The 115343-nt window shown below is 67.3% G+C and carries 73 protein-coding genes; 37 read left to right on the top strand and 36 right to left on the bottom strand.

The features are described from left to right. The first annotated feature begins 226 nt into the window (after positions 1-226). Both AB0M24_RS37515 and AB0M24_RS37510 read left to right on the top strand, forming a co-directional pair. Positions 227-2743 carry a DUF6185 family protein gene (locus AB0M24_RS37515; RefSeq protein ID WP_363778235.1) on the top strand — a complete coding sequence of 839 codons (2517 nt, stop codon included), beginning with the start codon at positions 227-229 and terminating at the stop codon, positions 2741-2743. Between the two features lie 290 nt (positions 2744-3033). After that, positions 3034-4134, top strand: coding sequence for a hypothetical protein (locus tag AB0M24_RS37510; RefSeq protein WP_363778234.1), 1101 nt, complete (start codon positions 3034-3036; stop codon positions 4132-4134). Here AB0M24_RS37510 and AB0M24_RS37505 read toward each other — a convergent pair. The 10 genes from AB0M24_RS37505 to AB0M24_RS37460 form a co-directional block, all read right to left on the bottom strand. Further along, positions 4127-4537: a LysR family transcriptional regulator gene (locus AB0M24_RS37505; RefSeq protein ID WP_363778233.1), complete on the bottom strand. Its 411-nt coding sequence runs from the start codon at positions 4535-4537 to the stop codon at positions 4127-4129. The genes AB0M24_RS37510 and AB0M24_RS37505 overlap by 8 nt on opposite strands. Positions 4538-4673: 136 nt before the next feature. Next, a complete protein-coding gene (locus tag AB0M24_RS37500; protein ID WP_363778232.1) occupies positions 4674-5621 on the bottom strand; it encodes a bifunctional lytic transglycosylase/C40 family peptidase in 948 nt (315 codons plus the stop codon). Then, complete coding sequence (locus AB0M24_RS37495; RefSeq protein ID WP_363778231.1) at positions 5618-6526, bottom strand: replication-relaxation family protein; 909 nt, start codon at positions 6524-6526, stop codon at positions 5618-5620. The genes AB0M24_RS37500 and AB0M24_RS37495 overlap by 4 nt, the downstream gene beginning before the upstream one ends. A 248-nt stretch (positions 6527-6774) precedes the next feature. Then, entirely contained in the window at positions 6775-9246 is a 2472-nt protein-coding gene (locus tag AB0M24_RS37490; RefSeq protein ID WP_363778242.1) for a DUF87 domain-containing protein, read from the bottom strand. A 110-nt stretch (positions 9247-9356) separates the two neighbouring features. Further along, positions 9357-10193 carry a hypothetical protein gene (locus tag AB0M24_RS37485; RefSeq protein ID WP_363778230.1) on the bottom strand — a complete coding sequence of 279 codons (837 nt, stop codon included), beginning with the start codon at positions 10191-10193 and terminating at the stop codon, positions 9357-9359. A gap of 62 nt (positions 10194-10255) precedes the next feature. After that, entirely contained in the window at positions 10256-12160 is a 1905-nt protein-coding gene (locus tag AB0M24_RS37480) for a DUF87 domain-containing protein (RefSeq protein ID WP_363778229.1), read from the bottom strand. Further along, positions 12157-13338, bottom strand: a complete 1182-nt coding sequence (locus AB0M24_RS37475) for a PrgI family protein (protein WP_363778228.1) — start codon at positions 13336-13338, stop codon at positions 12157-12159. Before AB0M24_RS37475 ends, AB0M24_RS37480 begins: the two co-directional genes overlap by 4 nt. Next, the gene (locus AB0M24_RS37470) at positions 13335-15170 is read right to left on the bottom strand and encodes a hypothetical protein (RefSeq protein ID WP_363778227.1); all 1836 of its coding nucleotides are present in this window, start codon (positions 15168-15170) and stop codon (positions 13335-13337) included. Before AB0M24_RS37470 ends, AB0M24_RS37475 begins: the two co-directional genes overlap by 4 nt. A gap of 134 nt (positions 15171-15304) precedes the next feature. Further along, positions 15305-15667, bottom strand: a complete 363-nt coding sequence (locus AB0M24_RS37465) for a pilin (RefSeq protein WP_363778226.1) — start codon at positions 15665-15667, stop codon at positions 15305-15307. 131 nt (positions 15668-15798) lie between these two features. Then, positions 15799-16776, bottom strand: a complete 978-nt coding sequence (locus AB0M24_RS37460; RefSeq protein ID WP_363778225.1) for a hypothetical protein — start codon at positions 16774-16776, stop codon at positions 15799-15801. 705 nt (positions 16777-17481) lie between these two features. Here AB0M24_RS37460 and AB0M24_RS37455 point away from each other — a divergent pair. From AB0M24_RS37455 to AB0M24_RS37440, 4 genes are all read left to right on the top strand, one after another. Next, complete coding sequence (locus AB0M24_RS37455; RefSeq protein ID WP_363778224.1) at positions 17482-18273, top strand: hypothetical protein; 792 nt, start codon at positions 17482-17484, stop codon at positions 18271-18273. 121 nt (positions 18274-18394) lie between these two features. Continuing rightward, positions 18395-19219 (top strand): DNA methylase, encoded by an 825-nt coding sequence (locus tag AB0M24_RS37450; RefSeq protein WP_363778223.1) that lies wholly within the window; start codon positions 18395-18397, stop codon positions 19217-19219. Between the two features lie 260 nt (positions 19220-19479). Then, positions 19480-19989 carry a recombinase family protein gene (locus AB0M24_RS37445; RefSeq protein ID WP_363778222.1) on the top strand — a complete coding sequence of 170 codons (510 nt, stop codon included), beginning with the start codon at positions 19480-19482 and terminating at the stop codon, positions 19987-19989. Continuing rightward, positions 19979-20935, top strand: a complete 957-nt coding sequence (locus AB0M24_RS37440; protein WP_363778221.1) for a tyrosine-type recombinase/integrase — start codon at positions 19979-19981, stop codon at positions 20933-20935. Before AB0M24_RS37445 ends, AB0M24_RS37440 begins: the two co-directional genes overlap by 11 nt. A 342-nt stretch (positions 20936-21277) precedes the next feature. Here the strand turns inward: AB0M24_RS37440 and AB0M24_RS37435 are convergent, their stop codons facing one another. Further along, positions 21278-21859, bottom strand: coding sequence for a hypothetical protein (locus tag AB0M24_RS37435; protein WP_363778220.1), 582 nt, complete (start codon positions 21857-21859; stop codon positions 21278-21280). Positions 21860-22237: 378 nt separating this feature from the next. Here AB0M24_RS37435 and AB0M24_RS37430 point away from each other — a divergent pair, with 378 nt between their 5' ends. From AB0M24_RS37430 to AB0M24_RS37380, 11 genes are all read left to right on the top strand, one after another. Continuing rightward, positions 22238-23233 carry a hypothetical protein gene (locus AB0M24_RS37430; protein ID WP_363778219.1) on the top strand — a complete coding sequence of 332 codons (996 nt, stop codon included), beginning with the start codon at positions 22238-22240 and terminating at the stop codon, positions 23231-23233. A gap of 141 nt (positions 23234-23374) precedes the next feature. After that, a complete protein-coding gene (locus AB0M24_RS37425; protein ID WP_363778218.1) occupies positions 23375-23728 on the top strand; it encodes a hypothetical protein in 354 nt (117 codons plus the stop codon). 73 nt (positions 23729-23801) lie between these two features. Beyond that, on the top strand, positions 23802-27284 hold the full coding sequence (locus tag AB0M24_RS37420) for a hypothetical protein (RefSeq protein ID WP_363778217.1): 3483 nt from the start codon (positions 23802-23804) through the stop codon (positions 27282-27284). Between the two features lie 766 nt (positions 27285-28050). Next, positions 28051-28329: a hypothetical protein gene (locus tag AB0M24_RS37415; protein WP_363778216.1), complete on the top strand. Its 279-nt coding sequence runs from the start codon at positions 28051-28053 to the stop codon at positions 28327-28329. 826 nt (positions 28330-29155) lie between these two features. Then, positions 29156-34564, top strand: a complete 5409-nt coding sequence (locus AB0M24_RS37410; protein ID WP_363778215.1) for a hypothetical protein — start codon at positions 29156-29158, stop codon at positions 34562-34564. After that, positions 34561-35934, top strand: a complete 1374-nt coding sequence (locus AB0M24_RS37405; protein WP_363778214.1) for a hypothetical protein — start codon at positions 34561-34563, stop codon at positions 35932-35934. Before AB0M24_RS37410 ends, AB0M24_RS37405 begins: the two co-directional genes overlap by 4 nt. A 9-nt stretch (positions 35935-35943) precedes the next feature. Then, positions 35944-36345, top strand: a complete 402-nt coding sequence (locus tag AB0M24_RS37400) for a hypothetical protein (protein WP_363778213.1) — start codon at positions 35944-35946, stop codon at positions 36343-36345. Between the two features lie 148 nt (positions 36346-36493). Next, complete coding sequence (locus AB0M24_RS37395; protein WP_363778212.1) at positions 36494-38011, top strand: DUF2397 domain-containing protein; 1518 nt, start codon at positions 36494-36496, stop codon at positions 38009-38011. Beyond that, positions 38008-39273 (top strand): TIGR02678 family protein, encoded by a 1266-nt coding sequence (locus AB0M24_RS37390; protein WP_363778211.1) that lies wholly within the window; start codon positions 38008-38010, stop codon positions 39271-39273. Before AB0M24_RS37395 ends, AB0M24_RS37390 begins: the two co-directional genes overlap by 4 nt. Before the next feature lie 74 nt (positions 39274-39347). Further along, positions 39348-43454, top strand: a complete 4107-nt coding sequence (locus AB0M24_RS37385; RefSeq protein ID WP_363778210.1) for a TIGR02680 family protein — start codon at positions 39348-39350, stop codon at positions 43452-43454. After that, positions 43417-44754, top strand: a complete 1338-nt coding sequence (locus AB0M24_RS37380) for a TIGR02679 family protein (protein WP_363778209.1) — start codon at positions 43417-43419, stop codon at positions 44752-44754. The genes AB0M24_RS37385 and AB0M24_RS37380 overlap by 38 nt, the downstream gene beginning before the upstream one ends. A 115-nt stretch (positions 44755-44869) precedes the next feature. Here the strand turns inward: AB0M24_RS37380 and AB0M24_RS37375 are convergent, their stop codons facing one another. Next, the gene (locus AB0M24_RS37375) at positions 44870-46642 is read right to left on the bottom strand and encodes a hypothetical protein (protein ID WP_363778208.1); all 1773 of its coding nucleotides are present in this window, start codon (positions 46640-46642) and stop codon (positions 44870-44872) included. Between the two features lie 50 nt (positions 46643-46692). Between AB0M24_RS37375 and AB0M24_RS37370 the strand changes: the two genes are divergently transcribed. Continuing rightward, on the top strand, positions 46693-47115 hold the full coding sequence (locus tag AB0M24_RS37370; RefSeq protein WP_363778207.1) for a hypothetical protein: 423 nt from the start codon (positions 46693-46695) through the stop codon (positions 47113-47115). A gap of 298 nt (positions 47116-47413) precedes the next feature. Here AB0M24_RS37370 and AB0M24_RS37365 read toward each other — a convergent pair whose 3' ends face one another. The 3 genes from AB0M24_RS37365 to AB0M24_RS37355 all read right to left on the bottom strand — a co-directional run bounded on the left by AB0M24_RS37365 (position 47414) and on the right by AB0M24_RS37355 (position 51718). Next, positions 47414-48001: a hypothetical protein gene (locus AB0M24_RS37365; protein ID WP_363778206.1), complete on the bottom strand. Its 588-nt coding sequence runs from the start codon at positions 47999-48001 to the stop codon at positions 47414-47416. Between the two features lie 199 nt (positions 48002-48200). Next, complete coding sequence (locus tag AB0M24_RS37360; RefSeq protein WP_363778205.1) at positions 48201-49637, bottom strand: hypothetical protein; 1437 nt, start codon at positions 49635-49637, stop codon at positions 48201-48203. Next, positions 49634-51718 (bottom strand): BTAD domain-containing putative transcriptional regulator, encoded by a 2085-nt coding sequence (locus AB0M24_RS37355; RefSeq protein ID WP_363778204.1) that lies wholly within the window; start codon positions 51716-51718, stop codon positions 49634-49636. The genes AB0M24_RS37360 and AB0M24_RS37355 overlap by 4 nt, the downstream gene beginning before the upstream one ends. 110 nt (positions 51719-51828) lie before the next feature. Between AB0M24_RS37355 and AB0M24_RS37350 the strand changes: the two genes are divergently transcribed. After that, the gene (locus AB0M24_RS37350) at positions 51829-53889 is read left to right on the top strand and encodes a tetratricopeptide repeat protein (protein ID WP_363778203.1); all 2061 of its coding nucleotides are present in this window, start codon (positions 51829-51831) and stop codon (positions 53887-53889) included. Here the strand turns inward: AB0M24_RS37350 and AB0M24_RS37345 are convergent. The 6 genes from AB0M24_RS37345 to AB0M24_RS37320 all read right to left on the bottom strand — a co-directional run bounded on the left by AB0M24_RS37345 (position 53879) and on the right by AB0M24_RS37320 (position 60628). Then, on the bottom strand, positions 53879-55072 hold the full coding sequence (locus tag AB0M24_RS37345; RefSeq protein ID WP_363778202.1) for a hypothetical protein: 1194 nt from the start codon (positions 55070-55072) through the stop codon (positions 53879-53881). The two genes, AB0M24_RS37350 and AB0M24_RS37345, sit on opposite strands and share 11 nt — an antisense overlap. Before the next feature lie 1006 nt (positions 55073-56078). Next, positions 56079-57194: a histidine kinase gene (locus AB0M24_RS37340; RefSeq protein WP_363778201.1), complete on the bottom strand. Its 1116-nt coding sequence runs from the start codon at positions 57192-57194 to the stop codon at positions 56079-56081. After that, positions 57191-57844 carry a response regulator transcription factor gene (locus tag AB0M24_RS37335; RefSeq protein ID WP_363778200.1) on the bottom strand — a complete coding sequence of 218 codons (654 nt, stop codon included), beginning with the start codon at positions 57842-57844 and terminating at the stop codon, positions 57191-57193. Before AB0M24_RS37335 ends, AB0M24_RS37340 begins: the two co-directional genes overlap by 4 nt. Positions 57845-57968: 124 nt before the next feature. Further along, positions 57969-59129, bottom strand: a complete 1161-nt coding sequence (locus tag AB0M24_RS37330) for a heparan-alpha-glucosaminide N-acetyltransferase domain-containing protein (protein ID WP_363778199.1) — start codon at positions 59127-59129, stop codon at positions 57969-57971. Between the two features lie 130 nt (positions 59130-59259). Continuing rightward, positions 59260-59553 carry a hypothetical protein gene (locus AB0M24_RS37325; protein WP_363778198.1) on the bottom strand — a complete coding sequence of 98 codons (294 nt, stop codon included), beginning with the start codon at positions 59551-59553 and terminating at the stop codon, positions 59260-59262. 40 nt (positions 59554-59593) lie between these two features. Further along, the gene (locus tag AB0M24_RS37320; protein WP_363778197.1) at positions 59594-60628 is read right to left on the bottom strand and encodes a sporulation protein; all 1035 of its coding nucleotides are present in this window, start codon (positions 60626-60628) and stop codon (positions 59594-59596) included. A 748-nt stretch (positions 60629-61376) separates the two neighbouring features. On the opposite strand from AB0M24_RS37320, the gene AB0M24_RS37315 reads away from it, so the two are divergent. From AB0M24_RS37315 to AB0M24_RS37305, 3 genes are all read left to right on the top strand, one after another. Further along, positions 61377-70586 carry an RHS repeat-associated core domain-containing protein gene (locus AB0M24_RS37315; RefSeq protein ID WP_363778196.1) on the top strand — a complete coding sequence of 3070 codons (9210 nt, stop codon included), beginning with the start codon at positions 61377-61379 and terminating at the stop codon, positions 70584-70586. Positions 70587-70597: 11 nt separating this feature from the next. Beyond that, entirely contained in the window at positions 70598-72832 is a 2235-nt protein-coding gene (locus AB0M24_RS37310) for a hypothetical protein (protein WP_363778195.1), read from the top strand. Between the two features lie 66 nt (positions 72833-72898). Further along, positions 72899-76084, top strand: coding sequence for a sialidase family protein (locus tag AB0M24_RS37305; protein ID WP_363778194.1), 3186 nt, complete (start codon positions 72899-72901; stop codon positions 76082-76084). A gap of 62 nt (positions 76085-76146) precedes the next feature. Here AB0M24_RS37305 and AB0M24_RS37300 read toward each other — a convergent pair whose 3' ends face one another. After that, a complete protein-coding gene (locus AB0M24_RS37300) occupies positions 76147-76962 on the bottom strand; it encodes a CHAP domain-containing protein (protein WP_363778193.1) in 816 nt (271 codons plus the stop codon). A gap of 39 nt (positions 76963-77001) precedes the next feature. Further along, positions 77002-77775, bottom strand: coding sequence for a peptidoglycan-binding protein (locus AB0M24_RS37295; RefSeq protein WP_363778241.1), 774 nt, complete (start codon positions 77773-77775; stop codon positions 77002-77004). A 225-nt stretch (positions 77776-78000) separates the two neighbouring features. On the opposite strand from AB0M24_RS37295, the gene AB0M24_RS37290 reads away from it, so the two are divergent. Next, positions 78001-80154, top strand: coding sequence for an SNF2-related protein (locus tag AB0M24_RS37290; protein WP_363778192.1), 2154 nt, complete (start codon positions 78001-78003; stop codon positions 80152-80154). On the opposite strand, the gene AB0M24_RS37285 is transcribed toward AB0M24_RS37290, so the two are convergent. Further along, positions 80151-83876, bottom strand: a complete 3726-nt coding sequence (locus AB0M24_RS37285; RefSeq protein ID WP_363778191.1) for a patatin-like protein — start codon at positions 83874-83876, stop codon at positions 80151-80153. The two genes, AB0M24_RS37290 and AB0M24_RS37285, sit on opposite strands and share 4 nt — an antisense overlap. A 60-nt stretch (positions 83877-83936) precedes the next feature. Then, complete coding sequence (locus AB0M24_RS37280; protein WP_363778190.1) at positions 83937-85688, bottom strand: TnsA endonuclease N-terminal domain-containing protein; 1752 nt, start codon at positions 85686-85688, stop codon at positions 83937-83939. Positions 85689-85779: 91 nt separating this feature from the next. Between AB0M24_RS37280 and AB0M24_RS37275 the strand changes: the two genes are divergently transcribed. Together AB0M24_RS37275 and AB0M24_RS37270 are read left to right on the top strand one after the other, a co-directional pair. Beyond that, the gene (locus AB0M24_RS37275; protein ID WP_363778189.1) at positions 85780-86433 is read left to right on the top strand and encodes an SAVMC3_10250 family protein; all 654 of its coding nucleotides are present in this window, start codon (positions 85780-85782) and stop codon (positions 86431-86433) included. Between the two features lies 1 nt (position 86434). Further along, positions 86435-87133 (top strand): hypothetical protein, encoded by a 699-nt coding sequence (locus tag AB0M24_RS37270; protein ID WP_363778188.1) that lies wholly within the window; start codon positions 86435-86437, stop codon positions 87131-87133. On the opposite strand, the gene AB0M24_RS37265 is transcribed toward AB0M24_RS37270, so the two are convergent. The 3 genes from AB0M24_RS37265 to AB0M24_RS37255 are packed head-to-tail and all read right to left on the bottom strand — an operon-like array spanning position 87117 to position 92389. Then, positions 87117-88286: an FHA domain-containing serine/threonine-protein kinase gene (locus AB0M24_RS37265; RefSeq protein WP_363778187.1), complete on the bottom strand. Its 1170-nt coding sequence runs from the start codon at positions 88284-88286 to the stop codon at positions 87117-87119. The two genes, AB0M24_RS37270 and AB0M24_RS37265, sit on opposite strands and share 17 nt — an antisense overlap. Continuing rightward, the gene (locus AB0M24_RS37260) at positions 88283-91666 is read right to left on the bottom strand and encodes a serine/threonine-protein kinase (RefSeq protein ID WP_363778186.1); all 3384 of its coding nucleotides are present in this window, start codon (positions 91664-91666) and stop codon (positions 88283-88285) included. Before AB0M24_RS37260 ends, AB0M24_RS37265 begins: the two co-directional genes overlap by 4 nt. 48 nt (positions 91667-91714) lie before the next feature. Next, positions 91715-92389: a 3-oxoacyl-ACP reductase family protein gene (locus tag AB0M24_RS37255; RefSeq protein ID WP_363778185.1), complete on the bottom strand. Its 675-nt coding sequence runs from the start codon at positions 92387-92389 to the stop codon at positions 91715-91717. 236 nt (positions 92390-92625) lie between these two features. Here AB0M24_RS37255 and AB0M24_RS37250 point away from each other — a divergent pair, with 236 nt between their 5' ends. The 4 genes from AB0M24_RS37250 to AB0M24_RS37235 all read left to right on the top strand — a co-directional run bounded on the left by AB0M24_RS37250 (position 92626) and on the right by AB0M24_RS37235 (position 97349). After that, a complete protein-coding gene (locus AB0M24_RS37250) occupies positions 92626-93366 on the top strand; it encodes a response regulator transcription factor (protein ID WP_363778184.1) in 741 nt (246 codons plus the stop codon). Further along, positions 93353-95584, top strand: a complete 2232-nt coding sequence (locus AB0M24_RS37245) for an ATP-binding protein (RefSeq protein WP_363778183.1) — start codon at positions 93353-93355, stop codon at positions 95582-95584. The genes AB0M24_RS37250 and AB0M24_RS37245 overlap by 14 nt, the downstream gene beginning before the upstream one ends. 74 nt (positions 95585-95658) lie before the next feature. Next, positions 95659-96774 carry a hypothetical protein gene (locus tag AB0M24_RS37240; protein ID WP_363778182.1) on the top strand — a complete coding sequence of 372 codons (1116 nt, stop codon included), beginning with the start codon at positions 95659-95661 and terminating at the stop codon, positions 96772-96774. Continuing rightward, positions 96771-97349, top strand: a complete 579-nt coding sequence (locus AB0M24_RS37235) for a restriction endonuclease (protein ID WP_363778181.1) — start codon at positions 96771-96773, stop codon at positions 97347-97349. The genes AB0M24_RS37240 and AB0M24_RS37235 overlap by 4 nt, the downstream gene beginning before the upstream one ends. A 15-nt stretch (positions 97350-97364) precedes the next feature. On the opposite strand, the gene AB0M24_RS37230 is transcribed toward AB0M24_RS37235, so the two are convergent. From AB0M24_RS37230 to AB0M24_RS37210, 5 genes are all read right to left on the bottom strand, one after another. Beyond that, positions 97365-99608, bottom strand: coding sequence for a BTAD domain-containing putative transcriptional regulator (locus tag AB0M24_RS37230; RefSeq protein ID WP_363778180.1), 2244 nt, complete (start codon positions 99606-99608; stop codon positions 97365-97367). 139 nt (positions 99609-99747) lie between these two features. Then, positions 99748-101286, bottom strand: coding sequence for an NlpC/P60 family protein (locus tag AB0M24_RS37225; protein ID WP_363778179.1), 1539 nt, complete (start codon positions 101284-101286; stop codon positions 99748-99750). Then, entirely contained in the window at positions 101276-101791 is a 516-nt protein-coding gene (locus tag AB0M24_RS37220) for a hypothetical protein (RefSeq protein ID WP_363778178.1), read from the bottom strand. Before AB0M24_RS37220 ends, AB0M24_RS37225 begins: the two co-directional genes overlap by 11 nt. Positions 101792-101850: 59 nt before the next feature. Then, the gene (locus AB0M24_RS37215; protein WP_363778177.1) at positions 101851-102081 is read right to left on the bottom strand and encodes a hypothetical protein; all 231 of its coding nucleotides are present in this window, start codon (positions 102079-102081) and stop codon (positions 101851-101853) included. Continuing rightward, positions 102078-102818 carry an SAM-dependent methyltransferase gene (locus tag AB0M24_RS37210; RefSeq protein WP_363778176.1) on the bottom strand — a complete coding sequence of 247 codons (741 nt, stop codon included), beginning with the start codon at positions 102816-102818 and terminating at the stop codon, positions 102078-102080. Before AB0M24_RS37210 ends, AB0M24_RS37215 begins: the two co-directional genes overlap by 4 nt. 514 nt (positions 102819-103332) lie before the next feature. Here AB0M24_RS37210 and AB0M24_RS37205 point away from each other — a divergent pair. The 3 genes from AB0M24_RS37205 to AB0M24_RS37195 all read left to right on the top strand — a co-directional run bounded on the left by AB0M24_RS37205 (position 103333) and on the right by AB0M24_RS37195 (position 104869). Continuing rightward, on the top strand, positions 103333-103824 hold the full coding sequence (locus AB0M24_RS37205) for a hypothetical protein (RefSeq protein ID WP_363778175.1): 492 nt from the start codon (positions 103333-103335) through the stop codon (positions 103822-103824). Positions 103825-103942: 118 nt separating this feature from the next. Then, entirely contained in the window at positions 103943-104182 is a 240-nt protein-coding gene (locus AB0M24_RS37200) for a hypothetical protein (protein ID WP_363778174.1), read from the top strand. A 63-nt stretch (positions 104183-104245) separates the two neighbouring features. After that, positions 104246-104869, top strand: coding sequence for a LuxR C-terminal-related transcriptional regulator (locus AB0M24_RS37195; protein WP_363778173.1), 624 nt, complete (start codon positions 104246-104248; stop codon positions 104867-104869). Positions 104870-104875: 6 nt separating this feature from the next. On the opposite strand, the gene AB0M24_RS37190 is transcribed toward AB0M24_RS37195, so the two are convergent. Beyond that, positions 104876-105565 (bottom strand): response regulator transcription factor, encoded by a 690-nt coding sequence (locus AB0M24_RS37190; protein ID WP_363778172.1) that lies wholly within the window; start codon positions 105563-105565, stop codon positions 104876-104878. 162 nt (positions 105566-105727) lie between these two features. On the opposite strand from AB0M24_RS37190, the gene AB0M24_RS37185 reads away from it, so the two are divergent. Then, positions 105728-106297, top strand: a complete 570-nt coding sequence (locus AB0M24_RS37185; protein WP_363778171.1) for a LuxR C-terminal-related transcriptional regulator — start codon at positions 105728-105730, stop codon at positions 106295-106297. A gap of 19 nt (positions 106298-106316) precedes the next feature. On the opposite strand, the gene otsB is transcribed toward AB0M24_RS37185, so the two are convergent. Next, positions 106317-108884, bottom strand: a complete 2568-nt coding sequence (gene otsB / locus AB0M24_RS37180) for a trehalose-phosphatase (RefSeq protein ID WP_363778170.1) — start codon at positions 108882-108884, stop codon at positions 106317-106319. Between the two features lie 182 nt (positions 108885-109066). Next, the gene (locus AB0M24_RS37175; protein WP_363778169.1) at positions 109067-110350 is read right to left on the bottom strand and encodes a HAMP domain-containing sensor histidine kinase; all 1284 of its coding nucleotides are present in this window, start codon (positions 110348-110350) and stop codon (positions 109067-109069) included. Between the two features lie 126 nt (positions 110351-110476). Here AB0M24_RS37175 and ugpC point away from each other — a divergent pair, with 126 nt between their 5' ends. From ugpC to AB0M24_RS37155, 4 genes are read left to right on the top strand one after another with little or no spacing between them, the layout of a single operon-like run. Beyond that, positions 110477-111682: a sn-glycerol-3-phosphate ABC transporter ATP-binding protein UgpC gene (gene ugpC / locus AB0M24_RS37170; protein WP_363778168.1), complete on the top strand. Its 1206-nt coding sequence runs from the start codon at positions 110477-110479 to the stop codon at positions 111680-111682. Beyond that, complete coding sequence (locus AB0M24_RS37165; RefSeq protein ID WP_363778167.1) at positions 111679-112956, top strand: ABC transporter substrate-binding protein; 1278 nt, start codon at positions 111679-111681, stop codon at positions 112954-112956. The genes ugpC and AB0M24_RS37165 overlap by 4 nt, the downstream gene beginning before the upstream one ends. Next, complete coding sequence (locus AB0M24_RS37160) at positions 112953-114236, top strand: ABC transporter permease subunit (protein WP_363778166.1); 1284 nt, start codon at positions 112953-112955, stop codon at positions 114234-114236. The genes AB0M24_RS37165 and AB0M24_RS37160 overlap by 4 nt, the downstream gene beginning before the upstream one ends. Beyond that, positions 114233-115138, top strand: a complete 906-nt coding sequence (locus AB0M24_RS37155) for a carbohydrate ABC transporter permease (RefSeq protein WP_363778165.1) — start codon at positions 114233-114235, stop codon at positions 115136-115138. Before AB0M24_RS37160 ends, AB0M24_RS37155 begins: the two co-directional genes overlap by 4 nt. The last annotated feature ends 205 nt before the right edge of the window (positions 115139-115343 follow it).

The raw sequence follows: 115343 nt of genomic DNA, 5'->3' as shown, positions 1-115343 counted from the left end.
ATCGAAATTGGGGCACTACAAAAACCGTGCAGCTTGCCGCGCTCGAACACGTAGATCTTCTATGGCCAGCGCTTTTATGGGCTATCTCACAGTGGTGACACCATGATCAGTCTCAATTTTCACGACATGTGCTCTCAGACGGATGATCATCTCGACCGCGGAGGGGCAGGTCGAAGCTCGTCGCTCCGCTCATGGTGGACTGGCCAGCACCTGAAACATCTGGGTGGTGTCTCTCGATCTAGCGGAGGTGCAAGCACCGCCGACGAACATGAAGGTGCCGTGGGGACGTGTATTCGCTGCCCTCGCGGTTCCGGTGCTGCTCGCCGGAGTGGTGTACGCGGTGTTCCTAGTCGCGCAGAGCAGGCAGGGCCTGCCGACCTGGAGCGACTTCGCCTGCGAGTCCCTTGCTGTCCCAGGCACCGAGGCCAGTGCCCACCTGTCAGCAGTCGACAACACCAGCCGGCACGTGCAGGTGTCCAGCCTGCTCCGGGTGACGATGCCACAGGAGAGCTTCCTGGCACAGAAGATCCTGGCATCCCCTGCGGACCCCAACCACCGAGCCGTCATGCGCTGCCTGCTCGGTCGCGACCGCTCCAACAGTCGCTCGGAACTCCGCACCGCCCTGCCGAGGATCCAGGTCACCGGAGGCAAAGTCGTCGTCGAGGACTACGTCTACGGACGCGTTTACGGCACGCCGAACACCTCAGTTGGAATGGTCGGTGTCACGGCCGATGAGCACGGCATGTGGCGGCTGAGGTTCCGTCCGCCTCCGGTTCTCGCCCAGGCCAAGTGGACGCAGATCTCGATCGAGGCGCCGGCCGGGTGGTCGGCTCTACCGAGTCCTTGGCCGCCGCTCGACCGCGACGCCACCAAGACTACGTGGAAGCCGGCTGAACAGGCCCAGGACGTTAACCAGATATCCATGACCCTGATGCCGGACGTGGCTACCAGAGCGCGCATCGTCGCGCCATTCGTCTTCCCATGGTCGCTCGGCTACTACGGTCTGTTCCACCTGATCACCGTCCTGATGCCATTCCTCGTGTACCTCCACCTCCGTCGGCCGCCGGTCGGTGCGACAGACGAGTTCCTTGAGTGGAAACACGAAGCGACAAGGCTCGTTGTTCCTGTTTTCTGGATCGGCGGATTCGCCGTCCTATCGAACACCACCACCGCGATGATGCACGGAGTCACCGGGCTCAAGTCGTGGTGGCCGCTCTACACCCTGGCCGAGGCCACGTTGGCGCTCTTGGTAGTCGCTAAATGTGCGGTCCGCTGGCGAGCACGCACGGCCCCGGTTCTCATATTCGTGTTGATCGGCTTCGTGATCCTCATGATGTTCTTCCTCGCACCGCTGATCGAGTGGACCGATGTCGCGAGGGACGGGCCGGTCCGCCTCACGTTAAAGATCGCGTTCGTCCTTGTCCTGCTCTCCGTCTTCGCCGCCGGGGTCGTCCAAGCCGTACGGGAAGCCAGGAACCTTGACGGCACCGCGTGGAAGGTGACCTTCGTGTGGCTGGCTGCAGCGGGGATGGCGGCCACTATCGTGGCCGACCGCCTGGTCACCGACATCATCATTACTCGTCGAGCCATGTGGACATCTCCATCGCCGCAGGACGCGGTGGCGATGTGCTGCACGTTCGAGTGGTATCCGGGAACCCTAATCCGATCAGCCTCGGGCTGGCTCGCGTGTCTACTCGCGGTGATCGTATGGGGTCTCGTCCGGTCTCACCTCAACCAAGCGGTCCAAGTCGACGAGAGGTGGGTGAAGGTCAATCTCGGGGTGATCTTCCTGCTCGTGGTGCTTGATCGCGGCTTCCAGTTGGGGCACTGGTACCTGCCGCTGTGGTTCGTGCTGGGCTGGGTGGCGCTGCGCTACCTCGTCCGATTCAAGTCGCCTCTAGACGAGTTGATCGGGCCGGGTGATGCGAAGGTTCGCGACGTCCTGCAGGGGATCAGCGTCGAGGACCTCCGGCAGCGCGCGAAGGACTGGCAGGTCTACATCAGACGCGCGAAGTCAGCGGAGCTTGCGTTCGCCGACGGCAGCATCGAACGCACGGAGTACTACGACCGGGTGAGGGATCCGGCGTCCGGACTATGGCTCCTCTTGGGAAGGCTAACGCCGGTCGACGCGTTGCTCGCCCGAGGCCCCAGCGCCGAGATCATGGGCAACGTGCGGTACGCAGTGCGGTACGCGCTCGTGCTGGGCTTGCCTCTGGAGCTCGTCATCTACTTGTGGGAGTTTCCGAACCAGTTCGCTCTCGACCAACTTCCTGACGCTTACCTCTTCCCAGTGCTGATCAAGTCTGTGACGATGGCTGTCAAGTGGTTCATGGTCGGCGCGATCCTGGGCGCGTTGTGGACCTACCTGCCCGGCAAGCGGGGTCCGGTGAAGGTCATGCCCCTGGTGTTGGTTTACATCGTGGTCAACCTCGCCGGGATCGGCATCGGCCAGCTGACCGGCGATATCGTGCCCGCTTCGAAGGTGGTCAACGGCGCGGTGTTCTTCGTCGTCCTGACGCTCATCGGGATGCTCATGGACTTCGCGTCCCTGCGGCCGACTAGCCCAGCGTGGGTGCGTCCACGTCACGCCTTGCTGGCTGTGTACGGGCTGCAGAACTTGGCGGGCCAGTTGACGTTCGTGCTGGCTCAGGCCGGGGCGGTGCTGGCGATCGTGGCGTTCCTCCAGGGATCGCCAGCACCGCCAGCCCATCCCAGCGGCGACACACTCACCACACTGAGGTAGGCCAACCTCGACCAGCGATCGTCCGGATGACGTTCTTTCGTCTTCCTGGTCTCGACGAGCCGACCGTAGTGCACCAACGTGAGCTAGCGCGCCTACGCAAGAGCTTGGATCTTCAAGGCCGACATGTTGAAGCAGCAGCCCCATCTACCGCGGAGGTCGGTATCGGATCGCGTCGCGGTAGACGCTCGGAGATTTGCCTCGGAACACGATGGACGTACAGGCGCGGTTCGGGAACGACCCGTTCTGATTGCGGCGTAACGGTTTGTTGCGATGACCCGACATGAGATCACGTGCGAGGTCCCACAGTCGTCAAAGCGATCACTGCCATCTTCGCGATCACAGCGTTGATCGCCGGATTTCTGAACCTCGTGCGGCATACCGACGATGACCGCACCAACTTTGCCGTCCACCGCAGCTTGGACAAACACCGGTACGACGGACCGGTTCCGGCACTGCGCGTCATCCTTAAGGCGACCGGCTTGAACTCTACCGAGCGCAAGTTGCAGGCGTCGCTGACGCTCACCCCACCCCGGTACGGTGAAGTGCTGGAGTTGGTCGACAAGAGCGGCGATTCCATAGTGCAGGGCAGCAGCGTCAAGCCTGAGTTCGCCGACGCCAAGGTGACCATCGCGATCATCAACAGGACCTTCGGAACGGACACCAGCGTTTCATTTCCACTGGATGCGGTTGTGAAGCCGTACCCCCCGGCGGAGATCCGCAAGGCAGATGTCTCCATCCTCGCCGCAGTCGATCCGACCCGGTTCCCCAACGACATCTACTACCTCGATCTCAGCGTCGACGCCTACCTGCCTCCTGGCGTCCACACCACGGTGCGGAAGAACGCGCCCACCGGTGATGCCGCCGGGCTGCCGGACACGGACGCGCTTCCTATCGCCTTCGGCATCGAGCTCGACTACCGGCTTCGCCAGTGGGCCCTCACCACGGACAAGATCATCGCCGGTAGCCTCGAAGGCGGGCCGGCCACGCACTGGCCCCGGCGCTTCTACGCGGCCGAGATGAAGGCAGAGTTCGGAAGGGACTGGACCTACTGGGCCTTTATCTACGCGGTGAGTCTGATGCCGGCGATGATCGGGCTGAGCTTTGTCGTCCGTACCAGACACCGTCGCATGACGGGGAGCGACGACACCTCCGCGGCCATGGAGCTCGCGGCCGCGCTCCTCGCCCTGATCGCTCTCCGCCAGGTCTTCGTGCCTACCGACACCGTCGGCCTGACAACGCTCGACCTGGTGCTCGGTGCCCAGCTGTTGGTGGTGTGCTGGCTGATGGCGGTGACCTACGTCTCCGAACCACGACCTGCCCGGCAGAAGCCCAAGCCGCGCCCCCGCAAGCAGCGACCGATCCCGAAGCTTCCGGACGGCGCCATCAAGTGAACCGGGCGGACACGCTGTCGATGAAGATCTGTGCCCGTTCCCGTGTGTGCGAACCCTGAGTCCCACACGCCCCCCGCAACGGCGCGAAGTTCGCGGAGCGAAGACGATGGGTGTCGCGTGCAGCAGCAGGATCACGACACGAACATCGTGAGCGTGCGCTGGGTCTTGGCGGGCGCTGTGGAGAGGAAGGCGTTGACGGTCTCGGCGAGGGTGAGACTTCGCTGGTGAGGGTGGTGTAGGCGTGGGGCGCGGTGGGTGCGCGGTTGAGCAGCCGCTGGCCGAGTTCGCGTTCGAGTCGCTGGATGTATTTGGCGAGGGTCTTGTGGTGCAGGCCGAGCGCATCGGCCGTGGCGCGCAGGCAGCGGTGAGCCGTCGGACGCCTTCCAGGCCTACACGGCGCCACGGTGCGCGGACTCGACGAGGCTCGGCGAGTCGCAAAGTCCCACTCGGATGGCCCAGCAATGATCAATCTCAATCCCGCGGCCTATTTGCCGCCCATTGGCCAAGATCACTGAGATCTGGTCAAGGAAATCGAGACCCTACAAGGTGGTTTGGTTGAACGGACGGGATGCGGTGAGATAGTCGTCTCCGGCCCAGCGGTATGGGCTGACCTGGACGGGCTGACCGTAGGTTGGAGCGTGAACCATGTTTCCGGCTCCGAGGTACAGTCCGACGTGGTGGACATCGCTGGGTGTGCCATAGAAGACGAGGTCGCCTGGCATCAGCGGCTGTCCGGCGGGCACCAACGGGCCCGCTTCGTACTCAGGCTGCGTGGTTCGAGGGATGACAACGCCAGCGGCCTTGTACGCGGCGGTCACGAGACCTGAGCAGTCCCAACCGGTCTCGCCGTTGCCGCCCCAGACGTACGGCTCGCCGAGCTGGTCACAGGCGAACCGGATCGCGATGGCTGCAGCGGGGTTGGGTGCCTGGATGTTGTTACAGTCGCCAGTACCGACTGCGGCGACGCTGTACTTCCGGGCTTGTTCGAGCACGTCGTTCACGTACCAGTCCGCGTGGTTGTACGCGAAGATCGCCGTGCGGAGATCCTTGGGTGCACCCGAATCGCATAGGTAGTAGGCCGCCGCGTAGATGGCGTCGTGCTTGTTCCACGGCGATGGCGGGTTCTTGCCGCCTGGCGGAAGCGGATGCCGCGCGACGACACTGTCGAAAGTGGACTTGAGGAACTGCATCGGGCCGCGGGCACCGGCGAAGTTCTCGGTTCCGTCAGCGACGCCGGGCAGGGTGCTGCGCCCGTGATCGGTCTCGATCTTGCCGATGGCGGCGAGGACCGACCAGTCCAGGCCGGGACACACGGTTGCTCCGGCTACGTACAGGTCGAGGTAGTCGGGTGGGATGTCGGCGAGCGCTTCCCTGCTGGGCTGAGTGCTCGCGCCGCCGAAGAGGGCATTGACGAGTGATGCGCCAACTACACCCATGAGGACGGGGATGGCGAACACGGCGGTGATGACGGCGACGGCGTTCTTCATGGTTCACCTCCCGTGCGGAAGTGGTTGTTTGAGGGCGTCGGCGGAATCGGGTTCGGCGCTGTGAGTTCTCTGGCTGGTGACTGTTGTGGCGAGGGCGAGGCCAGCCCGGCGAGAGTGTCGAGCTGTGGCCAGACCTGAGCGAGCTCGGCGAGCCGTACTCGGCCGTGCCTGCGAGTCGAGGAGGCAACTGGCAGCCAGCAGCGAACGGCCGGGCTGTTTGTGTCCGTGATGCCTGCGAGGTCTGCGGCGCTGGTTGCGACCGGCACCAGCGCCGGACGGTCCAACTGGGACAGGGCGTCGGCGAGGGCGCGGCGTGCACCGGTTTCTCGACGGTTGCCTGGCAGCCACACGAGGACGGGCGTTGTAATTCCTGTTGAGGTGGCGAGCTTCTCGTAGCCGCGGAGCTTGCTGGCGAGCCGCCCGAGATCCTCGGTGCCGAAGTCGAACTCGAGGAAGAACTCGATCTCATGGCCGTCCTCGTGCCAGCGGCCGTAGGCGTCGGGTCGGACCACGTCGCCGTAGAGCTGGCCACAACGCCGTTCGGACCACCACGCGGTCAGCCGCCCGCGTGCGTCGGGCTGACGGCTGAGTGCCACGAGGGTGCTGAAGAAGCCGTTGACGCCGACTGTGTGTGCCAGGCGCAGAGAGTGGGCGATGCCGATGTTTTCCTCGTGGCGGTAGCCGAGTTGCTTGGGGTCCAAGCCGTCCTCGTAGGCAAGGGCGACCGCTCCGGCGATGTCGAGCACGTAGTGCTTGGGAGCGGAACCGGAGCTGATGAACGGTTGGAACCGGTCGACAACCCGCCACTTGAACAGGTCGAGCAGACGGTGGTTGGCCGCGCGCATGGTGGGGTAGCAGAGCTCGACGATCTGAGATGTGGTGAAGACCTTGTGTTCGTTCAGCATCCGGGCCAGCCATCGGTCTCGGACGGTGAGTCGTCCGGCGAGTTGGGCATGGTGTTCGCCAGTGGCTGCGGCTCTTGGAGTTGGGCGCTGGGGCATGTGACCGCGCAGCTCCCGCTGAGGCGTGGGATTCGTGATCATTGGGAACGCACCTTCCAGGCAGGAACGAACGGGGTCAGCGCAACTGGCCAACTGGAGCCAGCGCACATCGCAAGTCCCGTATCTGTTGCGATAGAAAGGGATTCAATTGCTCAGGCCGCGCGTCGTGGATCCACGGTGAGTTGGTTGGGTCGGCTGGCGACTATGGGAAGATCCGCAGTGAGCGGGCGGGTATTAGCCCTGGCGGCTTTGCGAATGGCCTTGGCGCGTCCTGGAATCGCTGGCGCGAGTTTCTCGGTGACCGCGGTGAACGGCGGCGCTTCCTCGCCACCCAGGACAAGGCGGGCGGCGACGTGGTAGACGCCGAGGTTGGACAGGTCGTGATCTGACAACCGCGGCAAGGTGTGCCGCGCGAGCCGCTTGGCGTCCTCGGGTGAGGCGTTGAAGAAGATCTTCGATCGGGCGTTGGTGCTGATGCCCTCTTCCAACTCCTTCGGTAGCTGGCCGAGGTATTGGTGAGCCAGGGTCATCGAGAGCCGATAGCCCCGAGCCTCGGCCAGCATGTCCTCCATCGGGTAGGCCAAGTTCAAGAAGTTGTGGCACTCATCGATGTACAGGCCGCAGTCGCGACGCTTGCGCTGAGCGACGCGGGCGCGGCGGGTGGCTGCCTGCCAGGTGCGCGCGACGACGATCGAGCCGACCAGGCGCGCGGTTTCCATGCCCAGCGCGTCGCGGGCGATGCGTACCAGACAGATGCCGCCGGTGTTGAGGACTTCATCCATGTCCACTGTGGATTCACCGCCCGCGATGGCAGCGCGGACGAAGGGCCGCAAAAGGAATCCGCGGACCTTGTTCATCAGCGGCGCGATTATCTGTGCGCGACTCGCTTCGGACAGGTCGTCGTACCAGGACCAGAAGCCTTTGAGTACCTCGTCGTCGATCTGGTCGCAGGCTCGGGCTCTATACGCGGGCACGGTCAGCAGCTTGGGCAGGTCGACCAGTGTGGGGGTGCCGGACATCGCGGTCAGGGTGAGCAGGCTGGCGCGCAGGATGTCGTCGGTGCGCGGTCCCCACGAGGAGGCGTAGATCCGGGAGAAGATGCTGACGAGGTTGTCCACCGCTCGGGCCTTGTCTACGCCCTCCAATGGATTGAGCACCGGTGGACGGGCTCGGGAATCGGCGTCGAACAGCACGACCTTTTCGCCGAGTTCCTCTGGCAGACGCATCAGGATGTCCGAGACGAGGTCGCCCTTCGGATCGACGACGACCACGCCACGCCCTGCCTCGGCGTCAGCCAGGATCATGCGAGCCATCAGTTCGGACTTGCCGGAGCCGGTGGCACCAAGGACGTGCATGTGGTGGCGGGCGTCGGCGATCTGGAGGCCGACTGGGCGAGCGTGACCGGAGTCGGAGAGCCCGATGGGCTTGATTTGCTCCCCGGTCGTGGCGATGCCCGGTGGGGGTGGCACGGCCTTGGCGCCAGCTCGCTGCAGACCGGGTGTGGAGTCGTCGATCGGCAGGTGTGCGATCGCGGCGAGTTCCGGAATGGACAGCAGGTCGCCCTTGCCCAGCCGTCGCTCGGCGAGTGCATGGACCGGGTGGCGGAGCCGAGTCCTCCGGTAGCGGTTGTGCTCGGAGTAAGCAGCGAAGGCCGACGCGATCGCGTGTCCACGGCCCCGCAACACCTCCCGCACCGCGTGGACTTCGCCGAGGGAGGAGTTGTCGGAGACGGTAGTGGCCACGGCGTAGCGGATGCGGGTCTCGAACTGGTTCTCCTGCAGCTTCTCGACAATGGCGCGATCTTGGGCTGAGTAGGCCAGGCTGGTCTGCCGGTCCAGCCCTTGTGTCCGCGTGCTCGTCGATGGCCTCGATGTCTTGCCTGGTGTGATGACGTCGAGCAGCCGGCCGATCAGGTGGGCGGAACTACCGCTGTGTACGTGGCGGGCGGCCCGACGGGCCTTGGTCACTCGGTGGCCGGCGACCGGACGGGCGAGGATCTGCACGCAGGCCCGCTCGTGCGGGCCGAGCCCGACCGGTGCGCCGAGCAGGGCGCGGATCGGGTCGGCCGGGTGTTCAGTGCGGATCGGCAGGCCCTCCGGAAGTGCCAGGCGTAGCTCGCCTCCCACGGCTTCGATCCGTCGGCCCGCGGGCGCAGTGGTCGGGATCGGAGGTTTGGCGGGAGTGGTGCGGGTGTGTGCGCCGGGCCAGGCAGCCTCGATGGCGCGTTCGACCATGCCGGGCGGCACGAGACCGGGCACCCAGAAGCGGATCTGCACGCCGTCGCCAGTGAATGTCAGCTCGAGCGCCAGGTGTGGCTGACCTCCGAACTGGCGCAACCAGCCGGGCCGCAGCAGGCCGACCAGGTTGGACCACACGGTGATCGCACCCGTCGGGTCGACCGTCGGAGGGGCCAGCACAGTGATACGCCGGGCATCGGCGACCAGGCGCTTGTGGTAGCGGCGACGCCACGTCTGTCGTGCGATCACTGCGGCGGTCACCGCGGCTACGAGCACTGGCACGACGATGGGTCCCCAGGCAAGGGCGAGATCGCGCAAGGTGGCCAGCACATGTTGAAAGGCACCGAGCGGGTCGCGCAGGTAGTCGGTCACCAGCGAGGCATGCATCCTCACCGTCTGCGCATCACGGGAAGAGGCAAGGGATGTTGCGGTGATCACCCAGTACATCGTGACCTCCCACGAAGGAAGTGGTAGTGGAGCGGTGAATTTGCGACAGGTCAGGCGGCGTGCGGCTGGTCTCCCTGACTGCGTTCAGCTGTGGTGTGCTGCGAGTCGGGGCCTGTGCTGTCGACGACCAGATGCAGGTGCCGACGATCACGGCGCGCGTTGCGCTCGGCGTCGACCTCGGCCTGCCATTCGGAGAACCGGCGCCCTGCCAGCCGTGTGAGGTAGGTGGGAATGCGGTTGGCGGGAACACCCACCAGCCGCGGTCCAAGTACCGCGAGGAGATCGCTGGCTTCCTGGGAGGCCCACCCTGCCGCCGCGATAGCAGCCTCGTTGGGGAACACATCTGCTACCCGGTCGGCAGCCGGATTCAGAGCGGCGTCTTGTGTCCCGCCATACGAAAAGACCCACAGAAAGTTCGGTGGCGGGTTCGGTTCGATGAGTCTGCGAAACCTCTCGATCTCTTTGCTGTAGGCGTAGAAGTTCGTGTCGGGGCGGCTTCTGCAGATGCGCATCCACGCCTCGAGGTAGGCATCGCTGAAGAAGTCGCCTGCGTCGTGGATCCTGATCCAGGCACCACGGAACTTGGCTGCGCCCAGTTCGGCGACCATGGCGGTTTCCCAGCCGGCCAGGTCATCCAGCACGAACATCAAGTTCGCTTGGTGCTTCGCGCGGACGACTGGCCAGTTGTACGTGCCGTGGCGGGCGTAGCACGCCTGCGCGCAGACTCCCGCGCTCGGACAGGTGTTGTAGGTCCGGCCGTCCGGCAAGCGCCCGGCCCAGGCGGGTAACGACCAGTTCCACACGCCGATCTGGCGCATCTCGCGGTTCTGTGTGAGAAGTCGATTCGGGCGGCTAACCGTTGCAGGAATGGAAAGTGGTGCAGACATGGTTGTCCCCTGGGGGCGATTCGGTGGATGCGGCTTGGGGCGGTGCGTGGCGCGCTGGGCTCTCAGGCAGCGTCGAGTTCGACCAGTGACGCCTCGCCGTCGAACGAGTCGGCGATACCGCTCGGGGCGTCTGCGTCGAGTTCGACGAAAGTGTTCGCGATTCCTGGCGAGTCGTCGGAATACTCGACGGTTTCGGCGGGATTTGAGGTCACCAGATAGTGCTCGGCGGGGGACGCGATGGACTGGAAGGCCACACGCTGGGTCCCCGTCGACAACAGCCCCTGACCGCGGTCGGCCGAGAGCAGGAACTGCCTCTCACCCATGGACAGGTCGAAGGTGCGGGTGATCTCGTCCATCGCTTGCGAGGCTTGCCGTAGCAGGATCTGCGTGGCGGCGTTGGCCACGACGGCCTTGCCGAGGTCCGAGCCAAGCACGTCGGCGGTGTCCTGCGTGGCGACCGTGAGACCGGCCCAGTGCTTCCTCGAGGCTTTGGCCATGCGGAACAGGAACTCGGCTCCGGCCGACTCCTTCATGAGCAGCCAGGCTTCGTCGACCACGACGAGACGTGGCCGACGGATGGCGGGATTGCTGACCTGCCGCCACACCGCATCCAGCGTGAGCAGGGTGCCGATCGGCTTGAGTTCGTCGGCGAGATCCCGCAACGAGAACACCACCAGGTGCCCCTCGGGACGCGTCGACGTTGGCCCGGAGAACAGGCCGGAGAACGCGCCGGTGACGTACGGGTGCAGCCGGGCCGCCAGCTCGACGCCGGCCGGGTCACCGCTGCCGGCGAGGACTTCGGCGAGGTCGGCCAGCAGCGGCGCCGGTCGGGTCCAGGTGCGTGGGTCAGCGGTAATGCCGACTCGCTGGTAGGTCGCGGTGATGGCCCGGTCCAGCACAGCGCGCTCGGTCGCAGCGAGCTCACTGCGCAGCAGTACGGAGATGACGGTGTGCAGAAACAGCGACCGGCGGATGAGGGCGTCGCGTGGTGCGGTGCGACGACCGTCCGGGCGGGTGTGAACCGGAAGGTCCATCGGGTTGAGCCGAACGTGCTCGGCGCCGAGGTGGACGTAGGTGCCGCCGACCGCGTTGGCGAGGCGGGCGTACTCGTCTTCCGGGTCGATGACGTGGATCTCGATCCCGCGGTACAGCGACCGCAGCAGCTCCAGCTTGACCAAATACGACTTGCCCGCGCCCGAGCGGCCGAGGATCACCGAGTTATGGTTGTCCAGAACGAACCGGTCGTGGTGCACGAGCCCCTGGGAACCGACGTTGAACCCGTAGAGCACTCCGCTGGGGGCGCCGACCGAGCTCGGGTCCGGCGGCGGCAGGTCCGGCGAGGTGAACGGGAATGCCGCGCTCAATGCCGTGGTGTCGAAGGTGCGGCGCATGCCGACCAGATCCAGGCCCATCGGCAGGGTGGTGATCCAGCCCTGCAAACTGCGGTACGTGGTCGGCTTTGCGTCCAGCAGCAGCGACGCCGCCAACGACCGGACCGCCGCAACCTCGTCACCAAGAGTCTCTTCGGTCGGAGCGTGCACCGTGAGATAGAGGCCGAACCGGTAGAGCTTGCCTTCGCCGCGGGCGACCCGAGCGGACAGGTCGTAGGCGTCCTCGGTCGCGGCTTCGACGTGTGGGTCGAGCAGTCGGCCCTTGTCACTGGTGTGCCGTCGTCCGGACTCCAGCTTGGACAGCTGCTTCTTCAAACGGCCCGCCGCGGTGACCGGGTCGATCGGGTCGATGTGCAGCGACACATCGACCCGGCCGGGGTAGGTGAGAAGGGGCTGCAGCCATCCCGGATGCACCTCGCGGGGGTAGCCAGTGATCGCGAACGAGGCGACCCAGTCGCCGCCGACCTCCAACGCTCGAGGACGGATCGAGATGGCGTCCGGTGTGAATGCCTCGGCCCGCCCATGCCTCGGCTTGGCAGGTGCCTGACGTGCGCGGCGCGCGGACTTGGTCCTCATCGGCGATACCTCGATTCAAAGTCGTCCCGGTCGTCGGTGTCGTCCCACTCGTCATTTGGTTCGTCCGGGAACTGGTCTGTGGCAGCAGGGACCGGGCGGCCGAACGCGCTGGGGTTCCAGGTCTCTTCTGGTGCGGTGGTGATGACGTCATCGGACGCGGCCAGCGCCCTGGACGGTGGAATCAGTGAGTCGGGGTTGCAGGCGGTGGCCAGCACCGCGGTGGCCTGTCCGGCATCCAGGGGAGTCACGGTGATCCCGCTGGGGGACAGCAGCTCGACAGCCTCCCCGAGCCGGCGTGCCAGCCGGGCCTCGGCAGCGCGTCGCGCGGCGTCGTCGACCAGACCTGCCTGCTTGGCTGCTTTACGTCGCGCGGTGAAGGCGGTCAGTGGCGACGCACCACCGAGCCCATCAGACGGTGTGGCGGTGTGCAGCGGTTCGCGCAGGATCAGCAACACCTGGCGGCGCAGGAGATCGGTGGCTCGGCGGAGCTGATCGAGGTAGTCGGCGTGCTCACGTGCCGCCGCCTCCAGCGCGGCGTGCGGCAGGCCGCCGGCCTGCTCGCGGAGTTCGGCGATCTGCCCGGACAGGTCGAGTCGTTCGGTGCGCACCAGCACCTGCACGGGGGCGGTGAGGCTGTGCAGATACCGGCCGAACGAGGCCACAAGGCTCTCTTGCTCGGTGGGTGTACGCAGTCCGAAGTTGACAGTCGAGCAGACAGCGACTGCAGCGAGCCCGTCCTTGCCGAGGTCGATGACGCCCGTCGTGCCGACTGCCTCGGCTGGCAGTCGCAACGGGGTTGGCGAGACCGATGCTTCAGCCAGGCCACCGCGCCCCTTGCCGTTGACGGCCTGGGTCGTGAGCCACTCCGGGGCGGGCGTGATCCCTTCTGGAGCGGCCACGCAGTGCTTCGGGCGCAATTGCTGGCGCAGCGCTGCGAGGGCCAGTTGATCCATCGACAGCCCGTCACGCTGTCCAAGGGCGAGCACCGCGGCCGACGCACCCACCGGAATCGCGACGGCGAGAAACACGGGCAGTGGAATGAACGTCCGCGTGGCGAGGTACCCGCCGTACAGCACCAGCCCCACGGCGGCGAGGATGGCCAGCTGACGGGCAGTGAGGTTGCCCAGCACGCGGTCCTCACGGTCGACATCGGCGGGGATCCGGACAGGTTGGCTCATGGCCGCCTACCTCTTTCTGATGCGTCGTTACCTGGTGCGGGCGACCGCGACGGCGCCTGGAATTGCACGGGTGCGGGGGTCTGGGAGCGAGTTCGTCGACCGTGGCCGCCGAGATCGGGAACGGCTTGCCGGAACACCGTCGGCGCTGGCGCACCGGTAGCTCGCATTGGCGTCACCTCCGGCGTGGGAGCGGCTGGACGGAACTGCAACTCGGCAGGCACGGCCGCGGTTCGTAGCCGGGGCGGTGTGGGCGCGGCGGAGCTGGCCGTGCGCATTGCAGATCGGAATTCAGGCACGCTGGGACGGCCGATCGGTCGCGCCAGCGGTTCGGCTCGGCCGGATACGGGAGTTGGCGGGCGGAACTCCGGCTCCACGGTGCTGCCCGCTGGGTTCCAGCTCGCGATGTCGTGAGTGGGTGTCTGTGGCGCGGCTTGCTGGAAGCGCAAGTGCTGCTGGCCGGACACGGTGCGGCGCTGCGCAAGCTCGCGGGTGCGCTGTTGCTGGAGGCGCCTTGCGATCGCCTCGGGGGTGTAGATGCCTCCGACGCCGCCCCACTCCCGGATCGGCGCCGGCCATCGCGGTTCCGGCGTTGACCTGCCACCACCAGTGCCGCGAGACGCGGTTGCTGCGGTGGTCTGCATGGCGAATCGGCGTGCACCGAGCAGGGCCATGGCCTTGCCGAAGACGAACGCGTAGGCCAGGCCACCCAAGAACGAGCGGCGGCCGCCACCAATGCGGACTTGGTGCATCACCCAGGTCGGGATCTTCACGAGAATCCACACCAATGCGATGACGACGATGAGAGTGACGACGCCGTTCGGGCGGGCCATGCCGAAGAACGCGAATCCGCCCGGCTGCAGGAACAGCTTCAGAGCACAGATCAGCGCCAAGCTCTGTCCAACTTGGATGCCGAGAACACCAGCACCAGCACGCCAGAACCAATGGGCAACGCCCTCGGTCTGCTCCAGCCCGTGACACATCAGCGCAAGAGGCGCACCAGCCAACAGAACCACTGTGAGAGCAACCCGCACGACGTATCCGATGAGCAGCCCCACCAACAAGATGGTCAACACCAGCGAGAGGAACCCTGCAAGCAATCCGCCGTCGACAAGAGACTGAGCGACGAGAGTGACGAACAGCTCGGCTATCGCTTGGCCGGAGGTCTGCGGGTCAAGGCTGTCGCCAAGTACTGCGATCGAGAGCGCGTTGGCGAAGCGGATGGCCTGGTCACCGACGAACAGGCTCAGGTTCGCGGCCAGGAATCCAATGACGATGCGGGGCGCGACCTCCCGGATCGACTGGCGCGACTGCAAGCTCCCGTGGCTCATCACGACGATTCCGGCGATGAGGACGAGCAGCGAGTAGACGGCCACCAAGAGCAGTCGCGACTGCTCCCAGATCTCGCCGATCCGCGGTAGCTGATCCAACGTCGGCGTGGAGAGCAATGTGCTGCCCACGAAGCGCAACAGCATGTTGAGCGACTCGCCAACAAGGCGGTTGATGAACGCGTTGATGCCCTCGCCGACACAGGCGGTCGGGTTGGTGAATCCACATTCCCCACCAGACGATCCGGTCGAGGGGATAGTCGGGGGAGCTGTCGTCGCCGACGTTGAAGGCTGGGTGGTCGGTTGCGGCAGACAACCCGGAGGGGCCGGCTGGCCGGCCTGCGGTGGCGGGCACACCAGAGACGAGGTCGGCGTTGGTATGCGCGTCGTGCTCGGGGCGACTGGAGACGACGGAGTTGGCGCGCTGGGAACGGTCGGTTGCGCGGACGCGGTCATCGTGAGCGCGCAGCCAAGGACGATCACCAAGCCGGCAAGCAGCATCCACACCGCACGCTGCCGACGACGACCGGACCGTGCGGCAGTCCGCCGTTCGGTCACGCCCGATGCAGTCCGCGACACAGTGCTCGTTCTCAACGAGGTGTGCCCGGCGCTGGGGATGGTGCGGTGGATGCCTGTCATCGCTAGGCCCCCACGAATCCTTTGAGGACCTCGATGACGAGCGGCGTCAGCAGCGCGCCCAGGTAGCCCCAACACGCCGACCGGAACGCTGTTTTCGCCTTCTCGATCTCACCCGGATCCCCGGCCCCAGTCATCCGCCGCACGAAGGCGATGGACAGAAACACCGTCGCGAGGGCGGCCAAGATGCCCATGATCCAGTTGCGGATGTTGGTCAGCACCTGGTCCACAGACGCGACCAGCGCCACCGTGTGGACGGTCTCGGCTTGAGCGGAGGACGCGGTCAACACGAACGCGAGAACCAGCAGTTGGCAGCCGAACAGGAACCGCCGGGGCCACCGTGCTCGGTCACAGCGACGGTCAGACATCGGAGTGCTGCCAGGTGACGCGCACTTGGTTTCGGTGCCTGCGACCGGACCGTCAGCGATCCTCAGCGAGATCGAGGGGCAGCGGGTTCGGCGTACGTGTGGCTGGTCGGCCACCGTGGCCGCGTGGGAGATCAGGCGCATGGGGTCACCTCCGAAGGTTCGGCTGAGCACGGGTGTGTCCCGCAGCCCTGAACTCCGGATTTCGCGTCCGTTTTGGACACGCGACCTTGAACTTTCTTCGCAGATTCGACGTCAGCGACGGCCACGGATAGTGACAGCCGTGGCATGTCGCGCGTTGGTGCGACCGGGCGTGCCAGCGCCACCGCGGTGGCCACCTGGTCGGTCAGGGAGTCGGTCGGATCGGTGTCGACGGCGCTGTCGCGCAGGTATGCAGCGAGCCTGAGCTCGGCGCGCTTGCGTGTCTTGTAAGCCGCCCACTCGCCGAGCTCGTGCTGTGCGGCCCAGTCCGCGATGGGCACCTCGTCCAACCGGGTCGCGCCGATCAACGCGGCCTCGGTCTGGGTCAGGACCCCGTCCCCGACCGCGCGAGCCAGGACGAGATCCGGGTGACCCCACGGCGGGTGCGGCGGGGTCGAACGGAAACCTGGCGCGACCGGAGTCGGACCCGACAACGCTTCCTTGAGCGCGTCGTAGCCGGCCCGGTAGGCGGCCCACCGCAGCCGGAGCATGATCCGTGGTGGACGCAGATCGATGCCCGACAACGCGGCCAGGAAGCCACGGAGCACCTCGGCGTGAACATCGGCCGGATCGCCTGCGAAGCGGTCGGACAACCTGGCTGCGACAGAAGTCAAGGCGGGCAGCGCGACGCCGACCGCGGCGACCGTCCAGGTCGCTCCCTCTGTACGGGAGCGCAGCACCAGATGTGCCCACACGGCGTCCCGCGTCGACTGCGGACACCGCCGCGCCAGTAGCCGGTCACGGACCTCGTCCAGCGCGATGTACCGGTCAGGCAGACCAGGAAATAGCGTTCCGTTCAGCGACACCGGATGCGGCCCGGCCACCAGCCAGGTGAAGGTGTCCCGTGCAATATCGAGCGAGTTAGGCGTGGTGTCATCGCCGAACCGGCGGAAAGTGGACTGTGATGCCATGTCGTGCCTCCTGGTGCGTTGATTCGAACAGCAACGCCAGGAAGCCACACTCGATACCACGGAAATACCACGCCGCTACTAGATTTCAACTAGAAACGGCTCCGGCCGCTACTACGAAACTACTATTTCAACACGTTTGGGCGGGCCCGTAAAGATCGGCAACGCGGGCACTGCCTTCAGGGCAGATGAGCTCTCTAGTAGCCGCTGAGCTGGCCGTCTATGTGCGACCTAGTAGTGATCTAGTAGCCCGGCCGCGCGAGACAAGGTGACACCTCAAGATCTGCCGGAAGCCTGCCTGAAAGATCTTGAAGAATCTTCCGCTGCAGGCGCAGTGTGCACGCGAGTATTGCCCGGATGGCTGTGAGTCGCCGCTTGATGAGGGCGAACAGCTGCACCGATATCAACGCAAGTCGATCGCGCACGGAAAGTTCAAATAAGTTCGTGGGACGTGTCCAAAACCGGGTCAAAAAACGGAGTTAAGGGGCGACAGAACACGCAGCATCGACCCGCCAGAGGAGACCTGCGATGCCCCCGACACACGGCAATGACTCCACGGAAGACCACTCCCCAGAGCACGAGTCGATCGCCACGCCGGCAGTCCCGATCGCGCTGCCGCGGAGGCGGCGAATAGCCCGCCGACGTCGTCTGCGCCTCGCCCCGCGCCGCCCCAGCCTCAGCACCGTCTGGCCTTGCGCTCAAGACGAGTTGCGGGAAGGCACTGGGCTGATCGCCCACTGGCTTCTGACTGCGGTCATCAAGATCGTCACCACCTACAGCCAACCCGGTCAACGAGTGCTGCTACTCGACGTCCTACCGCTCGCCACCCCGCCTGTCTCGTCGTCGGCGACCGGACTCCCCGACCGGCCTCGTCGCAACCCCTACGTCGGCCTACTCGAGGCCGGCTGGACGGTGGTCCGACTCGGCCGCAGCGTCCAGACCCACACCGCCGTCGAACACCCTGATCGCCAGGGCAACGCTCCCGCCAACACACCGGCCAGGCCGGAGTCCGGATCCGGACTATCCATCGCCAGTCCGGCCGGCGACCGCCCCGCCGAGTCGGTCGCCGGACCGGACTCGGATACGACCGGACGCCATCCGGACCTCTTCGACCTCATCATCACCGCGGCCAAGCCGAGCACGCTCGGCTGGTTTCATCCGACGGACTGGACCGGGCTGCTCACCTCAACCGGCACGCTCGCTGTCATCACCCATCGTGACTACTCCGGCGGCCTGCTCACCGACCCCGCCGGAGGACTCGTGCGCACCGCACGTCACGCCGGACTCCGCTACACCGACCGCATCGCCCTCCTTCGCGTACCTGTTCGCCGCGGCGCGCTGGCCACCGCAGGACCGTCCACACGCGACCACTCACAGACGGAGGCCGCGTCGCCGACGACTCCCATCCGGCACACCCAAGTGCACGACGACTTGTTGGTCTTCACCGGCCACGCCGCACCGCGCAACGCCGTCGACGGCGAGGAGACCTCCGATGCCTGACCGTCCAACAGCGTCGTGGCGGTCCTCCTCGACGTCGGGAGAGGGGCCACCGAGCCCGCCGCTGTCCGTCTGGTCAACTGGCCAGCTGGACCTCGCGACGCAGCTGCGCGACGCCGACTGTGTGCGCGGTACCAGCACCGATACAGACCTGATCCCGCCCGCGATCGCCGCCCACGCAATCGCCACCTACAGCCTGCCCGGCGACCTCGTCCTGGACCCAGCATGCGGTGCTGGCATCGTTCTGGTGACGGCGTTGCAGGCTGGCCGGCACGCGCTCGGTCTGACCACCGACTCTCGGTGGTGGACGCTCGCCCGAGCCAACATCACCGCTACCAAAGCTGCGGGTGCCTGGCACGACGGGTCCATCCTGGACGCCAGCCCGAAAGCACTGACAACCATCCACGCGGCCGGACTCGTCGGGCGAGTCGGACTCGTCCTGACTTCCCTGCGCACTGCGACAGGTGACCCAGGCGAGCACACGACCGGTCTGGACCGCGACCCGACCGCGACTATCGACGAACTCGCCGCAACGCTGGCCTGCTGCGAGCCGCTGCTGCGTGCTGGCGGACACCTCGTCGTCGTCGCCCGACCCCGGCGAAACACCGACGGCTCCTTGGCCGATCTGACCACCCCACTGATCGCCGCCGGCATCTCCGCCGGACTGGCACCAGTCGACCGATGCGTCGCGCTCAGCGCGGAACTACGTGGCGAGCGACTTGTATCGCGGGCCTCGTTCGCTGACCGGCGCGCCGTCGCTCGAGCACGGGTCACCACCGGAACGCCCATCGCGCTCACCGCTCACCACGAGGTGCTCGTGTTCCGGCTCGCTCACGATGCCGAACTCGCCGCGGCGGGAGCCGACAGCTCCTTGCCGTTCGATCACAAGACCGCCACGCGTCCCGTCGTCAACGGTGTGGACTACCCCGACTGGAGGCGAGCGGCATGACCACTCGCCTTTACTGTCGTGACTGCGGTTGGCACCCCACGTTCCGGCGGAAGCGCGATGCGCTGCGCGCCGCGGTCCGTCATCACTGTGCTGTTGCACCGGTCGCCGAGACCATTCGACCGTGGTGGTCACGGTTGTGGACAACATTGTGGACAGCTCAGCCGGGTGATGCCCCGGAGGTAGTCGACAACCCGGCGGCCAACAGCGCGACTGGTACAGGGGAGCTGCGCGACGCCCACGGCAACCGCATCCAGTGGGCTGTGCTCGCCGCGCACCATGCCGAGAACACCCGCCGGTCCCGGCAGGCCATGGTCGAACTCGTCCGTGCCGGCTACCAGATCGGTCCACCGCCCTATGGCTACCGTGCCCTGCGAATCCGGGTCACCGGCCCAGCCGGCCACAGCAAGCTGCGAGTGGTGCTCGTGCCGGACTGGCGCACCGCCGCGGTCGTCAGGCAGATCTTCAACTGGCGCGTCGATGATGGCTTGAAGTTCGCCGCCATCGCCAGGCACCTCAACGGTGACCCGCGTCAGTACCCCGTCCCGGCGGCGACCGGGCAGTGGACTGCCAAAGCGGTGCGGCGGATTGTCACCAACGTCAAGTACACCGGGCGCCAGGTCTGGGCCCGCACCGTCGCAGGTCGTCCGGTGCCTGTCGAACAGTGGGTCACCTCTGCGCCGAGGGTGCACGAACCGCTGGTCGACGAACGCACGTTCCGTGCGGCACAACCTCCGTCGACGCTTACACAACAGGTCTGCCATGTCCTTTGAGTTGGAACGGCTGACGGGCGGATTGTCGCGGACATGGGCGGGCTTTCTCCGAGACTGGGACCGGAGCCTGCGGGCAGGCAACTATCCGCCGACCACCCGGTACAACTACCTTCTCGCTGCCTCACAGCTCGCTACGTACCTGGCCCAATCCTGCGTAGAGGTTCGTGCCGACGATGCGGCAGACGATCCGACCGAGGTTCGCAAGGAACACATCGAAGCCTTCCAGGCGTGGATGGTTGAGACGAGGTCCGCCGCGACCGCATTGAACAAGCACAAGGGACTTCAGCAGTTCTTCAAGTGGCTGATGCTCGACGAAGAGGAGATAGACCGCTCACCGATGGAACGGGTGAAGCAACCCAAGACGCAGAAGAAGTTGATCCCGGTCATCCGTGACGACGAGACGAAGAAGGTCCTCGACACGTGCAAGGGGAAGGACTTTATCCACCTGCGCGACGAGGCGATCATTCGCCTTTACTACAACACCGGCGCGCGTCTGGCTGAAGTGGGCGGACTCCAGCTCGAGCACGTCGATCTGAACCTCGACTCAGTGCACTACCGCGGCAAGGGCAGCAAGGAACGGAGGGTGAGGTTCGGGCCGAGGACCGCGCGTGCGATCAGCCGGTACCTGAGGGTTCGAGAGAGGCATGTCGGCGCTGATCTGCCGGACCTGTGGTTGGCGGAGCGTGGTCGACGACCGCTCGTGCCGAACGGCATCAAGATGATGCTGAAGCGCCGCGGCGTTGCGGCTGGCCTTAACGGAGTGCACGCGCACCGGTGGCGCCACAACTACGCCCACGAGTGGAAGAAGGCTGGTGGAGACACAGGCGACCTAATGCTGTTGCTCGGCTGGACATCAGAGGACATGCCTCGCCACTACGGCGCCAGCGCGGCGGCGGAGCGAGCGCAGGACACGCAGCTGCGCCTTGGGATCGGCGAGAATGTCTGACGACCTGAACAAGCAGCCCGCGCCGGCTGGCATGAGCCCCGAACAACGCAGCCTTCGTGCGCGGATCGCAGCGCACGCATCCTGGGCGAGGACATCAGACCGCGGTGCTCGCACTTCGCGGGGAACGGAGGCTTTCCTCGAGCGGTTCGAGCGTGAGGTCGACCCGGACAACGAACTGCCTGCTGAGGTACGGCGTGAGATGGCTGTACACGCCAGAACTGCTCACATGCTGAGGTTGGCGCGGCGGTCAGCAGCCGCTCGACGGCGCAAACCTCGCCGGTACGAAGGCGGCGGGGCCTAGTGCGTGGTCGAGTTGATGGTCGAGACGGCCGGGTGAGCGCTTCAGCACAGACCCTCGACCGTCGCGTCCTCCGGCGGCTGCTCAGCAGACTCGTCGGTTCGGATGTCGTACACGTTCGACCATTGGTCAGTCAGCACCGATACGTCCTCGTCGGTGATGTTGATCGCGGGCTTGCGATCCTTGAGGAACAGGCCGAGCTCGCGCAGTGGCCAGATCAGGCGCTCGATGTACGACCCGAAGCGGCGGTTCGACGCAGCTGTGATCGCGTCGCGGCGCCTGAGGTACTCCTCGGTGCTGCCTCGACGAACAACCTGGATCGCCAGATCCAGATCACCGAGGCGATCTTGGGTGCTGTCCAGGTAGCTCCCGAAGACCGTCACATGCGTGACGCTGTAGGGCTTGCTGCGGTCAGCGTTGTACGTCCGTACTCGCTCGAGGAACCCATCGAGGTGACGTTGCGCTGTGGCCCTCGTGATTGGCTTCGCGAAGCTGGCGTTGGCAAGGGCGTTGCCGCGAATCGTCGTGAACCACCAGGCGGCGCCATCTCGATCGCGTTCCGCGATCTCGAGGTAGCCAGCCTCGACGAACCGCTCCAACAGCTTCTCTGCGTCGGCTTCTCCCACCTCGAGGAGGTCGACGGCGAACTCGGTGAGCCCAGGGTTCACGCGGTAGATCCGCATCAGCTCTCGAGCCTGCTCGGCGGGAATGCCTTCGACGAGCTGATCCTTGGAAAGTCGCACCGTCTACCTGTAGCAGACGAGCGGCTCACCCTGCTGGCATTCGAACGCGTCGGATCGGCACGTGTTCGACGTCCCGCCATGGACAACGTTCATGCTGTACGGTCGAAGCCAGGCATGGAGCTTGGGATCGGACCTGAGCCACCACCGACATCCCATGAGGCACGGAGCGTTGGAACGCGCCTTCGCCACCGCCTCGTTCCCTTTGCTTCCTGTACCTGTCGACACGCCCCACACTGGGCGCGTCGGCTGAAAGGCATCTTCGTGACCATCTACTCTCAGCACCCGAACCGCGGAAAAGCGCAGATCCTCGCTACCTTCCGCGGACCAGCCGGTGTGGTGTCGTCGACAATCACGAGCGTTGAGGACACGGCACTCGCTCGTCCGATTGTTGATGCGCTCAACCGGATCTCGGCTTGTGCCACCGTGCCCGTCAGCGTGTGGGACACCCGCGACGATCGCCACGCTCGCTACCCGCGCGAGCACCTTGCTGCGTTGACCGATCGAACGGCCCGTGCCGACCTGCTCAAGGGAGCGCACAGCCTGTGGTACGAGCAAGCGAAAGCGCTTCTGCACGAGGCACTGACCGACCTTGACGAGGCTACGGCGGCCGTACCTCCGCCAGTTGGGAAAGCGATTGCGGCCGAGCTGGTGTCCGAGGCGCGTGGACTCGACGACGCATGGGTCGAGTACTCGGAGGGCATCTCAGTGCCTGAGACGGAGAACCAGCGTTGCTGGGACTTCGAGAGCCCGTTCGTGGCTTTCGAGGGCGGGGTGGAAGGACTGAGTGGTGAGGATCGTGACCGCCTGAATCGTATGGAGCGGGGCGCTACCGCCGAGAAGATCAGAAAAGGGGTCACGGACATGCGGTTGCTGCTCGACGCGTACCGGAAGTCCGTCAACCACCAGATCATGTTCTTGGACGAGTTCACGATCAGCGACGACCCTCTTGGGTCAAATCGCTACTACCTCAACGTTTGTGCCCCGCGGCCGAGCGGCGAGCACGGTCGTCATGATTGGGAGGTCGAGATCGGCCAGTGGGACATCGACCTCGACGATCCCGAGCACGAGGACAGCACCGCTCACGGCGACACGGTCCTCCGATGCGCTCGATCAACGCCTCCTGCCATTCCCGAGATCGTCGAACTGCTGAACCGCAGCGGAGGGCGGCAGGAGCAACTTGCTGTATGGGCCAAGACTCATGTTGGAGAGGCACTTGCCGGCACGACTTTCGTGGTGACGAAGCATTTCGAGGAGTGAGGCTGTGGATGACGACCAGCGCGGCGCAGGTGTTTCTCGAACAGGTCGAGCAACGTATAGATCCTCGTCGGCTCTGGATGGGGAATGTGCGAAACAACGGGGCAGGCTCGTGCGATGGGGAGAGGTATGAGCGGAGCGCGTGTGACGCTGGTGTTGACCTGCGTCATGGTGGCTGGGCTGGCTGGCTGGTTCGCGTTGGCCAAGTGGGATCAGGCCAACAAGGTGGCGACGGTGGCGTCGGCATTGGGGGCGGTCGCCGCAGTGGGCGTCGCGATCTGGGTCGCTCTGCGGAGCTCGCCGAGCCAGGCTGAGCGTGCCAACAGCCGGATTCGGGTCGCTCGCACCGGCGACGCGACAGCCGTGGGGGCTGGCAGTAGCGCGATCACCGGCGTGCGCGCCAATGCCAGCGACACAACTTCGCTCAGGGTTCGCGACACCGGAAACGCTCAGGCCGATGACGGAGGCAACGCTGTCTCGGGCGTGAGGCTAGATTGAGCCGACTGCTGTGGCGAATCGATCGCTTATCTGGCGTGTCGCGTGAGTAGTTGTGGTTAGAGAACGGCGGCAGGTGGATAAGGCCAAGGTCTCCAGAACCGGAGACGCGATCGCGACCGCGCCTGGCGCGGTCGCGATCAGTGGTGTGGCCACGGTGCACATGACCGGCCCACCGCCGGCGCGTTCGTACTACCGCGAGCAGATATCGCAGACCGTCCAGTCGCCGCTGCTCGACCGAGACGCGGAGCTCGCGGAACTGGCCGAGTTCTGTACAAGCTCTGACGAGGGCGCGCCAGCGTACTGGTGGTGGCGAGCGCCGAAGTGGTCAGGCAAGACCGCGTTGATGAGAGCATTCGTGTTGGACCCACCAGCAGGTGTGCGGGTGGTGTCGTTCTTCATCACTGCCAGGTTGCTTGGGCACGACACTCGGACCGCATTCGTCGACATCGTCGGCGAACAACTGGCTGAGATCTTGGCCGAACCCAGTCCGATTGCCCTCCCTCTGCATATGCGTGACAGCAATCTGATGGGCTTGCTCGCCCGTGCAGCGGAAGAGTGTCGTGAGCGAGGTGAGCGGCTAGTACTGCTGATCGATGGCCTCGACGAGGACCGTGGTACTCCCCACGACCACCCTGCCCAGGGCAGCAGCATCGCCGCCGCTCTGCCCATGTGTCCGCCCGCGGGAATGCGGATCGTCGTATCCGGCCGCCCGAGCCCTTCGCTGCCTAGCGACGTCCCAGCCGAACATCCACTCCACAACACGGCCGTGCTGCGACCGTTGGATGCCTCGCCTCATGCGAAGGTCGCCAAGGACAGGATGCTGCTGGAGCTGAGCCATGTGCTGCACGCCGGTCAGAATGAACAGGACCTGCTCGGACTGCTCACCGCGGCCGGCGGCGGTCTGACCGCCGCCGATCTAGCAGATCTAACGAGCCAAGCTCCAGGTCAGGTCCGCCGTCGGCTGCGTGGGGTACTCGGCCGAATTCTTGAAACACGCGGTGGACACCCGCGTCGCGATGCCGAGGTCTACCTGCTCGGGCATGAGGGGCTCCATGCGATTGCAACGGAGGAGTTCGGCGAACAGCGGCTTGAGCAGTACCGGCAGCACCTGCACGACTGGGCCGACCGCTATCGTGAGTTCGGATGGCCAGCTAGTACTCCTACTTATTTGCTGGCTCCCTATGGTCAGCTTCTCATCGAGTTGCAGGACCGAGAACGACTCGTCGCTCTTGCCTTGAGTCCTGAGCGACATGATCAGATGTTTGCCAGGTACGGCAACGATGCCGCTGCGGGCTGGGAGATCCTCAATGCGCAGGAACTCGGCGCACGAGTCGCCGTGCCTGATCTTGTCACGCTCGGGACTCTTCTCATCCGGCGTTTGGGCCTGGCGGCGCGCAGTGAACAGATTCCGAAGGACTTGTCCGCGGCATGGGCGCGACTGGGGGACTTCGAGAAGGCCGAGGCCCTGGCGCGCGGATACGCCGCACCGGCCGCACGCGGACAGGCGCTCGCTGCAGTTGCCGCCGCAGCGGGCGCGGTGGATCTTGAGCTCTGTCGTCGTCTAGTAGCTGACGTCGAGGTAATCGTCAACGGCCTTGGCGAACCTAGTGCGCTTGTGGAGGTGGGAATCGAGCTTGTAGCCGCTCTCGCTTCGCTGGACCTCGAAGCTGCGGTCCATCGAGCCATCGAGGTCGAGAACGATATCCGGCGCGTCGACGACGAGTACATCGAGGACACCTATCGGACCGAACTCGTCCGCAAGTGTTCAGAAGCGCGGTTGTGGGACGCCGCCGAGCGATTCTCGTTGACTATCGAAGATTCCTATCACAAGTCTGTGGCCCTGGATAACCTCGCACGTGATCTTGCTGCGGCGCGCGAATGGGATCGGGCTGATCGCACGGTGGAGCACCTCGAGGATGCGAGGGATCGAGGGCGCGTTGCCTCTGTGTTGTGTTGGGAGCTCGCGTGCGCAGGACTGTTCGACAGGAGTGAGGAGACGGCGCGACGCATTGAAGATCCTGCTTGGCAGGAGGCTGCTCTCGCCGAGGTCGCGATCATTGCTGCAGGGAACAACATGCCACTGGCGGAGTCCCTTGTCGAAGAGTTGAGTTCGTTGGGCTGGTCACCTGCGGCCGCTCACATCGAGCTAGCGAAGCGCGTTGTGTCGCAAGCAAAGTTGGATGTAATTCTGAGTAGATGGAACAGCCATGCCCCGCCGAAGTTGCTTGCGCAACTCGCTGGCATCGTCGTCCCGGTAGATCGGTCGATTGCCGACGATCTCGCGGACAGGGCGATAGAGGCCTGGCTTTCGCTGCCGGATGACGAGCGTGATCGTGGCTGGATGGATATTGTCGATGCGTTCGCGTGGTCCGGGATGTGGGATCACGCAATCCACGTAGCCCGGCAACTTCGGCGCGTCGCCGTGCAGGCCAGATACCTCGCCTGGCTCGCCGCGTATCAAGCAACGAAGGATCCTGCAGGTGCGAGAACAACAGCGATCGAAGCGGAGGACGTCGCGCGGAGAACCGAGGACAGGCAGCGGCGCGACAAGGAGCGCTCACATCTGATCGATGCAATGTCTGCCACGGACAAGCGCGACCGCGGTCGACCAGCTCTGACGGGATTCGCTTCTGCTGTGTTCCCTTTGCCGCCCGAAGGGCAGTGTGACCCGGAAGACTTGCTTCACGCCATCACGGACTACGACGAGCGGTTCAACACCCTGATCGCGGCTTGTGAAGCGTGCGCGCGAGCGGGTCGTTGGGATGACCTGGCTCGGCTCGCTGATCATGCGGAGACACCGCTCGACCGCGCACATATCCGAGTGCTAGTCCTCGCCGTCGTCGCGCAGCATGATCCTGAGGCCGCTGCCCGCGTCGCTTCGGACTCGTTGCATCTGCTTCGGACTTCGGACGATGACGATCGACCGCATGTGACTTCGCGTCTATGTGAGGAGTTGCTGCTCGTCGGGATGGTTGACGCAGCCGAGGGGATTGCTCGAAACGAACCGCTGCCGCTTCTTGGCGTACGAGAGTTGGCGTCAGTCGCGGGCGCGCGTCTGCGAACTGCCCCGTCTCGCGCCGCGCGAATCGCAGACGATGCGGAGCGTATTGCCAGTGAGATCGCGGATGCCAACAAACGTGCGGCCGCACTGGTCGCGCTGGTAGTGGGGCTCGCGGACACCCGTCAGGTCGAACGGGCCGCGCGCGTCGCGTCGAGTATCGAGTACCCGGATGAACGCTCGTCTGCATACCGGTTGCTTTGTGACGCGCTGGTTCAGCAGCGAATGTGGGCTGAGGCGGAGCGGGCGGCATGTGCGATTGGTGATGAGGAGATCACGAGCTACAAGTACCTGAGGATCTTGGATGGTGTCGCGCAGGAGGCGGCGTCTGAAGACCAACCGGGCAGGCGATCCGCCCTGGTCTCGCTTGCTCGCACCATTTTCGCTCGCAGCCTGGCGAGAACCAGTTCGTTTGCCACCGCAACAGCTGTGGCGGCTGTGCTTCCGGTCGAGGTGAAGGAGCTCTGTGAAACGTTGCTTCCGGAGTTGACGGACTGACAGGCGACGGGCCTGCGGCCACTGCGGCCTGCAAGTGGAGGTGCGGAACCTTCGACTCCTTTACTCGGCCAGTTACACTGGAGACCGACCTGGAAGAACAGGCCGGAGCATGCCGCTCAGTCGTTCCACGACTGGGGGTCAAGGGGTCGCAGGTTCAAATCCTGTCGTCCCGACGGCCAAGAGGGTCTTCGCAGCTCAGGTGCTGCGGAGGCCCTCTTTTTGTTGGATTGAACCGCTCCGCGACGGTGAGTGCATCGGTCATAGACCCCTTTACTCGCAGTCAAGAGGTCGATTCTCTCGATCTTGTGCGACTTTCTCGCGTTGGCAAAGCCGCAGCTAGTTCGCACGTGCGGCCTGGTCAGATCAAATAGATGCCAGGGCGTTGAGCTCAGGCGACGACTTGACTCGGCGGCCGACTGACAGCGCAAGCCTGAGCCATCCAGGTGTTCGTACGGGTACCACAGGCCCTTGAGCTGGTGTATCCCGCGCGGCGCGACGGCCGGTCCTGCTCGCGAGCGACATCGGGCGCCGCATGTCCGCCGTGGTCATCGCGCTCGGCAAGGCGCGCCTGCCGGACGACGAGCTGTAGGAGCAGTTATCCGGAGTCCCTGAGCTGCCGCTGCTGACTGAACGGTTGCATCGAGCGCTCGACGTCTGGACGACGGCTTCCCAACGTTGGCCCAATGCCGCTTCGAACAGCAGCTGGTGCCGTGGATCGTGCGCAACGCCAACCAGATTCCGAGAACTTAGTAACACGGTCGCCGAGGTGAAGACCGAGTACGAGGGCCTCCGCGCCGACCCCGCCAACATGGTGAAGGCGGGCACCAGTAACGTGCGCGGCGACAGCCTGGACTACTGGATCTTCCAGTACCTCTACAGCAACAACGGGTCGATCGAGTCGCCCTCGACCGGCTGGCGCACGACGAATGTGCTGAGGCGCTCCGCCCTCTCGTGGCTAGCGGCCTCGTCGGCGGCCGGTGGCGCGGTCAACCTCGACTACGCGGGTTGCTTCTCCGTGCTGTGCAACGACACCCGCTGGAGCTAGTACGTCGGCCACTGCTGCAAGGAAGCGGAACGGCTGACGGTGAAGTACCCGCCCGGCGGCCACGCGATCGGACGTTACTCGTACGGGTTCTGGCCGTTCCCGCCACAGGACCGGGTCGTCAATCTCAAGCGCACGCCCCAGTTCTGAAGGTGCAGTACCTGTCTGGCGCCCGTCCGCCTGCGTCCGGGAGATCGGCGACAGGGTTATCTTCGAAGGCGTGCTGCCCGCCAGGAGGTGGTGGGCAGCACAGCTCCGCTGCCGGGTGAGTCCGCCGTGTTCCCGGTGCGTGGTCCGGTGACCGGCGGGGCCGCGCAGTCCTCCAGAACAAGATCGCCTCGTCGAACCGTTTCGCCGGTGTGGCTGGGCCGCTAAAGATCGTCACGCCCATTGGCCGAGACGTCACTTTCCGTTAGCTCCGAGGATGTCGATCATCGAGTCGCGCGGACTTGTGCTATGGAATTGCGATTCGTCGTAGTGCGTGAAGATGACAATACAAGGACAAAAACTGGTCAATCTTTCCTTGTGGTAGTTCGCGGCGCCTTGGTGCTTGCTGTTGGAGGGACGATTTCCCACTTCAAAGCCGGTGCGGCGGCTTCGGTGTGCGCATTCTCATGTGCCCTACCACGGTCGATGCGCGGTTGGCCGTCGTCGGCACTCGATTCGTGGAACCTGTCGCGCGAGTGTTGATGGATCGAATGTGATTCACCTGAGCAGGCCTCTGCATTGGGCTGTTCGGGTGCATTCGCGCAGATGCGGTTGCTCCACTTGGGTAATGATGAGTGTTCACCTAACAGGTTGAGTCCGGCGCGATGTACAACTACTGACCGTGACAGCCGCCCTCGATGTGCCCCACGACTTCCGCAGGTGGCTCAGGTCGCTCGAAGACGCGGATCTCGGTGCGGTCCTGATGCTGAGCGGTCCGCTGCGTGCCGCCGCCAAGCTCCCGCATGGCGTCGAGGGCACACGGGCGCCTGTGCGGCGCGAGCTGCGGGCGGCGCGTGCCCGGCTGGCGAAGGCGAAGGCGCATCAGCTCGTTCTGGCTGCGGAGGCGGTGTTGCCGCCGGCCGCCGACCTCCTCGTGCACCATCTGTCGTTTAGCGAGGTTCTGGTCGCCGATCCGACGAGAGAACAGCTCGCCGAGATGCTCGTCGCTCTCGGGCGTCCTGTCGGGACAGCAGTGCTGTACGGGCTCCTGCTCGGCGACGCGAATGCCACGCCGACTGCCACGCGGTATCGCGCCGATCTCGAGGATGCTCTCCGCAGTGCGCCCAGGAAAACCCTGTCAAACCTCGTTCAGAGTGGAGATCGTGACGTGACCGACCGCGTGGAGACCAGTGGCGGGCTCGTCGAGCTCGATCAGCAGTTCACCGAGCTCTGGACCTTCGCCGCGGAGATGTCGGCGTCTCTGCACAAGCTGGCGGACGACGTCGAACGTGGCGGGGCGGCGGTCCTGACCGTGTCCGTGGACCAGTACGGCCAGCGGCGCGAACAGCTCCTGCGTGACCTGAAGCTCCCGGAACACGCGGTGTTCGCCGACGCGGAGTCACGGTTGAAGGAACTGCGGGAGCGGGAGGCCGAACGGCGGCGCGAGGAGGAGTCCGCCGCCGCTCGCGCCGACGAGATCAGCGAGCAGATCCGCCGCCTGGAGACCATCCTCGGCACGCTTCCCGAGGAGGCCAAGAGCGGGTTGCTGGACAGCCTGGCCGTGCTCCGCAAGGACTACGCGGCGCTGACGTCCTCGGGCGACCTCGACGTCGAAAGCGAGTCTCAGCCCGAGGCTGAGGCCGAACCCCCACCCGAGCTGGCCCCGCCGTCCGAGCTTCAGGAACCGTTGCAGGTCAACGAGACTCCGGAGCCGCAGCCGGTCGCGGACGTGGTGCTTGAGAGCAGCCCGAGCGCGATCGAGCACGAACAGGCTCCGCCGCAGGAGGAATTCCTGCACGGCTGGGATGAAGGCGATCCGCCGCTCGCGGTCGACCTGACTCGCGAGGGCAGGCTCGGCGAGGCCTACTGGGTGACGGCGATGTCGGGGGAGTTCGACCGACGGGTGGCCGCGCTGCGCTTCGCCGCGGCAGCCTACGCGGTCACGAGCAACGCCGAGGCCACCGCGGTGCTTGCCGCGCTGGACCTCGACGCGCAGGAGCTGAGCGCCGACACCGAGGCCGCGGTCGTGGTGACCACCGCCGTGCTCCGGGCCGGCCTGGTCGCGGGGTGGGGTCATCCGCTGCTCGCCCAGCTCGGCCCCGAGCTGACGTTGCCCGAGACCTGGCAGACGTTGGTGGACACCTGCATCAGAGCGGTGCGGCGCGAGTTCCGCGTCGATTTCGAGGTGGGACTGGTGCCGCCGGAGGAGGACGTGCACGAGGCACGTGCCGAGCTCGGCAGGCAGGCTGCAGTGCTCCTGGAGGAACTGCCCAAGCGCAAGAACAACTACCAGCGCGCTACGAGAGTGCTGCAGCGGCTCATGGTGAAGGGCCAGCCGTTGTCGAACGCGCTCGAGGCGGTGCAGGCGTGGTCGGAGAACGCCTCGAACGGCCAGGCGTTGTCCGAGGTGGCTGTCGAGTTCGCGGCGCCTGGAGCGATCGACGGCATGATCAAAGCCGCCGACGAGGCGATGCGAACACCCAAGCAGTCGCGCGTGGCCATAGTGGCCACCGCGTTGCGCACGTTGCGCCGCTCCGTTGAGGAGGTCGGCGCGATCGTGCAGGAGGCGGACGCGGTGCACCGCAGGCTGACCGCCGCCGAGTCCGACGACGCCGCGCTCGGTCAGAAGCTGCTCCGCGCGGCGACCGACGCGGACTCCGCCGAGGTTCCTCCCGGAATGGTCGGCGCCGCGGTTTCGTTGCTGCACAGGTGGTTGGAGACGACGACCAGTCCTGTGTGGACCGGCTTCGGGCCGGGAGACTCGCCCTTGTCTAGCGAGGCACCGGGTATCGCCGAGCCTAGCGTCGACGTGCTGCTGCCGTTGCCGGACCTGCCTCGCGACGCGCAGGGCCGGCCGGACCAGGACGATCCGCGAACGTCGGCGGTTCTGGCGCGGTTGAGTGAACCGTTGGACCTGGACGCGGCGCTGGGGTCCTACTGCGAGACCGGGAATCTCCGCAGTGCGCTGAAGATGATCGAGCTGGCCGACTCCGGCTTCTGGCCGGAGACCCAGCTGGCCGCGTCGGCCGCGGAGAAGGTCGCCTCGGCGCGGGAGACGCTCGTCCGGAAGCACCGCGCGAACCTGATGAAGGCGCGTGAGTTGTTCGCCCGAGTGCGTACGCAGAACCTCCTGGACCAGGCCGAGGAGTCGACCGTCAGCGGTCGTCTGATGACGCTAGACAAGGTGCCTGACGGACGGTTCGACGAGGCCGCGCGCCAGGTGAGCGATCTCGTCGGCGGCCTCGAAGCCAAGCAGCGTTCCTGGGGCGAGGAGCTCCAGTCCGAGCTCGCCGCGCTGACGCTCTCCGACCAGGACCGTCAGCGGGTGGCCGGGCTGCTGGAGGACGACGACACGGTGACCGCGGCGGAGTTCCTGGCGTTCGTCCGGGAGGGCAAGCCGCTGCCCGAGTACGCCGAGCTCACAGGTCAGGATCTCAAGGCGTTCACCGGCGTGCTGGCCGAAGGTGTCGCCCGCAACCTGATGGTGCCGCAGACCGGTGCCACCCACTGGGCCAAGCTGGTCGTGAAGGACGGTGAGCTGGCCGAGCTCGGCGCCGTGGGAGTGATGGCGTGGGACTCGCTCACCGACAACCGCCAGCACGGCGGTGACCAGCTTCCGGTGGTGGTGAAGGACATCCTGCGCACGCTGGGACTGAACTCGTCGACCCGGCCACGGGAGTACAACCAGCGGCAACGCCTCGGCTTCCGCAAGTTCCGCGTGCAGGCAGTGCCGAGCGACGGTTCGTACGTGTCGGTGCTCGGGTCCGCGGCTTCCGAGTACAACGTGATCGTGGTGACGGACGAACGCCGGGGACGGACGGTGCTCGACGTCCTCGGTCCGGAGGAGTCCGGTCGGGCCAACGTCGTCCTGTACCTGCACCCGATGGACCTGGGCGCGCGACGTCAGCTCGCGGCACACGCCGTTGGCACTTCGGCACAGGCGCTGGTGGTCGATCCCGCTGTGTTCAGCTGGGTCGCTGCGAAGGCACCGGGATCGTGGCGGGCCACCCAGCGCGTCACGTTGCCCTGGACGGCGCTCAATCCGTACACCCCGTTCGTCGCGGGTCTCGTTCCGCCCGAGGTGTTCGTAGGACGTGCCAAAGAGATGGCGCAGGTGATCGACCCGCACGGCGGGTTGTTCATCTACGGTGGCCGCCAGCTCGGAAAGTCGGCGTTGCTGCGCCGGGTGGAGGCCATGTTCAACTTGGTCGACGACCAGCACGCCGTCTACCTGGATCTCAAAGGACGCGGAATCGGCGAGGCCGAACCCGCCGGCCGCATCTGGCGCGAGCTCGTCGTCGAGCTCAAGGAACGTGGTGTGCTGCAATCGAAGGTGGCCGCCGACGTCTCCGCCGAGGACGTGGTCACGCAGATACGCACCTGGCTCAACAACAAGCCTGGCAAGCGTTTGCTCCTGCTGGCGGACGAGGCCGACGCGTTCCTCACCGCGGACTCACGCGGTGTGCCGACGGCAGGTGGCGTCTCGACATTCCCGAACGTGTTGCGGCTTAAGGAGCTCATGGAGTCCACCGAGCGGCGGTTCAAGGTCGTGTTCGCTGGCCTGCACCAGGTGCAGAGGTTCGGTCACCTGTCGAACGTGCCGCTCGCCCACGGTGGTCCCGACATCCTCGTCGGCCCATTGGACGCAGCTGACGCACGCAAGCTCGTCGCCGAGCCACTGGCGGCCCTCGGGTACACGTTCGAACAGCCCGAGCTGGTCTGGCGCCTGCTCGCGGCGACGAACTACCAGGCGAGCCTGATCCAGATCTTCTGCGAGGAACTGGTACGCACGCTGCACAGCCGGGTCTCGCAGATCCAGGACCTGCCGGTGCGGATCAGGGAGAGCGATGTCGAGGCGGTCGCAGCGAGCGACCGGGTGCGGGCCCGCATCGCCGAACGGCTGCGCATCACGATCAACCTTGAGGACCGCTACCGGGTCCTGATGCTGATCATCGCTCTGGACAGCCTCGAGGACTCTTTCGGCGCCGACTACAGCGCCGGCGAACTCCTGGAGAAGGCCAGGGTCTACTGGCCCGAGGGCTTCGAGGACATGACGGTCACCCAGACCAGGATCCACCTCACCGAGATGGTGGGGCTCGGGTTGCTCATCCGGCTGTCGGGACAGGACAGGTTCGCGGTGCGCAGCCCGAACGTGGTCAACATGCTCGGAACGAAGTCGGACCTGGAACGCGAGTTGGGGGAGACCGACTTCGACCTGCCCTACGAGTACAACCCACGCGACGCTCGCCGGCTGCTCCAGATCGACGGCAACGACGTGGACCGCAGGAGCCCGCTCACCGACGGGCAGCTGTCCGCTCTGACCGGTCCGACCGCGGGGTTGTGCGTCGTCGTCGGATCGGCGGCCCTCGGCATCGACCGAGTGGCTCAGGCTGTCAGCGACTACGCCAAGGTGCGCAGCCTGAACGTGGACATCTGCAAGATGGGCACCGACGTGACCAGGGCGCTTCAGGCCGCTTCACGTCGCAGGCGGCCGACGGTCGTCGTCGCGGACCTGCGGGCCAAGTCACCTGCGGAGATTCGTCGTGCGGAGCAGCTACTGACCGAGTCGTCCGTGGCGGCGGTGCTGGTGCTGGAGCGCGACGAGGCGGAGAAGCTCGGCGCCGAACCCGTGCGGCTGGCCCGCTGGACGGTCGGCAGTCTGCGCAGCTGGCCGGAGTGCCCGTTCGACGTGGTCGAAGCGCGGACCAAGTTGATCGAGGCCACTGGCGGCTGGCCGGAGCTGGTGGAGGACCTGATCAGCGCGGTGGTCCGTCGCGGACGGACCCAGGCGCAGGCGCTCGACATCGCGAGGCGCGGCACTGACGATCGGGAGTGGGCCGCGAAGTTCCTCGACCAGGCGGACGTCGGCGCGGCTCTGCGAGACCGGATCGGTGTCTGGGTCGATTACTTCGACCCAGGCGACCTGGCCTCGCCGGTGGACGTCGCGGAGGCGTTGGAGATCGGTCTCGCTCACGCGACCGCGCTGCTGGAGGAGCTGGCGGAACTGGGAGTGCTCGACGAGGGAGCCAACGGCGTCTCCCTCGACCGAGTGGTCCACCGCTGTCTGACCACGCTGCGCAGCACGCCGTGACCAGACAACCGTGGGAACTGCCTTCGCTCCCCGGTCCGCGCGGCCATCTCGACGTTCTGTCGCGCGACCTGGACGACGGGTTCAGCTGCGTGTGGGTGCTTCCGGACGAACTGGTGGAGCGGGGAACGGCCGACGATCTCGTCGACATCGCTGGTGCGCGGCCCGACAGCGTCCGCGTCGAGGCGCCGCAAAGGAACAGGATCGTCGTGCCTGCGGTACACCGTTGGCAGGCCCCTGAACCCACGACGCTCCCGGCGTGGGCTCGGAACACCCTGGGGCTGTTGGAGTTCGACGAGCCCCAGGATCCTCCGACGATCGTCACGGACCGTCCAGAAGAGACGGTCGTGGACAAGCTGTGCGCGTTGTTCGGCATCCCGCTGGACGGCGATCCACTGGTGCGCCTCGTGCTGGACGAGCAGCTATCCGGCAAGGTCGTCGTGCTGTGCGGCTGGGACGGCTGGGACGCTGCGGATCTCGGCGCGTGCGTCAGCCGGTTCACCGCTCTGCTCAAGGAACACGGGCTCGCACCCACCTCCAGACCGAGTCTGCTGATCGCGGTCAGGGAGGACGACCTTCCAGCCTCCGTGCTGGAGAGAGCCGACCCGTTGACCACGAAGGTGCACTGGTGGTGGGACGTGTATGGCCGCCTGGACACTGCCACCGTCGTGGCGGCCGTGCGCCGGCAGTCCCTGTGGAACACGACGAAGGGCAAGACGGCCGTCCTCCGGCAGTTGGTCGCGACCGAGGTGATGACCGAGGTCGCTGGACCGGACCTGTTGCTCGCCGACCACCTCGCCCGGTCCTGGAACGGCCAGGTCTCCGCGCTGGCCGAGCAGATCGGCGCACTGCCGTACGACGCCGCCGACGACGTCCTCCCGGCCGAGATCGACGGCCGCACCGGAAGCACTCGTCCCCCGCAGGCATTGAGAAGTGCTTGGCGCAGAGGCGTGGTGGACAGGTGGGACAGGCGCATCCGGATCAGCCCCGCTGCCAAGCTGTCGTCCGCTGAGCACGGCGACCTCGACACGTTGGTCTGGCGAGGGCAGAGCCGTGCGCTCACACCTCTGGTGGACGGGTGCCGCGCGCGTCTGGAGAAGGTGTTGCGGGACAACGCGTCGAAGTCGGTCATCGAAGTGCTGGAGCGGGAACAGGACACGCATGACCGGCGACGCACCCGGTCGAGGCAGGGGACGCTGGAACTGGGCGCGATGGCCTGGGCGGTCAGCAGCAGACGGGTACAGCTGTCCCGCCCGGATGCCGACCTCCTGTTCTGCGCGCGGGACGTCCGCAACTCGCTGGCGCACCTCCGTCCACTGCCCGACGAGGAACTCGACCGGCTGGCCGCCGTGATGCCGGAAACCCTTTGGTGAGGTGGGAGCATGTCCTTCGCGCGAAGTGCCGAACCGCTCTTCGGCGACTCGGACACCTACCCCTTGATCGAGCACATCGCGAACCAGCGGTCACTCGTGATCTACGCCAGCGCTGGCGTCACGATCGACCGGACCGGGATGTCGTGGCTCGACATGGTGGAGAAACTGCTCAGAGAGCACAAGGACAACGCCGACGGTCCGGATTTCGGGCCGCCCCGTGCCACGCAGTGCGGCTTCCTTCGAAACGAGACGCGGCCGCTGGGCGAAGCCTGGACTCACGTCGTGCCCGCCACCGCGCCGCAGGCGGCCTCGCCCGCTGCTGGCGCATCAGGTCCTGTACTCGCCGGGGTTCTTGCTCGCACGCGGGTCCAAGACCCGCTGGGCGGGCTACTGACCGTGCGGCGCCGCTGATGGGAAGGTGATGTCATCCGGGCGGTCCGTGTTACCGGGCCGCCGCTCGCACTTAAGAGTAGGAGCGGGGGAATTACCTGACCAGGAAGTCGCTCTCTCGTGTTACGTACGTCGTGGCCCAAACGATGATGTCTTGGGGGAGGGCTGAATGGAGCGCATCGACGGAAGCTGTCCTGACGAGTCGGCCGGGCGCACGCGGTTGTTCGTGTACCTGACCACAGATCTGGCCGCCGAGTATCGCGCGATCATGGATCTGTTCACGGGTCCGCTGCTGGCGGACCTGTCGGCAGCGGAGGTGGCGCAGCAGCTCGGCGAGCGAGGTCGTTCGCTGTCTGTGGACGAGGCGACTGATCGCTGTGAGCAGCTCCATCGCTGGGGCAATCTCGTACGCGGTGTTCGTGATGCTCGTGTGCCAACCGTGCGGGACTTTCTTCGATCACGCAACCGATATCAGGCGTCTAAGCTGGGCGGCCGCGTGCATCGTGACGCGGAAGCGGTTCTCGCGGCTGGCGAGGGTGCTCAGGAGGTGGCGCGGGAGTTGCTCGGTGCCACCGTGGAAGCACTCGACCGCATTGCCGAGCGCCTCCGCGGCCCTTCTCCTGATCCTGAAGCGCTCGCGGGCGATATCACGACAGTGTTCAACAACCAGAGGGTGTTCAACGAGAGCGTCCGGGACTTTTACGCCTACCTCAACGCGGTGCTCTCCCGATATGACCTCGTCGGCGAGGAATATCGGCGCTTCAAGGAGTTGCTGCTGGAGTACATCGATCTGATCACGGCGGACGTCTCGCGGCACGCTCCCGCTGTCGCGGCGCGGTGTGAACGCCTGCTACCGCATCTGGATCGGATCCTGGGGATGCTGAGCAGCCTGCCCGCGTTGATCATGCCGGACGGCACGCCTGCTGACCGTCTTCCCGGACGCGACAGGGCTGACTGGGAACAGCTGCACGCCTGGTACAGCGGTGAAGACGGGCGTTCGGGACCGGACACGCTGAGAGCCGCGGCGGACCAGGCTCTGCGACAGTTGCTGACCAACGCGAAGCGGATGCTCGCGGCCGCAGGAACCGGTGTGAGCAGGCGGACCGACCTCCTCAAGCTGGCAGGTTGGTTCGACAAGGCCGGCCACGGCGAGGCGCACCGGCTGTTCGCGGCGACGTTCGGAACATATCCAGCGCGACATCTGTTCGGTGGACCGGAGGAGCTCGGTGTTCGCGACGGTGTGAACACCTCGTGGTGGGACGCGGCTTCTGTCGACGTGCCGGTGAGCCTGCGTGATCGCGGTGATCGCACGGCGCGGGGGCGGACATCGCCGGTTCCCGATCCCGGTCTGGACCAGGAACGACTGTTGCAGGACGCTGAGCAAGAGGCACGCGCTCGTCGAGTCGCAGCTGACGAACTCGTCGCGGCCGGAACGCTCGACGGTGCTCATGTCAGCCCGGCGGCCAGGGATCTGCTTCTCGCGTTGCTAGGTGCGTTGCTGGCCAAGAACCAGGAACTTCTCGCCCCTGTGGTGGAGTCGGACAGCGACCTCGACTTGGAGATCCGTGCGGACAGTTCTTTCGGCGGCAGCACCCGCATTCATGCCAGCGACGGTTCGGTGATCGTGCACGGTCTCCGGCTCACCGCGAGAAGGCACACGATCGCCGAATCGGGGAGGACGGCGTGAGCCGAGCGTCAACGGGCACTGACGAGCACGACGCGAGCGACCGCCGAACCGCGGCGAGAGCGTTGCTGATGAAGCCGATCATCACGGCCGCAAGGCATCCCGAACAGCTGGCGCTGATCCGCAGGCATGCTCCGCAGCTCAAGAGGACGTTTGCCACCACCCTCGGCTACCAGCTCGTCGTCGAGTCGACTTTCGCTCGCCTTCTCAAGACACCGCTGAGTCAGGACACCGTCGTCCGACCGGCACTCGCGCACAACGGGAAACCGTTCACACCGCGCACCTACACGTGTCTGGCTTTGGTCTGCGCGAGTCTTCTCGCCTCGAACACTGCGGACCAGGTGCTGATGAGTTCATTGGTGGAGCAGGTCCGTGCGGATGCCGTCACCGCCGGGATCACAGTCGACGATACTTTCGCGGAAAGCCGAGAGCTCGTGCGAGCGATCGGAATCCTCGTCGAGTGGGGTGTGCTCACCGAGACAGACGGCTCCATCTCTGGTTGGGAGACGAGACAGGATGAGGCGCTCCTCGACGTCCACCGCCCGTTGCTGCCCCACTTGCTGTCGCGATCGTTAATGGACGTGCCGGCTCCCGATCCTCTGCTCGACGGCTCGCACGTGGACCCCTCCGAACAAGAGCAACCGCGCCGCAGCCTTCGCCGCAAGCTGGTGGAGAACCCGCTCGTGCGCCGTGAGGATCTGACCGAGGCTGAGCGCGACGTGCTGTCGCGCGAGCGGCGTGAACTGACCAGGATCCTCGACGAGTCGTTCGGGTTGACGTTGGAGGCCCGTGCGGAAGGCCTGCTCGCTTATGACACAGAAGAAAAGGTCAGCGATGTCGCCTTCCCAGGCGTGGGAACGGTGGCACACGCGGCCCTGTTGCTGACGAACGCACTTGCCGACGACATGAAGGCGACCGCGACCTGCACGGCGACGGTCGGTGATCACACCGTACCTGGTGTCTGGGTGCCGTGGGCCGTCTTGGAGTCGAACATCGAGCTGCTCATCGAGCAGTACGGCAGCACTTTCGGCAAGCAGTACGCCACCGATCCCGCGCTGCTCAAGACGGAGACAGTCCGGTTGCTGGAGTCACTGAGCCTTGTCGTCGTCGCGGACGGCGGGTTGGTGCTGCATCCCGCATCAGCTCGATTTCGGCCCGAACCCCACCGGGCTCCCGCTCGAACTCGCGCGATGCGCAGACTCGAAGACACGCACACGGGTGTCTTGTTCCCTGAGGTTCCGGATGAGCACCAGGAGTTCCTGTGACGGATAGCGACACCCTGGCCCCTGCTTCGCCGAAGCATCATCCACACCGGTGGCGACTGTCACGAGCAGGCATCGTGAACGTTTGGTATTACTACGACACCGTCTTCGAGTTCGCCGGTGGGCGGATGATCCTGCGTGGTACCAACGGTTCGGGCAAGAGTCGCGCCCTGGAGATGCTGCTGCCCTTCGTACTGGATGCCGATCGGCGCAAGATGGACGCGACCGGCTCTGGCAAGGTCCGCCTTGAGGATCTGATGCGCCACGGCGCCCAAGGACAAACGAACAGGCTTGGCTATCTGTGGCTGGAGCTGAGCCGCGAGACCAACGATTCCGTTCCTGAACATCTGACCGCCGGTGTGCTCGTGCGGTTCTCGGCGAGCACGGGGGAGGCCAAGCCCTGGTACTTCACCACACCTCTGCGCGTCGGCGACGGTCTGCGGCTGATGGACGATCGGCGGCAGCCGCTGTCACGGGAGCTGCTGGGGCAAGCGATCGGTGCCGATCGGATCACCGACAAACCCGACTCCCACCGGGAGAGGATCGCCTCTGAGGTGTTCGGACTGACCGGAAGTACCGGCAGGGAACGCTACTCGGGCCTGCTGCAGTTGCTGCACACGCTGCGGGCCCCTGACGTCGGCAACCGCATCGACGAGGGAAATCTGCCCAAGATCCTCTCCGATGCGCTCCCTCCGCTGTCGGAGAACACTCTTCGCGAAGCAGGCGAACGCCTCGACTCCCTGTCCGACTCACGGGAGGAGCAACGCAGGCTCCTCGAAGCCGTCGAGCAGATCGACACCTTTCTCACTGTCTACAGCCGGTACACCGCGAGAGCATTGTCCGACACGGCAGAGGAAGTCGGCACGGCAGCGGCGCATGCGGTCGAACTTGCGACACTTGAGCGCAAGGCTGGTCAGACGCACGCCGATCTTGTGCGGGGACACCTGCAGGTCCGCCAGAAGCACGGTGAGGCGATTAAGCGTGAAGCAGAATTGCGGTCGACCATCGATGGGATCAAAGAGCTTCCTGCCTACCAGGCCGGTTTGGACATTGAGAACCTGGCGGGGATGGTTGACTCGCTGGCACGTGCCGCACACAGCGATCTCAAGAACGCGGCAACCAGGCGAGAAGCGGAGGCTGACGGCACACGGCGGGCCGACGAACAGGCCAGCGACCTCCGTCGCGAAGCCGAGTTCGCCGCGGCTTCCTTGTCTGAGACCAGACGTGTCCTAGGCCAGGCGGGGATGCCGGTCGGCGTTCTTCCGCAGACTGTCGACGTCGGGCTTGTTCCTCCACCGGAGGTGCGCGAAGACGTCCGTTGTTCACTGCTTGACGGCACAGAGGACCTCCTCCGGCCAGTTCCTGCCCAGCTGCACATCATTCCGGAACCGCTCGATGAGACGGCACGAGCAGTTCGTGACATAGGTCAGGCCGCGGTCAGGCGCGCCCGCGAAGCGGGCAACCGCAGCAAGGACGCGGCGCGACTCGATGCCCGCGGCGAGAAGGTCGCAATAGCCGAGGAGAACGCCGAGGAACTCAGCGGCCGCGCAGAGGCTGAGGCTGAACGTGCGATCGAGGAAGCAGACAAGCGCGACGGCGAGGCACGGGCACTTGCGGCCTCGTGGCGGCGGTGGACCGTGGACGAGCGCACCCTCGCCGTGATCGGTGAGCTTCACTGGCGGCACACCGCGGCCGGTGAGCTGCTGGTTGACGCGGACGCCCTCGTCGGGGATCAGAGCACCGATGACGATCTCGATCAGCTGGCCGGGGTAGCGGACCTCGCCGCTGATCCGGCACGCACCAGGATCGCTGACCGGAAAGCCGAGCTGCGACAGGAACAACGATGGGACAATGAGGCTCGCGCAGCTCTCATTGCCGAGCAGGAAGGGTTGCTGGCTCAACGTGATCCGGAACCACCGACGGCTCCGTGGACTCGCGGTGGCCCGCCCGGATCAGCTCCACTGTGGAGCTTGGTGGAGTTCTCGGACGATCTGGCATCGGCGGACCGCGCCGGAGTGGAAGCCGCGTTGCTCGCGGCAGGACTTCTGTCCGCTGCTGTGACTGCGGACGGCGCAGTCCGAGCCGAAGATGGTCAAGTTCTGCTGACGACGCGGGCTTCTGTTGAGGTCAGGCCGTTGACCGAGGTGTTGCGCTGGGACCCCGCGAGCGCTTTGCCGGAACACGTTGTCAAGGAGGTGTTGTCGAGAGTCGGGTTCGGATCTGGTCACCACACCTGGGTCGCTGCGGACGGCCGCTGGCAGGCAGGCCTGATGCAGGGCAAGCACCACGTGGACACCGCACGCTTCATCGGCGCGAGCGCCCGTGCGGCTGCCCGAGTCGAGCGGCTGGGCCAGATCGAGGACGAACTGGCAGACCTCACCCGACGCAAGGACCAACGTGCGCTCAAGCGAGACGAGTTGACCCTGTATGCGGAAGAACTGGAAGGCCTTGTGCGTTCAGCGCCAACAACGGTCGATCTTGCTCGTGCTCGACTGGCTGCCCGGTTCGCTGCGGAAGCGGCGGCGCGATCGCAGAAGATCGCTGTCGCGGCACTGGAAGAAGCCCGACGTGAGCGCGAGCGACTGGTGGCCGATCGGCGAGTGCATCAGGAACATTGTGTCCGGCTGGGACTTCCTGCCGGTGAGTCCGGCCTGAACGAGATAACCGAGGCCGCAAAGCAGGCCGATGTCGCCTGCACGAGACTCGCTGAGCGACTCGACGTGATGCACCGCGGTCGCCGCAAACACACCGCCATGCTCAACGACCTCAGTGAAATAAGGGCTGCTCGCCAGGCCACCGAACTCATGGCGGAGGAGTCGTGGCGTCATTGGCACAGTGAGAACAACAAGTTCTCAACTGTGCGGCAAGCGCTTGGTGACGAAGCCGAGGAAGTTCGCGAGCAGTTGCGTGCGGCAGAACGAGAGCACCGCACGGTCCGCGAGTCGATCGCAGCTCTATCCAGCGATGAGCGCAGGCTGGACAAGGAGGCTGGGAACGCGGAATCCCGGTTTGAGTCGGCACATCTCGAAACCGTGAAGGCCATCGAGACGACGCGGACCGCACTCACGCTTCTCGTTGAACAGGTGTCCCTGCCTGGGGTCGCTGAGGCGGCGACCAGTGGATCACAGGTAGATCTGATCGCACTCTGCACCATGTCCGGAACATTCACGGCCTCTGCGGCAAACGACGTCGCAGACGTGGTGCAGCAGGCCATCGGTCGGACAACGCAGCCTGTCGAGGAGAACGGGTTGATGCGCTCTCTGCGCGCTGTAGGCAACGACCTGGCCAACACGTTCGACCTCACACCCACGAAGCAAAGCGGAATTTGGTTGGTGGATCTGACCGACTCCACAGGCCGCGACCCGGTGGCTGTCGCAGCGGCACGGCTCAGGGAACAGGCGGAGCGCGCCGCTGACGCGCTCACCGAACGGGAACACACCGTGTTCACCGAATTCATCATCAGTGGTGTCGGTGAGGAACTGCGTCGCCGGCTGGGACAGGCAGATGGGCTCGTGCGCGCCATGAACTCGAGCCTCAGCGACATCCGTACCAGTCACGGCATCGGCGTTCGGTTGCGCTGGGAACTGGTCGAACCGTCCGGCAGCCCGATCGGCCGCATTCGCGACCTCGTCAAGGAGAGCGGAGCGGTCCGTTCTGCAGAGCACACCGAGGAACTCATCCGGCTGCTCAAGGACCGGGTGGACGAGAGCTACAAGAACGACGCCGACGCCGGCTACAGCGAGCATCTGCGCACAGCACTGGACTATCGTCAGTGGCACCGCGTTGAGGTGTCCATTCTCGGGCCTGCGCCCGGCCAGGTGCGTAAGATCAGCAGGCGAGCCAAGCTCTCGCAGGGCGAGACCCGCTTCGTTTCCTACGTGTCGCTCTTCGCCGCCGCCGACGCTTACCTATCCGGGTTGCCTGACACCGACCAGGCGTTGCGGCTCATCCTTCTGGACGACGCCTTCGCCAAAGTCGACGACCCCACCATCGGGGAGCTGATGGGACTGCTCGTGCGCATGGACGTCGACTTCTGCATGACTGGGCACGCGTTGTGGGGCTCGTATCCGCAGGTCCCCAGCGTCGACATCTACGAAGTTCGGCGGGCGCCAGGAACAGCGGCTGCTGCCACCCACGTGCATTGGGATGGCCGCACGAAGCACTACCTTCGGTCGGCCGGGTAGGTCTGCGGTGGAGAGGATTCCCGAGGCTGCCCGCGCCTACCTGGACACGCCCGGCCTGGGCGCTCTGTGGCACAAGATCCGGCAACGCCTGGAACGCAACGGCCTTGCTGTCAACGGATCTGTTGTCGTCGAGTTGGACTACCAGGCGGCTGAGGACTTGTCGGGCTTGCTCGGTCGCTCCGTTCAACCTGGGCGCGTCAGCGTGCGCCTCGTTGAACTGGATGCTGTTCTCCGCGCATCAGCGGTCGCTCACGGTCTCGTCACCGTCATCGCGGAACTGACTGGTGGCCAGCTCACCGATCGCAAAGCAGAAGGACGAGCACGCCAGGCGGCAAAGCTGGATCTGTGGGCTCGCTGGGAGGAAGCCCTCGCGGAGTCAGGTCTGGACGCGAGCCCTTGGGTGCACGAGTGGCAGAACGGTGTTCGGCGCGCCGGTCTCCTCAGCAGGGCCGGCGGCGAGGCCGAGACCGTGATCCAGCAAACCGCGGCAGTCTTGCGAACGATGGCGGCCGCCATGCCACTTACCTCCCAGCAATCTGCCGCCATGCCAGAGGCTTTGCCGATCGCACCGACGTTCGAGTTGGCAGAGCTGGCCAGCCTGGCATGTGCGGACGCGCACGCCCTGGACGACGGCAGGATCACCGCAGCGCTTGTGCTGAGAGCGATCGCCGCCGCGACGGGCGAAGCTGTTCCTTCCACCGCCGCAGGACGAAGAGAGCTGTGGGCGATGGTCGGCGTTGTGCCCGACACCGTCTCGGGCACAGTCCTGACGTGGGCCGTACGTCCCCCTGGAGATCATCCGTGGGCGGTGATGATGAGGACGCGCGCCGACCTCGGCTTGGTCACCCACGTCACGCTGCAAGAATGGCATGCCTCCGCTGACCGCTCGTGGGCTTCGCCCGGCGACGTGGTCTTCGTCTGCGAGAATCCCCAGGTACTGCAAGCGGCAGCACGTGCACGAGCCACACGTCCGCTGCTGTGCACATCTGGAAATCCGGCAGCGGTGGCGCTTCTCGCGGTCGACCGGCTGATCGCCGCAGGAGTCGAGGTGCGGTACCACGGTGACTTCGACACCAGCGGCGTGCGCATCGCCGCACGGTTGTTCGACCGAGGAGCGCATCCGTGGCGTTTCGGGGCTGACGATTACACGCTGTCGCTTCAGGGATCTGGACTTTCGCTCACCGGTGCTGTACCCGAAACGCCGTGGAGTCCTGGTTTGGAGGCAGCGATGCGTTCACATCAGGTTGCCGTTCACGAAGAAGCCCTACTTGGTGTGCTGCTCGCCGATCTAAGCCGTTGAGCTGGAAGACATGCTTGCGCGTGCTTGCCCAGGTTGAGACACCACACCCGCCGTGCAGAATCGTCTCATGTGGACGTTATTGGGGACGTGATCGTCCTGGTGCCCGTCGAGCGGATCACCCGTCCCTCGGAGTCAGCAGTCCCACGGCCCCGGCGAACGCGCGGAGCTGTTCTTCGGCGATGTGAGCAGCTTCGGGGCCGCGCAACGTTCCGTCAGATCGCGGGTGGAGCCCAAGCACCGTGAACTGGGCCGGTGACGTCAGCTGGGGGAGTTCACTGAACCGTCCTCGCAGGAGATCGTCTGCCGCTGTGAGCAGGTCGGAGTCCCATTTTTCGGCACCTGCGTCGAAGTCGATCCTGTCATCGACCAGAACGCCGTCCTCGGCCAGCAGGTCCAGATTCAGTTCCAGCTCGCTCCTGCCGTCGATCAGTCTCATCTGCCGGGTCACCGGGTCGTACGAAGCGCGGACGCAATGCTCGCCCCGTCGCAGCAACGACTCCTCGATGCCCCCTTCCCACTCCGAAGTCCCCAGTTCGGTCCAGCCTCCTGCCGACAACGTGATCGTCAGGTGCTCCAAGACACCGTCCGAGTAGTCAGCGCCAAATCCGTCGCCGTAGAGCTGCTGGAAGGACTCCGTCCCATGCGCATCAGCGATCTCCGCCGCGTGTCCCGCGGTCACGACGTGCGTGAGCAAGGCGGAAGCCTCGAAGAAGTCAGCATCAGGACAGCCGTTCCGGCGGCACCACTCGTCGCCGGGGCAAGACAAGGAGATCCGATGCACGGACTCGACGGCGTCGGTGTCCGGGGATCGGGTCGCCACGAGCAGATAGCTGTGCAGGGGGACCGGCACGCCGAGCAGTCCGTCGCTGTCGTTCAGCGCACCGCCGTAGACGTAGACGAGCAGGCCGCTGTGGTCTTCGTCCGCCCAGCCGGCGATAGCAGCGCGTGTGATCGATGTCGTGGCCGCAGTCTCACCGGGAGCCCAGCATTTGAGCGACCATTGTGGGCTGTACCTCCAGTCGCCCGCGTTCACCACCGCGTTGGCGACGACTTCCGGATCGCCGTCGACGACGGGCAAGCCGCCCAGGCACTCGACGGTGGCGAGCATTTCGCTGGCCACCCCGCAGTCCTCGGTCGCGGGCACAGGTCGTGGCGGCTCGGTTGACCACCACCGGACGTGCTCCGGCACCAAGGCTTCATTGGCGGACGCATCGAGTGTGATCGGACCGGTGGACACGCCCTCCCCCGTCAGGCCAAGAAGGGCGAACAGCGCGCACTCCCATTCGCCGACACCGCCTGGTGTCATCGGCAGCTCAGGGCGTTCTTCCCAGGACTCGGGAAGGACCACCGTCACTTCACCGAGTTCGGGCAGCGCCGCCACCACCAGGCGGCGGACAGCTACCCGAACGGCGGCATCCGCGGCAGGTTCAACAGGAAGAGGCTTGAGGTCAGGGCCGATGCGTGGAATCCAAGCAGGTCGCCGTTCTTGCCTGCGGCGGATTCGCGTGACCTGGTCGAGCAATTCATCCTTGGTGGGATACGAACGCAGGAAGCCGTCGGCAGCCGGTCGAACGAGCCGTTCGAGTTCGGGCTTGCGGAGCTGTTCGGCGTCCTCTGGCAGGTCGATGAACACCTCGGGAACGGCCTGCTGGGCTATACGTGCCTGTACCGCTGCGGTGAACTTCGCCCGGAAGTCTCCCCGCGTGGTTACGAAGGCCTTCTCCGCTGCGTCCATGTCGACGCTTTCCCCGACGAGGGTGTTCATCATCATTATCAACAGGTCGTTTTGACCGAAGGCGCCGAACATGTGTGTGAGGGTATCGGCTAGTGAGACGACCTGGCAGTGTTTGTGTGGATGCAAACGATGCGTTCTGTCGCACCGGAGCACAACCGCGGCTGAGGATCAAGAAGAAGCCCCTTGAACTCACGACCGTCCCCGTGGTTGTGCCGATCGTGGTGACCCTGGAACGCCTGGACCCACTGGCGGCCAATCTTCTTGGCGCACAAGGCGAAGGCCCGGACACCGAACGCCCCGTGTCCTGGATGGTGGGATTGGCCGACCTGCTCATGGTGGCTGACGTCCTGCCGAGTCCTGAGGAGTTCTTCGCTTATGCTGAGATGCGTGCGCGGCTGGCCACGTCGCCTGGCATCTCCGCGTGCACCGAAGCGGATGTCCTCGGCTTTTGGTGCGCGAAGCGAATCGATCTCAGCGAGTCTTCCTCACCAGCAAAGGTGTTTCCCAGTTTTCCGACGATCGGTCATGAGTCGCACGACCTCAACCGGTACTACACTGCGGTGACCGTCGCGGCCGGAGCTGTACGTGCCTTTCCAGAAGAACCACCTCTGCCACTGCCCTCATGACCGGCCAGCGGGCTGCCTGCCGCCGTGCTCCAGGCGATCTCGACTAAGAACGATCCTAAGTGGGCATCCGTGCGAGGAGCCTTGAAGTGCGTGTCGACGCCCGGAGACTCGCGCAAGGCGCGTCGGCGGGCCCGTCAGACCGGAGACGGGATCGTCATGCCTACTGGTCTCGTGGTTGGCGTCGCGCTTCACGAAGCCCAGCAACCGGTCGTGAGCCTCCGCCTTGCCCCAGAACCGGCAAAGGCACTCGGCTGACGGAGTGCGATTGAGCCCAGCGCAGCCGGAGCGCGCCTTGCTCTCAGCGGCGGGTCGTCGTCTTCTGGTGAGTCTGCTGGGCGTTGTCGTCGGCGGAAGTGCGCCGAATCGGACCGGGAGGCTGAGTCCGGATGGCGGCCGCGACGTGGGCGCGAAGGTAGGCGGTCAGCATGGCGTGGTAGTCAATGGCGGCGTCGTGCTGACCGTAGCGCGGATCGACAAGCTGCCGAACTTCTCCGCCGGGCAGCAGCCTGATCACCGAGCTGAAGAACGCGACGTTGTCCAGCTTCTCGTCGTTGTTGGGATGGATCAGCGCATTGCGGATCTCGCGCAGACTGGGCAGCACGTCCTCGAACGCGCGCTGCGCGTCGAGCAGCTCCTGGGGCTGGCCGAAGACCTTGATGATCGACTTACCGACGTCGTTCAGCCGGGCCAGTTCGAAGATGTAGTAGTCGAGGTCGTTGCCATCGTCCCCAGTCAGGTCGATCACCTCGTGGGGGGTGCCGGAAAGCAGCCTCGGTGCGTTGTCCGCGCGGTCGAGGATGCGTTCGCGCTGACGGACGATGCCCGCACCGATGCGGCGCAAGGCTTCGAGGAACCTGCTCGCCGCCTTGTCATAGTCCTTGGCCATGGTGGCAGGCTACCTGCGGAGGACATGGCGAGCTGCTCATTTTCGCCAGAGGCACGCGATCGAGGTGATTTCGCGCGATCATGTTGCCGTCGTGTGTGCCATTTTCCTTACTGTGTAAAGCTTTCGGGCAAAGCAGGGTGGACTCGTGTGTCGAGGTGGCCGGCTCGCGTCTGAGGTTGTTGCCGGGCAACGAGATCGTCTACTCCGGGGCCTTCTTCGCGCGCTCGGGCAACAGAGAGAGCAGGTGTTCGGTGACCGAGGCGATCCGTCGGCGCAGGCCCTGCTCGTCGGCGTCGAGGCGGCTGATTTGCAGTTCCTGCAACGCACCTGCCCACATCCGCACCGCCTCCGTGCGCGGAGCGCGAAGGGACTCAAGCAGGTCGACGAGATGATGTGCCCGTTGCACCGGCGGAAGCCTGTAGTTCGTCAGGGCGGGTTGAGCGCTCGGCTCGGGAAACCGGGCGAAGTGCTGCGCGATAGCTGCGTACACGTCCTCGTCGCCAGGAACTTTCAGCGACAACGACACCGCCAAGGGATGGAGCACGCCGGAGCGGTCCTCGTTCAGCGCCGCGGTACAGCGCTGAACGAACGGCTTGCCCAGGAGGTCGTGCAGCACGTAGATGACTTCGATGCCGTGCGTTCCGGCCAACGTCTCGTTCGCCACGCGGTCGACGAGGTCTTTGATCTCACCGACGGCCAGCAGTTCGGGTCGTTGCCGGACGAGCTCCAGCGCCATGCGGAGCCCGGAGCCGCCGTTCCGCAGCCGATCCGCCACCACGTCGCTGGTCCACTCGACCGGAGAGTTCACAGCGGTGTCCTCCAACAGGAGCTGTTCCGACACCGCCTGATCGAGCCACACCTGGACCGAGGGGAACATATGGGCGCGGATCTCCGCTGTGGTGCGTGCGGCCAGCCGGACCGCCGGCGAGAGATCATCAGTGAGGAACCCGATGATGGCCAGGTCGGCGTCCTTGTCCGGCCGTCGCGGGCACAGCGCGCGCAACCCGTTGACGACTGCTTCGCGTGCGGCCGGATCAGGGTGCGCGCGCCACTTGCCGTCCAGCAGTTCGGCACGGGCCAGGTCGTGGCCCGTCCACCCGAGCAACTGGGCGTTCGAACGGTCGGGGCGAGAGGTGAAGCGGTCGATCAGCACTCGCACATCGTTCTCGTCGAAGTGGCGCAGAGGCATGCAGTCCGATGACTCGATCGCACGGCCGTTCCGCACGATGCGATCGCGCAGTGCGGTCACGCTGCGGTCCGGAGCTGCTTCGTACAGCAGGTTACCGGCGCCGTTCGGATCGGGCTCGTCCGCGACTGCCTTTTCCAGGCGGACGAGGCCGTCCTCGCCGCACAACGCCATCGCCTGCCAGATCTCGCGCGCGGGATGGCCCAGCACCCCCAGTCGGTCGATCATGCGGACCGTCCTGGCCAAGTCGACACCCGGTATCCGCACCAGCACCTTGGCCATCGCGACGGGGGTGAGGAGACCGATCGCGGCCAAGCGGATCACACGTTCGATCGTCTCGGGCGGGGTCGTTCCCACCCCGCTCTCCACGAGCAGAGATGTGTACCACCCGAGGTCGTCGGACTCGGCGGCCCGGCGCGCGAGCCTGTCGGTGAAGCGGCGTTCGGTCACGTCGGCAGTTGCTCCAGCTCCGAGGCGAAGAGGAAGGTCGCCTCCCATTCGGGACGGTGCAGTCCGTGATCCAGCCAGTGGTCGATCTCGTTGTCGGGCAACGTGATCAGCCTGTGGGCAGCCAGGTATTCGTGCACCGTGGGGTGGACCCAGGTGATCGGGCTCTCCCAGGACGAGTACGGGTCGCCGCCCAATCGCACCAGCAACCCGTGGATCGTGACCAGCTCGGCTGTGCGGGTCCACCCCGGCAGGCCATCGAGCTTCGTCGCGAGGAGTCTTTCGCACTCCTCGTCGTCCACCGCGTCCCGCCACGTCGCGCCGTCGGTGGACATGTGCCACGCGAGTTGCTCGAGCGCGTGCCGCGTCTGTTTCTGTCGCAGCGGATCCTGCCGGGTGGTGCTGCTGATCGTCGTGCGTTCGCCCTGCTTCCACCACGAAGCGATGAACCGCCGCAGGACCTGCTCGTAGAGCCCTACGCGAGTTCGAGCGGTCGGTACCACTTCGGCGACCCACGCGCAAAACGCCGCGATCAGCGGGACGCGGATGTGCTCGGCGAGCGGGCTGCCTGGGTTCAGGAGCGGGAGCAAGCGATCTTCGGGGAAGTCCTCCTCTCGATGCGCGAACCAGTTCCGCCACAGTTCGAGAACCTGGCCGGAGGTGAGGGCGCCCAGCGAGAGGTGGTGCACGGGCACCTGCCTGCGGTCAGCCGCCCGCTGACGGGTCCGAAACGGGTTGCGGTAGCCGACCGGCCGGCTCGTCACCACGACCCGCAGGTGCCGGCCGGCATCGACCCGCTCGGCCAGCCACGAGAGCACGGCCGACGACTCGTCCTGGGCGTCGCTGTCGAAGAGCTCGTCCAATGCGTCGACCAGAACGTGGAGGTGACCCTCGTCCACCGTCATCCCGCGAACGAGAGATGCGCGCAGACTCGGGCTGATCGCCTCGGGGCTGTTGGCCACGATCTCGCTCGCCGCGCGGATCACCTGATCCGCGCGGTCACTCGAGTCGCGGGCCGAGACCAGCGAGCTCGCGTGTGTCCACAGTGGTATCTCCACGGCCATGGGGTCGGCTCCCGCGCGCAACGCCGCGATCGCCCGGTCGCACAGTTCGACGCCGTGTGCGCGCAGCTGCCAGGTCTTGCCGTACCCGGCGTCACCCAGCACCACGACCAGCCGCGCGAGCTCCACCGCGTCCGCCCACGACTGGTCTCCGCGCACGAGCTCCCTTCGGCGACGGTGAGAACCGCGGTCGGACGATGAACCCGCGGACGGGTCGCTGTCCGCACGGACGGAACGCTCGCTGAACGTCGCCGCGATGTTTTCACCGGGATGCCAGCGCATCGCACGACTCAACGCGGACCGCAGCGCCCACAGGTACGTGAGTAGTTCCTCGGTGCGCACGACCGGAGGCATAGCACCGAACCACGGGCCCGCGTCCGGCAGCTCGGCGATCTCGTCGACGCGGCCGACGGACGTCAGCACGTAGGCGGCCAAGTCCCGTAACGGCCGGTGCCCGGGGTTCGTCCTGCTCAGCTCTACGAGCTCGTCGACAACCTCGTGCTCACGCCCTTTGACCACGCTCAGCCGCAACCGCTGGTAGCGCACGTCGCGGTGCTGCGTGTTCAGCTTGATGCGCCACTCGTCGATCTTGCCACCGCTCATGTCGCCGAACGGCGTCCCGGTCCACTGCTCCAGGCAGTCGTCGAGGAGTGTCTCCGCGTCCTCGGCTCCGTCCTGAACCGAACGCAGAGCGACCTCGGCGGCGTCGGAGAAGCGGTGGACGTCGACGCGCCGACGGTCGAACACCAGGTAGTCGTACTTGCCGGAGACGGAGACCAAACCGATGCCCGGCACCCTGGACAACGCCGACCGGAGCCGGGAGATCGTGCTGGTCACCGTGCGCGCGGACGGCGTGTACTCCCAGACCTGCCGGACCAGGTCAGCCCGCTTGATCTGCTCGTCCTTCGACGACCTGAGAAGTACGACCAGCATCCGGCGGTGGAGCTCGCCCACCAGCCCGACCGGCACACCCCCTGATATGAGCTCCACCTGCTTGAAGAGGGCGATGTCGTAGTCGTCCAACCAGGGCACCTCCGGCTGCGCACAAACGGCCCCCTCTTCCCGGGGCGGTACACGGGCCTGGGAAGTGCGGCCAGACTCAGGAGGGTACCCACCACGTGATCGGAGGCAGGATGGAGATCTCTGAGCACTCGTCGAGCGAGAGCGTCAACTGCGCTACCGCGAGCGTGATCGGCACAGTGGTGCAGGCGCACGTCGTCAACGGTGGGCTTCACCTGCATCCCGCTCCGGCCGCGGCACCACCGCGGCAACTTCCCTCTGCTCCCGCTCGGCTCGTCGGTCGCGATGTCGAGTTGGGGGCGATGGACGACGCCGCGGCCGAGACGTCGCTGCTCGTTCTAACCGGTCCCGCAGGCGTGGGCAAGAGCGCGCTGGCGCTGACGTGGTCGCACCGCGTCCGCGCGGAGTTTCCCGACGGCCAGCTGTTCAGCGATCTGCAGGGGTGCACCGGTGGACGGACGAGCTCGGCCAAGGGGATGCTCGGCCGGTTCCTGCGCGCCCTGGGAGTAGCACCCGACGCCGTGCCGGCAGACCTGGCCGAGCAGGGCGCTCTGTTCCGCTCATTGACGACCGATCGCCGGATCCTGGTGGTGGTGGACAACGCCACGGCCGCGCGCGACGTCTCGGCGCTCCTGCCAGGACCACCGCACACGCTGGTCGTGGTCACCAGCAGGCACAGGCTGCCGGGTCTGGTGGCACGCGGAGCCAGGGGCGTTGAGGTGGCGCCGCTCCCTCACCGCGCCGGGTTCGACCTCGTGGCCAGCGTGCTGGGAGAGAACAGGGTCGCGGTGGAGCCGACCGCGATCGATTCGGTGGTGCGAGCGTGTGCGGGCCTGCCCCTGGCGTTGTGGCTGGCCGCAGCGCAGCTGGCAAGCCGGCCGCTGAGCTTGGCCGCCGACCTGGCCGCGCGCCTGACCGGCAGTCCCGGACCGCTCGACTCACTCGAGGTCGAGGACCTGTCGGTTCGAGCGGCGCTCGACCTGTCCTACGAGAACCTGCACCCGGTCGCGGCTCGCGCACTTGCGCTGGTGAGCGGATATCCCGGTCCGGACTTCACCGTCGCGGTCGCGGCTGCGGCCGCCCAGCTTGAACTTGGCGAGGCCGAACGCTCCCTCACCGTGCTGAGCGACGTGCACCTGGTGGAGGAGTTGGGGCGTGATCGGTTCCGCCTGCACGACCTGATCCGGCTGCACGCGCGCGAGCGCGCCGAGCGCTGCTGGGGCGTCGTCGAACGGGACGCGGCGGACCTGCGGATGGCGCGGTGGTACCTCGCGGCCGCTCTGGCCGCCGACAAGGTGGTCATGCCGACGCGCCGTCGGCTGGAAGCGATGGGCAGCTCTCCCGCACCCGTCCCCGCCTTTTCCGCCCCTGGCATCGCACTCGACTGGGCGGAGGCGAACCTGCCCCACTTCCTCGCCGCTGTCCGGCGGCACGCGGCCGAGTCGCTGGGCTACCGGATCGTGGAGGCGCTGTGGAGCCTCTTCCTCTACCGGAAGCACTACACCGCGTGGCTGGCCAGCCATGAACTCGTGGTCGGCACCGCCAAAGCCCAGGGCGACGTGCTCGCGGAGACGCTGCTGCTCAACCATCTGGGGCTGGGGTTTCACGGCGTCGGCCGGCTCGCAGACGCCGGCGACGTCTTCACCCGTGCACTGGGTCTGCACCGCGCCGCAGGGGACCGGGTCGGCGAGGCGACCGCGCTCAACAGCCTGGGGCTGGTTCTGCTGGGTGGAGGGTCACTCCTCGAGGCTGCCGAGCATTTCCGGCTCGCGCTGGACCTGCAGGTCGAACTCGGTCAGCTCCGGGGAGAAGCTCTGACCAGGCTGAACCTCGCGACCACCGCGCTAGCTCGCGGCGAGACGAGCCTCCCGGAGCCGCATCTGCGGCGCTCCGAGTCGATCTTCAGGTCGATCGGTGATCACTACAACGTCGCCCGCGTCGAGATGGAATCGGCGGCGCTCGCCGTTCGAGCGGGCCAGGTGGCTGCGGCCCGTGAGCTGCTCGACTCAGCGCTGACCGCCATGTCGTCGCTGAAGGCCGACAAGGAGCTCGCCCGGATCCATCGAGCTCTCGCCGACCTCGCCGTGCAGTCCGGCGACGTGATCTCCGCACGACGGCATCTCGACGCGGTGGCCCAGCACGAGAGCTGCCTGTCCCCGCCCCTTACCGGCTGAGCAGGCTCGGGATCGTCAGACCGGGCAGCCTGGCCGGCACGCCTGGTTCAGGCACGCCGAGCACCGAGTGCACTTCTCGCCGCAGGTCGGCGGCGAAATGGCCGACGCGCGAGCTCAGGTGAGCCTTCTCCGAGGCGTACCGGGCGACGACCTCGGGCCGTGCCGCCGAGATCAGTTGTTCTTCCAGCGCCCGGTCCGCGGTGAGCGGCGGGACGAGGCCGCCCAGGGTGGCGCGGGCTGTTCCAAGCGCGACCTCGTCATGCGCGAACCCGGCGGTGAGCAGAGTCGCATCGGTGAGGGTCGCGTAGTGCAACACCGAGCCGTGGTCGCCGATCACCCAGTCGGCGGCGATGAGCGGCACGACCCAGTCCTGGTCGGCGGGCACCACGCGCAGCCCTGCTTCGAACGACGTGCGCAGTGCGACGTCCAGCTGCGACCCGAAGACGTGCCGAAGATGCGGGTGCAGCACCGCGACCACGCGATAGCCCTCTGCGGGCAGCTCCGTCGTGAGGCGGTACAGGAGCTCCGGCCGGTCGAGCCATAAGCAACTCCGGCCGGCGGTCGACGTGACCACCACGAGCCGTGCACCAGTCGGGATGTCGAGCTGCCGGCGGTAGTGCTCGCGCTGGTGCAGATGCGCGCTGATCTGGTCCACCACAGGGTCGCCGAACACCCTCGCCTGTGCGCGCAGCACCGGATCGAGTGCTGCGAGGTCGTTGTCGTGGGACAGCACCGTGCGGGACGCCACGGTCCTGCCGTCCCTGATCATCCGTTCCGGGCTCAACCCATGCCGATGGCGTGGCATTTCGGCGCCCGCACCAGCCCGTCTGGGCGTGGCCTTCTCGTGCAGTGCGCCGTGCGACAGCTTGACCACGGGCATCCGCAGCTTGTCCAACCCGCCCCACGCCGCGGCCAGGGCGATGTCGAAGTGACCTTGCACCTCATCGACCAGGCGCGACCACTTGATCGTCTCGATGCCCCGCTCCGCCAGGAACTGGCGTACGCCGCTGTTGTAGTCGTCGGGCGGAACGGTGAACGACCACATGATGCGCGGATTGCAGTCCGCCAGCATTTGGTAGATCGGCAGGAGACGGGTGGCACAGGGGATCGTGTGCACGGCGATGAGACCGCGGCGGACGCCATCGACCTCCGGCCGCAGCAGGATCCGGCCACTCGACTTCACCCGGCGCTCCCACCGACGCGCGAAGCTGATCAGAGCCCCGCTGGTGGGTCGAGCTTTGTGCGGCGGTGTCACCCGCGATGTTGACGACGGTGTTGCAGTTGTCGGCCGAGTGTTGCGGATTGCTGTGCTTGCCGTCGTAGTCGGTGATGCTGTCCTGGCCTGGGCGAATGACAGCTTGTCACGAGTATGGCAAAGGCTCATGGTCGCGAAGCGATGCCGTCACCTGCACCATGTACAACGTTCGCGGTGGGTCGCCTTCATCGCCTCGACCCTGATCCAGTTGCCGAGCAGGTGGAACCTTCCCGACAGTGCTGGGATGTTCCTTTCCGGCCTTCGGGATCAGCGACTCCTTTACTCGGCCGGTTACACTCAGAGGCGACCTGGAAGAACAGGCCGGAGCACGACGCTCAGTCGTTCCACGACTGGGGGTCAAGGGGTCGCAGGTTCAAATCCTGTCGTCCCGACGGTCGAAAAGGCCCGCTGACAGAGGCATAAAGCCTGTTCAGCGGGTTTTTTCGTTCTCGCCGTCGATCATGCGGTTGATCTTGCGTCGTCTCACAAAGGCGTGCGAGTGACTAACTGAGTGACAACGGTTCTAGCTGGCCCTCGGGAACAGCCGGTCCATCGCCGTTGCACCCTCCTGCATCACGGGCACGATCTGGTGTCGGTAGACCGTCTCCGTCACCGTGGTGCTGCTGTCCGGTGCCATGCGCGTAGACCTCTCCAGAGAGTGACCGAGGGCGATCGTCCCGAAGGGACGGAAGTTCGTCAGAACCGTTGTCAGGCAACGTCTGGCGCGCGCGACGCGCCTACGTACACACACGTACGCGTAGATCGCGAGTGCGCGGGGATACGCGCGTCTGACGTCAACTGACGTCAGGCCCGAGCGTGATCGCGATGCGTGATCGACGTGTCCGCCGGTGCGGCGCAGGATCGGCGACCGTCGATGTACGCCGACTTCGCCGCCACTCAGCTGCTCACCGGCGAACACGGCCGATGAGCGTGGTCATCCGTGTGCTGTGCCGACAGTCGTGATCGGGAGCCGCAGCCGCAGCTGGAAGCCACCGTCGGGCATGGGGCCGGTGTGGAGCTTCCCGCCCAGCAGCGTGGCGCGCTCCTGCAGCCCGACGAGCCCATGCTGCGCGCTGGGCAGGGCGAGGTTCGGGCGGGTGGGCCGGGTGTTGGTGACGGTGACGGTGAGGTCGGTGTCGTCGTGGCTGATCTCGATGGTCGCGCTGGCACCGGGAGCGTGCTTGCGCACGTTGGTGAGCGCTTCCTGGATGGTGCGGTAGATGGCCCGCTGCACGGGTGGTTCTAGCCCTTCCGGCGCGGCGCCGACCAGCCGGGCGTCGATCGCGCTGTTGCCGATGAGGCGTTCGAGATCGGTCAGCGTCGGTTGAGGGGTGAGCTCGGTCGACGGTGTGCCCGAGGCGCGCAGCAGGTTGACCATGTGGCGCAGCTCGTCGAGCGTGTTCACCGACAGCTGCCGCACGTTCCCGGCCGCCTGCTTGGCGTCCGGGTCCGGGGTGCTGACCATGAGCGCGGTCGCCTGCACCGCGATCAGGCTCACCTGGTGGGACACGACGTCGTGCATTTCGCGGGCGAGCTGGTTGCGTTCGCGGGCCAGGATCGCCTCCGCGTCGAGTCGCCGCTCGTGCTCCCGTGCTTGTTTGACCTCTTCCAGCCGCAGCGCCAGCTCCCGCTGTGTGTGCAGGAACTGGCCGAGCAGGATCGGCGCGAGTGCCGTCATCGTGAAGTAGATGACGCCGAGCAGCGCGTAGGAGTCCCACATCGACGGGGCGAGCTCCGAGGTCGGGAAGACGAAGCTGGCGGCGGCGAGGAGCCCGCAGCCCGCGAGCAGCCACCAGTCGCGATAGCGGCTGGAGACCGCGTAGAGAGCGACGATCGCCGGAACGATCGTGCCGGGGAACAGCACCGCCGGCAGGGTCGCCACGAAGGCCGGCAGCGGCCAGCGTTCGCGCATCAGGAGGGCGAGCACGGCGATCGCGATCGTGACGAGCCCGTACGGGTCGTTCTCGGCGATCGTGGTCAGCATTCCCTCGGCCACGGCGACCGCGAGCACCGCGGCGTCGACGAGCCTGGGCGGAACCCTCGTCGTCACGACAGTTCGCCATCGAGCAGGCCTGCCCGCTGCGCCACCAGGGCCGCCTGCACCCTGCTGCCCACGCGGAGTTTGGTGAGGATGGCGCTGACGTGGTCCTTCACCGTGCCGACGCTGACGTGGATCCGGGTGCCGATCTCGGTGTTCGACAGTCCTTCGGCGATCAGCACGAGGACCGTGCGTTCGCGTTCGGTCAGCTGGCCGACCTGCTCGGAGGCCTGCGAGCCCGCGCCGGAACCGAGGTAGCCGTCGACGACGGTGCGGGTGACCTTCGGGGAGAGCACGACGCCGCCGCTGACGAGGGTGCGCACCATCTGGGCGAGCTGTTCGGGCCCGGTGTCCTTGAGGATGAACCCGGCCGCGCCGGTCCGCAGCGCCATGGCGATGTACTCGTCCGAGTCGAACGTCGTCAGCATGGCCACGACCGGCGTCGGCTTGAGGCCTTGCAGCTGCCGCAGGATGGTCAGGCCGTCCACGTCCGGCATCCGGATGTCCAACAGCACGAGGTCGGGCTTGAGCAGACTGATCTCGCGCACCGCTTGCGCGCCGGTGGGTGTGGCGACGACCTCTATGTCTCCGGCCGCCTGGAGGATGAGGCGGAATCCGGTTCGCACGAGCTCTTCGTCGTCCACGACGACCACCCGGATCATGTGACGCTCCTTTGTGGATCCTGCACGCGTGCAGTCTCGCCGAGACCGGCGTGGGAACGCCATCCGGGAGCCGGCGGGTCGGGCCCGGCCGACCGGCGGTTCTGACCAGCCGGTCGGCCGGGGCTCAGCGGATGAACTTCGCCGGCTTCGTGGCGAGGTTGAGCAGGTACTCCAGAGGTCCCTTGCTGAAGAAGCGAGACCAGATGAAGGCGAACGCCATGGCGCCGAAGACGAACATGAGCACCGGTGTCCAGGACGCCTGGGACTCGGACCCTGCGGTCACGCTGGTCACGGAGTCCCCGGAGGACCCCGACATCTGGGACGACAGCAGGAAGTGGCCGACGTAGGCGGTCAGGGACATGGTGCCCACGGCGATGATCGGTGCGGCCAGGCGCTGCAGCAGCGGCAGGCGGTCGATCGCCATCATCGCGAGCACGATCACGGTGATCGCGACGCCGATGCAGCCGATGACGTCGAACGGCATTCCGCTGTGCGGCCCTGAGGTCAGCAACGACCAGGCCGATCCCGTGGTGTCCGGCGGCATCATGTCACTGGCGGGATCACTGGCGCTCCGCATCTCCGCGGCTTCCCGGACGCCGTCGAACAGCAGGGACAGCAGCCAGGAGGTGCCGTAGGCGAACACGGCGAGGGCGGGACCGAACACGGCCAGCCGTTTCCGCACGGCGCCGGAGGACACGTCCAGTCGGCCCAGCGCCATGCCGGCGACGATGAACGCCATCCAGGGAATCGCCGGATAGAAGCCGGTGAGCAGGAGGTCCAGCAGTCCCGCGCCGCCGAGCTGGGCGAGCGGGTCGTAGGCCTTCAGGGCAGCCCTGGCCGGTTCGGTGATCACGGACTTGAGGCCGAAGGCCAGCAGCGGCCCGGCGACGGCGATCCCGGCCGCGATGATCGCGAGCGTCCTGGCGCTCAGCCGCAGCAACGGCATGGCCAGCAGGAAGAAGAGGCCGTAGGAGGCGAGGATCACCACGTCGCCGTAGAACGTGATCATCACGGTGCCCAGGACGAGCAGGACAACGGCCCGGATCGCGATCCTGGCCTTCGCCTGCCGCCCGGCCACACCGGTCTTCGGTTCGAGGCGGCCCGCGATCAGCATCAGTGAGAACCCGGCGAGCGTGGCGAACAGGGCCGACGAACGGCCCTCCGTCGCGTGGCGCACCCAGGCGCCGACACCGGTCGCGTTGTCCGTCGAGGGGCCGAGGTGCACGACGTACATGCCGAACACGGCCAGCGCGCGGGCCAGGTCCACCCCGACCAGGCGTCCCATCGAGGGAGTGGGTTCTGCTGTCGTTCTGGGCTGGGGAGGCGATGTCTCCGGCGCAGCTGAGGTGTCCTGCGGTGGTGGCATCTGTGTCATGCGGTGACTTTGCTGGTGCGGTGGGTGACGGAACCATCCGTCAGGTTGGGGTGCGGACCCCGCCACCCGGCCGGACCTTTCGGGCCGACCGGGTCCGTCCACTGTGGTTCAGGAACGGCCGATCACCCTGGCGGCGAGGCGGAAACTCTGTCGTGGGGTGACGTTCGGCAGGTAGGCACGGCTGACCGCGTTGGCGATGCGGGGGCAGCGCGTCCAGGTAGGCCATGTACATCGGCCGGTAGGACGGCTGGAACTTCGCCTTGAACGCGAACAGGGAGCGGAACCCGTAGACCGGTTCCATCACCTGTCCGGTGAGGTCCAGTGGGCTGAGCATCCGTTCCTCGGCGGTTCGCGGATCTCGTTGTGCCGCCGGGTCATCCCTCGTCGTCGCCGAAGAACTCGTCGGCCATGCTGCTGATCGCCATGCCGCCGAGCACACCGCCCGCGGCACCGGCCGCACCGGCGGCGAGCATGCCGCCCATGCCCGCCCCGCGCCGCTGACCCTGGTGGTGGTTGTAGTCGTCGTGGTCGTAGCCGCCGCGACCGTGACCGGGCTGACCGCCGAAGGCGGGATTGTGGCCGCCGAACGCCGGGTTGTGGGCGGCACCGCCGAACGCGGGGTTCGGCCGGCCGCGCTCGGCGACCTGCGTGAGCCAGCCGCTGATGGCCGCGGCCCAGTCGGTGACCTGTGCCTCCTGGTGCGAGAGCTTGAGATGGCCGAACGTGTCGCCACCGGACGAGAACCCGTCGCGGCGCCGGTCGGCCTCCAGGATCACGTGCAGCTCGTGCGCGGTGGCCACGAAGGTCAGCTCGACCTGGTTCACCCTGCCCGCGAACTGGGCCGGCGGGAAGAACTCGAGCTCCTGGTAGAAGCCGAGCTCGTGCGGCACACCGGGCAGGCGCCCTACCTCGACGTCGGCGCCGCGGAACGAGAACCCGAGCTGCCCGAACGCGTCCAGCACCTTGTTCTGCGACGGCAGCGGACCGACCAGCACCGGGTCCAGGTCACCCTTGTCCGGGGCGCCCGCGACGACCAGTTCGGTGCGGACACCGACGCTCATTCCGGGCAGGGCCGCGCCGCCGACCGCGGTGATCGGCGTCTCCCACGGCACCGGCAGCTGGAACGGGATCGAGACCAGCTGACCCGCGGGCACCCGCAGACCCTGCTGCACGACCATCCGGAAGAACTCCGCGACGTTGCCGTGCTCGTCGCCGCCGAAGCCGCCGCGCTCGACCTCGACCTGGGTGACCAGCGACAGCACGACCTGGCCGATCTCGGCGTCCGAGCTGCCGCCCTGGACGCGGACCTGTCCGGTGATCGGCTGGCCGGGCACGGCGTGCGGTGAGTCGAGCACGGTGTCGACGGACGGGCCGCCGATGCCGAAGGCGCTCAGCATTCGACTGAACATGCGAAGGTCTCCTCTTCGGACGGATGGAATCAGTTCTGGTGCAACGTTGTTCAGGCGTCGGAAGGCCGTCGCGCTGCCGGCCTGAACGTGGTGTCGCGGATGAGGCCGCAGTGGGGCGGGGTGGGTACCGAACCAGGTGGCGCGGCCAGTACCCACCCCGTGCCGCTGGACCAGAGGTCCGGTCCAGCGCCGGCGATCACCATTCCGTCCGGTCCAGTCGAAATGGCACCCGTCCCGCACAGCGGAACCGCAGCCCGCCTTCACGGCAGCGCACCTCGTTCGCCGTCCGAAGTCGCCTGGACCACTACATCGCGACGGCCGTCGAACCACCCTCCGCCTACTGGCTGGAACTGCCCGCCATCTGGCGGTGATCAGTGAGCCGCCTGGCGACTTCCGCGCCCCGGATCCGTTGCGTGAACCTTTTCGTGTACAACTGGTCATCTAATGTTCTTCTGCCTGCTGTCGTATTCGATGCGGGCAAGGTGATAAAGGCCGAATCGACCGCAATTGTGACGGCGGTCACCTGTCAGCGATTTGTCAGCGCCGGTTCCTAGCTTCACGCCGCAGGTGGTGTGAGCAGCACCGATGTCATCGTGTTTCTCAGCGCCGCCCGCAAAAGGCGTTGTCGGAGCAATCTTCGGATCCGGCTTGGGGGAATGACGTGCGCAGGCGGAAAGCTGGCCTTCTAGGGCTTTTCCTGGTTCCCAGCGGCTTGGTGAAGGTCGTCGCGGTCGGCCTTGGTGTCGTCATGGTGGCGACAGCGGCCGGTGATGGAATGACGGGGTTGCAAGGCCGCGAGAGCACCTATGCCGCGTTGCACGGGCCTGGGCAGGTCTGGGGGTCTGCTGACGGCGCGGGCTCCGAGACGGCGGACAGACCGGCGAACCGGACGTTGCCCGCCAGCGTGCGGAGCCGGTATCCCCGGCAGGTCTGGGACCAGAAGGCCGACAACACCGTCGCCGAGGCCGAGGCGCCGGTGGCCGAGGTCAAGGGATTCGACGAGAAGACCAGCACCGAACAGCGCGAGAGACGCACGGACTTCGAGCGGGTCTACCGCAACGCCGACGGTACCGAGACCACCGAGTTCTCGACCGCGAAACTGAACTACAAGGGCGAAGACGGCTCCTGGACGCCGATCGACCCGACGCTCGTCGACGATCAGGGCAAAGGCTGGCGCAACGCCGCTGACGAAGTCGGTCTGAGCTTCGCCAAGCAGGCTGACGCCGCCGACCTGGTCACCCTGAAGGTCGACGAGAACCACTCGGTGTCGTACACCCTCGCCGGCGCCGCGGCTTCCACGCCGCAGGTCGACGGCTCCACCATCGTGTACCCCGCGGTCAAGTCCAAAGTGGACCTCAAACTCGAGTCACGGCCGGGCGGGGTCAAGGAGACTCTCGTCCTGGCTGGGCCGGACGCGCCGACGAGCTTCACGTTCCCGTTGCGCCTCAAGGGGCTGACCCCGAAGATCAGCGACGGCCAGGTCGTGTTCACCGACGAGAAGGGCGCGACGAGAGCGGTCATCCCGCCCGGCGACGTGGTGGACGCCAAGGGTGTGGTGTCGAAGGGCGTGGCCTACCGGTTGACCGGTGGCGCGCTGGAGCTGACCGTCGACGAGGCATGGTTGAAGGATCCGGGCCGGGCGTTTCCGGTCGCCGTCGATCCGACTGTGCAGCTGCCCGTCACCAGCGGGTCCGCGGACGCCAGCATGACCGCCGGTTCGGCCGGCTCCGGTGAGCTCGCGATCGGGCCGAACGCCAACGCCTACATCAAGTTCGGCGATCTGGTGAACCGGCTGCAGTACCACACGATCTTCGGCGCGCAGCTGTGGATGGTGAACTTCGAGGCCGAGTCGTGCAGCCCGCGTCAGGTCAACGTCCACCCGGTCACCGAGAACTGGTCGTCGGGATCGGGCACTTATCCCGGGCCGGCTGTCGGCGGTGCGTTGGCCAGCAAGTCCTTCGCGCACGGGTACATCGCGTTCGGGCAGTCGTCCTCGGCGTGTCCTCGTGCGGGTGAGCTGTTCAACCTCGGTGGTGCCGGCCGGGATCTGGTGCAGCGCTGGGTGAACGGCGAGCAGCCCAACTACGGGCTGTCGATTCGCGGTTCCGGTGCCAAGAAGTTCACCGACCGCGGCACGGCGAACCCGCCGAAGCTCTTCGTCACGCACAGCCCGTACAACGCGACCTACAAGCTGACCGACCCGCGGCCGAACCCGCCGGTGCTGCAGAACCAGAACGGCAAGGTCAAGATCCAGGTCACCAACAAGAGCGCCGCCGCGTGGGCTCCGAGTGACTACTACCTCGCCTACCGCGCGTACAAGGCCGACGGCAGCGCGTTCGGGCAACAGCGTGCGGCGAACCTGACCACGACCGTGCAGCGCAACGGGAAAGTCACGCTCGACGCGACCATCAAGGCGATGCCGCCCGGCAAGTACTTCCTCGACTTCACCATGGTCAAGACCGGTGGCCCGGTGTTCACCGATCACCAGGTGCCGCCGGGCCGGATCGTCCTGCAGGTCTTCGACATCCCGCCGGTGCTGCAGGAACTGTTCCCTCCCAACGGGTACCAGGCGCCGACGCTGACCCCGCAGCTGTGGGCGCGGGCGCTGGACGTCGACGCGCCACCGAGCTCGAGCCTGCAGTTCAAGTTCGAGGTCTGTGAGCGCGACGCGGCCGGAAAGCCCGTCAACTGCACGAACTCCGGGTACGGGACGAAGACCGCGTGGACGGTTCCGGCGGGCACGCTCAGTTGGACCAAGAGCTACATGTGGCGCGCGTTCGTGAAGGACGCCACGACCGAAGTGCCCTCGCAGTACTCGGTTCTCCTCGCCAACGTGCCACAGCCGGAGATCACCTCACGGGTGTCCTCGTCGCCGAGCGGCCTGCAGGAGCGGGACTTCGACCCGCAGACCGGCAACGTCACCACGTCGGCGGTCGACGCGGCGGTCAACACGGCCGGGCCCGCTCTGTCGGTGGCCAGGACGTACAACAGCATCGACTCGCGCCGGGACGGCATGTTCGGCGCGGGCTGGACCAGCGTGTTCGACATGAAGGTGGTGTCCGACGACGACGGCTCCGGCAGCGTTGTCGTCACCTACCCGGACGGGCAGACCGTCCGATTCGGACGCAACGCCAACGGCACTTATGTTCCCCCGAGCGGCAGAACGGCCTCGCTCACGCAGGACAGCACGTCCTGGAAGCTGCTCGACCAGTCCGGCACGACCTACCAGTTCGCGCTGACCGGCAAGCTGACGAAGATCACCGACGTGTCCAACCGGTCGATCGTGGTGACCTACCAGGACGGCAGGATCCGCAAGGCGCAGGTGGCCAACAGCCAGACCAACACCGCCGGTCGGTCGCTGACCTTCACCTGGACCGGAGACCACGTCACCAAGCTCGACACCGACCCCGTCGACGGTGCCGTGCTGAGCTGGAACTACAGCTACACCGGCGACCTGCTCACCAAGGTGTGCGGGCCGACACCCGGCTGCACGAACTACGAGTACAGCGCCGGTTCGCACTACCGCAGCGCCGTGCTCGACTCCCGGCCCGAGTCGTACTGGCGGCTGGGGGAGGACGAGGGCACCGCGGCGGCGAGCGAGGTCGCGACCAACCTCGGCAAGGACAGCGGTACGTACAAGAACGTCACGCTCAACGCGGCAGGCCAGCTCGCCGGCACGACGGACACCTCAGCGTCGTTCAACGGCACCACGTCCACTGTGGACCTGCCCAAGGGGACGGTGAAGAAGAGCCGTGACGGCGCGATCGAGCTGTGGTTCAAGAACTCCATCACCGGCACGGGCGGCCCGCTGATCGGCTACCAGGACAAGGCCCTGGGATCGGCGAGCACCACCGGCGTCCCGGTGCTCTACGTCGGCACCGACGGCAAGCTGCGTGGCCAGTTCGGCACCGGGTCCGTCAACCCGATCACCTCGCCGAACCAGGTGAACGAGGGCAGGTGGCACCACGTCGTGCTGTCGTCCATGGGCTCCACCCAGACGCTCTACCTGGACGGCGCGAAGATCGGTGAGCTGACCGGCAAGACGATCGACCACACCCTGCTGACGTTCAACCAGATCGGCGCCGCCTACGCGAGCACCCCCGCCTCCTGGCCCGCGTGGGGCACGACTTCCCAGCGGTCCTACAGCGGCATGATCGACGAGGTCGCGCTCTACTCCGGCCCGCTCGGTGCGGCCTCGGTCGCGGCCCACTACAAGGCCGCGACCACGCAGGCGGACCTGATGAGCAAGGTCACCCTGCCGAGCGGCCGGGTCGACTCCTCGGCCACCTACGACGTGGCCCGTGACCGCGTCAAGCAGTACACCGACGACGACGGCGGCGTGTGGAAGGTCGGCGCGCCAACGGTGTACGGCGGCGACACGGATCTTCGCCGCAGCGTCGAGGTGCTCGATCCCGGCAACCGCACCAGCCTGTACGAGTTCGACGCGATCAGCGGGCAGCTGCTGCGCCTCGGCCAGCCTCTCGGCATGGAGACGCGGTCGGAGGACAAACCGGGTGAACCCGCCGAGACGCCACCGGATCCCGTGCGGCAGTGCACCCAGCCGGACCCCAACGACCCCGCGTTCTGCACCGTCATCCCCAACGACTCCGGCGGGCCGGTGTTCGTCCGGTACGGCGTGGACGGGTTGAGCATCCGGACCTTCGAGTACAACGACGACGGTGTGCTCACCACGGTCCGGGACGAGAACGGCAACCCGACCACGATGACCTACGACGCCCGCGGCAACGTCACCTCGACGAAGACCTGCCGGGACACCAGCGCGAACCAGTGCAACACGTCGTACAAGTCCTACCCCGCAACGGTCACGAACCTCTACGACCCGCGCAACAACCTGCCGACCGAGAGCAGGGACGGGCGTTCGGCGAGCGCGACGGACAACACCTACCGGATCCAGTACGCGTACCACCCGAGCGGCCAGCTGGCGACGCAGACGTCACCTGACGGCACGCAGACGTCGTACAAGTACACGACCGGCAGCGAAGGGGCTGTCGGCGGCGGTCTGCAGCCCGCGGGTCTCGTCGACTCGATGACGAACGCCCGCGGCAAGATCACCAAGTACGCCTACTACGCCAACGGTGACCTGGGGAAGGTGACAGAGCCGTCCGGCCGGTCGACCGAGTACGGCTACGACGCGCTCGGCAGGATGACGAGCAAGAAGGACGTCTCGGACAGCTTCCCCGCAGGTGTGGTGACCACGTACACCTACGACGGCATGTCCCGGTTGCGCACGACGACCCTGCCGGTGACGACCAACGCGGTCACGAACGTCGAGCACCAGAAGCGGATCACGAACACCTACGACTCCGACGGCAACATCACCGCCGTGGAAGAGGCCGACGCGCTGGGCAACGACGCCGGCCGCACCACGACGTCGACCCTCGACGACCACGGCCGCGTGATCACGACCACCGACCCCGAAGGCGGCCAGACCTGGTTCGACTACGACGCTTTCGGCAACATCACGTCCACCACGGATCCCAACGGCAACCGCTACGACTACGCCTACAGCGGCCGCAACGCGCTCACGGAAGTAAGGCTGCGCGACTGGCGCAGTGACCCGGAAGGCGCTCCGGCGACGGGCGACTACCTCGTCCTCAAGGCGTACAGCTACGACTTCGCCGGACAGCTCTCGAGCCAGACCGACGCGATGGGCCGGCGGATCGAGTACACGTACTTCGACGACGGCCTGCTGGCCAAGGCCGTGCTCAAGAAGTTCCGCAACTCCGACGGCACCACCCGTGACTTCGTGCTGGAGGACAACACCTACGACGGTGCCGGAAACCCGACGCGTCAGGTGGGCGCCAACGGCAAGACGGTCAAGGCCAGCACGTACGACAAGATGGGCAGGGTCCTGACGTCGACCGTCGACCCGTCCGGTCTGATGCGCGGCTCGACGTTCACCTATGACGGCAACGGAAACGTCAAGACCGTCACCACGACCGGGAAGCCGTCGAACGTTCCCTGGGTCACCGGCAACGACCAGGAACAGGTGACCTACGAGTACGACGACGCCGACAACATCTCCCAGGAGACGATCTCCAACGGCACCGTCTCCCGGGTCACCAAGACGCGCTACGACCAGCGCGGCCTGGCAACGTCCACAACGGACCCGCGTGGCAACGCCGCCGGAGCCGACCCGAACGCTTTCACCGCGCGCCTGACCCACGACGAGCTCGGGCAGCTGATCACGTCGAGCGCGGCGCCGTTGTCCGCGGAGAGCGGCGGCGGGTCGGCGAGCATCGTCACTCCGACCGCGACGACCGGGTACAACACGTTCGGCGAGCTGGTCGACCACAAGAACGAGCTCGGCCACGTCTCCCGCTCGACCTACGACCGCGACGGCCGGGTGACCAGTTCGGCCAAGCCGTCCTACACCGCACCCGGTGCCACGCAGGCAGTCACGCCGACGACGTTCACGAAGTACGACGGCAACGGCAACCCGGTGGAGGTCAAGGACCCGCGCGGCAACATCACGCGGACCACCTACGACCAGCTCAACCGGGTCGCGAAGGTCGACGCGCCGAGGACGACCAACGACGAACGCGCGGTCACCTCGTTCGGCTACACGCGCACCGGCCAGGTCTTGTCCACTGTGGACCCGAGCGGCATCCGGACCGAGGGCACGTTCGACGACCTCGACCGCCAGGTGACGGCCACCTCGATCGAACGCGTCCCGGTCGCGGGTGTGTTCACCAGCAAGATGGTCTACGACGACGCGAGCAACGTGGTCAACGCGATCTCGCCGAAGCAGGCCACGACGGTCAACACCTACGACTCGCTCAACCAGCTCACCAAGACCGTCGACCCGAACGGCGTGCAGCTCCAGTACGGCTACGACTTCGCCGGGCACACCGTCCGCGCCGCCGACGCCCAGGGCCGCACCTCCCAGGTGATCTACGACCTGTTCGGCCAGAAGGTCGCCGACAACGCCCTGAAGGCCGACGGGTCGACGTTGCGCAGTACGACGTACGGCTACGACCTGGCCGGAAACCTGGTCACGGTCACGGATCCGGACCAGACCGTGCGCAGGTACACCTACAACTCGGCCAACCAGCTGATCAACCAGGTCGAACCGGTGGCGGACAACAGGTCCATCACCAGCTCGTACGGCGTGGACGCGGCCGGGCACCGGACGCGGTACACCGACGGCCGCGGCAACTCCACGATCACCACGTACAACAGCCTGGGCCTGCCCGAGTCCACGGTCGACCCGTCGACCACCACGCATCCCAACGCGGCGGACCGGACGTGGACGACCAGCTACGACGAGAACGGCAACGCGGTCCAGATGTCCGCGCCGGGCGGCGTGGTGACCAAGCGGGAATACGACGCGGCGAACCGGCCCAAGTCGGAGACCGGTGCTGGTGCCGAGGCGCAGACCGCGACGACGACCTACAGCTACGACCTGTCCAACAGGCTGCGCTCGGTCAGCGCGATCGGTGGCAACAACGCCTACACCTACGATGATCGGGGAAACCTCTCCACCGCAACAGGTCCCGGTGGTGTCGCCGACTACCGCTACGACGAGGAAGGCAGCGTCGTCAGCCGCACGGACGCGGCCGGCACCGCGGCGTTCGGCTACGACAAGGGCCGCCTGGACACCGTGGCCGACGGCCTGACCGGCACGACCCAGAAGTTCGGCTACGACAACACCGGCGCGGTCAAGACGATCGACTTCGGCCTGGGGCGCAAGCGAACCCTGGGTTATGACGACCTGACCCGGCTGACCTCGGACGTCCTCACGAACTCCGGCAACGCCACCGTCTCGTCGACCACCTATGCGTTCAACCCGACCGACACGGTGGCCAGCCGGACCACGACGGGTGTGGCGGGTGCCGGTACCACGACGTACGACTACGACAAGGCCTACCGGCTCAAGGGCAGCACGACCGGTGGCGTGACGACTGCTTACGAGTGGGACGACGCCGGCAACCGCACGAAGATCGGCCCGAAGCAGTCTGCTTTCGACGAACGGAACCGGCTGCTCTCCGACGGCGACAGCACCTACGCTTACTCGCCACGGGGAACGTTGCGGTCGAAGACGACCGGTTCGCAAACCCAGCAGTTCGGCTTCGACGCACTCGACCGGATGATCACCAACGGCACGCGGACCTACGCCTACGACGGTTTCGACCGGGTCGCGACGCGGGACGGCACGACGTTCACCTACGCGGGCCAGAACGACGAGATCGTCTCCGACGGGAACGAGACGTACGCCCGCGGTCCCGGTGACGAACTCGTGGCCACCAGCCGCGGCACTACCAAGCGACTGTCCCTTTCGGACATGCGCGGTGACGTCGTCGCCGGCTTCGACCCGGCGGACAGCTCGCTCGGCGCGCTACCGGACTCGACCACGTACGACCCGTTCGGCAAGGTGACGGCGAAGGCGGGCAACACCGGCGCACTGGGCTATCAGGGCGACTGGACCGACCAGGCGACCGGTCAGGTCGACATGGGCGCGCGCTGGTACGACCCGAACACCGGCGGATTCGCCTCCCGCGACGACGTCGACACCAGCGGCGGCTCGGCCGTCAACGCCAACCGTTACGGCTACGGCTCCGGAAACCCGGTGACCAACGTCGACCCGGACGGCCACTACTGCAAGTCGGCCCTGGGATACACGGTGTGTCTGCCTCGCGTGCCCGTGGACATAACGCCGAAGAAGTCCTGGTGGTCGAAGGTCGGCAAGGGCGCCAAGTGGGGCCTGGGCAGGGTTTCGATCCCGCTCTACGCCGCATGGCAGGTGCTCAAGCCGACGCCGCTGGGCGACTCCTCGTGCACCGGCCGGTACGGCATGACGTGCGACAAGTACTTCAACCTGCCGAAGAACCCGAGTGTTCACGACCAGTTCTGCGACACGCACGCGTGGACGAAGCAATGCGGCGGTGGCGGCGCGTCGCCGTGGGAACTGGCGAACGATCCGGACACGGGCGGCGACACCGATGGTGACGGCCGGCCCGACACGCAGGACGACGCCGCTGCCCGTGCCGAGGCCGCTCGCATCGCCGCGTACCTGAGGGCGAAGGCGATCTCGGACAAGGCTCGCGCCGACAACGCGACCGCGGCCAAGAACACCCCGATCGCGGTGGCCGCGGGTGCGGTCAAGCCGATCCTCCTGCCGGGTGACCAGGTGTCGTCCACGCCGAAGGCACCGGCTGGACAGGTTGGCACGCAACGGGATGTCGTCGACGATGCACGTGCCGACGCGAACGCGATCTACCAGGGCGCGGTGCGGGCGGCCGGGCAGATCATGCACAACGTGTCGTCCGCGTCGCGGGCGGTCGTCGTGACGATCAACACCTCCGACGAACGGCACCGGCTGATCCCAGACCAGCGGCAACGGCAGAAGCGCGACTGCCGTCAGTCGTTGCCGACGCCGAACTACCTGCCGGTGGACTCCGCGCACGGCAACCGCGCCCAGGGCGTCGAGGCGTGCGTCACGAAACTGGCGCCCCGCAACGAGGCCGTGCGCGGTCCCGGTTACCAGTGGGCACAGGACCACGTCGCGAAGAACTACGGCGTGGTGGCGAGCAAGACGATCAACTCGTGCCACCTGCTCGCGGCCGTGCTCGGCGGTGACGGGAGCAAGTACGAGAACGTGGCGACCTGCAGCCGTGCCGCGAACACCTACGTCAGAGGCGACGGCAGGGTCGGCGACAACATGCGCCGGTTCGAGAAGGAGGCGGCGGACGCGGTCGACGACGGCCAGGTCGTCTACTACAAGGTGATCCCGAAGTACGCGGGCGATCGCACGATCCCGGTGTCCTTCGAGATGACGGCCGAGGGCTTCTACAAGGACGGTCGTCCTGGCGGCATCAACAGGCACGAGGTCGTGCCCAACTTCCTCCACAACCCACGAGTGGGCCCCGGCATGGCCAATCTCGGGCTGCTCCAGGACGGCAACGGAAAACCCGCGCCAACGGGTTCCACGAGGTGAAGGACACCGTGTTGAGAAGACTGAGAGCCATACTGGCGACCGTCCTGGTCGCGACAGTGCTGCCGCTGGCCGCGACGCAGGCGGCGCACGCCGACGCGGCGGGCAAGGGCGGCGACTACGTTCCGGTTCCGTCGTCGCCGGTGGTGCTGAACACCCTGACCGGCATCGGCGCCACCGGGGAACGCGGCGAGGCCAGCACGACCACGTTCACCGTCACCGGGGGAGCGGTGCCCACGACGGGCGTCGGCTCGGTGGTGCTGCGCATCGGTTTGCTCAAGCCGACCGAGGCGACGTGGGCCGTGGCGTGGCCGGCGGGCCAGACCCGGCCCGGTACCACCATGATCTCGGCGGGTGTGGGAGAGCAGATCTCCAACGTCGCCGTGGTCGAGGTCGGCGCGCAGGGCAAGGTGTCGATCTACAACGCCTCCGGCAAGACCCACATGGTCGCCGAGGTCCAGGGGTACTTCACCAGTGCGCAGGGCGCGACCGGCGGTGGCTTCGTGCCGGTCGCCCACACGCGAGTGGTCGACACGCGCAACGGCACGGGCACCACGACCGGCACCATCCCGGCCGGCGGCAGCCGCACGGTGACGCTGACCGGTGGCGTGATCCCGGCCGGTGCCGCCGCGGCCAAGGTGAACCTGCTGGTGCCCGGCGCGCCGGCGGACGGCTACCTCGCGGCGGGACCGGGAACCTCGGTCAACCGCACGGTGTTCAACTTCGAGGCGGGGTCCACGCAGTCGGGTGCGGTGCTCGCGCTGTCCACCGACGGCAAGGTGACCATCCGCAACAACGGCCCGGACCCGATCAACCTGGTCGTCACCGCCGAGGGCTACTTCGGCAAGGTCTCCAACCAGGGCGCGGGGTTGCGCGACCTGACCAAGCGCCTGATCAACACCAGGACCGCGGGCAACGGCCTGCCGCTCGCCGCCAACGCCACGATGGACGTCCAGGTCGGCGGGATCACCGGGATGGCCACGAAGGGCGTCGCCGGCGCGGCGGTCAACATCGTCGTCACCCCGGAGGCCGCCGGCTACCTCAAGGCGTGGCCGGTGGGGCAGACCGAGCCTTCGGTGTCCATGATGGACTTCAAGGCGGACGTCTGGCGCGGCAACATGATCGTGCTCAAGCCCGGCACCGACGGCAAGATCCGCATCCGCAACGGCAGCTCCAAGCCCGCGCACGTGATCGTGGACCTGCAGGGCTGGTTCGCCGACGCGGTGCCGACCGTGCCGATCGAGCAGGACTCCAAGATGTCCATGACGATGGCCGCTCCGCTGAGCACCGAGACCCGCGCGGGCTACCTGCACCACACCTACGTGGACGACGGCGGTGACATCCGCTGGGGCAAGCAGACCAACGTGGACGTCGAGGGTGACGTCGAGTGGACGGTGCTGTCCGACGGGCAGTCGTTCACCGGTCAGCCCGCCATCACCCAGCTGTCCGCCGGTCAGATGCGGATCTTCGCCCTGCGCCCCAACGGTTCGGTGTGGTCGCGCACGCAGACTGGCCTGAACACCTCGACCTGGGACCCGTGGGTCGATCTGGGCGGCTCCATGGCCGCGCCGCCGGAGGTCGCCAAGCTCGGCGACGGCACGGTGCTGCTGTTCGCGTCCGACAGCGACGGCAAGCTGTGGTCGTACGCGCAGACCGGTTCCGTTCCGTTCTGGCGCGGCCTGGGTGACCAGGACCTCGTGCCCGGCACCGTCCGTGCCGTCCAGGTCCAGGGTGGCGTGCGGATCTTCGGCGTCAACGGCGCCGGCGCGGTGAAGACGATGCAGTACTACGACGACGGTGGCCTGTCGGGCTGGACCGATCTGGGTGGTCAGGGCCTGAACGGCAAGCCCGCCGTGGTGCTGCGCCCCGGGTTCGTCCCGCAGCTGTTCGTGCGCGGCGCCGACGGCGTGATCCAGACCAAGCTGCAGGACCAGAGCGGTGCGTGGCCGACCGAGTGGCAGGCCATCGGTACCGCTGTCACCGCGGGCGCGCCCGCGGCCGAGAAGGACCCCGGCCTGAGCCGGATCGCGGTGGCGTACCGGGGAACCGACAACGAGGTCTACCGGTTCTACGAGACCGCGACCGGCAGCAACACGTGGGGCGACCCGACGAACATCGCCGGTGCCGGCAACTCCGACCCCGCGTCGAGCGACCCGACCACGATGCTCTTCGTCAACACCGGCGGCCAGACCGTCATGTTCGGCTTCATCACCATCAACGGTGTTCCGCGCTTCTACTCGCGGAAGTGACCGGCTGACGACAAAGCGGGGTCAGGCGTCGTCTGGCCCCGCTTCGTCGTGGATTTGGGGGTATACATGCGTTTCTTCAGAGCACTTCTGCTACTTCTTCTCGTGGTTCCCCTGGCACCGCTGCCCGCTTCTGCCAGTGGTGTCAGCGTCGTCGGTGCGCATCAGGTGCTGTTCCGGTCCGGTACCAACGGATACGGCTGCTTCCGGATCCCGGTCCTCTCCCGCACCGCGTCCGGCACGCTGCTGGCGTTCGCGGAGGCCCGCGTGTCGGCCTCGTGCGCGGATCGCGGTGACATCGACCTGGTCGTGCGGCGGTCGACCAACGACGGCCGCACCTGGGGCCCGATCCGCGTGGTCAGCCAAGGCAAGCCGGACGATCCCCACGCACCGTTCACGCGGGGCAACCCGGTTCCGGTGGTCGACCGGACGACCGGGAAGATCCTGCTGGTCACCACGTCCAACGAGGCCACGCTCACCGGCAAGCGGCTGCCGTGGATCCAGGAGAGCGCCGACGACGGCCTGAGCTGGACCGCGCCGAAACCGTTGGGCGCCAGCATGGACGGCACGAACGACGGCTGGTTCGCGACCGGTCCCGCGCACGGCATCCAGCTCGAACACGGTGCCCACGCGGGCCGCCTGATCGTGGGTGCCCACCAGAAACCGGCTTCCGGTGTCGTGCTCGCGGGTGTGCTCTACAGCGACGACCACGGCGCGACCTGGCAGGCCAGCCGCACCGAGAACTCCTATGTGGACGGTGTGCTGAGTCCGGGCGAGATCGTGGTGACCGAGCTGCCGGACGGCTCGGTGTACGCCGGTGCGCGCAACGAGGTCGACGACAGCGACCACCGGGCTCGGGCGGTCAGCACCGACGGTGGCACCACGATGCCCAAGTTCGCCCTGGTGCCGTCGCTCGTGACGCCGAACGTGCAGGGCTCGGTTCTGGCGCTGGAGCAGACCTACCGGTCCACTCCCGGTGACGTGCTGATCTTCGCGGCGCCCGCGGATCCCCAGGACCGCAAGCAGATGCGGATCCGGTACTCGACCGACCGCGGCACCACGTGGGCCGGCGCGCCGAACGGTCTGGTCACGTCCGATCGTTCCGGTTACTCGGACGTCGCGGAGCTGACCGGTGGCGAGATCGGCCTGGTGTACGAGGGCGGGGCGTCGTTCTCCGCCGACGAGATCCGCTTCGCCAGGTTCACCCCGGCGCAGCTCGGGCTGCCGGGCACGACGCACGGAACGCCGTCGAGCCAGCCGGCCCAGACGGCCGGGCCGACCACTCCGGACAGCACTGCCGAGGCGAATGACGCGTACCTCAGGGGAAACGCGACGATCAACGACGGGTTGTCGCTCGACGGCACCGGTGACTACGCGGACGTGCCGTACTCGCGCACACTCGACCCCGGTTCCTCCGACTTCACGTTGTCACTGCAGTTCCGTTATCAGGCAACGGCTTCCACTCGCAACCAGGTGTTGTTCTGGGGCTATGGAACGGGTGCCGACGTCCCGCAGGCCTGGGTGCGCCTGCAACCCGGCGAGGACCAGGTCACCGCGTGGGTTCAGGGTGCCGACGGTGGTGCGTCCGCGTCCGTGAAGGACGCCGGTGCTTCGGTCGCGTTCGGCGACAACGCCTGGCGTCAGCTGACTGTCACGCGGACCGGGGGTCAGCTGAAGGTCTCGGTGGGCTCGGCGTCGGCGACCGCGACCGGCATCGCGGGCGCTGTCACTGGTGGTGTGACCGGCATTCGCCTGGGCGCCAAGCAGGACACCGGCGCCGGCGACGCGTTGGCGGGCCGCATCCGGAACGTTCAGCTGACTCGTGGTGGCACGCGGGTGCTCCAGCTGGCGATGACCAAGGTCGACGGCGCGGTCGTGCCCGCCAGGACCGCCACGCCGATCGCGGAGGACGTGTCCGGCAACTGCGCGACGGCCACCGTGCTCGGTGGGATCCAGTCGGATGCCGGACGTACCGAGACCGGCAGGTCGTTGAAGATCGACTCGGCGCATCCGGGAGTGGAGACGCCTTTCTCCCGGACCCTGGACCTCGGCTCCGGCGACTTCACGATGGCGGCCTGGTTCAAGTACAGCGCCACGTCGAGCACTCCCAACCAGGCGCTGCTCTGGGCGTACGGGACGACGTCCGGCAAGCGTTCGATCTGGGTGCGGGCCCAACCCGGCCAGGACCGGTTGTTCGCCTGGGTGGAAACCGCGGCCGGGTCGGTGAGCGTCGCACTGCCGGACACCGCGGGCCGCACGGCGTTCGGTGACAACGCCTGGCACCTGCTCGCACTGAGCCGGGTCGGTGGTCAGGTCCAGCTCAGCGTGGACGGCGGAAACCCTGCCACCGGTGCCGGCCTGACCGGGTCGGTGAGCGCTGATCAGGCCGACGGCATCAAGGGCCTGCGGCTCGGGTCCAAAATGGACGGAACGGACGTGATGCAGGGTTCGCTGGACGACTTCCGCCTGTACCACCGGGCGTTGACCGCGACCGAGCTCGACGCCGCGGCCACCGGACGTTTCCCGGCCGATCCGCGGCTGTGGTGGACGTTCGACGGCCAGAACACCCAGGCGCACGACATCGCGGACCCGGTGACCGGCCCGCAGACTCCGGACGCCTCGGTGCACTGCGTCGACGCGCGGGTGTCCGGCACGCCCGCGGTGGTGAGTGGCCGCTACGGCACCGGTCTGCAGTTCGACGGCACGGATGACGAGGCATATCTGCCTTATCGCCCGAGCATCGCGCTGGCCGACGGCGACTTCACCATCTCGACGTGGGTGAAGTACTCCGCCAGTGCTGTTTCGGCCGACCAGGTCATCTTCTGGGGCTACGGCACGGGTGCGACCGAACGGTCCATCTGGCTGCGTGCCCAGCCCGGCCAGGACCGCTTCTACGGTTACGTGCAGACCGACACGGGCTCCTACGAAATGTCCGTGCCGGATCCATCAGCCGCGGCCGGATTCGGTGACAACAACTGGCATCTGGTCACCGTGCGGAGGTCTGGTTCCACGGTCGAGCTGCTCGTGGACGGCAACCGGTCGAGTGGCCCGGTCGCCGGATCGTTGACCTACGGGGACGCGTTCGCCGTGGACGGCATCCGGCTCGGAGCGAAACCCGACGGCACCAACAGGTTCAAGGGAACGCTGGACGAGTTCCGCGTCCACCGGCGGGCGCTCACGGACGACGAACTGACCGGGAACGTGGACCTCGGCCCGGTGACCGCCGTGCACCTGCCCTTCACCAACGCCTCCTGACCGTGGCGAAACTCGAGGTGCCGGTAGGGGATACCGGCACCTCGAGGGTGATCACCGGGCGATCAGAAGTGGAGCATGTACTGGAAGTCGGCCTGCGCGTTGCTCACGTGCACGTTCTTGCGGGTGCCGTAGGCGAGCGGGTTGTTCCAGTTGTACTCCTCGACGTCGAACGAGCCGTCGGAGTGGACCGCGTTGACGTAGGCGACGTGGCCGACCCTGTGCACGTCGTTGACGGCGATGGCGCCGACCTTCGGGGTCTTGTTGACCGTGACGCCGACGCGGCGGGCGGCGTCGTCCCAGGTGCCTGCGTTGCCCCAGGTGGTTCCGCCGTAGGAGTTGCTGAAGCTCGGGACGCCGAGCCTGCTGGCGATCCGGTAGGCCGCGAAGGCGGTGCAGTTGTTCTGGGCGAAGCCGCGGGGGCGGCCGTCGTAGTCGTTGCGGGGGCTTTCCGAACCGCCGCCGCCTCCGGTGAGGAACTTGTGGCTGGCGTTGTTGTTCTTCAGCGTGGCGTTGAGGTTGCCGGACGCGCCGGGCGCGAAGTCCTGGCTCGCGCCGCCGTAGCCGCTGTTGAAGTAGACGCGCACCGTGTGGCTGGTGCGGTTCTTCACCGATGCCGCGTTGTTCTTCACGCACACGCCTTTGCCGGCGCCCGCGCCCTTGAACTCGTAGCAGGACGGCTGAGTGGCGCCGTAGTCGCTGATCGAGCCGTCGAAGTCGGAGATCGAGCCTGCCTGGTTGCTGTTGTAGAAGTAGCAGAACTCTCCGCTGTCGCAGTCCCCGTCCCGGTCGGCTGCGAACGCGGGGGAGGCGGCCATGAGGGGCGCGAGCAGGGCCAGTGCGGCCCCGGCGGCGGCGAGCATCGTGCGTGCGATTTTCACGGGTTTCCCTTCGGGTGAAGTGTGGATGGTGGTTGCCGGTCACTGCGCGCGCTGGTAGGCCTCCCACGTCTTGATCGGGACCTTGGGGCCGTCGTCGGGGCGGTGGTTGGCGAGGCCGTTGAGGCCGAGGTAGTAGTCACCGACCTGGTTCTGGGCCTGGGTGGCCTGGTCGGTGTCGTTGATCGCGACAGCGTGGATGTGCCACGGCCAGTTGCCCTGGGACGGGCTGCGGACCCACGCGGCGAAGCCGACCTGGCGCAACGCCTTGGCGACGGCGGTGCGGGTGTCGGCGGACATGCCGTCGACGTTGATGTCCACGACACCGCCGCCGTCGTGGGTGCCGGCGGAGGTCGGGTCGCCGCCGGGGTTGTAGGAGCCCTGGTCCAGCTTGAGGCGGCGGTTCAGCAGACGTTCGGCCTCGGTGAGCATCGCCTGGGTGCGGGTGTTGACGGTGTACCCGTCGCGCTGGACCTTCGTGCCCGGCTTGATCACGTGGGAGACGGTGAACCGGTTCTGGCCGAGGCTCGTCAGCGAGCTCGCGCCGGGCAGCCCGTTCGCGGCCAGGCCGGTGTAGCCGAGCGAACGCTGGTAGGCCGCGTACGCCTTGATCGTCGTCGTGCCGAAGTAGCCGTCGACCCATTGGGCGTCCAGCAGGTTGCGTGCCTGGAGCGCCTTCTCGACGGCCAGCACGGAGTCCTTGGCGCCAGGGGTCAGCGTGTCGTCGGCGCGCCTGGGGTCGATCTGGGCGGCCAGCACGGTGGCTTCCATGTTGACGACGGGCAGCGGTGCGGCTGACGCCTGCGCCGCGCTCATCGTCAGGCCGCCCAGGACCGCGAAGGTCGCCAGCGCCGTGACGGCACCCTGGGTTTTCATCTTCGTCTTCATGCGTGTTTTCTTTCCGTTTGATCAAAGCCCGGCAGTGGGAACAGCTCGAGCGCGGTGCCTTGGGACCAGGCTCGGACATGTCGCTGACAAAGCTCTGACACCGGCTGTCAGTCAGGTTTCGGTACTCTCTGACGGCCTGACGGAAGGACACGGGTGGACGACTCGTCGAAGGTCGGTAGGCACGCGCGCGCGGTGCTGGCCGCTGCCAGGGCGTTTCGCGCCGAGGCCGCGGAGGTGCGCGCGGAGCCGGATCGGTTGCTCGCGCTCGCCGCTGCGCAGTACCAGGTGGTGCGGGATGCGCTGGTGGCCGAGCAGCTGCGCGCCATGCCGGTGGAGAAGCTTCGGGACACGAAGGCGAACCTGCGGCTGAGCAAGCTGAAGGCCGCTGGGTACGTCACTGTCTCTGACGTCGTCGAAGCGCGCCTGGACCAGCTCGACGGCGTGCCTGGCGTCGGGAGGCAGTCGGCTGAGCAGATTGTCCGGGTTGCCCGGTCTGTTGTGGACGGTGTCGCACGTGACACGACTGTCCGGTTGAACCCAGATCGCGCTGATCGTGCTCAGACCGAGCTGTTGCAGCTGATGTCCAAGCTGCGCAGGGCGAACCAGCTCGTCGGTCCGCTGCGTGAGCCGCTCGGGGACGTGCTGGGCAGGGTCGACGCCGACGTGCGTGCCGCGTCGCGTGCCTGGAGCCGGGTGCGGATGTTCTTCTCGTTGCGGAAGAACCGGCAGGCCGCTCTCGACTCGCTCGGCCGGCTCGAGGCTCTGCTGGCCAGTCGTGACGTGGCGGCGTTGCGCGCGGTGGGCAAGCAACTACGGGTGCCGGATCTGGACAATCGCGCGCTGTGGCGCGACTACGAGCTCGACGCGGCCGCCTACAACACGCTGCTCGCCGACCTCGCTGGCGCGGACGGGGTGCCGGATCGCAGTGCTGCCAAGGGATTCGTTCCGGCGGAGATCGAGCACGAGGTCGACGCGACCACACTGGACACCAGCCTGCTGAAGGTGTCGTTGCGCGGCTACCAGGTATTCGGGGCCAAGTTCGCGCTGGCTCGTCGGCGCGTCATCATCGGCGACGAAATGGGGCTGGGCAAGACGATCGAGGCCATCGCGGTGATGGCCAGCCTCGCGGCCGACGGGCGGCGCGGGTTCCTGGTGGTCTGTCCGGCGAGCGTCGTCGTCAACTGGGTCAACGAGATCGCCAGGCACAGCGACCTCGTGCCGCACCGGATGCACGGCGCGGGCCGCGACGGCGCGGTCGGCACGTGGCTGGCGCAGGGCGGTGTCGGCGTGACGACGTTCGGCACGTTGCCGAAACTGGTGCTGCCGAAGAGGTTCCGCCCGGCGCTGGTCGTGGTCGACGAGGCGCACTACGTCAAGAACCCGGACACGCAGCGCTCGCAGGCAGTAAACACGGTCGTGCAGCGCGCGGAACGGGCGGTGCTGCTCACCGGCACGCCGATGGAGAACCGGGTCGAGGAGTTCCGCACCCTGGTCGGCTATCTGCAGCCCGGCGTCGCGGCGCGCACGGGGTCCATCGACGCTGTGGTGGGAGCAAAGGCTTTCCGTCGGGTCGTCGCGCCGGTTTACCTGCGGCGCAACCAGGAGGACGTGCTGGGGGAGTTGCCGGAGCTGCTGGAGGTGGAGGACTGGGTCGAGTTCGGCAGGCAGGACCGGCGCGCGTACCTCGACGCGGTGCGCGAGGGGAACCTGATGGCCATGCGCCGCGCCGCCTTCGCACCGGGCACGCCCCGCGGCTCGGCGAAGCTGGAGCGGTTGCTGGAGATCATCGAGGAGTCGAGGGACAACGGCTGGAAGGTCGTGGTGTTCTCGTACTTCCACGACGTGCTGGACGCGGTCGCGGACCACGTCCCAGAACAGGCTCGGGTCTTCGGCCCCCTGACCGGTGCGACGTCGGCGCAGGGCCGTCAGCAGCTGGTGGACGCGTTCACGGCGTGCGAGGACCACGCGGTGCTGGTGGCCCAGATCGAGGCGGGCGGCGTGGGGCTCAACATCCAGGCCGCGTCCGTGGTGATCATCGCCGAGCCGCAGTGGAAACCGAGCACCGAGGACCAGGCGATCGCCCGTTGTCACCGGATGGGCCAGGTTCGCAAGGTCCACGTGCATCGGTTGCTGGTCAAGGACAGCGTGGACGCACGGGTGCAGGAGGTCCGCGACCACAAGACCCTGCTGTTCGACCACTACGCGCGCGAAAGCGACACGAAGCACTCACACGCGAGCGCGCTGGACTCGGCGGTGTCGGTGGAGCAACGGGTGGTGCAGGCCGAGCAGCAGCGGCTAGGGCTCTAGGTTCCGGGCGCCACAGAGGGCTTCAACTTGGCGCGGATCTTGTCCGCGATCCTTTGTCCTGGCGGCCGGACTGTGAAGTCGATGTCCTCGTCGTCGCTGCGCTCGACCAGGTAGTTGCACAACAAGCCGTGCGTTTCGAGTCGATCCCGAAGGCGTTGCTCGATGTTGTCCGAGGGATAGGTCGCCCGGCTGGCTTCCCCGACCAGCATCCGGCGGATCTTCCCGCGTGCCCGCAACGGCACCAGCCAGGGAACCACCAGCAACAGGACAGCGGCCGAGAGCAGTGCGGTGGTGATGGTGGCTTTGGTCATCCACTGCCGCGGGTCCAGCAAGCCGGGGAAGGGGAAGTACGACAGCAGCAAGGCGAGCGCGAGGAACGCGATGCCGTACACGGTTGCCCAGCCCGCGATGACGGCGGCGGGGTGTCCTGCGCGCTGACGGACCCACGTCTTCTTCGAACCCCAGTGCCACACCTTGAACTGCCGGCCCGCCCAGTAGGCGACAGCGATTCCGAACGCCGATGCCACCAGGCCGGGGAGGAACAACTCCGCTCGCCAGTCCACATCGGACATGTCCGGCAACTTCGTCCACGCCTTGAACCACACGACAGCAACCGCGATAGCAACGATGCCCACGACGACGCTGACGGTTCCTCGTCTGTCCCACGCGGCTGCCAGCGGAGTCTTCCTGACCGCGGGCACGCTGCCGAGCAGGATGAGCACGACTGCCGCGATGAGAATCCCGACGAGACTGACGGCCGCGGTCGCCGCCTCGGTGGCGTTCTGTGCGACTGCGGGGTCGGGATGGGTCCACCTGTCGATGGCGAAAGTGGTGAGAGGAACGACAGGTGTCAGCAGTATCAGCCCGTGCAGGATCGTTCCTGACCGCAGCGCCGCGTAGCCGAACATGGTCAGCACCAGGCCGGCCCCGATGGTCGTGGCCGGTGCGATCGCCCAGGCCGGCAACAGCGTGAACATGGCCAGCACGAACATCGCGATGCCCAGCGTTCCTGCGGTGAGTGCGAGACCTTGTGCGACTCTGCTGCCCGCGGTCAGGCCGGTGACCATCCAGTAGGGGAGCAGCGCCCCACCTCGCAGCGCCCTGGTGACCGGTTTGACGATGCCGAGGCCGGATTTCTCGCTGTCCAGGACGGTGACAGCGACAGCTGCGGCCGTGGTCGCGGTGCGGATCATCTGGTCGCTGCCGGCCTCGTCCGAGAGCTGTTCGCGCCCGATTCCGGCCTTGTCAAAGGCTTTCAGCGCGTCGAGGGCGTTCTTGACGTTGTCGGCCAGATTCTCGTCGAAGGCTTCGGCGGAGGGGAGCTTCTCCAGCAGTTGGCTGTGTTCCTTGAGGAACAGCGTCCCGTTCGACCGCAGGTTCCCGCCTTCGTTCGCGTCGGCGAGGATCGCGAACCGCAACATGGGCAGCTCCTCGCAGATGATGCGGAGGTGCAGGCCCCACGCCGCCAACTCGACCAGCGCGGGCACGGACGGAGGACACTCCACATCGGACTTCGCGGCGTGGACGGCGTTGAGCTCGTTCTGCGCCAGTGGGACCAGGCGGCTGAGCTTGTCGGGGACGACGCCGAACAGGTCCTCGACCAGTGCGTCCACGATCTCGTCCGCGGGCTTCTTGTGGTACATGTGCTGCTGGCGCAGCCGTTGGGGCTCGAAGACGATCTTGCACAGCGTGGTGGCCGCGTCGAACCTGCCCCAGATCCAGTCGTTCATCCGCCAGGAACGCTTCAGGAATCCTGAGAATCGCGCGAGTGATGCTCCGCCGGCCTTGTCATCGGGCAGCCGTGACTGTTCGGCGAAGGCGTTTTCTGTTTGAAGGCTCACCTGGGCCAGCTCGACCGGCTGGTCGAATCCGGTCCTGGAGGGGTTGCTCAGGCACGTGGTGCCGATCTCCAACGCGAGCAGCCGCGACACCCACCGGTCGGATCTGCACTGGCTGCAGTCGCATCCGTCCTCGCCGGCCCACCTACCGGCGGACAGCAAGCCCTGCCACGCTCCGAGCTCGGCGAGCCGCACCTCCTCAGGGCTCAGTCCGTGGAGCGTCTCCTGCACGCTGTCGATGATCGACCCGATGCTCAGGACCTGCTCGCGAATGCCCGCTCCCTCCACAGGGGCGGGGCCCACCATGCGCTGCTCGAAATAGTTCAGGCGTCTCTTCCAGAACAGGGGATCGAGCCCTGCACCGCCCGGCACGGGGCCGCCGTCGTCGAGCTGTTCGCGGAGCTCTCTGATCTTGCACCGCGCCTTGTGCAACTCCAGCCGCGCGGTCTTGATCCTGGTGCACTCGTTGTCGGATGAGACCACCCAGATGAGACGTTTGAGCAGATCAAGCGCTGCGGAGGCGAGCCGTTCCGCCATGGTGAAGCCCCATGGCCAGCCGGGCTCGTTCCGGACGATGCTCGGCGGAGCCGCGGCAGGTAAGTACGGCAGCAGGCCGAAGTCGCGCTGGGCGTGTTCGGCCGCGGCACGCGCGCGTTCGAACGACCAGCCCGCGTTCGATCCACTGACGTCGAGCTGTCGTGTGGTCACCTCACGGGCGGCGTACCGGATCTGCACGTCCTTGTAGTGGGGATAGAGGTTCTCGGCGAGTTCGTAGACCGCCTCCACCAACGACTCGTCGGGACGTTGCAGGCGTTTGAGCAGATCGTTGCGGCCGCCTCGTCTCGACGCCGCCATGCGGTTGTGTTCTTCGACCTTCTCCACGTACGTGCGGCCGCTTTGGCTGTACATGGCGCTGAACAACTTCCCGCCTGCGCCGACGACGCTCGGTGTTTTCGTCGTGGTGTCGGCCTTGGGCTCGTCAGCTGCTTCAGGCGCGTGCGGGTACACGAGCAGCATGACGCGACGGACCGGCCCTTCGGCCGGCATCCGGTCGATCGCCTCGATGGCCTCCTTGGTGGGCGTGTTCACCAGCACGCCGCCGTCCACTGCGAACCGGGACCTGTCGGTGCTCGCGTCCTTGAACCAGCTCGCGAACTCGCCCATGTCCAGCTGTTCGCCTTGGCTGCCAACCCGAACGTACGACGGCTCGAATGCGAACGGGAAGGACGCCGTCGACCGCGCGGCGAGCGCGAGCCGTTGAACGAGGTCCTCGCGCTGGTTCTCGTCGCCGGGATCGAAGTCGCGCCGCAACTTGTCGCGCGGAGGGACAGCCCAGTCGTACGGATCGCGGCGAAACGAGAAGCTGCCCTGGTGGATCGTCTGCGTGAGCGACTGGCCGAGGTCGTCGTAGGTCACCTTGGGGACGCCGTTCAACAGCGTGGTGGTGATGCGCAGGTCGATGGGGCGTTCCTCGGGAGGCATCGAGGCGAAGTTCTTGAGCAGTCCGCGAAGCGCGTCCTGCAGCTTGGGCAGGAAGAACTCGTCTCCCTGCAGCAGCGACGCCGGCTGACCGTTGAACGGTTGCCGCAGCAACCGCTCGAACCGTCCCTGTTCTACCCAGAGGTCGCGCAGGGAATGGAGGTCCGCTTTCGCGTTCACCTGGGACAGCGCGAGCGCGGCGCCGTTGATCCCGCCTGCCGAGGTGCCGGTGATGACGTCGGCGCGCGCCTCACATCCCACGATGTCCAGCAGGGTCGCGTAGACGCCCTTCCTGCTGGTCAGCCGGTCGAGCTCGAGCACGACCCCGCCCATCCAGACCGCGAGGCTCACTCCGCCGTTGAGAACTACCGCGACGCGGATTTCCTCGGGAGGTGTACTGGCCATGGTGGCCTCCGTCCGGCGGGACGACGTGGTGTTGATAGATCGCCGCACACCGCGCCAGAGTTACCGCGAGCCGCGGCCCAGCGGGCTGGTGGACAGGCGGTACGGCTGGGTGTGCCAGCACCACCCGTGGCGCAGGACGAGAGCCGCCAGCTCGGCGTGCGTGATGTGGTGGCGCAGCATCAGGGCCCGGATCGACGGCCAGTCGGTGACACCGCCCTGCACGGCGGCGACCACGGCGTCCTCTTTCGCTGCGACCACTTCCTTGCGCAGGAGGTCGGCAGGCGTGCGATAGCCGTCGGTGGCGGCGAAACCCCAGCCGCGGGCACGGCAGAAGTCGGTCGCCGCGGCGAACTTGACCACGTTCTCGTACAGCGCGAAGTCGACGGCGGAAGCTTTGAGCTCCACGACCAGGCGTCGTCCGTCGGCCAGGTCGACGACGAAGTCCGGGTAGTACGTGCGCTCGTTGCCGTACAGGCGGTAGGGGATTGCCAGGGGTTGCTCGCAGAACGTCCGCACGAGGGTGGAGGCGTCCAGCCGTTGCACGAACCACAGTTCGACGCCCGACTCGAAGCTCACGTCCCGGTTCAGCGATCGCGCGAACCACTCGCCTGACTCGCCACGACCGTCCGCGCGAGGGCTGCGCAGTGGGTGAAGATCGTGACCGAGCAAGGGTTCTTCCGCGCCGGCGGGCCAGTCGGTGTTCTCGACGAGGAACTGGACGCGGGCGTTGAGCCTGCCGAGCCACTTCTCCTCGCGGAGCTCCGCCAGGCGTTCGGTTTCCCGGCGTTGCGCGACTTCCTTGACCCTGACGGCGAGTTCCTGGCCTTCTGCGGTCGAGCAGCCGCAGAGCGCCGCCACGGCCCGTGTGGCCTCGCTCTGAGGTGCGAGCGGAACCGCGAGATCCACGAAGGACAACACGAGGTCCGGGTCGAGCACGCCGTCGTCGCCTGTCAGCGCGGCCAGCAGCGCGCCGTGCACGTGGTCCCACGCGCGGAAGACCTTGCCCGGCTCCCGAGTGCGCAAGGTCCTCAAGGCGCGGGTCTGGCGCTGGCGGACGCGTTCTCCGGTGATGCCGTACCGCTCGCCGATCGCCGCGAGCGTCGTGCCTTCGCCCTCCAGCCCGAGCCTCTCGAGCAGCAGCAGACGATCTCCCCGCCGCACCCTGGTCAGACCCGCTCTGAGCAGCTCGGCTCCCGTCCACCTCACCTCGTCGGCCTGGTCGCGCACCTGAGTGGCGGTGATCCGGAGGAGCTCGACGTTGGGCCAGTCGCACTCGACCACCCAGTCGGAGAGGGTCAGCCTGCCGCAGGTGTGGTGCAGGCGGCGGCCTGTCTCCAGCAGCACCTCCCGCTCCACGCGCGCCAGCACGCCGATCTCCGCCGCGCCGTGCGGGAAGCCGGTGGTCTGGCCGGTGATCGACGCCCAGGCCCCGGTGATCTCGTCCGGGGTCGCCGTCGGTACCCAGTGTTCGCTCAGACTCCGTTGTACCGCGGGCTTTTCCTCGGTGAACTGCCGGCCGGTCGCCCGATCCGCACGGTCGTTGTGCGCCGCCAGCAGCCCTTCCGCGCGCTTGCGCAACTCCTCACGAGCCCACTCGAACGCGTGCAGGTAGCCGTCGGTCTCGTGCCTGTCGAACTCGCGCACGTCCCGCACGAGCGTGGCGACACGGGCGGAGATCGACAACACCGACCGGCCGTGCCGCTGGGCGATCTCGGTGGCCGTGAACGTGTCGCGGACTTCCCGCAGCAGCTCGTCCTCTTCGTTCTCGGACCACCGCTTTCCGCCGCGCGGCGAACTCCCCCCAGAGATCATCACTCATCGTTTGTAGCAGAACGTGTGGTTGTGCCGTGGCACAACGGCCAGACCCGCTAGCCTCCAGTGCGACAACTCGGAGAGGGGCCGGATGTCGTTTCGCTACTACTTCTACATCAGCGACGCCAAGGTCGACATGCTGCTCGCGCAGATCGACCCGGCTGCCAGGAACAAGCGCACCTCCGAGATGTCGCTCGGCGTCAGCGTCGCCAAGGCCAAGCGCACCGTCGAGGACACCGGTGAGCAGGTGGGGCGGCTGGAACGGGTCGTGCGCCACCTCAACGAGCACGGCGACGTCGGCTCGATCGAGGAGCCGGGCCAGTTCTTCTGGGGCCTGCTGCCGATGCAGTGGGGGCCGATCGTCACGGAGAGCGGTTCTTCCCTGCTGTACTTCGGCGGACGGGACGAGCGCACGGTGGTCGGGCTCGGCGGGTCCGCGGGGCACGTGGTCGGCGCGGCACACGCTGAACCACGTCCGCCGTCGCCGTCGCTGCTTCCCGTGTTGCTCGACCTGATCGACGATGGTGCGCAGGACGCCGGCGAGAACCAGGACCACGACCAGACCGACGCGGCCGCACTCGCGTCGGTGCACCGGGCGAACAGCAGGCTGCGAGGGCCGGTGCAGAACGTCGAGTTCCTCGCCAAGCGGTTGCTGTCCGGGCCGAGTCCGTATCCGGAGCTCGACGGCAGGGACGACATGAGGGTTCTGCTCGGCAGCCCTCTTTACGTCGCGCTGGTCGACTGAGATGCGTGCGCAGCAGCTGGAGGCGGCGTGTGAGGTGATGACGTCGCTGGCCCTCTACCCGTTGATCTTCGAAGCGGGGGAGGACGGCGTCTTCATCGTCGCGACGATGCACGAGAACGCGCTGCGGTCACGCAGCAGGGGGCCGTACACGCCGGACAACCTGCCTCCCGAGGTGATGGCGATGCTCCAGCGGATCTCGTTGAAGTGGTCCATCAGACCGGAAACGCCCGAGTTCACCGTCGAAGGTGGTGGCAGGTGGCCGGTTCTGCTGATGCACCTGCCGGTCAGCCAGGTCACCGTGCGGTTCGTGGTGCCGGAGGACGCGCCCCCGATCGACGAGCCCGCGCCGAACAACGTCGGTCCGGTGGGCGACATCAAGATCGCGCTGAGGTTCGTCGCCGAGACCCTGCGGGCGGCGGCGAGCACAGTCGGCGGCGAGCCGCCCGTGTCGATCCGCCTGGCACATCCGCCGAATCCCCGCTACGAGGAGGACAGAGCGAGGATGCCCGCGGACTTCCGTCACCTCGTCCACTCGGTTACGCCGACGATCGAGCTCGACCGGAGTCTCTGCGGCCCCGAGCAGCTGCGAGCCCACGACGCGGCGGTGAAGTCGCACTCCTACAGCCAGGGGGTCGAACCCTTGGGGCGCAACGGTTTCGCCCTGTGGATCGGCGGTGCTCGCGTCACGGCGCTCGGCTGAGGGTAAGCGCGTCGGCGAGCTCGTCCGCTCTGGTGATCAGGTGGGCGGGCGAGTCGACGAGCGCTTCGTCGATCACGCTCGCCAGCCGTGCGGGCAGGCCGGGCAGGCGTTCGCGCACGGGCACGACCGGCGCGTGCAACGCGACCGTGACCTCGTCGGAGCCCCGTGGGAAGTCACGGGGTGTCGCTCCGGTCAGCATCCAGTACAGGCACGCCGCGGTGGCCCACACGTCCACCTCCGGCCCGGCGTCGCGGAAGCCCATGAGCTGGGAGCGCGGCACGAACGGGATGCTGCCGCCGAACCCGCCCGTCCGCGTGTGGCCGGACAGCCCGGCGTGCTCGAACGCCTTGGCGAGGCCGAAATCGGCGAGCTTCGCGATCGGCCGGTCGGCAGGGCCGGTGAGCAGGATGTTGTGCGGCTTGACATCCCGGTGCACCAGACCGGTGGCCAGGCCGTCGACACCCGGCACCGGTGCCGTGTGCGCGTAGGCGAGTCCGTCCAGGACCTGCAGCGTGAGCGGGAGCGCCAGGTCGAGCGGCAGCGGTCCGCGGCGGGCGACCAGCGCGTCGAGGTCACCGCCGGGGCAGTACTCACAGGCGAACCAGAACTCGTTGCCAGACAAGGCGTTGCCGCGGAAATCCACGATGTGCGGATGGCGCAGCGCGCGAATGCTCTCGTACTCGCGCAGGAACGCGAAGCGCGCGTTCTCGTCCACGAACTCGTCGTACGCCGTCATCACCTTCAGGGCGACGAGCGAGCCGGAGTCGTTGTCCCGAGCCAGATGCACGGTTCCCTGCGCTCCGCGCCCCAGCTCGTGGAGCACCTCGTAGCCGGGAAACGGTGTCGGCACGGATTCGACGGCGATCCGGATCACGACGCCGGGCACGCCGCCGAACCGGATCTCGTCGCCGTCCACCAGCACCCGTTCGCCGTCCACGCGCTGCCCGTTGACGTACGTCCCGTTCAGACTCGCCAAGTCCACAACGGACACTCGCGGCGGGCTGATCTCCAGCCGGCAGTGCCGCCGGGACACGCGGTCGTGCGCGATCCTGATCGCGCACTCGTCGAGCCGCCCGACCACGCACGTCGCGGGTTCGGTGAAGCGCTGCTCCAGGGCTGCCACGCCGTCGTCCACGACGATGGTCACCGTCACGCGCCGGCCTCGAACTCGTAGTCCCACTCCAGTTCCCACAGCCGCAGCACCGGCGTGAGATCGGTCGAGAGCAGCAGGCGGTCCTCGGCGGCGAACCGGACGCTCATGACGTCCACGACGTGGCCTTCGAGGACGTGCGTGCGGCTTTGCGTCCGAAGGTCCCAGATCTGCACGGAGACGTTTTGAGCCACTGCGGCGTAGCGGCCGTCCGTCGTCAGCGCCACAGCCTCCGCGCGGACCGGCAGTCGGCATCGGACCTGTCCGGTCGCGGCGTCCCAGATCATGAGCTGGTCGAACCTCCCGGTGCCGGCTGCCGTGCGCCCGTCCGCGCTCAGCGCGAACACGTCCGTGCCGCCGCGTTCCGGAATCTTGTACGCGAGGTCGCCGGTGTTCACGTTCCACGCGACGAAACCGTCGAGCTCGGTCGCGAACAACAGATCACCTTCCCGGCTGAACCGCAGGAGCCCCGTCCAGATGCTCGACGGAAGCTGGAACCGGCGACGGCCGGTGGTGGCGTCCCACACCCGGATCGCTTGCTCGCTGTGGTTGCGCGACGCGACGGTGTGGCCGTCAGGGCTCACGGCAACCGCTTCCACCACCTGGTCGTGCGCCAGGATGGTGCGCCGGTGCGTGGCGCGGTTGTCGATGTCCCAGACGCACACCGCGCCGCTTTCGTGCCCGATGGCCACCTGCTCGCCGTTCGTGTGGAGCGACCGCACCCTGCTCTCGTCGCCGAACATCGGCAGGGTCCGGCCGTCTGCCAGATCCCAGAGGAATGCTCCGCCGCCGTAGTCCGCTGTCACGACACTTCGGTCGTCGCGGGACATGCTGATCGTGTGGACGTGGCCGGGCGTTTGGTCGGGGAACTCGCCGAGGCACTCGCCGGTCGCGACGTCCCAGACTCGGGTGCGTCCGTCCGTGCCGCCGGTGACCAGCCATTCGCCGTCCGCGGTCACCTCCAGGCTCACCCGCGGTGTGAAGATCCACGTTCCCTGCATCGACCAGCGCGACCACACTCCGAGCGGAGCGGTCCGGGTGCCGTGCCGACCTGCTTGCGCCCACAGCGTTCTGAGGTCTGGATGACGGTCGAAACCCGGTACGCCGCGGGCCTGCCGGAGCACCGCCGCGGCCCGCGCCGGGCTGCCGTCGTCCAGCAACGTGCCCGCTCGCGCGACCAGGCCGTGGAACTGGCGCTCCCGTGCGTCCAGTTCACCCGCCTCGGCCGGCCGGACGTAGTGCCACGGCGCGAGATATCCCCGGGCGGGCAGGTGGTGAACCTGAACCTGGCCCTCCAGCACCAAAGCGATGCGCCCGTCGGCACTGATCGCGATGTCGTCGAGCCGGGTGAAGATCACGCCGAGCTTCACGTCGATCGATCGGACGCATCGGCCGGATGCGGTGTCCCACACCCGCAACGGCAGGCTGGACAACTCGGCCACGGAGACGGCGACGCTTCCGTCTCCGGACACCGCGATGCGGGAGTACGCGGTGATGAGGTTTGGAGCTTCGCTTCGGGTTTCGCCAGTGCGCGTGTCCCACACCCCCAGCTTTCCGTGCCGGCGGTACAGCAGCACATGGCTGCCGTCCGCAGTCAGCTTCGCCTCGTCGATGCCGGTGAGGTAGCCCTCTTTCGTCCGGCTGAGGCGAGGACCGGGCCTGCCGGTGACAGCGTCCCAAGTGAACACGTGGTGGTCGCTCCCGTCACCGCACACGGTGACGACGCGCGTTCCCCGTCCGTCCAACGCGACGGCCACGGCCGGCGGTTCCGCGGTGAGCTCCAGCCGGCACGTGCCCGTGTCGAAGTCCCAGACGCGCACGGCTCCGCCGCGGTGCACTGTCGCGCCGGTCCTGCCGGTCCGGTCCAGCGCGACAGCTGTCACCTCGTCGTCGGGGAGTGCGCACAGACGGGTGGCGGCATCGTGGAGTTCGACGGCACCGCCGGTGCGCGCGACCAGGAAACGGCTGCCGTCAGCGGAGATCGCGATGATCGTCACCTTCCCCTCGCCGTGCGTTTCGCGCAGCACAACGAGGTCCGTCGGCGACCACACCACGGCGCGCCCGTCCGCGGTGCCGAGCACGGCCACCGAGCCGTCCTCGCTGAGCGCCGTGCAGGTGGCGGCGGCGCCGAATCCGTTGATCAGTGCGGGTTGCGGTGTTCGCGAGCGTTCGGCGAGCACGACCCGTGCGGCGTCGAAGTCGGGAGAACCTGGCGCGTCCTGCAGCAGACGCTCCGCCGCTTCGTCGTTGCCCCGTTCGAGTTCGACGAGCCCGAGCAGGTGGTCGACGCTCTGGTCGCCGTTCGTCAGCTCGCGCACGCGGTCCAGTTCGGACACGACCTCCACGTCGGTCATCCGCCCGAGCCGCCAGCGGTACAGGCCCCAGTTGTAGACGGCGGGCAGGTGGTGCGGGTCGACGTTCACCGCCTGCCGCCACAGCTCCTCGGCCTCGTCGGTGCGCCCGAGGTCCACAAGGGACAGTGCCTGGTTCGACAGGCTGTCCGCGAGCAGGCTCGCGGCTTTCGGCCGGTTCCGCGGATAGGCCGAGCCCGTCACCTCGGCGTAGTGGGTCACCAGAGCCTCGGCCGCCTCACCGAGATCCGCCGGCCGGGCCTGCGGATCCTCCTGGAAGCACTGTCGCAGCAGTTCCGCCACGTTCTGTGGGATGCGCGGAGCACGAGGGTTCCACGGGCCGTCCGCCAGCAACGCTTCCAGTGCGAAAGGGGCGGCTTGCCCGTAGCGGCACGGAGTCCTGCCGACGAACATCTCCAGCACCGACAAGGCCCACGACCACACGTCGGTCGCATTCGTGAGTTGCACCTGCGCGCCCGCGGCGGCCGCCGCCTGCTCGGGAGAACTGTATTCACGCGTCCTGAAAGCGTGGCTCGCCGTGGCCAGCCCGAAGTCGGTGATCTTGGAGATGTCCCCGTCGAGCATCACGTTGGCCGGCTTGACATCCCGGTGCACGATGCCCTGGTCGTGCGCGTGCCCGATACCCCAGGCCGTCTGGATGGAGATGTCCAGAATGCGCGCCGTCGAATCCTGGGTATCGGCGCCGTACAGATCTCCCCGGGACACGGCGGTCGCGAGGCTGCCGCCGTCCACCCATTCGGCGAACACGCAGGGAACTTCGTCGATGCGGCGCACGTACGCGCACCCGACCACGTTCGGATGCAGCCCGAGGCCGACCCAGGTCCCGGCCTCGTCCTCGAACCGCTCGCGATCGGCGTGCGTGGCCACCCACTCGGCTCTCGGCGTCTTGATCGCGAGATCGACCTGCCACGTCCGGTGCCGCACCCGGTAGACCAGGCCCATTCCGCCACTGCGCACGACGTCGAGCACGTCGTACAGGTCGAGAAGACGATCCCCCGGTTGCCACCCCACGTCGATCAGCCTGGTCGTGGTGGCGGTTCGCCGCAAGCTTCGCCGGCGTCACACGGTGAAGCCGCCGTCGACGTTCCAGTTGGCGCCGGTGATGAACGCCGCCTCGGGCCCTGCCAGGTAGCTGACGGTGCCGGCGATCTCGTGGGCCTGGCCGAACCGCCCGAGTGCCATGAGTCCGCGCAGCGTGTCCGCGATCTCGCTGTCCTCCGGGGTCATGTCGGTCGCGGTGGGGCCCACCTGGAGGTTGTTGACCGTGATGCCGCGGGGGCCGAGCTCGCGGGCCAGCGCGCGGGTCAGACCGGCTACCGCCGCCTTCGACATCGCGTAGATCGACATGCCGGGCAGGGGTACGCGGTCGGCGTTGATGCTGCCGATGTTGATGATGCGACCGGTGCCGTCGAGGTGGGGCAGCGCGGCTTGGACCGCGGCGAAGACACTGCGGACGTTGACGGCGACCACGCGGTCGAACTGCTCGATGGTCAGCGACTCGATGCCGGCCGCAGGGAGGATGCCCGCGTTGTTGACGAGCACGTCCAGGCCTCCCAGCCGGGTCACGGTCTCGTCGATCGAGCTGGACACCTGCTCGGGGTCGCCGCTGTCGGCCTGGATCGCGACCGCGGTGCCGCCGGCCTCGGTGATCTCGGCGACCAGCTTCTCCGCCGCGCCGGTCGAGGTGCTGTAGGTGAAGGCGACCGCGGCGCCGTCGCTCGCGAGTCGTCGCACGATCGCCGCTCCGATGCCGCGAGCGGCTCCCGTTACGAGTGCTCGCCGACCTGCTAGTGGTGCCGTCATTGTGCGCGCCTTTCTTTGCTTGAGCAAATGTGTTGTGACTGATTGTTTTTGGGGCGGGAACGTTCTCGGATTGCCAATTCAGTATTACGCGCGCGGCAGGTCGATATCCTGTCCCTCTCAGTGCCAGGAACCGCGCCCTCGAACGCCCGGCGTTGTGGTCCAAACGGGTGTTGTTCGCCGTGGCCGCTCACGTTCCCGCCGGTCGCCCCGACGTCCTAGACGTTGAACGAGTGAGGGGGCGGCGTTACGTGATCACGACAGGGGCGATTGACGACCATCCGATGCTGTTGCGCGGTTTGCGGGCGTATCTGGCCGATCATGCGCCGGACGTGCTGCTGGAGGCCGTGTGTCCTTCTGTGTCGGCGTTGCTGGAGGTTCAGCCCGTGCCCGCGGTGGTGCTGCTGGACCTGCTGCTCCCGGACGGCGAGCCGGTCGACCAGAACGTGCGGCGGTTGCGCGAGGCCGGTGCCCAGGTGGTGGTCTACACGTCCGACTCGCGTCCTGGGTACGTCCACCAGGCGTTGAAGGCGGGGGCTGTGGGTCTGGTGCTCAAGGGCGATCCCGAGGAGCGGGTGGTCGAGGCGATCCGGGCCGCGGCGCAGGGGCGGAGCTCGTGTTCGAGCCGGCTGGCGCACGCGATCATGGAGGACCGCCGGGCGTTCATCAGGTTCTCCCAGCAGGAGCGGGACGTGTTGTCGCTCATCGCGAAAGGCTTGCCGCGCAGGCTGGTCGCGAAGGAGCTGGGCATCAGCGAGAACACGCTGCCGACCTATCTCGACCGGGCTCGCGAACGGTATCGGGAGGCGTTGGACGTGCCTGTTCCGCCGAGTCCCGGCGAGACCATCGCGTTCGCGCTCGAGGACGGGCACATCGAGCTTCCGTATCGGCACCGCCATGACGAAGCCTGATCTGGTCGACACCTACGGCTACAGCGTCGAACGGGGCATGCAGCGGTCGTTCGCCGCGCTCGCCGTGATCTTGGTGGGGTCGCATCTGGGCACGATTCTGCCTGTGCGCGAACGGCTTCCGGTGCTCGTGCTGGTGATCTCGGCGGTGTTCGTCGTGTTCCTGGCGGTGACGGCCACGCGGGCGTGGTGGGTGCGGCTGTCGGCCGCCGACAGCGTGTCCGCGGCCGTGTTGTCGGTGGCCGCCGCGTTCACGCACCTGGTGCCCGCGGAGCAGGTGCTGCCGATGGCGACCAGGAGCAACGCCATGGTCGTGGCCGCGACGCTCGCCGCGGGCTACCAGCGCACCAGGACTGCTGTCGGTATCTGCACGGGACTGGTCATGGTCTACGTGCTGACCGCGTTGCCGCTGGACGGTCTCGGGGGAGCGCTGCTCGGGACGTGGCCGTTGCTCGCCGCACCGCTCGCCGCGGGCGCCGTGAGCAGGGTGCTCAGGCAGACGGCGGCCAGGGCGGACGCGGCCCGGCGCGGGGTGCACGAGGCACAGGTTCGCGCGGCGCAGGATGAAGCGAAAAGGGCCGCGCACAAGCAGTTCCAGCGCACTTTGCACGACGACGTGGCATCGGCTTTGCGCGCCGCCGCGACCTCGGACGTCGCTCCGGCCGAGGTCCGCAGCGCCTGCGTGGCCGCGATCGGCAGGGCGGAAGCCGCGCCCGCGCCGCCGTCGGCCGAGCTAGACGATCTGTGCGCGCGCCTTGATGAACTGCCTGAACCTGGTGGTGTGCGGGTGATTCGCGAGTGGGAGGCCGCGGTGTTCGCGCCTGCCCACGTCGTACGGGAGATGACCGACGCGGCCGCGGAACTGATGCGCAACATCGGCAAGCACGCCCGCGCCACCACGGTCTGGATCACGGTGTCCGGCGACGACACCGGGCTCGTGCTGCGGATCCGCGACGACGGCGTCGGTTTCCAGGTCGCGGCCGTGCGCGCGACGTCGCTCGGACTTCGCCGGTCCGTTGTCGGGCGGCTCGCCGAGATCGGTGGCACGGCGGAGATCACCTCACGTCCAGGGGCGGGCACCATCGCGGACCTGCGCTGGCATCGTCCCACCACCGACCAGGAGCGGCCCGCGTTCTCCCGGATGCAGGGCATGCGGTCGGCCGTGGACGACCTGCGGCAGCCGCTCGCCGCTGTCTGTTTGCCTTATCTGTTCAGCATGGCGTTGCCCGTCGTGCGCAACCTCGACGTGGCACCCGGCATGACGTGGCTCGCCGCGTGGTACGCGGTGATGGGCGTTGCGACCGTGTGGCTCATCCTGGAGGCGCGCCGACCTCCGCCGCTCTGGGCCGGGGTGCTCGCGGCGGTCTGGACGGCGGCCGGCGCGGTGGCCGGGGTGCTGGTCATCCCGGCGGACAGCCTCACGACGTTCGTGTCGTGGCCGATCGGCGCGCCGGGGCCGATGCTGGTCGTGCTGGCCACGTTGTGGCGCTGGCCGTTGGCGGTGCTGACGTTGCTGGTGGAAGAGGTCGTGCTGATCACGCTGGTGCTGCGCGGCAGGTTCGTCACCGAGGCGTTCACCGACGCGGCGCCGGCGATCACGGCGCCCGTGCTGGCCCTCGCGATGGGACTGGTGATCGCCAACACCATCGCGCGGCTCGGCGGGATCGTGTTGAGGTCCGGCGCCGAGCGCACCGCGATCGCCACGGCCGCGGCGGCACGGGAGGCGAGAACCTCGTTGCACGCCAGCAGAATCGCCGACATCGGAGCGGAGATCCTGCCGTTCCTGCGGCAGCTTTCCTCTGGCGACGACGCCCTGGTCTCGGCCGAGGCGACCCGCACGCGCGCCCGCAGGCTGGAGTGGATGGCACGCGACGAGCTGCACATCCCGGGTGTGCTGGACCCGGATCTGCGTCACCGCCTGATGGACGCCAGAGCCGGCGGTTGCGTCGTGGTGGTGCAGGCCGACACCGACACGACCGACCCACCGCAGGCCGTGCGCACGATCCTGGCCGCCGCGCTGTCGACCACGCCGCTGCCGAAGGAGCTCACCCTGACACTGTCCACAACAGACAGTTCTGTCACGGTCAACCTGCTCTGCCAGCCCAACGACGCGGCCCGCGCGACCGCGTTGAGGGCCGCGGTGCCGCAAGCCGCTCTCACCGAGTACGCGGACGAGGCCATGAACGTGGAGTTGGCCGTGGTTCCCGCCGCGTTGTCCTGACTTTCGCGGACAGCGCTCAGCACCCCTGCCGAGTCACCCTGGTGTCATCGGAACTCATCAGGGGAGTGAGCACAATGGATTCGTTGCGAGAAGCCTTCACCACACCGCAGCGCGTGGGCAAGCTCGTCATGCACGTGACGCTGACCGACGCGGTGTCGATGAAGGAGCACGGCGACGCGCACTGGCTGCCGACCATGGGCTGGTTCTACGACCAGGTCGGTGACGCCGTGGTGGGGCAGGGCGGCACGATCTGCAAGTACCTCAACGACGGCGTGGTCGCGACGTTCTCCCTGGACCTCGGCGCGGAGGCCATCAACGCCGCGATCCAGGTGCAGGAACGGATCGCGGAAGCCCAGCGGGAGAACACCTACAGATGCAACTGCGCCATCGGCATCGGCGCGGGCAAGGTCGTCGAGTTCAGCCCCGGCGTCAACGCCGACTACATCGGCACCGTCGTCGACCGTTCGGCGCGACTGGCCAACGCGGCCAACGCCGGAGCGATCTTCGTGGACACCGGGACCGTCGACGCGTCGAACATGATGCGGGTGTTCGCCAACTACGGCAACGTGATCAACCGCGAGGGCGGCCAGTACCTCTCGCAGGTCGAGGAACTGCCGGCCGCCGACTTCCCCGAGCGGATCAAGTACCGCGAGATCCTGTGGGCGGCCCAGCCGTTCAGCGTGCGGGCCCGCGAGGTCACCAACATCGTGGTCCACCCCGCGCCTTTGTCCGTGCCTGCCCAAGCCACTCCGCGCCGCCGGGAGTGGTTGCGGGGAACGGTGACCCGCTGGGTCGACGACCGCGACAACGGCTTCATCACCGCGACCGACGGCACCACGTACTTCCTACACCGCAGCCACCTCGCGGGGCAGGACGCCCAACCGGCCACGGGCACCACGGTGTTCTTCCTCCCGGAGGCCGCTCACGGCGAGGGCAAGCACGCGCGTGCCGTGTGCGTGCTGCTGTTCGGCTCGGACCTCACCGTCACGGTCGACCGGGTGTGCGTCGCGTACGGCTTCCACCGCCTGACGGACTCGCGTGGTTTCGGTCAGGACCTGTTCCTCGACCTCGGGCCGGACGCACCGACCCGTTTCGAGGTGGGGCAACACATCGAGGTGCGGATCGGGCAGAACCCGCGAGGGCCGATCGGGGCGATCATGCCGGCCGGACCTCAAGCCCTGTCCGCATGAGCACCAGGCAACGCGGCACCCGCCTCGCGATGGCGTTGTCCATCGCGGGCGGGGCCGCCGTCGTGGCGGGCGGGTTCGCCGACGGGTACTTTCAGTCGGTCGCGCTGGAACTCGGCGCTGCGTTCTCCTTGGTCGCACCGCTGGTGTGGATGGAGCGCGTGCTGGCCGACCAGTTCAAGCGGCAGGTGTCCGACAGCCTCGCCGAGGCGTTGAACGGCACCGCCAGCTCCGCGCACCCCGACGACGTCACGCGCATCCGCCGCCACTTGCTCGACCGGCTCAACGGTTCCAGTCCGTGGCAGGCCGTCCGAGCCGAACGCGCGAGCTTCGACCTCGTGCTGGAGAACGGACCTCGCCGGGTCGCGGTCGCGATCAAGCGGACGCCGTTCGCGCTCGACTCGGCGACGGTGTCCCGGTTGTACGCGGAGGCCAAGCGGGAGGGAATTCCTGAGCTCGTGGTGATCAGCTTGACGGATCCGACCGATCTGGCGCGCAGCTTTGCCGCGAACACGCCAGGGCTCACGTTGCTCGACGAGTCGGACTCGCTCAACGCGTGGCTGGAGAAGCTGGCGTGACCGGGGTTGGAGCCCTCAACCGTTCAGCTCGCGGAGGTGGCCGAGCGCCTTGGCTTCGCCGTCGCGGTCGCCCAGTTCGACGAACAGCTTCAACGCCTGGCCGAAGTGTTCTGCTGCCGCCGCCGGCTCCCCTCGCAACTGGCACACGATCCCGATGTCGGTGTGCGCCGTCGCCTGCCCCAGCGGATCCGCTGGGCCGGCCGCGGAGAGGGCCGCGAGGTGGACGGTGAGGGCCTGGTCCAGGTATCCGCTGAGTTCCAGGAACGGGTTCAGGCGCGCGGACAGGTCGGCCACGTGGGATCTGTGCGGGCCTGTTCGGTACTGGTCGATGCAGGTCACGAGGGTGGCCAGTTCCGCGGTGAACCACGTTCGTGCGGCGTGCTCGTTGCCTATGTACGGCGCGACATGTGGAACCGTCACCACTACGGGGGCGGTGCAGGAGTTCTGGCCGGGCAGGTGGATGTTCGCTGTGTGTGCGGTGTGCCGGTAGTAGATCAGAACCTGTTCCACCGCGTGGTGCGGAGCGTCGCCGGCGGTGCCGAGGGCTCGTGCGTAGGCGCGGACGAGGCGGTGCAGTCGATACCGGCCCGCCTTGGTCTCTTCGATCAGATGACGAGTGCGCAGGGTTTCCAGCTGGCGCCGCGTCTCCTGGAACGTGTGCCCGCTGAGGGCGGCGGTGGCGAACACGTCGATGCTGGGGCCGGGATGCAGGCCGAGCAGGCGGAAGAGGTGTTGCTCGGCCGCGGGCAGGTGGCGGTAGGACATGGTGAACGCGGCCGCGATGGAGCGGTCGCCCGCGCTCAGGTGTTCTATCCGGTCGTATTCCTCCGTGAGCAGGTTCGCGAGGTAGCGGGCGTTCCACTGTGGATGGTCGCGCAGCTGGGCGCCGGCCAGCGCCAGTGCCAGGGGGAGGCGGCCGCAGCACATCACGATTTCCGCGAGGGCCTCGTCGTCGTGCTGGTCCGTCCCCGCCGACTCGCGCAACAGGTGAAGGGCCTGTTCCGCCGGCAGCACGTCCAGCGAGACCGACCGGACCCCGTCCAGCGCGGGCAGGCGGTTCCTGCTGGTGATCAGCACCAGGCTGCCCGCTGTGCCCGGGAGGAGCGTCCGGACCTGGTCGTGGTCGACGACGTCGTCCAGCACCAGCAGGATCTTCTTGCCCGCCACCCGGTTTCGCCACAGGCGTGCGCGGTCGTCCAGCCTCGGCGGAATGGTCTTCGGATCGATGCCCGTCGCCCGCAGCAGCGAGTCGAGCGCTTCGCCCGTGGACACGCGCGTGCGGCCGGGGGTGTGCCCGTGAAACTCCACGAACACGTTGCCGTCCGGGAACCGTGCGGCGAGCAGGTGGGCCGCGCGCACGGCCAGGGCTGTCTTGCCGATGCCCGCCATCCCGTCGAGCGCGCGGATGACGACGGTGGGCGAGGCGTTCACCGCTTCCGTGAGATCGCGCAGCTCGTCGTCGCGGCCGACGAAGCCGGGGATGTCGGCGCGCAGGCTGAACATGGCCGGCGCCGTCTCGTCGCTGGCCAGTGCGGCTGATCCGGAGAGAATCCCGCGGTGGAGTGCCTGCAGTGCCGGGCCGGGGTCCGCGCCCAGGCTTTCGGCCAGCAGCTTGCGCGTTCTCGCGTAGTGCGCGTGGGCGTCAGCCTGTCTTCCCGCGCGGTACAGGGCGATCATCAACTGACCGGCCACACGTTCGTCCAGCGGGTCCTCATCGGCCATTGTGGACAGATCGGTCAGCAGCTCCGCGTGCTTTCCGCACCGCAGCGCCAGATCGTGGTAGTCCACCCGGCTCGTGGCTCGCTCCCGTTCCAGCGCCGCGCGCAGTTCGGCCAGCCACGGCGTGTCCAGGCCGGCGAACGGCTCGCCTCGCCACAGCGCCATGGCCTGCTCGGCGAGGTCGAGTGCGCGTCCGTCATCGGCTTCGGCACGCGACCTCTTCATCAGGTGGCGAAACCGGTGCAGGTCGACCGCGTGTTCGTCGACGTCCAGGACGTAGGCGCCCGAACGGCTGGTGATGCTCATCGGAGCCGCCGCGAGCGCGCTGCGCAGCCGCGTCAGGAGGCTGTGCAGCGAGCTGCGCACGCGCAGTGGTGCGCGATCGGCCCAGACCCTGTCGATGAGCTGATCGGCGGACACGGTCCTGTTGGCCTCGACCAGCAACGTGGCCAGCACGCAGCGTTGTTTGGCAGGACCGATGTCGACCGGACGGCCGTCAACGCGGACCTCGACGTTGCCGAACAGACGACACTCGAACATCGGCTTCCCTCGCGCCTGGGTCTCCAGCCTTCGCGACGCGCACCTGCTGGATCAAGCGGAAACCGGCAAACTCCTCCGTTCGGCAGAGCACGGCCCTGCCGAGAACGTCGGCAGGGCCGTGCGAGGTGTGTCGGAGCGGTCAGGGTGCGATGTTTCCGCCGCCCCACGGTGAGTGCTGGTTGGCTTGCCCGTTCACGATCCACCAGTTCTGCAGCGCGCCGTCGGTGCCGCGGCCGAATGCCGTGAGCGTGGTGCCGTTGGTGAACAGGGTCGTGCAGGGGTCGTTGGTGAGCGAACCGCCATTCCAGATGGAATGCTGGTTCGCCTGGCCGTTCACGATCCACCAGTTGTGGAGCCGGTTGTCGGTGCCGCGGCCGAACACGGTCAGAACATCGCCGAAGACGGTTGCCGCCGGGCTTCCCGCGAGGGAACCGCCGCCCCAGATCGAGTGCTGGTTGGCTTGTCCGTTGACGATCCACCAGTTGTGCAGCTGGTCGTCGGTGCCGCGGCCGAACACCGTGAGCATGCCGCGGTACACGGCCGCGGTGGCGTCACCGGCGAGGCTGCCGCCGCTCCAGATCGAGTGCTGGTTGGCTTGTCCGTTGACGATCCACCAGTTGTGGAGCCGGTTGTCGGTGCCGCGGCCGAACACGGCCAGGATGCCGTTGTAGACCACGGCGGTCGGGTTCCCGGCGATGGTGCCGCCGCCCCACGGTGAGTGCCGGTTGGCCTGGCCGTCGACGAGCCACCAGTTCTGCAGCACGCCGTCGGTGCCGCGGCCGAACACCGTGAGCGCGTCGCCGAACACCGCTGCCACCGGATCGCCGGCGAGGCTGCCGCCACCCCAGACGTCGTGGTGGGACCGGGTGTCGAACCACCAGTGCTGCAACGTGTCGTCGACACCTCGGTAGAACACGTTCAACACGCCGCGGTAGACCACCGCTACGGGCTTGCCGCCGACCGAGTTCGGCCCTGTCCAGACGTCGTGCAGGTTGGCCTGGCCGTTGACCAGCCACCAGTGCTGCAACGAACCGTCGGCGCCGCGGGCGAACACGGTCAGCTGGTTGTTGAACACCACCGCCGATGACGCCGAGTAGTCGATCCCGGACACCGGCACCGCGGCCGGTGGGTCGGCGACGAGGTTGTCGTAGCGGAACGGCGTGAACGTGTTCGCGTAGGAGGCGCTGTAGGTCGTCTCGTTGGCGGGAACGCCGTCGGGACCGGACTCCTGCCGGACGACGGGCCTCGTGTGGGCGTCGTCGCCCCACCGGACGAAGATCGCCGCGTGCTGGACCGCGCTGTCCCGGCGCCACAGCATGTCGCCCGGTTGCAGGTCGGAGCGGGCGATCTCGGTGGCGACGTCGCGGAGGGTCGACGTGTCGCGCGAGATGCGCAGGCCCCAGGCCATCGAGACCATGCCCGAACAGTCGGTCCGGTAGTCGCCGTACTGGTTGTCGTGGCACCGGGACTGGCTGTAGGGCACCCGTTCGTCGATCCAGGATCTGGCTCGCTGCAGGATCTGGGTCCGCGTCAGGCTCTGGTCGGCGGGGTAGGTCGCGCAGTTGAACTGGATCCCCACGTCGTCGCGCGTGGGTGCTGCGGCCGCCTGGCCGGTCCAGAGGGCGCCGCACGCGACCAAGGCCAGCGCCAGGAATCTCACTGCGCGCTCAGCAGACATGGATCGCGATCGCAGCGTCGTTGGCCGGATCACCGACGTAGCTGACCTTGCTGGGAGCCAGGTTGCTCTGCAGGTTCGGGCCGAACGGACCGATCAGCCACGACTCGGTGTTGACGGTTTGGTTGTTGTGCCACGACGACGTGAGGAAGCCGATCGAGGCGGTCCCGCACTTGGTGAACGTCAAGCGTCTCCCGTTGAACTGGCTGTCCTCGTAGACGCACACCGACCTGAACGGGCAGTCGGGTGCCAGTGCCTTCGTCTGTCCGGGGATCGGCAGGGTCAGCACGACGTCCACCGTGCCGTCCTGCCACGCCAGCTCGTTGACGCTCGTGCGCCGGGCGGCCGGGTGTTGCTTCAGCTGGTCCGCGATCTGCGTGTCCAGTTCCGCTCGCAGGGCGTCGGCCAGATCGGCAGGGCCTGCCGTCGCCGACGTGGCGCTGGAGAGCATGGCCACCGCGAGTGCGGCGACGAACGACGCTGATACGAGGCGAGTGCGTTTCTTCATGTCCGAAACGCTGCTCGGCCGGAGAGGGCGAATTCTTGGTTTGCGCTTGAATCGGCTGGTCAGGGGTTGATGTGGAAGTTCGGGACTTCGGCTGTCTCCAGGCACTGGTTGAGCAGGTCGGTGTGGAAGCGCGTGGCTTCGTCGTCCCCGCGTTCCAGCGACTTCATCAGCTCGGTCGCGGTCGCGGCTGCCACGAGCATGTCGAACGTCTGCTCGGCGGCGCGGAGGTTGCCCTGGGCGGCGAGGGTGGTGTGGAGGTCGCGCAGCAGGTCTTCCAGTTGGGCGCTCATGGTTTGACGCCCAGGCCGGCGAGCAGTGCGGTGTCCGGTTGCGACAGTGTTGTCAGGCCTGGGGTTACGAGGTCGAAGCCGGTGAACATCTTGGCCACCTTGCGTCTTCTGCGCGGGTGCAGGGAGTTGCCCGGGCCGGCGATCAGGTTTGTGGCTGCGGGGGTCAGGCGGTCGGCGAACCACGGGGTCAGGTGGGTCAGAGCCAGGGCGCTGCCCGGGGCCAGGGTTTTGGCGTAGGACGGGAGGAACGTCAGGGCTCTGGCCGTGTCCGGGAGGAGGTGGGGGAGGCCGATCGCGAGGAGGCCGATCGGTTTGTGGAGTTCGAGGGTTCCGGCGGTGATGAGAGGGACGAGGACCTCGTTGAGGTGGGTGGCGTCGGCTTGGAGGAAGTGGTTGCGGCACAGGAGTCGGCCGTGTGCCACGACTGCCGGGTCGGTGTCGACGTGCACGACGGTCGCTTCTGGAGAGAGGGTGGTCAACGCGTTGGTTGGCAGGCCTGAGCCCAGGTCCAGGAACTGGCGGATGCCTTGGGACAGCATGAAGTGGGCGGACCGGGTCAGGAAGGCTTGTTCGGCCTGGAGGATGTGGCGGACCACTGTGGACGCTTCCGGGGTGGCGTCGGCGTAGTGGCGGTCGAAGGAGAAGTTGTGGGGGCCGCCGCGGAGGTGGTCGTGGACTCGGGCGATGCAGACCAGGGTGGTGTCCTGGTGGTCTGTGGCGGGGTCCGATGCCTGCATTGGGTCCTCCGGGCGATTGCATGGGTGTGATCGAACGTACGGATGGCGGTACCGGGAAGGGCTGGGAACGCGCGAGGCGTGCCCGTGGGGTCCTTGGGTGTTGCACGGCTGGGCATCTAGATGGTTGATTCCAAGGTGCCGCCACCCCGCCCTGTTGCTTGTGGCGTCTGCAAGTACTGCCAACTCAAGATCATCCAGCACTTTTCCACTACCAACTGGTCGCCCGTCGGCGCGGGCATCGTCGGCCGCCGGGTTGTCTCCCGTGCTCTGGCCGGCCATCTGCCCGTGAGTTGGTAGTGGCAAAGCGCCTGTTGATCTTGAGTTGGTAGTACTTGCACACGCCATGACCAGCAGGGAGGGGTTCCCGGGGCGCGTCGACTCCTTGGAATCAACCATCTAGTGGCGGATCGGTTGGTGTTTGGGGCCCTTTTGGACATGGCTGTGCCGGGGAGGTTCTGGCGCCGGGGTTCTGGTGCTGCACTGGGGGTTTCTGCGAGCGTGAAGGAGTCCGCCGATGCAACCGGAGCAGTCACCCGCGGTGGAGCGGGCCGCGGCCTGGTATCGCGAAGTTCATTTCTGGCCTGTGCTGGTGACGAGGGACGGCGTGTGTCTGCCGTTGGGGCGTGGGGTGGTGGCGTTCGACGTACCCGCGGACAGGGCCACGAGGGTGCAGGAAGTGTTGGAAGGAAACGACATCGTGACGGCCGCGCTGTTGGTCGAGGAGGGGGAGCCTCGGGTCCAGTTCCTGGCTGAGGCCGACGACGCGGTGTTCGGGCAGTTCCAGATGCCGCCGGACGTGCGGTATCTGAGCGTGCCGGTGGTGTTGCGGTTGCCGTTGGTCAACGTGGTGAGCGACCGGAGCTGGTTCCGGGCGCCGGATGCCGGTCGCAGGTGGTTTCCGCGGGCCGCGGCGGTGTTGCAGGCGATCGTGGCTGCCACGCCGCGTGCGTTGAGGGGCCGGGGTGAGGTGCGGTTGCCGAAGCGTGAGCGCGTTCTCATCGGGTGAGGCAGGTTCGTGGGGGCCTCGGTTGTGCGTCCATCAGGGCAGAAACGCGGTCCTGGGCTGGTCAAGCCGTGGCCGGTTCGTCATGGTCTTGACCAATTCTGCTGAAAGGACGGCTGCGATGGCGGTTCCGGAACCACGGTCGGTCGAGGACGCTTTGTTGCTCGAGGCGCACCGCGAGTTCGTGCGCCGGCATGAGTACGAACGTGCGGAAGAGGTCGTGGACCTGTTGGCGTCCGTGGTGGCGGTCGAGGAGCTGGCCGCGGCGGTGGATCGCGGGGACTCGCAGGCGATGGCGTTCCACGCGGGGCTGGTGTTGCGGAGCCTGGAGAGTTACCCGGCAGTCGTGAATTTCTTTTAAGGAGGTGTTAAGAGAGGGTCCCTCATCATTGCGCTCGACGCTGAATGGCAAGGAGGCCGTCGAGTGGATGCGACACCGGTTGCTGTGCACGCCCACACTCCGATCCTGCGGGCCGGAGTGATGGCGCTGCTGCGTGGACAGCCAGCTGTCGAACCGGTTCCGGTGGAACGGTGGCAGGACGCGGATGTTCTCGTGGTGGCGCACGATCACCTGAGGATCGCGGATCTGCGAGGGCTGCGGGAGAAACTGCCCGAGTTCACCAAGCCGATCATCCTGGTGGTGCAGGACCTGCGCGAGTCGCAGTTGCTGGGCGCGGTCGAATGGGGCGTGCGGGCCGTGGTGCCCATGGCGCAGGCGACCGGGGAACGGCTGATCAACACCATCCTGGCCGTGGCCGCCGGCGCGGGGGAGATTCCGGCGAAGCTGATCGGGCCGCTGCTGGAGCAGGTGCACACGTTGCACGACAAGGTGTTGCGGCCCAACGGGTTGACCAGCTCCGGTCTCACGCCGCGCGAGATCAACGTGCTGACGTTGCTGGCGGACGGCAAGGACACGGCTGAGGTCGCGGAAGCGCTCTGGTACTCCGAGCGCACGGTGAAGAACATCATCCAGGGGATGATCAGCCGGCTGAACCTGCGCAACCGCGCGCATGCCGTCGCTTACGCGGCACGGGCCGGCGTGATCTGAAACAGGTCAGGTCGTCACGACGAGTTTGACGCCGACGCCGCGAACCGTGTGCAGGTAACGGGGATTCGCGGCGGTCTCGCCCAGCTTGCGGCGCAACCACGACAGGTGCACGTCGATCGTCTGGTCGCTGGCCTTCTCGGACGCGGCCCATACCTGGTCGCACAGTTCCCGGCGGGTCACGACGCGGTTCGGGCGCTCGGCGAGGTAGACGAGCAGGTCGAACTCGCGGCGGGTCAGGGCGAGGTGCTGGCCGTGGAACGACGCGCTGCGCTGGAGCAGGTCGATGTGCAGGCCCCCGGCGGCGACCACGCGTTGTTCTTCCGCGGCGGCGGTGGTGTTGGTGCGGCGCAACAACGCGCGCATGCGGGCGACGAGGTGGTCGGCGGAGAACGGTTTGACCACGTAGTCGTCGGCGCCGGCTTCGAGCAGCTGCACGATGGAGGTCTCGCCGCGGCGGGCGGTCACGACGATCACCGGGACCGAGCTGATGCCGCGGATCATGCGCAGCGCAGCGGCACCGTCCAGGTCCGGGAGGCCGAGGTCCAGCAGCACGATGTCGACTGGGCCGGCGGCGGTCTCGCGCAGCCCTTCGGCGGCGGTCGCGACTGCCACGACGGAGAACTGGCGTTCGGTCAACGCGCTGCGCAAAGCAGCCCTGATGCTCTCGTCATCTTCGACGAGCAGAACGGAGTGCATGCGACCTCGAGTGCGTGCGGAGTGAACAGGGGCCGTGGCGAGATACTGCCTCCCGTTCCGGCGCGGGAGACGTCCCGAAGGCGTTTGCGGGCTGGAAGGGCACGGATTGATATCCGCTGAGTCATCGATGCGAGTGCCCATGGGCCGAAAGGTGGAATCCGAGTGATCCGGGTGCGGTTGCCGGAGGCTGAGCCGGTCGTCATCGCGGGGGTGTCGGACTGGCTGACCTCTCATCCCGGCATCACCATTGCCGAAGATTCCTCCGCGGACGTGGTCGTGGCGGTGGAAGGCCTGGTGGACGGGATCTTTTTCGATTCACTCGGAGAAACGGCGCGGCGAATCGGCGCGGTCGTCGTGCTGGCACTCGACAACATGCCCGACGACGCCCTCGACGCGGCGGCGCGAGCCGGGGTGGTGAGTGTGCTGCCGCGGGCGACGATGGACCGCGACCGGTTGGTCAGCGCGGTGATCGAAGCCCCGCGGCTGGTGGAGGACCTCGGAGAGGCGCTGGACGAGGTGCGCGCGACCGTCCATCCACTGGCGGTCCTGGACAAGCGGGACGTCGAGCTGCTGAGCCTCGTCGCGGACGGCTGGGACTCCCGTGAGATCGCCGCGAAGGTGTCGCTGTCGCACCGGACCGTCGTCAACCGCGTCCAGGCCGTGGTGCGGAAGTGCGGCGCGCGCAACCGGGTCGAAGCGGTCGCTCAGGTCGCACGCGCCGGGCTGGTGTGACCCAGCCCGGCGCGGAACCTCACCGCGAGAGCAGCTGAGCGCAGCGGATCAGGCCCAGGTGCGAGTACGCCTGCGGGTGGTTGCCCAGCGAGCGTTCGCTGATCGGGTCGTACTCCTCGGGCAACAGACCGGTAGGCCCTGCTGCGGCGACGATCTGTCCGAACAGCTCTTCGGCTTCGGTGCGACGACCGGTCAGCAGGTAGGCCTCGATCATCCACGCCGCGCACAGGTGGAAGCCGCCTTCGTCACCGGGCAGGCCGTCGTCTCGGCGGTACCGGTAGACGGTCGAGCCGGAACGCAACGACGCTTCGACCGCGGTGACCGTGGCCTGGAAGCGATCATCCGTCGGGTCGATGAGCCCGGACAGGCCGACGAACAACGAAGCCGCGTCCAGGTCGTCGCCGTCGTAGGCCGTGGTGAACGACTGGACGTCGTCGTTCCAGCCGTATTTCAGAACATCCGTGGAGATCGCGTCCCGCAGGAAGACCCACGACGGATCCAACGCGCGGCCGAACCGCTCGCCGAGCTTGATCGCGCGGTCGATCGTCAGCCAGCACATGACCTTCGAGTACACGTGGTGGCGCGGCGCGTGCCGTTCCTCCCAGATGCCGTGATCCGGTTCGTGCCAACGCCTCGACACGGCCTCGGCCATCGCCCGCACCATCGCCCAGTCCTCATCGGACAACGACCCGCGCGCCGAAGCCAAGGCGACCACGAGATCGACGACAGGACCGAACACGTCGAGCTGCACCTGCTGGTTCGCGAGGTTGCCGACCCGTACCGGACGCGAACCCGCATAACCCGGCAACGTGTCGATCACGGCCTCGGCACCGAGCTGCGTGCCGTGCAACGTGTACAGGGGATGCAGCCGCTCCGGCCCCGGCACCGTCGCCAGAACCCCGTGCAGCCACACCAAGAAACCCTCCGCCTCGGTGAACGACCCCAGCGACACCAAAGCTGCAGCGGTCATCGCGGCGTCACGCAGCCAGCAGTACCGGTAGTCCCAGTTCCGAACCCCGCCCAGCTCCTCCGGCAACGACGTCGTGGCCGCCGCCATGATCGAACCGGACGGCACGTGCACCAGCCCGCGCAACGTCAACGCCGACCGCAGCACCAGATCCGGCTCGACGGCGGGCAACGTCAGCCCGTCCGCCCACGACGACCAGTAGATCGCCGCACGACGGTGCCGCGCCGGTTCGTCCGCACCGGCAGCGGACAGGTTGTCGGTGCCGCACCGCAGTTCCAGCACCACCGGGGCGTCCTCGCGAAGCTTCACCACGGCCAGCGCGGTCTCGTGCACCCCGTCGGACGTGATCACCCAGTCGACCTCCGGCGACCTCAGCACCATCGGGTCCGAGGTGCCGACCACGCGCAGGCCTTCGGGCTCGCGCACCAACCGCACCGGTACCTGACCGAACTCCGGCCGCGGCGCGAACGTGATCACCGCGTCCGTCGAACCGGAGATCCGCCGCACCAGATCCGTGCGGTGCGATTCGAGGTCGTGCTCCAGGTAGTCCGTGACGAGCAACCGCGACCACCGCGTCTCCACGATCATCGTGCCCGGCAGATACCGCTGCCCCAACGGCAACGACCCGTGCTCCGGCCTGATCGAGAAGTGTCCTGCGGCAGGGCCACCCAGCAGATCCGCGAAGATCGCCGCCGAGTCCGGCTCGGGGTGGCACAGCCAGTTGACCTTGGCATCCGGCGTCACCAACGCCACCGAACGTTCGTTCGCCAGCATCGTCAACCGCTCGATCGGCACCACCTGATCGCCGTGCAGCCACGCCCGTCGCTCCTCCAGCAGGAACGCCAGCACCGCCGCGACCGCGCCGGGATCGTCCACCCGGAACTCCGCCAGCGACTCGCCACCACCGACGTTGATGCCGACGTCGGGACCGGATAAGCGCGCGAACGCCTTCTCGTCCGTCACGTCGTCACCCAGGAAGATCGCCGCCGTGGCACCGGCCTGATGCCGCAGCACGTCCAAGGCCCGACCCTTGTCGGTGTCCACAACGGACAGTTCGACGACCGCTTTGCCGTACGTGACCTGAAGGCCCGACGCGGCGCAAGGACCCGTCCGCAACACCTTGAGCAACCGCTGTGCCACCGACTCCGCGCAGCCGCGGTAGTGCACCGCGATGGCCGCCGGCTTCAGTTCGAGCAACGCCCCCGGCGTCACCCTGACCAGCGCTTCGAGCTCGCGGTGCAGGTCGGCGAGCGTCTCACGGGCGCGTGCGGGCAGCACGTTGACGAACCCGACGTCGAACTCCGAACCGTGTGACCCCACGAGGTGCACCTCGCCCGGCAACCGGGACAGCGTGGCCAGATCGCGCAGCGCACGCCCGGAGATCACCGCGCAGGTCGTCTCGTGCAGACCGGCGAGCGAGCGCAGCGCGGCGACCGAACGCTGGTCCGGGAAGGCCTCGTCGGGTACCGGGGCGATCGGCGCCAGCGTGCCGTCGTAGTCGCTCGCGACCAGCAGATGTGGCGTCCTCGCCAGGTTCGTCAGCGATTTCCGGAGCTCGGCGGGCAATGCCTGCACCGCCGTCGCGCCGGTGTCGTGAAATTTGTTTGCAAGCGCCGTCACGTTATCCTCCGCCTGGCCGAGATCACCGTGCAGGCAAGCACAACGAACTCCTTTCCGGTAACCCGGATGCCCGCCGGAGCACCTTTGTCTGCCCGAGCGCTCCACTTTCACCGCGGAGCCTGGTGACTCGGTGGAGGCAGTCTTAAGTTGACTTCTGGGAATCCTCCGCAGCGAATTGCGCGTCAGCGGGTGGAGTGCCAGAGCCGCCACGCGCGCGGAGCGGCCGACCCGGTCGTCCTGCCCGCCTCGCCGAACCGCATCCTGATCCGCGCGCCACCCAGCCTGCCGCGTTCCACGTGCAGCGACCCGCCGGTGGACTCCGCGGCGGCACGCGCGATGGCGAGTCCCAGGCCGGTCGAACTGCCGCCGCTGTGCCCGCGCAGCACCGCCTCGTCCGGTTCGGACACCCCTCGGCCGCCGTCCTCGACCACCAGCGTGACCCAGCCCGCGTGCGCGACGACCTCGACCGCGATCGGCGATCCCTCCGGCGTGTGCCGGAAAACGTTGTCCAGCACGGTGTCCACGGCCGCGGCGAGCACGTCCGCCGCCAGTCCGACCGGCAGCGGGGGATCTGGAACGTCCACTTCGCACCACCTGCCCTGGTCTTCCGCGCGCACCGACCAGAACTCCATGCGCGCCCGCACCACCGCCGTCAGGTCGCACTCGGCGGGACGCAGCGGGCCGACCGGTCGCAGCGACTCGATGATCAGGTCCACGTCGCGGTTCAGCGCGCGCACCGCGCCGCGGATCCGGTTCGCGACCACGCTGTCGTCGAGCACGTCGATGTCCAGGCGCAGCGCGGTCAACGGCGTGCGCAGCCGGTGCGACACGTCCGCGATCATCTCGCGTTCGCCTGCCAGCAACCGATCCGTGCGATCGGCGACCTCGTTCACGGCCGCGGCGAGATCGGCGAGCTCGGCCGGACCGGTCGCGCGCACTCGCGTGCCACCGGCTCGTGCGGCGTCGGCGAGAGTCCGCATGTCCCGCAGCAGAGGCCGGAAACGCCTGCCTCCCAACCACACCGCGGCCGCACTCCCGAGCACGGCGATCACCACCAGCAGCCCGATCTCGCCCGCGGTCTCCACGTCGACCACTGCGGCGGGCTCGGTCAGCTCGACGACCGCGCGTCCCGGCAGCACCCGCCACGACGACGGTGCCGGTGCGCCCGCCGCCACCGCCGCGACTTCGGCGTGGGTGGCCCGGCCGGAGCCGATGATGTCGCCGAGCACGAGATGAACGGCGATCCTGCCGTCCGCACCGGCCGCCGTGCGGGCCACGGCGGCGCGCAGGTCGTCGCGGTCCGTCGTCACAGCCACCACCGCGGCGATGGCGGCGACGTCCTGCCGGTCCGCGGCTTCGGCGACGCGGACGTTGTCCCACAACAGGAGCGCGGACCCGGCGCACACGAGCACCAGAGCGACGAGACCGGTCGCCAAGATCAACGACCTGGTCATCTCCCGTTTCATGAACGGAGGGTAGAACCTCGCGCGACCCCGTGCCGAGAACGGGGTGGGAACCGTGTTCCGCGTTTAAGGGGCAGTTAAGGAAGCCCGCACTACCTTCCTCGCACCGAACGAGAGCGAGGAGCAGGAGTGGCTGAGGTAGTCCTCACCGGGCTCGGCAAGGCGTACGCGGACGGCACCCGAGCGGTGGAAGACCTGAACCTCGACATCCGCGACGGCGAGTTCCTGGTGCTGGTGGGCCCGTCCGGCTGCGGGAAGACCACGGCGCTGCGGATGATCGCGGGGCTGGAGAACATCAGCGAGGGCAGCATCCGGATCGGCGAGCGGGTCGTCAACGACGTGCCGTCGCGCGACCGGGACGTGGCGATGGTCTTCCAGTCCTACGCCCTGTACCCGCATCTGAACGTCTACGACAACATCGCGTTCGGCCTGACGCTGCGCAAGCTGCCGAAGCAGAGGATCGACGAGCGGGTGCGCGAGGTCGCGGAGGCGCTGGAGCTCGCCGAGCACCTCGACCGCAAGCCGCGCAACCTCTCCGGCGGCCAGCGGCAGCGCGTCGCGATGGGCCGCGCGATCGTCCGCGCCCCGCAGGTGTTCCTGATGGACGAACCACTGTCCAACCTGGACGCCAAGCTGCGGGTGCAGATGCGCGCGCAGATTGCTCGCGTGCAGCGCGATCTTGGTGTGACGACCGTGTACGTGACGCACGACCAGACCGAGGCGATGACCCTCGGCGACCGCGTGGCCGTGATGAAACGCGGTGTGCTGCAACAGGTCGGACCGCCCCAGGAGCTCTACGACCGCCCGGCGAACCTGTTCGTCGCGGGGTTCATCGGCTCACCGGGCATGAACCAGGTGCTCGGGCGGCTGCACCAGGTCGACGGCCGGTACTGGGTGTCGCTGAGCTCCGACACGTTGCTGCTGCCGGACTCCGTGCTGCACGCACGCCCGGCGCTGAAGGACTACGAGGGCCAGGAGGTCGTCGTCGGCATCCGGCCGGAGGACATGGAGGACGCCTCGCTCGCCGACGCGCGTGAAGGCCAGCTCCTGCACTCCGTGGCGGACCTCGTCGAGGCGATGGGGTCGGACGTGCTCGTGCACCTCCCGATCGACGCGCCACCGGCCAACACCGAGGACACCCGGCTGCTGGCGGAGGACGCCGGCACCGCGGACCTCGCGCCTTCCAAGGGAACCGTCCTCGTCGGACGGTTCTCGCCGCGCACCAACGTCTACGAGGGGCAGCAGGTCGCCGCCTGGGTCGACACCTCGCGCCTCCACTTCTTCGACCCGGTCACCGGGTCTTCCATCTGGACCACGTCAGGAGAACAGCGATGAGAGCCCTCGGCATCACAGCGATCGCCACAGCACTGGTGCTGGCGGGGTGCACCGGCGGCACGGCGACCCCGAGCGGGCAGTCCGTCGAGGTGGTCGGCACCTGGTCCGGCGACGAGCAGGCGCGGTTCGAACGCGTGCTCGACAAGTTCGAGAAGAAGTCCGGCATCGACGTGACCTACACGGCGGCCGGTGACGAGCTGCCGACCGTGCTGGAGACCCGGCTGCAGGGCGGAACCGCGCCGAACGTCGCGCTGGTCGCCCAGCCCGGTCTCGTCGCGCGGTACGCCACCGACGGCAAGCTGAAGCCTGTGGCGGCTGGCGTTTCCGCTGCTGTCGACCAGAACTACGCCGGTGTGTGGAAGCAGCTCGGCAGCGTCAAGGGTCAGCTCTACGGCGTGTACTTCAAGGCCGCCAACAAGTCCACGGTCTGGTACAGCAACAACGCGTTGGCGCTGGCCGGTGTCGGCGTGCCGAAGACCTGGGACGACTTCGTGAAGGCGGCGCGGACTTTGTCGGACGGCGGCATGCCCGCCGTGTCGGTCGCGGGTGCGGACGGCTGGACGCTCACCGACTGGTTCGAGAACGTCTACCTGCGCACCGCGGGCCCGCAGAACTACGACAAGCTCAGCAAGCACGAGATCCCGTGGACCGATCCTTCCGTGAAGACCGCGTTGCAGACGCTGGCAGGGCTCTTCGGGTCGCCGCAGCTCATCGAGGGTGGAGCGGCCGGGGCGTTGCAGACGGAGTTCCCCAAGTCGGTGACGAACGTGTTCGGCAACCCGCAGAAGGCCGCGATGGTGTTCGAGGGCGACTTCGTCTCGGGTGTCATCACCGCGAGCACGTCCGCGAAGGTGGGCGCCGACGCCAGGTTCTTCCCGTTCCCGTCGGTGTCGGGCAGCGGGCCGGCGGTTGTCGCCGGTGGGGACATGGCCGTGCAGTTCAAGGACGACGAGAACACCGCGAAGCTCATGGAGTACCTGGCGTCCGCTGAGGCCGCCGCGGTGTGGGCGGAGCAGGGTGGCTTCTTGTCTCCCAACAAGAACGTGCCGGCGGACACCTACCCCGACGACGTCACCCGTGAGCTCGCCCAGCAGCTCGTGCAGGCAGGCGACAACGTGCGCTTCGACATGTCCGACCTCGCTCCCGCCGCGTTCGGTGGCACGAAGGGCGCGGGGGAGTGGAAGGCGCTGCAGGACTTCCTGGCCGATCCCGGTGCCGTCGACGCGACGATGCAGCGGCTCGAGGCCGAGGCGGCGAAGGCGTTCGCCGCATGACGGATCGGATTCCCGGCCGGTCCCCGAGGCAGGCGATCCCGTTCCTGCTGCCGGGACTGCTGGTGCTGGGCGCGCTCGTCGTGTACCCGCTGCTGTACTCGGTGGTGCGCAGCTTCTTCGACCGGTCCGGCTCGTTCGTCGGGCTCGGGAACTACGTGGACCTCTTCACCGACGCGCGCACGCTGACCGCGTTCAAGAACAACGTCATCTGGGTCGTGGTGGCACCGGCAGCGGTCACCGGACTCGGGCTGATCCTCGCGGTGCTCACCGAACGGATCCGCTGGGCCGCCGCGTTCCGGTTGGTGCTCTTCATGCCGATGGCGATCTCGCTGTTCGCGTCCGGCATCATCTTCCGGCTGGTGTACGAGGAAGATCCGAACCAGGGCGTCGTCAACGCCGTCGCGGTCGGTGTCCACGACGTGTTCGCGTCGCCGTCGGCGTTCCCCGGCGCACGGCCTCGTGACGGCGCTCCCATCGTCGCGACACCGGATGGTTACGCCACGACGTCTTCGTTCCGGCCCGGTGACCTGGTGACCGTTCCGATGGTGGGGTTCGCACCGCGCCAGCTGCCCGACACCGCTGCCGCCGCCGAGTTGCCGGCTCGCGACATGGACGAGCTGCGCGGCGCGGTGTGGCTGGACGTGTCCGCTGGTGGGCTCGCGGCGAAGACGGACTCGGGCGAACGCGGACTGCCGGGGGTCATCGTCGAGGCGGTGGCGGACGGTGTCGTCGTCGCTCGCACGACCACCGGGTCGAACGGCGTGTTCACGTTCCCGGACCTCGCCAACCGCGACTACGCGCTTCGGTTGCCTGTTTCGAACTTCGCGCTGCCGTTCCGCGGGCTCACCTGGCTCGGGCCGTCGCTGATCACGCCGGTGATCATCTCGTCCTGGATTTGGATCATGACCGGGTTCGCGATCACGTTCATCGCCGCCGGGTTGTCCGCGATCCCGCGTGATGCGCTGGAAGCGGCACGAGTCGACGGCGCGACCGAGTGGCAGGTGTTCCGGCGGGTGACCGTGCCGCTGCTGATGCCGGTGCTGCTGGTCGTGTTCGTGACGCTGGTGATCAACGTGCTGAAGATCTTCGAGCTCGTGTTCGTCATCGCGCCAGGCTCGGTGCAGGAGGAGGCGAACGTGCTGGCGCTGCAGATGTGGCAGGTCTCGTTCGGCTCCGGCGGTGACCAGGGAGCGGGCAGCGCACTGGCCGTGGTGCTGTTCCTGCTCGTGGCGCCCGCGATGCTGTTCAACATCCGCCGATTCCGACGGGAGCAGACGTGACTGTGCTGGACGAGCCTCGCGTGGTGTCTTTGAGTGTCTCCGGGGCGCCGCGCCGGGGTGTGCTGTCGCGTGCGGTGTCCTCGCTGGGCAACGGATTTGTGCAGGTGCTGCTCGCGTTGATCGCGGTGTTCTGGCTGATGCCGGTGTTCGGTCTGTTCGTCGCGTCGTTGCGCAGCGAGCGGGCGAACACCGCCGGGGGCTGGTGGACGGTTTTCGTTCAGCCTGCCTCGTTGACGCTGGACAACTACGTCGACCTTGTGGGCAACGCTTCTGTGCTCCAGTCGTTCCTCAACACTGTGTACATCGCGGTGCCGTCGACGGTTCTGGTGGTGGTGCTGGCGGCGCTCGCGGCGTACGGGTTGGCGTGGATCGAGTTCCGCGGCCGGATCTGGCTGACGGTTCTCGTGGTCGGGCTGCTGGTGATGCCGGTGCAGGTCGCGCTGATCCCGGTGGCGAAGCTGTTCGGTGCTCTGGGGTTGTTCGGGACGATCGTCGGGGTCGTGGCGTTCCACGTCGCGTTCGGGCTGCCGTTCGCGATCTTCTTGCTGCGCAACTTCTTCGTGGGGATTCCGCGCGATCTGGTGGAGGCCGCGCGGATGGACGGCGCGACCGAGTGGGTGATCTTCCGGCGGGTCGTGCTGCCGGTCGCGAAGCCTGCTTTGGCGTCGCTGGCGATCTTTCAGTTTTTGTGGGTGTGGAACGACCTGTTGGTGGCGTTGGTGTTCGCTGACCAGGACTCGGCGCCGATCACTTTGGCGTTGCGCGGGCAGCTTCGGCAGTTCGGTACCAACATCGACCTGCTGGCCAGTGGGGCGTTCCTGTCGATGGTGGTGCCGCTTGCGGTGTTCCTGGCGTTTCAGCGGTACTTCGTGCAGGGAGTGCTCGCAGGGTCGACCAAGTAGTGGTCGGCTTGGGTTGTGCGGGTCGGCTTAGGGCGGCTGGTGGCGGTTCCAGCGGGGTTGGTCGCGTTGGGTGGTTGGGTCGCCTTGCGTTGGTGGGCGCGTGGGTCAAAGACATGACGGGCTTTGGTTTCGTCATCGCCGCTGGCGCGTCGATTGCGATTGGGGCTTGACTTCGGGTCCCTTGCGAGGCGCTTGTTCGGGCGGA

It is taken from the genome of Lentzea sp. NPDC051838 (genome assembly GCF_040681245.1).
GTDB lineage: Bacteria > Actinomycetota > Actinomycetes > Mycobacteriales > Pseudonocardiaceae > Lentzea.
The sequence above is the reverse complement of the archived record's forward strand: the minus strand, read 5'-3'. Positions and strand labels throughout refer to the sequence as shown.

Coding starts and splice junctions, on each gene's coding strand:
- AB0M24_RS37500 (WP_363778232.1), bottom strand. CDS start 5,621: ATGAAGAACGCCGTCGCCGTCATCACCGCCGTGTTCGCCATCCCCGTC.
- AB0M24_RS37495 (WP_363778231.1), bottom strand. CDS start 6,526: ATGCTGAACGAACACAAGGTCTTCACCACATCTCAGATCGTCGAGCTC.
- AB0M24_RS37490 (WP_363778242.1), bottom strand. CDS start 9,246: ATGCATGCCTCGCTGGTGACCGACTACCTGCGCGACCCGCTCGGTGCC.
- AB0M24_RS37485 (WP_363778230.1), bottom strand. CDS start 10,193: ATGTCTGCACCACTTTCCATTCCTGCAACGGTTAGCCGCCCGAATCGA.
- AB0M24_RS37480 (WP_363778229.1), bottom strand. CDS start 12,160: ATGAGGACCAAGTCCGCGCGCCGCGCACGTCAGGCACCTGCCAAGCCG.
- AB0M24_RS37475 (WP_363778228.1), bottom strand. CDS start 13,338: ATGAGCCAACCTGTCCGGATCCCCGCCGATGTCGACCGTGAGGACCGC.
- AB0M24_RS37465 (WP_363778226.1), bottom strand. CDS start 15,667: ATGTCTGACCGTCGCTGTGACCGAGCACGGTGGCCCCGGCGGTTCCTG.
- AB0M24_RS37460 (WP_363778225.1), bottom strand. CDS start 16,776: ATGGCATCACAGTCCACTTTCCGCCGGTTCGGCGATGACACCACGCCT.
- AB0M24_RS37440 (WP_363778221.1), top strand. CDS start 19,979: ATGTCCTTTGAGTTGGAACGGCTGACGGGCGGATTGTCGCGGACATGG.
- AB0M24_RS37400 (WP_363778213.1), top strand. CDS start 35,944: ATGTCCTTCGCGCGAAGTGCCGAACCGCTCTTCGGCGACTCGGACACC.
- AB0M24_RS37395 (WP_363778212.1), top strand. CDS start 36,494: ATGGAGCGCATCGACGGAAGCTGTCCTGACGAGTCGGCCGGGCGCACG.
- AB0M24_RS37380 (WP_363778209.1), top strand. CDS start 43,417: ATGGCCGCACGAAGCACTACCTTCGGTCGGCCGGGTAGGTCTGCGGTG.
- AB0M24_RS37365 (WP_363778206.1), bottom strand. CDS start 48,001: ATGGCCAAGGACTATGACAAGGCGGCGAGCAGGTTCCTCGAAGCCTTG.
- AB0M24_RS37350 (WP_363778203.1), top strand. CDS start 51,829: ATGGAGATCTCTGAGCACTCGTCGAGCGAGAGCGTCAACTGCGCTACC.
- AB0M24_RS37335 (WP_363778200.1), bottom strand. CDS start 57,844: ATGATCCGGGTGGTCGTCGTGGACGACGAAGAGCTCGTGCGAACCGGA.
- AB0M24_RS37330 (WP_363778199.1), bottom strand. CDS start 59,129: ATGGGACGCCTGGTCGGGGTGGACCTGGCCCGCGCGCTGGCCGTGTTC.
- AB0M24_RS37325 (WP_363778198.1), bottom strand. CDS start 59,553: ATGCTCAGCCCACTGGACCTCACCGGACAGGTGATGGAACCGGTCTAC.
- AB0M24_RS37320 (WP_363778197.1), bottom strand. CDS start 60,628: ATGTTCAGTCGAATGCTGAGCGCCTTCGGCATCGGCGGCCCGTCCGTC.
- AB0M24_RS37315 (WP_363778196.1), top strand. CDS start 61,377: ATGGTGGCGACAGCGGCCGGTGATGGAATGACGGGGTTGCAAGGCCGC.
- AB0M24_RS37305 (WP_363778194.1), top strand. CDS start 72,899: ATGCGTTTCTTCAGAGCACTTCTGCTACTTCTTCTCGTGGTTCCCCTG.
- AB0M24_RS37295 (WP_363778241.1), bottom strand. CDS start 77,775: ATGAGCGCGGCGCAGGCGTCAGCCGCACCGCTGCCCGTCGTCAACATG.
- AB0M24_RS37285 (WP_363778191.1), bottom strand. CDS start 83,876: ATGGCCAGTACACCTCCCGAGGAAATCCGCGTCGCGGTAGTTCTCAAC.
- AB0M24_RS37280 (WP_363778190.1), bottom strand. CDS start 85,688: ATGATCTCTGGGGGGAGTTCGCCGCGCGGCGGAAAGCGGTGGTCCGAG.
- AB0M24_RS37275 (WP_363778189.1), top strand. CDS start 85,780: ATGTCGTTTCGCTACTACTTCTACATCAGCGACGCCAAGGTCGACATG.
- AB0M24_RS37270 (WP_363778188.1), top strand. CDS start 86,435: ATGCGTGCGCAGCAGCTGGAGGCGGCGTGTGAGGTGATGACGTCGCTG.
- AB0M24_RS37245 (WP_363778183.1), top strand. CDS start 93,353: ATGACGAAGCCTGATCTGGTCGACACCTACGGCTACAGCGTCGAACGG.
- AB0M24_RS37240 (WP_363778182.1), top strand. CDS start 95,659: ATGGATTCGTTGCGAGAAGCCTTCACCACACCGCAGCGCGTGGGCAAG.
- AB0M24_RS37235 (WP_363778181.1), top strand. CDS start 96,771: ATGAGCACCAGGCAACGCGGCACCCGCCTCGCGATGGCGTTGTCCATC.
- AB0M24_RS37230 (WP_363778180.1), bottom strand. CDS start 99,608: ATGTTCGAGTGTCGTCTGTTCGGCAACGTCGAGGTCCGCGTTGACGGC.
- AB0M24_RS37225 (WP_363778179.1), bottom strand. CDS start 101,286: ATGTCTGCTGAGCGCGCAGTGAGATTCCTGGCGCTGGCCTTGGTCGCG.
- AB0M24_RS37220 (WP_363778178.1), bottom strand. CDS start 101,791: ATGAAGAAACGCACTCGCCTCGTATCAGCGTCGTTCGTCGCCGCACTC.
- AB0M24_RS37215 (WP_363778177.1), bottom strand. CDS start 102,081: ATGAGCGCCCAACTGGAAGACCTGCTGCGCGACCTCCACACCACCCTC.
- AB0M24_RS37210 (WP_363778176.1), bottom strand. CDS start 102,818: ATGCAGGCATCGGACCCCGCCACAGACCACCAGGACACCACCCTGGTC.
- AB0M24_RS37205 (WP_363778175.1), top strand. CDS start 103,333: ATGCAACCGGAGCAGTCACCCGCGGTGGAGCGGGCCGCGGCCTGGTAT.
- AB0M24_RS37200 (WP_363778174.1), top strand. CDS start 103,943: ATGGCGGTTCCGGAACCACGGTCGGTCGAGGACGCTTTGTTGCTCGAG.
- AB0M24_RS37190 (WP_363778172.1), bottom strand. CDS start 105,565: ATGCACTCCGTTCTGCTCGTCGAAGATGACGAGAGCATCAGGGCTGCT.
- AB0M24_RS37175 (WP_363778169.1), bottom strand. CDS start 110,350: ATGAAACGGGAGATGACCAGGTCGTTGATCTTGGCGACCGGTCTCGTC.
- AB0M24_RS37165 (WP_363778167.1), top strand. CDS start 111,679: ATGAGAGCCCTCGGCATCACAGCGATCGCCACAGCACTGGTGCTGGCG.
- AB0M24_RS37160 (WP_363778166.1), top strand. CDS start 112,953: ATGACGGATCGGATTCCCGGCCGGTCCCCGAGGCAGGCGATCCCGTTC.